The organism is Ciceribacter sp. RN22, from assembly GCF_024054295.1.
Classification (GTDB): domain Bacteria; phylum Pseudomonadota; class Alphaproteobacteria; order Rhizobiales; family Rhizobiaceae; genus Allorhizobium; species Allorhizobium lividum.
Genome location: NZ_JAMXLD010000001.1, coordinates 1386333 through 1487604 on the forward strand (window position 1 = coordinate 1386333; position 101272 = coordinate 1487604).

General features: G+C 63.5%; 97 protein-coding genes, 4 tRNA genes and 1 riboswitch (1 of these 102 running past the window's edge). Of the genes, 61 read left to right on the top strand and 40 right to left on the bottom strand.

Going from position 1 to position 101272, the window contains the following annotated elements:
* The 6 genes from NHF53_RS06915 to NHF53_RS06940 form a co-directional block, all read left to right on the top strand.
* Positions 1–390: the 3' portion of a DUF177 domain-containing protein gene (locus NHF53_RS06915; protein WP_252833626.1), read on the top strand. 174 nt of this gene lie to the left of the window's left edge; 390 of the gene's 564 nt are visible here — the last part of the coding sequence; the start codon falls outside the window, past its left edge; its stop codon occupies positions 388–390.
* A gap of 108 nt (positions 391–498) precedes the next feature.
* Entirely contained in the window at positions 499–1545 is a 1047-nt protein-coding gene (gene plsX, locus NHF53_RS06920; protein ID WP_252833627.1) for a phosphate acyltransferase PlsX, read from the top strand.
* A gap of 18 nt (positions 1546–1563) precedes the next feature.
* Positions 1564–2535, top strand: coding sequence for a beta-ketoacyl-ACP synthase III (locus NHF53_RS06925; RefSeq protein WP_252833628.1), 972 nt, complete (start codon positions 1564–1566; stop codon positions 2533–2535).
* Positions 2536–2642: 107 nt separating this feature from the next.
* Entirely contained in the window at positions 2643–2981 is a 339-nt protein-coding gene (locus NHF53_RS06930) for an integration host factor subunit alpha (RefSeq protein ID WP_112687048.1), read from the top strand.
* Positions 2982–3115: 134 nt separating this feature from the next.
* Positions 3116–3649 (top strand): MerR family transcriptional regulator, encoded by a 534-nt coding sequence (locus NHF53_RS06935; RefSeq protein ID WP_252833629.1) that lies wholly within the window; start codon positions 3116–3118, stop codon positions 3647–3649.
* Positions 3650–3743: 94 nt separating this feature from the next.
* Positions 3744–3820 (top strand) — tRNA-Pro (locus tag NHF53_RS06940).
* Between the two features lie 147 nt (positions 3821–3967).
* Here the strand turns inward: NHF53_RS06940 and NHF53_RS06945 are convergent.
* The 4 genes from NHF53_RS06945 to NHF53_RS06960 are packed head-to-tail and all read right to left on the bottom strand — an operon-like array spanning position 3968 to position 8266.
* Positions 3968–4279 carry a hypothetical protein gene (locus NHF53_RS06945; RefSeq protein WP_252833630.1) on the bottom strand — a complete coding sequence of 104 codons (312 nt, stop codon included), beginning with the start codon at positions 4277–4279 and terminating at the stop codon, positions 3968–3970.
* Positions 4276–5478, bottom strand: coding sequence for a glycosyltransferase family 4 protein (locus tag NHF53_RS06950; RefSeq protein ID WP_252833631.1), 1203 nt, complete (start codon positions 5476–5478; stop codon positions 4276–4278). The genes NHF53_RS06945 and NHF53_RS06950 overlap by 4 nt, the downstream gene beginning before the upstream one ends.
* Positions 5475–6713 carry an O-antigen ligase gene (locus NHF53_RS06955; RefSeq protein WP_252833632.1) on the bottom strand — a complete coding sequence of 413 codons (1239 nt, stop codon included), beginning with the start codon at positions 6711–6713 and terminating at the stop codon, positions 5475–5477. The genes NHF53_RS06950 and NHF53_RS06955 overlap by 4 nt, the downstream gene beginning before the upstream one ends.
* Positions 6710–8266 (bottom strand): undecaprenyl-phosphate glucose phosphotransferase, encoded by a 1557-nt coding sequence (locus NHF53_RS06960; protein ID WP_252833633.1) that lies wholly within the window; start codon positions 8264–8266, stop codon positions 6710–6712. The genes NHF53_RS06955 and NHF53_RS06960 overlap by 4 nt, the downstream gene beginning before the upstream one ends.
* A gap of 218 nt (positions 8267–8484) precedes the next feature.
* On the opposite strand from NHF53_RS06960, the gene ftsH reads away from it, so the two are divergent.
* Positions 8485–10308, top strand: a complete 1824-nt coding sequence (gene ftsH, locus NHF53_RS06965) for an ATP-dependent zinc metalloprotease FtsH (RefSeq protein WP_252833634.1) — start codon at positions 8485–8487, stop codon at positions 10306–10308.
* Between the two features lie 12 nt (positions 10309–10320).
* On the opposite strand, the gene NHF53_RS06970 is transcribed toward ftsH, so the two are convergent.
* Both NHF53_RS06970 and NHF53_RS06975 read right to left on the bottom strand, forming a co-directional pair.
* The gene (locus tag NHF53_RS06970; RefSeq protein WP_252833635.1) at positions 10321–11463 is read right to left on the bottom strand and encodes a glycosyltransferase family 4 protein; all 1143 of its coding nucleotides are present in this window, start codon (positions 11461–11463) and stop codon (positions 10321–10323) included.
* Positions 11464–11466: 3 nt separating this feature from the next.
* Entirely contained in the window at positions 11467–12042 is a 576-nt protein-coding gene (locus NHF53_RS06975; protein WP_114362088.1) for a polysaccharide biosynthesis/export family protein, read from the bottom strand.
* Between the two features lie 181 nt (positions 12043–12223).
* On the opposite strand from NHF53_RS06975, the gene NHF53_RS06980 reads away from it, so the two are divergent.
* Positions 12224–14437: an exopolysaccharide transport family protein gene (locus tag NHF53_RS06980; protein ID WP_252833636.1), complete on the top strand. Its 2214-nt coding sequence runs from the start codon at positions 12224–12226 to the stop codon at positions 14435–14437.
* Between the two features lie 24 nt (positions 14438–14461).
* Here the strand turns inward: NHF53_RS06980 and NHF53_RS06985 are convergent, their stop codons facing one another.
* A complete protein-coding gene (locus NHF53_RS06985) occupies positions 14462–15640 on the bottom strand; it encodes a GNAT family N-acetyltransferase (protein ID WP_252833637.1) in 1179 nt (392 codons plus the stop codon).
* A gap of 220 nt (positions 15641–15860) precedes the next feature.
* The gene (locus NHF53_RS06990) at positions 15861–16070 is read right to left on the bottom strand and encodes a DUF2842 domain-containing protein (RefSeq protein ID WP_112687064.1); all 210 of its coding nucleotides are present in this window, start codon (positions 16068–16070) and stop codon (positions 15861–15863) included.
* A 141-nt stretch (positions 16071–16211) separates the two neighbouring features.
* On the opposite strand from NHF53_RS06990, the gene NHF53_RS06995 reads away from it, so the two are divergent.
* Positions 16212–17315, top strand: coding sequence for a COX15/CtaA family protein (locus NHF53_RS06995; RefSeq protein WP_252833638.1), 1104 nt, complete (start codon positions 16212–16214; stop codon positions 17313–17315).
* 18 nt (positions 17316–17333) lie between these two features.
* Here NHF53_RS06995 and NHF53_RS07000 read toward each other — a convergent pair whose 3' ends face one another.
* From NHF53_RS07000 to NHF53_RS07030, 7 genes are all read right to left on the bottom strand, one after another.
* Positions 17334–18161: a class III extradiol ring-cleavage dioxygenase gene (locus NHF53_RS07000; RefSeq protein ID WP_252833639.1), complete on the bottom strand. Its 828-nt coding sequence runs from the start codon at positions 18159–18161 to the stop codon at positions 17334–17336.
* Between the two features lie 152 nt (positions 18162–18313).
* Positions 18314–18703 (bottom strand): VOC family protein, encoded by a 390-nt coding sequence (locus tag NHF53_RS07005; protein ID WP_114362094.1) that lies wholly within the window; start codon positions 18701–18703, stop codon positions 18314–18316.
* Positions 18704–18743: 40 nt separating this feature from the next.
* Positions 18744–19676, bottom strand: a complete 933-nt coding sequence (argC, locus tag NHF53_RS07010) for an N-acetyl-gamma-glutamyl-phosphate reductase (RefSeq protein WP_252833640.1) — start codon at positions 19674–19676, stop codon at positions 18744–18746.
* 68 nt (positions 19677–19744) lie between these two features.
* Positions 19745–20698, bottom strand: a complete 954-nt coding sequence (gene speB, locus NHF53_RS07015) for an agmatinase (RefSeq protein WP_252833641.1) — start codon at positions 20696–20698, stop codon at positions 19745–19747.
* A gap of 150 nt (positions 20699–20848) precedes the next feature.
* Complete coding sequence (gene rpsI / locus NHF53_RS07020; RefSeq protein ID WP_112687074.1) at positions 20849–21316, bottom strand: 30S ribosomal protein S9; 468 nt, start codon at positions 21314–21316, stop codon at positions 20849–20851.
* 2 nt (positions 21317–21318) lie between these two features.
* Positions 21319–21783, bottom strand: a complete 465-nt coding sequence (rplM, locus tag NHF53_RS07025; RefSeq protein WP_112687076.1) for a 50S ribosomal protein L13 — start codon at positions 21781–21783, stop codon at positions 21319–21321.
* 245 nt (positions 21784–22028) lie between these two features.
* Positions 22029–22481 (bottom strand): PaaI family thioesterase, encoded by a 453-nt coding sequence (locus tag NHF53_RS07030; RefSeq protein WP_252833642.1) that lies wholly within the window; start codon positions 22479–22481, stop codon positions 22029–22031.
* Positions 22482–22585: 104 nt separating this feature from the next.
* On the opposite strand from NHF53_RS07030, the gene NHF53_RS07035 reads away from it, so the two are divergent.
* Positions 22586–23416, top strand: a complete 831-nt coding sequence (locus NHF53_RS07035) for an enoyl-CoA hydratase (RefSeq protein WP_252833643.1) — start codon at positions 22586–22588, stop codon at positions 23414–23416.
* A 195-nt stretch (positions 23417–23611) separates the two neighbouring features.
* Positions 23612–24043, top strand: coding sequence for a VOC family protein (locus tag NHF53_RS07040; protein WP_252833644.1), 432 nt, complete (start codon positions 23612–23614; stop codon positions 24041–24043).
* A gap of 101 nt (positions 24044–24144) precedes the next feature.
* Here NHF53_RS07040 and NHF53_RS07045 read toward each other — a convergent pair whose 3' ends face one another.
* Positions 24145–24498: a hypothetical protein gene (locus tag NHF53_RS07045; protein ID WP_252833645.1), complete on the bottom strand. Its 354-nt coding sequence runs from the start codon at positions 24496–24498 to the stop codon at positions 24145–24147.
* Positions 24499–24628: 130 nt separating this feature from the next.
* Here NHF53_RS07045 and NHF53_RS07050 point away from each other — a divergent pair, with 130 nt between their 5' ends.
* The gene (locus tag NHF53_RS07050; RefSeq protein ID WP_252833646.1) at positions 24629–25057 is read left to right on the top strand and encodes a CoA-binding protein; all 429 of its coding nucleotides are present in this window, start codon (positions 24629–24631) and stop codon (positions 25055–25057) included.
* Here the strand turns inward: NHF53_RS07050 and NHF53_RS07055 are convergent.
* Positions 25054–25482 (bottom strand): DUF6455 family protein, encoded by a 429-nt coding sequence (locus NHF53_RS07055; RefSeq protein ID WP_114362103.1) that lies wholly within the window; start codon positions 25480–25482, stop codon positions 25054–25056. The two genes, NHF53_RS07050 and NHF53_RS07055, sit on opposite strands and share 4 nt — an antisense overlap.
* Positions 25483–25646: 164 nt before the next feature.
* On the opposite strand from NHF53_RS07055, the gene NHF53_RS07060 reads away from it, so the two are divergent.
* Positions 25647–26930, top strand: a complete 1284-nt coding sequence (locus NHF53_RS07060; RefSeq protein WP_252833647.1) for an O-acetylhomoserine aminocarboxypropyltransferase — start codon at positions 25647–25649, stop codon at positions 26928–26930.
* Between the two features lie 52 nt (positions 26931–26982).
* Positions 26983–27327 (top strand): cupin domain-containing protein, encoded by a 345-nt coding sequence (locus tag NHF53_RS07065; protein ID WP_252833648.1) that lies wholly within the window; start codon positions 26983–26985, stop codon positions 27325–27327.
* 39 nt (positions 27328–27366) lie between these two features.
* Here NHF53_RS07065 and NHF53_RS07070 read toward each other — a convergent pair whose 3' ends face one another.
* On the bottom strand, positions 27367–28029 hold the full coding sequence (locus NHF53_RS07070; protein WP_252833649.1) for a glutathione S-transferase family protein: 663 nt from the start codon (positions 28027–28029) through the stop codon (positions 27367–27369).
* Between the two features lie 107 nt (positions 28030–28136).
* Between NHF53_RS07070 and NHF53_RS07075 the strand changes: the two genes are divergently transcribed.
* Positions 28137–29111: a YafY family protein gene (locus NHF53_RS07075; protein ID WP_252834934.1), complete on the top strand. Its 975-nt coding sequence runs from the start codon at positions 28137–28139 to the stop codon at positions 29109–29111.
* Here the strand turns inward: NHF53_RS07075 and NHF53_RS07080 are convergent.
* Positions 29090–29434, bottom strand: coding sequence for a helix-turn-helix transcriptional regulator (locus NHF53_RS07080; RefSeq protein ID WP_252833650.1), 345 nt, complete (start codon positions 29432–29434; stop codon positions 29090–29092). The genes NHF53_RS07075 and NHF53_RS07080 overlap by 22 nt on opposite strands.
* 100 nt (positions 29435–29534) lie before the next feature.
* Here NHF53_RS07080 and NHF53_RS07085 point away from each other — a divergent pair, with 100 nt between their 5' ends.
* Complete coding sequence (locus tag NHF53_RS07085; RefSeq protein WP_252833651.1) at positions 29535–30293, top strand: SDR family NAD(P)-dependent oxidoreductase; 759 nt, start codon at positions 29535–29537, stop codon at positions 30291–30293.
* 59 nt (positions 30294–30352) lie between these two features.
* Here the strand turns inward: NHF53_RS07085 and NHF53_RS07090 are convergent, their stop codons facing one another.
* The 3 genes from NHF53_RS07090 to NHF53_RS24160 form a co-directional block, all read right to left on the bottom strand.
* The gene (locus NHF53_RS07090; protein WP_252833652.1) at positions 30353–31600 is read right to left on the bottom strand and encodes a cytochrome P450; all 1248 of its coding nucleotides are present in this window, start codon (positions 31598–31600) and stop codon (positions 30353–30355) included.
* 56 nt (positions 31601–31656) lie between these two features.
* Entirely contained in the window at positions 31657–33414 is a 1758-nt protein-coding gene (ggt, locus tag NHF53_RS07095) for a gamma-glutamyltransferase (protein ID WP_252833653.1), read from the bottom strand.
* Between the two features lie 159 nt (positions 33415–33573).
* On the bottom strand, positions 33574–34836 hold the full coding sequence (locus tag NHF53_RS24160; RefSeq protein ID WP_114362117.1) for a GGDEF domain-containing protein: 1263 nt from the start codon (positions 34834–34836) through the stop codon (positions 33574–33576).
* A 489-nt stretch (positions 34837–35325) separates the two neighbouring features.
* Here NHF53_RS24160 and NHF53_RS07105 point away from each other — a divergent pair, with 489 nt between their 5' ends.
* From NHF53_RS07105 to NHF53_RS07130, 6 genes are all read left to right on the top strand, one after another.
* The gene (locus NHF53_RS07105) at positions 35326–35958 is read left to right on the top strand and encodes an ATP-dependent Clp protease proteolytic subunit (protein WP_112687106.1); all 633 of its coding nucleotides are present in this window, start codon (positions 35326–35328) and stop codon (positions 35956–35958) included.
* 301 nt (positions 35959–36259) lie between these two features.
* The gene (gene clpX / locus NHF53_RS07110; protein WP_112687108.1) at positions 36260–37537 is read left to right on the top strand and encodes an ATP-dependent Clp protease ATP-binding subunit ClpX; all 1278 of its coding nucleotides are present in this window, start codon (positions 36260–36262) and stop codon (positions 37535–37537) included.
* Positions 37538–37984: 447 nt separating this feature from the next.
* Complete coding sequence (gene lon, locus NHF53_RS07115) at positions 37985–40405, top strand: endopeptidase La (protein ID WP_252833654.1); 2421 nt, start codon at positions 37985–37987, stop codon at positions 40403–40405.
* Between the two features lie 205 nt (positions 40406–40610).
* Positions 40611–40886, top strand: a complete 276-nt coding sequence (gene hupB / locus NHF53_RS07120) for a DNA-binding protein HupB (protein ID WP_112687112.1) — start codon at positions 40611–40613, stop codon at positions 40884–40886.
* Positions 40887–41042: 156 nt separating this feature from the next.
* A riboswitch (FMN riboswitch) is annotated at positions 41043–41190 on the top strand.
* Between the two features lie 155 nt (positions 41191–41345).
* Positions 41346–42245 (top strand): DMT family transporter, encoded by a 900-nt coding sequence (locus NHF53_RS07125; RefSeq protein WP_252833655.1) that lies wholly within the window; start codon positions 41346–41348, stop codon positions 42243–42245.
* A gap of 114 nt (positions 42246–42359) precedes the next feature.
* The gene (locus tag NHF53_RS07130; protein WP_374591042.1) at positions 42360–44558 is read left to right on the top strand and encodes an esterase-like activity of phytase family protein; all 2199 of its coding nucleotides are present in this window, start codon (positions 42360–42362) and stop codon (positions 44556–44558) included.
* Positions 44559–44639: 81 nt separating this feature from the next.
* On the opposite strand, the gene NHF53_RS07135 is transcribed toward NHF53_RS07130, so the two are convergent.
* On the bottom strand, positions 44640–45626 hold the full coding sequence (locus tag NHF53_RS07135) for an aldo/keto reductase (protein ID WP_114362124.1): 987 nt from the start codon (positions 45624–45626) through the stop codon (positions 44640–44642).
* A gap of 259 nt (positions 45627–45885) precedes the next feature.
* Here NHF53_RS07135 and NHF53_RS07140 point away from each other — a divergent pair, with 259 nt between their 5' ends.
* Positions 45886–46902: an NAD-dependent epimerase/dehydratase family protein gene (locus NHF53_RS07140; RefSeq protein WP_252833656.1), complete on the top strand. Its 1017-nt coding sequence runs from the start codon at positions 45886–45888 to the stop codon at positions 46900–46902.
* 77 nt (positions 46903–46979) lie between these two features.
* Here the strand turns inward: NHF53_RS07140 and NHF53_RS07145 are convergent, their stop codons facing one another.
* Both NHF53_RS07145 and NHF53_RS07150 read right to left on the bottom strand, forming a co-directional pair.
* On the bottom strand, positions 46980–47555 hold the full coding sequence (locus NHF53_RS07145) for a hypothetical protein (RefSeq protein ID WP_252833657.1): 576 nt from the start codon (positions 47553–47555) through the stop codon (positions 46980–46982).
* A 205-nt stretch (positions 47556–47760) separates the two neighbouring features.
* Positions 47761–47836: transfer RNA gene (locus NHF53_RS07150), tRNA-Val, on the bottom strand.
* A gap of 342 nt (positions 47837–48178) precedes the next feature.
* On the opposite strand from NHF53_RS07150, the gene NHF53_RS07155 reads away from it, so the two are divergent.
* The 27 genes from NHF53_RS07155 (at position 48179) to dnaE (ending at position 76072) form a co-directional block, all read left to right on the top strand.
* Positions 48179–48255: transfer RNA gene (locus NHF53_RS07155), tRNA-Asp, on the top strand.
* Positions 48256–48340: 85 nt separating this feature from the next.
* Positions 48341–48417 (top strand) — tRNA-Asp (locus NHF53_RS07160).
* Between the two features lie 234 nt (positions 48418–48651).
* The gene (locus NHF53_RS07165) at positions 48652–49017 is read left to right on the top strand and encodes an NADH-quinone oxidoreductase subunit A (protein ID WP_114362322.1); all 366 of its coding nucleotides are present in this window, start codon (positions 48652–48654) and stop codon (positions 49015–49017) included.
* On the top strand, positions 49008–49589 hold the full coding sequence (locus NHF53_RS07170) for an NADH-quinone oxidoreductase subunit B family protein (protein WP_170141803.1): 582 nt from the start codon (positions 49008–49010) through the stop codon (positions 49587–49589). Before NHF53_RS07165 ends, NHF53_RS07170 begins: the two co-directional genes overlap by 10 nt.
* Positions 49590–49606: 17 nt before the next feature.
* Positions 49607–50209, top strand: coding sequence for an NADH-quinone oxidoreductase subunit C (locus NHF53_RS07175; RefSeq protein WP_114362162.1), 603 nt, complete (start codon positions 49607–49609; stop codon positions 50207–50209).
* Positions 50210–50225: 16 nt separating this feature from the next.
* Positions 50226–51416 (top strand): NADH-quinone oxidoreductase subunit D, encoded by a 1191-nt coding sequence (locus NHF53_RS07180; protein ID WP_252833658.1) that lies wholly within the window; start codon positions 50226–50228, stop codon positions 51414–51416.
* Positions 51416–51658, top strand: a complete 243-nt coding sequence (locus NHF53_RS07185; RefSeq protein ID WP_114362165.1) for a hypothetical protein — start codon at positions 51416–51418, stop codon at positions 51656–51658. The genes NHF53_RS07180 and NHF53_RS07185 overlap by 1 nt, the downstream gene beginning before the upstream one ends.
* Positions 51659–51676: 18 nt before the next feature.
* Positions 51677–52648, top strand: coding sequence for an NADH-quinone oxidoreductase subunit NuoE (gene nuoE / locus NHF53_RS07190; protein ID WP_252833659.1), 972 nt, complete (start codon positions 51677–51679; stop codon positions 52646–52648).
* Positions 52649–52659: 11 nt separating this feature from the next.
* A complete protein-coding gene (gene nuoF, locus NHF53_RS07195; protein ID WP_252833660.1) occupies positions 52660–53964 on the top strand; it encodes an NADH-quinone oxidoreductase subunit NuoF in 1305 nt (434 codons plus the stop codon).
* Between the two features lie 13 nt (positions 53965–53977).
* Positions 53978–54661, top strand: coding sequence for a 5' DNA nuclease (locus tag NHF53_RS07200; RefSeq protein WP_252833661.1), 684 nt, complete (start codon positions 53978–53980; stop codon positions 54659–54661).
* Positions 54658–55125 (top strand): DUF3291 domain-containing protein, encoded by a 468-nt coding sequence (locus NHF53_RS07205; protein WP_252833662.1) that lies wholly within the window; start codon positions 54658–54660, stop codon positions 55123–55125. Before NHF53_RS07200 ends, NHF53_RS07205 begins: the two co-directional genes overlap by 4 nt.
* Before the next feature lie 15 nt (positions 55126–55140).
* Entirely contained in the window at positions 55141–57222 is a 2082-nt protein-coding gene (nuoG, locus tag NHF53_RS07210) for an NADH-quinone oxidoreductase subunit NuoG (protein WP_114362174.1), read from the top strand.
* Between the two features lie 12 nt (positions 57223–57234).
* The gene (gene nuoH / locus NHF53_RS07215) at positions 57235–58278 is read left to right on the top strand and encodes an NADH-quinone oxidoreductase subunit NuoH (protein WP_252833663.1); all 1044 of its coding nucleotides are present in this window, start codon (positions 57235–57237) and stop codon (positions 58276–58278) included.
* A gap of 39 nt (positions 58279–58317) precedes the next feature.
* Entirely contained in the window at positions 58318–58809 is a 492-nt protein-coding gene (gene nuoI, locus NHF53_RS07220) for an NADH-quinone oxidoreductase subunit NuoI (protein ID WP_112687148.1), read from the top strand.
* A gap of 157 nt (positions 58810–58966) precedes the next feature.
* Entirely contained in the window at positions 58967–59581 is a 615-nt protein-coding gene (locus NHF53_RS07225) for an NADH-quinone oxidoreductase subunit J (RefSeq protein WP_252833664.1), read from the top strand.
* 28 nt (positions 59582–59609) lie between these two features.
* Positions 59610–59918 carry an NADH-quinone oxidoreductase subunit NuoK gene (gene nuoK / locus NHF53_RS07230; RefSeq protein ID WP_112687152.1) on the top strand — a complete coding sequence of 103 codons (309 nt, stop codon included), beginning with the start codon at positions 59610–59612 and terminating at the stop codon, positions 59916–59918.
* A 7-nt stretch (positions 59919–59925) separates the two neighbouring features.
* The gene (gene nuoL / locus NHF53_RS07235; RefSeq protein ID WP_252833665.1) at positions 59926–61920 is read left to right on the top strand and encodes an NADH-quinone oxidoreductase subunit L; all 1995 of its coding nucleotides are present in this window, start codon (positions 59926–59928) and stop codon (positions 61918–61920) included.
* On the top strand, positions 61920–63431 hold the full coding sequence (locus NHF53_RS07240) for an NADH-quinone oxidoreductase subunit M (RefSeq protein WP_252833666.1): 1512 nt from the start codon (positions 61920–61922) through the stop codon (positions 63429–63431). Before nuoL ends, NHF53_RS07240 begins: the two co-directional genes overlap by 1 nt.
* An 18-nt stretch (positions 63432–63449) precedes the next feature.
* Positions 63450–64895, top strand: a complete 1446-nt coding sequence (gene nuoN, locus NHF53_RS07245; RefSeq protein WP_252833667.1) for an NADH-quinone oxidoreductase subunit NuoN — start codon at positions 63450–63452, stop codon at positions 64893–64895.
* Positions 64892–65659: a biotin--[acetyl-CoA-carboxylase] ligase gene (locus tag NHF53_RS07250; RefSeq protein ID WP_252833668.1), complete on the top strand. Its 768-nt coding sequence runs from the start codon at positions 64892–64894 to the stop codon at positions 65657–65659. Before nuoN ends, NHF53_RS07250 begins: the two co-directional genes overlap by 4 nt.
* A 17-nt stretch (positions 65660–65676) precedes the next feature.
* Positions 65677–67344, top strand: coding sequence for a ribonuclease J (locus NHF53_RS07255; RefSeq protein ID WP_252833669.1), 1668 nt, complete (start codon positions 65677–65679; stop codon positions 67342–67344).
* 73 nt (positions 67345–67417) lie between these two features.
* Entirely contained in the window at positions 67418–67822 is a 405-nt protein-coding gene (mce, locus tag NHF53_RS07260) for a methylmalonyl-CoA epimerase (RefSeq protein ID WP_252833670.1), read from the top strand.
* 159 nt (positions 67823–67981) lie between these two features.
* Positions 67982–68251 carry a DUF1467 family protein gene (locus tag NHF53_RS07265; RefSeq protein ID WP_252833671.1) on the top strand — a complete coding sequence of 90 codons (270 nt, stop codon included), beginning with the start codon at positions 67982–67984 and terminating at the stop codon, positions 68249–68251.
* Positions 68252–68796: 545 nt separating this feature from the next.
* The gene (gene proS / locus NHF53_RS07270) at positions 68797–70119 is read left to right on the top strand and encodes a proline--tRNA ligase (protein ID WP_148658827.1); all 1323 of its coding nucleotides are present in this window, start codon (positions 68797–68799) and stop codon (positions 70117–70119) included.
* A gap of 20 nt (positions 70120–70139) precedes the next feature.
* Entirely contained in the window at positions 70140–71447 is a 1308-nt protein-coding gene (locus NHF53_RS07275) for a lipoprotein-releasing ABC transporter permease subunit (RefSeq protein WP_112687168.1), read from the top strand.
* A gap of 14 nt (positions 71448–71461) precedes the next feature.
* On the top strand, positions 71462–72151 hold the full coding sequence (locus tag NHF53_RS07280; RefSeq protein WP_252833672.1) for an ABC transporter ATP-binding protein: 690 nt from the start codon (positions 71462–71464) through the stop codon (positions 72149–72151).
* Positions 72152–72583: 432 nt separating this feature from the next.
* A complete protein-coding gene (gene dnaE, locus NHF53_RS07285; RefSeq protein ID WP_252834936.1) occupies positions 72584–76072 on the top strand; it encodes a DNA polymerase III subunit alpha in 3489 nt (1162 codons plus the stop codon).
* Between the two features lie 30 nt (positions 76073–76102).
* On the opposite strand, the gene NHF53_RS07290 is transcribed toward dnaE, so the two are convergent.
* Together NHF53_RS07290 and NHF53_RS07295 are read right to left on the bottom strand one after the other, a co-directional pair.
* The gene (locus tag NHF53_RS07290; RefSeq protein WP_114362188.1) at positions 76103–77347 is read right to left on the bottom strand and encodes a L,D-transpeptidase family protein; all 1245 of its coding nucleotides are present in this window, start codon (positions 77345–77347) and stop codon (positions 76103–76105) included.
* Between the two features lie 277 nt (positions 77348–77624).
* Positions 77625–78908 carry a DNA polymerase IV gene (locus NHF53_RS07295; RefSeq protein WP_252833673.1) on the bottom strand — a complete coding sequence of 428 codons (1284 nt, stop codon included), beginning with the start codon at positions 78906–78908 and terminating at the stop codon, positions 77625–77627.
* Positions 78909–78980: 72 nt separating this feature from the next.
* Here NHF53_RS07295 and NHF53_RS07300 point away from each other — a divergent pair, with 72 nt between their 5' ends.
* Complete coding sequence (locus NHF53_RS07300) at positions 78981–79562, top strand: GNAT family N-acetyltransferase (protein WP_252833674.1); 582 nt, start codon at positions 78981–78983, stop codon at positions 79560–79562.
* A 23-nt stretch (positions 79563–79585) separates the two neighbouring features.
* Here NHF53_RS07300 and NHF53_RS07305 read toward each other — a convergent pair whose 3' ends face one another.
* The gene (locus tag NHF53_RS07305; protein WP_112687180.1) at positions 79586–79879 is read right to left on the bottom strand and encodes a DUF3572 domain-containing protein; all 294 of its coding nucleotides are present in this window, start codon (positions 79877–79879) and stop codon (positions 79586–79588) included.
* Positions 79880–80003: 124 nt separating this feature from the next.
* Between NHF53_RS07305 and NHF53_RS07310 the strand changes: the two genes are divergently transcribed.
* The gene (locus NHF53_RS07310) at positions 80004–80375 is read left to right on the top strand and encodes a response regulator (protein ID WP_112687182.1); all 372 of its coding nucleotides are present in this window, start codon (positions 80004–80006) and stop codon (positions 80373–80375) included.
* 18 nt (positions 80376–80393) lie between these two features.
* Positions 80394–81767, top strand: coding sequence for a PleD family two-component system response regulator (locus NHF53_RS07315; RefSeq protein ID WP_252833675.1), 1374 nt, complete (start codon positions 80394–80396; stop codon positions 81765–81767).
* Positions 81768–82340: 573 nt separating this feature from the next.
* On the opposite strand, the gene rpmG is transcribed toward NHF53_RS07315, so the two are convergent.
* From rpmG to topA, 6 genes are all read right to left on the bottom strand, one after another.
* Positions 82341–82508 carry a 50S ribosomal protein L33 gene (gene rpmG, locus NHF53_RS07320; RefSeq protein ID WP_112687186.1) on the bottom strand — a complete coding sequence of 56 codons (168 nt, stop codon included), beginning with the start codon at positions 82506–82508 and terminating at the stop codon, positions 82341–82343.
* A 92-nt stretch (positions 82509–82600) separates the two neighbouring features.
* Positions 82601–83785, bottom strand: coding sequence for an MFS transporter (locus NHF53_RS07325; protein ID WP_114362210.1), 1185 nt, complete (start codon positions 83783–83785; stop codon positions 82601–82603).
* 9 nt (positions 83786–83794) lie between these two features.
* Positions 83795–84484 (bottom strand): NUDIX hydrolase, encoded by a 690-nt coding sequence (locus NHF53_RS07330; protein ID WP_252833676.1) that lies wholly within the window; start codon positions 84482–84484, stop codon positions 83795–83797.
* Positions 84481–84933, bottom strand: a complete 453-nt coding sequence (locus NHF53_RS07335; RefSeq protein WP_114362212.1) for a DUF983 domain-containing protein — start codon at positions 84931–84933, stop codon at positions 84481–84483. The genes NHF53_RS07330 and NHF53_RS07335 overlap by 4 nt, the downstream gene beginning before the upstream one ends.
* Before the next feature lie 28 nt (positions 84934–84961).
* On the bottom strand, positions 84962–87223 hold the full coding sequence (rnr, locus tag NHF53_RS07340) for a ribonuclease R (protein ID WP_252834937.1): 2262 nt from the start codon (positions 87221–87223) through the stop codon (positions 84962–84964).
* Between the two features lie 93 nt (positions 87224–87316).
* Positions 87317–89977, bottom strand: coding sequence for a type I DNA topoisomerase (gene topA, locus NHF53_RS07345; protein WP_252833677.1), 2661 nt, complete (start codon positions 89975–89977; stop codon positions 87317–87319).
* A gap of 257 nt (positions 89978–90234) precedes the next feature.
* On the opposite strand from topA, the gene NHF53_RS07350 reads away from it, so the two are divergent.
* A complete protein-coding gene (locus NHF53_RS07350) occupies positions 90235–90447 on the top strand; it encodes a hypothetical protein (RefSeq protein WP_114362215.1) in 213 nt (70 codons plus the stop codon).
* On the opposite strand, the gene dprA is transcribed toward NHF53_RS07350, so the two are convergent.
* Genes dprA through NHF53_RS07370 form a run of 4 tightly spaced genes read right to left on the bottom strand, consistent with a single transcriptional unit; the run spans position 90421 to position 94473 of the window.
* Complete coding sequence (dprA, locus tag NHF53_RS07355) at positions 90421–91578, bottom strand: DNA-processing protein DprA (RefSeq protein ID WP_252833678.1); 1158 nt, start codon at positions 91576–91578, stop codon at positions 90421–90423. The genes NHF53_RS07350 and dprA overlap by 27 nt on opposite strands.
* A gap of 4 nt (positions 91579–91582) precedes the next feature.
* The gene (gene plsY / locus NHF53_RS07360; protein ID WP_252833679.1) at positions 91583–92200 is read right to left on the bottom strand and encodes a glycerol-3-phosphate 1-O-acyltransferase PlsY; all 618 of its coding nucleotides are present in this window, start codon (positions 92198–92200) and stop codon (positions 91583–91585) included.
* A gap of 21 nt (positions 92201–92221) precedes the next feature.
* Positions 92222–93520, bottom strand: coding sequence for a dihydroorotase (locus NHF53_RS07365; RefSeq protein WP_252833680.1), 1299 nt, complete (start codon positions 93518–93520; stop codon positions 92222–92224).
* Positions 93517–94473, bottom strand: coding sequence for an aspartate carbamoyltransferase catalytic subunit (locus NHF53_RS07370; RefSeq protein WP_148157262.1), 957 nt, complete (start codon positions 94471–94473; stop codon positions 93517–93519). The genes NHF53_RS07365 and NHF53_RS07370 overlap by 4 nt, the downstream gene beginning before the upstream one ends.
* A 124-nt stretch (positions 94474–94597) precedes the next feature.
* Here NHF53_RS07370 and NHF53_RS07375 point away from each other — a divergent pair, with 124 nt between their 5' ends.
* From NHF53_RS07375 to NHF53_RS07385, 3 genes are all read left to right on the top strand, one after another.
* On the top strand, positions 94598–96250 hold the full coding sequence (locus NHF53_RS07375) for an acyl-CoA dehydrogenase family protein (protein ID WP_252833681.1): 1653 nt from the start codon (positions 94598–94600) through the stop codon (positions 96248–96250).
* Between the two features lie 241 nt (positions 96251–96491).
* On the top strand, positions 96492–96662 hold the full coding sequence (locus NHF53_RS07380; protein ID WP_252833682.1) for a hypothetical protein: 171 nt from the start codon (positions 96492–96494) through the stop codon (positions 96660–96662).
* Positions 96659–96994 carry a DUF6105 family protein gene (locus NHF53_RS07385; RefSeq protein ID WP_252833683.1) on the top strand — a complete coding sequence of 112 codons (336 nt, stop codon included), beginning with the start codon at positions 96659–96661 and terminating at the stop codon, positions 96992–96994. The genes NHF53_RS07380 and NHF53_RS07385 overlap by 4 nt, the downstream gene beginning before the upstream one ends.
* Here NHF53_RS07385 and ruvX read toward each other — a convergent pair.
* Both ruvX and NHF53_RS07395 read right to left on the bottom strand, forming a co-directional pair.
* The gene (gene ruvX, locus NHF53_RS07390; RefSeq protein WP_252833684.1) at positions 96928–97425 is read right to left on the bottom strand and encodes a Holliday junction resolvase RuvX; all 498 of its coding nucleotides are present in this window, start codon (positions 97423–97425) and stop codon (positions 96928–96930) included. The two genes, NHF53_RS07385 and ruvX, sit on opposite strands and share 67 nt — an antisense overlap.
* Before the next feature lie 9 nt (positions 97426–97434).
* On the bottom strand, positions 97435–97731 hold the full coding sequence (locus NHF53_RS07395; RefSeq protein WP_114362223.1) for an alkylphosphonate utilization protein: 297 nt from the start codon (positions 97729–97731) through the stop codon (positions 97435–97437).
* Positions 97732–97952: 221 nt separating this feature from the next.
* Here NHF53_RS07395 and NHF53_RS07400 point away from each other — a divergent pair, with 221 nt between their 5' ends.
* The 4 genes from NHF53_RS07400 (at position 97953) to NHF53_RS07415 (ending at position 101062) form a co-directional block, all read left to right on the top strand.
* Positions 97953–98657 carry a metal-dependent hydrolase gene (locus NHF53_RS07400; RefSeq protein ID WP_252833685.1) on the top strand — a complete coding sequence of 235 codons (705 nt, stop codon included), beginning with the start codon at positions 97953–97955 and terminating at the stop codon, positions 98655–98657.
* A gap of 70 nt (positions 98658–98727) precedes the next feature.
* The gene (gatC, locus tag NHF53_RS07405; RefSeq protein WP_252833686.1) at positions 98728–99015 is read left to right on the top strand and encodes an Asp-tRNA(Asn)/Glu-tRNA(Gln) amidotransferase subunit GatC; all 288 of its coding nucleotides are present in this window, start codon (positions 98728–98730) and stop codon (positions 99013–99015) included.
* 92 nt (positions 99016–99107) lie between these two features.
* Positions 99108–100586, top strand: coding sequence for an Asp-tRNA(Asn)/Glu-tRNA(Gln) amidotransferase subunit GatA (gene gatA / locus NHF53_RS07410; RefSeq protein ID WP_252833687.1), 1479 nt, complete (start codon positions 99108–99110; stop codon positions 100584–100586).
* On the top strand, positions 100580–101062 hold the full coding sequence (locus NHF53_RS07415; RefSeq protein WP_308218635.1) for a GNAT family N-acetyltransferase: 483 nt from the start codon (positions 100580–100582) through the stop codon (positions 101060–101062). Before gatA ends, NHF53_RS07415 begins: the two co-directional genes overlap by 7 nt.
* Positions 101063–101272: the final 210 nt, after the last annotated feature.

The window sequence follows — 101272 nt, forward strand, 5'->3', positions numbered from 1 at the left end:
ATCGCGCGCTGGAAGAAGGACGGCATCCGCATCAAGGGCCGGGTGAAGGCCGAACTGGTGCAGGCCTGTGTCGTCACGCTCGAGCCGGTGGTTTCGCAGATCGACCAGGAGATCGACCAGGTCTTCGTGCCGGAGGGATCGCGCCTGTCCCGGATACTGACGAACGAGGCGGGCGAGATGATTCTCGATCCCGAAGGCCCCGACATGCCGGAAACCTTCACCGGCGACACGATCGATGCTGGCGCACTGGTCTCCGAGTTCACGGCCCTTGCCATCGATCCCTATCCGCGCAAGGCCGGCGCCACCTTCGATGGCCATGTAGAGGACAACGGGGAGAGCGACCGCAAGCCGTCGCCGTTCGCCGTCCTGAAGGACTGGAAGAAGGAATAATCGCGGTTCGCAAACGGAAACGGTCGGCACAAATCGGTTGTGCGGGATCGCAAAAACGGTATTTTGGCCGAAATTTCGCCGGGCAGCGAAAGGAAGGATCAGACGAGAGTGATCAGAATTTCCCTTGATTTGATGGGAGGCGACTTCGGCCCTGAGGTTGTCATTCCCGGCGCCGCCAAGGCGCTGGAACGTCATCCGGGCGTCAGCTTTGTCATGTTTGGCCAGCAGGAGAAATGCGCGCCGATCCTCGCGCAGTATCCGGCGCTGAGGGAAAAGTCGGTCTTCCATCACTGCGAGATCGCCGTCGGCATGGACGAGAAACCGAGCCAGGCACTTCGCCGCGGCCGCTACAAGTCCTCCATGTGGAAGGCGATCGAGGCCGTGAAGGCGAAGGAAGCCGATGTCGCAGTCTCCGCCGGCAATACCGGCGCGCTGATGGCCATGTCGCTCTTCTGTCTTCGCACCATGGCAAACATCGAGCGTCCGGCGCTCGCCGGCATCTGGCCGACTCTCAAGGGCGAGAGCATCGTGCTCGACGTCGGCGCCACCATCGGCGCCGATGCGCAGCAGCTTCTCGACTTCGCCGTCATGGGCGGGGCGATGGCGCGCGCGCTCTTCGAGATCAACCGCCCGATGGTCGGCCTGCTGAACGTCGGCGTCGAGGAGGTCAAGGGCCAGGAAGAGGTCAAGGAAGCCGGCCGGCTGATCCGCGAGGCTGGCCTCGACACGATCAACTATTACGGCTTCGTGGAAGGCGACGATCTCGGCCGGGGAACGGTCGACGTCGTGGTGACGGAAGGCTTCACCGGCAACGTCGCGCTGAAGACCGCCGAGGGTACCGCGCGGCAGATCGCCGAGTACCTGCGTGCGGCAATGTCGCGCACCCTGCTCGCCCGGCTCGGTTATCTCCTCGCCAAGGAGGCGTTCGACCGGCTGCGCGAGAAGATGGACCCGCGCAAGGTGAATGGCGCGGTCTTCCTCGGCCTTAACGGGATCGTGATCAAGAGCCATGGCGGCACCGATGCCGAGGGCTTTGCAGCCGCGATCGACGTCGGCTATGACATGGCCCGCAATGGCCTGACACAAAAGATTGAAAACGACCTGAAAGAATATCATGCACGGCACTCCTCCAGTGCAGGGCCCGAAGCAGCATGATCGGTGGAGTTTGAAAGCATGATCCGTTCTGTCGTTCGCGGTTTCGGGGCAGCGCTCCCGAAGCGAGTGATGCCCAATCGCGAGTTGGAAGACATCGTAGAAACCTCTGACGAGTGGATCGTGCAGCGCACGGGCATTCGTCAGCGTTATGTCGCGGGTGAGGGGGAGACGACTGCGTCCCTCGGCGCCGATGCGGCGCGTGCCGCGCTCGAGAATGCCGGCATGTCTGCCGACAGCATCGACCTCATCATCTGTGCGACCTCAACGCCGGACAATACCTTCCCGGCGACCGCGGTCGACATCCAGAACCGTCTCGGCATCCATCACGGCTTCGCCTTCGACATGCAGGCGGTCTGCAGCGGCTTCGTCTATGCGATGGCGACCGCCGATCTCTACATTCGCGGCGGGCTGGCCAAGCGCGTGCTTGTCATCGGCGCGGAAACCTTCTCGCGCATCCTCGACTGGAAGGACCGCACGACCTGCGTTCTCTTCGGCGACGGCGCCGGCGCGCTGGTACTCGAGGCGGACGAGGGCAACGGCACCAATGCCGATCGCGGCGTGCTCGCCGCGCAGCTGCGCTCCGACGGCGTTCACAAGGAAAAGCTCTATGTCGACGGCGGGCCGTCGTCCACCGGAACGGTCGGCCATCTGCGCATGGAAGGCCGCGAGGTCTTCAAGCATGCCGTCGGCATGATCACCGACGTCATCGAGGCGGTCTTCGAGGCGAGCGGGACGACCTCCGACGACATCGACTGGATGGTTCCGCACCAGGCCAACCGCCGCATCATCGACGCATCGGCCAAGAAGCTCGGCATCCCGATCGAAAAGGTCGTCGTCACCGTCGATCTGCACGGCAACACCTCTGCCGCGTCCATTCCGCTCGCGCTCGCCACGGCAGCGGGCGACGGTCGCATCAAGAAGGGCGATCTCGTCCTGCTGGAGGCGATGGGCGGTGGCTTCACCTGGGGTGCCGTGCTCGTCCGCTGGTAATAGCGGCGACCAAAAATCGGATGTCGAACAAGAGCTTGACCGTCAAGCTCTTCGGCAATACTGTCATCGCGATTTGATAAAATGACTGTTTCAGGCGGGCGGATCACATGGCTGGGAAGACAGTTACCCGAGCGGATTTGGCAGAGTCGGTTTTCCGTAAGGTGGGTTTGTCCCGTACCGAGTCGGCTGAACTGGTCGAGACGATCATCGACGAGATCTGCAACGCCATCGTTCGCGGCGAAACCGTGAAGCTGTCATCGTTCGCCACCTTCCAGGTGCGCAGCAAGAACGAGCGCATCGGCCGCAATCCGAAGACCGGCGAGGAAGTGCCGATCTCGCCGCGTCGCGTGATGACCTTCAAGGCGTCGAACGTGCTGAAGCAGCGCATCCTGCGGTCACATCTTTCCCGCAAGGCCAAGCAGAAGCCGCAGAACCCGGCCTCCTGATGCCGATTGCGGTGGACCGCGGGGACGCCGCGCTCTCCGGATACTTGAAATCTCCTCGATAAACCGTTGAAATGCTCCGAATCATGACCCGGGGTTGTTGCCGCACGGGCCGCTTCAAGGACGGGAGCTGAATCGTGGACAAGAGCCCGGATGCATTTCGCACCATCAGCGAGGTCGCCGACGATCTCGATCTGCCGCAGCACGTCCTGCGTTTCTGGGAGACCCGCTTTCCGCAGATCAAGCCGATGAAGCGGGGAGGCGGGCGGCGCTACTACCGGCCCGACGACATCGAACTCCTCAAGGGCATCCGCCATCTGCTCTATGATCAGGGCTACACCATCAAGGGTGTCCAGAAGCTCCTGAAGACCAACGGCAACAAGTTCGTCATGGCGGTCGCGAGCGGCGACGTCGCGGCGATGGAGGCACTTGTCGCCGCAAGCAGCGGCAAGCAGGAAGAACCACGCCTTGCCGGGCCGGAGGAGGACCAGATCGTCGGCCGTCCGAAAGCACGCAGCACCGGGCGCTTCTTCGGTTTCGGCGGCAACGGCGACGACGTGCCGGAGGTGACGAACGGCAAGGGATCGGTCGGCAAGGAAGACCGTGCCCTGCTGCAGGAGGCGCTCTTCGACCTGCTGGAATGCAAGCGCCTGCTCGACCAGGTGCGCTGACCCATTCTTGTCGGCAAATCCTTTTTGGCGTACTTTTTCCCTTGCACAGCCGTGACCTAGCCATTAAGGAGAACGTGCTTTGCAAGAAGCTGGTCGGGGCGTAGCGCAGCCCGGTAGCGCACTTGACTGGGGGTCAAGGGGTCGCTGGTTCAAGTCCAGTCGCCCCGACCATTTAAAATCTTGATATCCCAGCATAATTTCTAGAGAAACAAGCGAACCGCGACGCTCGGTGAAGCCGCGGGAAAGCGTTTTCCGCAGCCGTGCGGCGACGATCCGAGCCCTTGATGGCCGATCGTCGACGGTGGACGAGCGGTGTCGTCAGTCGTCGTTGCTGGCGTTGAGCTTTTCCGGCGGCATGCCTTCGTCGCCGGGTTCGCGTTTCGTCAGGCGAACCCCTTCACCACCCATCGCGCAGTCGCCGTCGGCGAGGAAGGTGACGCCGAAGCGTTGGAGTGCGCCGTGCAATGCCTCGAGGGCCGCTGCATCGACGGCCTTGCCCGGGACCTGTGATTCGCATTGCAGGATGACGAAAGCGGAGACACCGCTTTCCGCCGACAGCTCATCGACACTGATACCGAGAAGCGCCCTTGCGGCGCGGACTTGTGCAGGCGAGATCGTGTTCGTCATCATGATGCAGTATATGCTCCCGCGTTCTCCAAAATCAAACCGGCAGGTCGCGCGACGAGTTCCCGGTAGACCGACAGGGTCTGGTTTACCATCACGTCCAGCCCGTAGCGGCCGGCGCGGTCCTCTGCATTCGCGGTCAGTCTCGCGCGCGTGGACGCATCGCCGAGCCATGTCATGGCCGCGGCCAGTTCCGTCGGGTCGTCGTCATTGCCGACGAGGATACCGTTGACGCCGTCCTCGAGCACCGTCGTCACGCCGCCGACCTCTGTGAGGATCAGCGGTTTGCCTGCGGTCGCCGCCTCCAGCATGACATAGGACATCGCCTCGTACCGGCTCGGCATCACGAGCGCGTCGAAGGCCTGGATCGCTTCATTTCCGGGAAGCTCGGAGGTGAGGCGGATGCGATCGGAAAAGTCTGATGCGGCGATCTGCCGGCGCAGCTCGGCTTCCATCTCGCCGGAACCGATCATCAGCAGGAACGCCTGCGGCATTCGCGCAGCGATGCGGGCGAAGGCGGCAACCAGCCGTTCCGGTGCCTTTTGCGGCTGCAGTCGGCCGACGAAACCGAAGACCACGGCATCCTCGGAAATCCCCCAGCCGGCGCGCAGTTCGGCGCGACGGTTCGACGGGATCGGTGCGACGCCGTTGACGACGACGCGCAGCTTGTCGGGCGGGATGCCGAGCGAGATCGCGTGATCGTACTCGCTGTTCGAAACACAGATGACGCGGTCGCTGAGATGGCGGCCGAGAAAGCGTTCGACGGCGCCATAGACGAGCCGGCCCTTGCCGCCCAGCGTCGGGTCCATGGTGCGGAAGGCATGCGGCGTATAGACCCGCGGCGTGTGGCGTCCGGGCAGCCTCAATCGGGTGAGGGCGCCCGCCTTCGAACTGTGGCCGTGGATGATGTCGAAGGGACCTTCGCGGCCGATGATCTCCCGCAGGCGCCACCAGGCGACCGCGTCCCAGGGGCCGACGGCGCGCTGCATCGGAAGGGCGATGACCCGGTGAAGGTTGCGGGAGAGGAGGTCTTCGACGAAGCGGGGCTCCGCGCGCACCGGCGAATAGACAGCGGTCACCGCGTGGCCGCGGGTGGCGAGGCCGCCGCAGAGATCGATGACATGGCGGCCCGATCCGCCGCCGCTCGGCTCCAGCACCTGCAGCAGGGAGAGGGGAGCGTTCGCCGGGTTGGGTGTGGGGCTCACAGCATCCGCCTTCCGAGGCTCCTCTGGTGGCGCCGTTCGAGCGCTCCGCATCCCCAGACGATACCGAGCAGCAGGTAAAAGTGGCGCCAGTGATCGATGTCGATGACGTTGCCGATTGCCGCATGGCCGATGATGGTGATCCACGCGATCATGAGATAGGGTTGCCAGGGGCGATCGCGCAGCAGGAAGCGGAAGCCGATCCGCAACGTCCAGATCATGAGGAAGACGAAGCTGACGAAGCCGAGCCAGCCGTAGCTCGTCAGTGTCTTCAGCCAGATATTGTGCTCGTCCTCCGGAAAGATCGTGCTGAAGACCATCGGACCGATGCCGAGCGGCCGCTCCATGGACATCAGGAAGCCGAGGCGATGGCGCTCGAAGCGCCCGAGATGGCCGCTGTCGTATTCCTGGATGCCGGTGCGGCTGAGGAAGAGGTCACGGACCTGCTCCACCTGAAGCGCGATCGCGAGGGCAACCACCAGCACGACGACGGCCGCGAGCGTCAGGACCAGAATTTTCAGGCGGAATGCGCCGGTGCGCTCCTTGAGGAGCAGGACGAAGACCAGGGCGACGGCGGAGAAAAGGAAGAGGGCCCAGGCGGCACGGGAGAAAGACAGGAACACACCGAGCGCAACCACCAGCAGGCCGGCGACCTTGAAGGGCGCGTCGATGAGGCGGCCGGTCAGAAGGCCGTGGATCAGGTAGAGCGAAGGGGCGATCAGGAACGGACCGAAGACGTTCGGGTCCTGGAAGGCGCCCATGGCGCGGTCGTAGCGGGTGAAGACCTCGGCGCCCGGAAAGGCGTGGAAATAGCCGAGGATGCCGAGCATCGACGTGACGATCGCCGCGACCACCCAGGCATCGAAGATCAGCTTGAGCCGCCGCGCGTCGTCCTCGATGGCGGCGGCATAGAACACCGCGGTGAGGGCGAGAAAGGTCGAAACGGCGAGGTACATGGGACCGTCGCCGAGGTCCTGCATGACCGTCAGCGAGAGGATGCCGCCGACGTTGAAGACGAGGAGCAGCGCGAGCAGCGGCGCGGTTCCGCGCGAAATCTTCAGGCCGAAGAGGAACCAGAGGGCGATCTGACCGACCATCCACAGTTCATACGGTGCCGGTTCGGAGATGACGAAGCCCGAGAGGAACACGCCGGCGGCGAGGCTTGCCGTCCCGATCAGCGACACGATCGCTGCGGAGGACGGCGCGCTACGACCGGAAAGGACGTGGTTCGCACTCAATAGGCGTTCTCCGTGTTGAAAAGCCGGATGGGTGTGAGAAACAGGATTTTCAGGTCGAAAAGCAGCGACCAGTTCTCGATGTAATAGAGATCATAGGTGGTGCGCAGCTTGATCTTCTCGTCCGTGTCGACCTCGCCGCGCAGGCCGTTGATCTGCGCCCATCCGGTGACGCCGGGTTTGACGCGATGACGGGCGAAATAGCCTTCGACGATCTCGGAATACTTGCGCTCGTGAGTCTGCGCGAGCACCGCATGCGGGCGCGGTCCGACGAGCGAAAGATCGCCGCGCAGGGCGTTGAAGAACTGCGGCAGCTCGTCGATCGAGGATTTGCGCAGGAACCGTCCGACGGGGGTCACACGCGGGTCGTTCTTGGTGACCGCGCGCTTGGCGGTCGGATCGTTCATTTCCGTGTACATGGAACGGAACTTCAGGACCCGGATGATTTCGTTGTTGAAGCCGTGCCGCTCCTGGATGAAGAAGACCGGCCCCTTGGAGGTCGCCTTGATCGCGACGGCGGCGGCGATCATCACCGGCCAGAGGACGGCGAGCGCGAGCAGGCTGAAGACAATGTCGAAGATGCGCTTGGCGACCGAATCCCAGTCGCGGATCGGCTTGTCCATGATGTCGAGCATCGGAACCGCGCCGACATGCGAATAGGCGCGCGGGCGGAAGCGCAGGCTGTTCGAATGGGCAGCGAGGCGGATGTCGACCGGCAGCACCCAGAGCTTGCGCAGGAGATGCAGGATGCGTTCCTCGGCGCTGAGCGGCAGGGAGATGATCAGCATGTCGATCCGGGCGAGGCGGGCGAATTCGACGAGTTCGGCGAAGGTGCCGAGCTTCGGATAGCCTGCGACCACCGTCGGCGACCGGGCGGTGCCGCGATCGTCGAAGATGCCGCAGATGCGGATGTCGTTGTCCGGCTGCATCTCGAGCGCGCGGATCAGGTCCTTGGCCGGCTGGCCGCCGCCGACGATGACCGCGCGACGTTCCATCACGCCGTTGCGTGCCCAGCGGCGTATCTGGAAACCGAACAGCACACGCTCCAGCAGCAGGAAGGCGCTACCGATCCCGAACCAGACGGTTAGCCAGCCGCGGGACGCGAACGCATGATCACCTGCGAGGAACAGGACGAGCGCCGCGAAGACAGCTGCCGCCGTCCAGGACCCCCAGATGCGCAGCACGGATCGCAGAGGCGCCCTGAGGGCAGGCACCTGGTAGCAGTCGGCGATCTGCATCATCAGGATGGTCGCGCCGGAGGCGAGAACCGCAACGGCGAGGTCGACCCAAAGGGCAGGCGAGGAGGCATCCGCGAGGAAATAGAAGGCACCCAGGCCGAGCGCCAGGAGACAGAGGAACTCGAAGAGCCTCATCTGTCCGATGATGATCGCGGGAGAATAATTACCTTCGCTCAAATGGTCGGCGACCTGCCTCGCAAGAGCGTTGATCTTGCCGCCCTCCTGCGGGGGGGTGGTGGCATCGCCGCCACTGCCCTGCGTGATCTTGCGGCGCAGTCTGTCGATGTCGAATTGCTCGTGCTTTTCCATCTGGTTCATCGCCGGATTGCCCCCCGTCGACGTTATTCTGACAGGAAGGTCCTAAGAATCCTTTAGGGGCTTGCGCACTGTCCCATTCCGGTACGTTCCGGGGGGCTGTCGCTGTGACAGTCTAACCCCACAGCGAAAGGGAAATTTGACTCCGATCAACGAACCATGACACGGATCATGTCTGACATGACTTGCTCGAGCGACAGGACGAAGAGAAAGTGGCGGCCATGGATAAGAAGCACGCGTTCAACATCGGCTATTTCCTGTTTGTCTTCACGCTCCTGCTGGCGTTCCAGGCCTGGCTCGGTTACCGGGACTATGCGCAGCTCTCCTACAGCGAGATGATGCAGATGGCCCAGGACGGCCGGATCGCCTCGGTGACACTGACGGAGACGAGGATCGAAGGAGAGTTCAAGGAGCCGCAGAACAACAAGAAGTACTTCATCGCCAACCGTGTCGATCCGCAACTTGCGGCAATCTTCGAGAAAGCCGGCGTCAAGGTTTCCGGGGCGACGGACAGCAACTGGCTGACGACGCTGCTCTCCTGGATCCTCCCCGTCGTCGTCTTTTTCACGCTCTGGTCGTTCTTCTTCCGCGGCATCGCCGAGCGGCAGGGCATGGGCGGGCTCATCAACATCGGCAAGTCGCGGGCGAAAATCTATCTGGAGCGCAAGACCGGCGTCACCTTCGATGACGTCGCAGGCATCGACGAGGCGGAAGCCGAGCTCCAGGAAATCGTCTCGTTCCTCAAGGACAAGGACCGCTACGGACGGCTCGGGGCGCGCATCCCGAAGGGTATTCTCCTGGTCGGGCCGCCCGGCACCGGCAAGACGCTGATGGCGCGCGCGGTCGCGGGCGAGGCGGGCGTTCCGTTTTTCTCGATCTCCGGCTCGGAATTCGTGGAAATGTTCGTCGGTGTCGGCGCGGCGCGCGTGCGCGACCTCTTCGAACAAGCCCGCGCCGCCGCCCCATGCATCATCTTCATCGATGAACTCGACGCGCTGGGACGGGCGAGAAATTCCTTCGGCGGCTTCGGCGGCAATGACGAGAAGGAGCAGACGCTGAACCAGCTGCTCGCCGAGCTCGACGGCTTCGATCCACGCGTCGGCATCGTCCTGCTTGCGGCGACGAACCGGCCCGAAATCCTCGATCCGGCGCTGATGCGCGCCGGCCGTTTCGACCGCCAGGTGGTGATCGACCGCCCGGACAGGAAGGGCCGCGAGGCGATCCTCAAAGTTCACATGAAGGGCGTCCTGATCGACCAGAATGTCGATGTCGACGATATCGCCGGCCTGACGCCGGGCTTCACCGGTGCGGATCTCGCCAATCTCATCAACGAGGCGGCGATCGTCGCCACACGCCGCGGTGCGGCCAAGGTCGCCATGGAGGACTTCGTCGCCGCCGTCGAGCGGATCATCGCCGGCTCGGAGCGCCGCAGCCGCATCCTCAACCCCGAGGAGCGCGAGCGCGTCGCCTATCACGAGATGGGCCATGCGCTGGTCGCCGCGTCGCTCAAACGCGCCGATCCGGTGCAGAAGGTGTCGATCATTCCCCGTTCGATCGGCGCTCTCGGCTACACCCTGCAGCGGCCGACCGAGGATCGCTTCCTGATCACCACCGGCGAACTCAAGGAGCGCATGGTGGCGCTGCTCGCGGGCCGTGCGGCGGAAGACCTGATTTTCGGTGAGATATCGACAGGGGCGGCCGACGATCTCGCCAAGGTGACCGACATCGCCCGCGAGATCGTCACCCGTTTCGGGATGGACGAATCGGTCGGGCAGGCCGTGCTGGAGCCGCAACGAATGCAGTGGCTGGACGACAATCAATTCCGCATGCGGCCCAAGGACTATTCGGAGGCAACCGCGCGTGAGATCGACCTTGCCATCCGCACGATGATCGAGAAGGCCTATGCCGAGGCGAAGCGCATTCTCGAAGCGAGGATCGACCGGTTGCGCGAGGGCGCGACGCTGCTGCTCGAGAAGGAAACCCTGACGCCGGACGATTACCCGCCGCTCGTCAAGGAGGTCGTTCCGGCAAAAGCCGGGAGCTGAGGCGGTTTCCGTTCAGATCGCCGAAAGCTGCTCGCGGTAGAACGAGAGCATCTTCTCGGCCATGACGGAGGCGGAGAATTTTGCCTTGAATGCGACGGGGTCGGGCATCACGGTTTTCGCCCATCCGGGTGTGGTGAGCGCCTTCGCCATCACGCGCGCGAGATCGGCTGCGTCGCCGCGCTCGGCCAGCGCCTCGCTTTCGGCACCGAGAACTTCCGGGATGCCGCCCACGCGCGAGGCGATGAGCGTCTTTCCGGCGGCCAGCGTCTCTAGCACGATATAGGGCATCGATTCCGCCCGCGAAGGCACCACGACCAGATCCGAGGTCGCGAAGGCGTCCTTGATCGGCATCGCCGGCAGGAGGCCGACGCGACGTCCGAGCCCCTGCTGCACCAGCGTGGTCTCGTATCTGTCCCGATCCGGTCCGTCGCCGATGACGAGGGCGGAGAGCGGGCGTCCGACCAGCCGCTCCGTGCGGGCGAAGGCGTCGATGAAGATGTCGGGCCCTTTCAGGTCGCGTAGCATGCCGACATAGATGCAGTCGACGCTGTCGGAGCGGGTCGGGATCTGCTCGAAATCGGTGTCGCTGATCCCGTTGTGGATCGTTCGCCAGTCGCAGCGAGGCTTGCCGACCTTCTTCTCGTAGGTCCGGTGTTCGAAGTCGCAGACGAAGATCAGCGCATCGCCGAAGCGCTCGAGCAGCCGTTCGAGCGCGAAGATGCCCCGTCCGGAGAAGGTCGCCTGCTCGTAGTGCAGGCTGCCGCCGTGGGGCGTATAGAAGCGGGCGACGCGATACCTTCGGACCCGCAGGGCTGAGCCGACGATGCGGACCAGGGCGCCGCCTTTGGCGCCGTGGCCGTGCAGGATGTCAGGCTGCAAGCTCTTTATTTCTTTGTAGCTGTTGCGGATGGTGGCGAGATCGCCGAAGCCGACCGAACGGCGGATGGGAATGCGTGTAAGGCCGAGGGCGAGGAATGGCCGGATCTGTTCGAAAAGCCGCTCTTCGTGCTCGTTGCCGGTCAGACTGTCGCAGACGATGCCGACCTGATGGCCGGCGCGGCTGTGCTGCTCTGCGAGGTCGCGCACGTGGCGGAAGATTCCGCCCACGGGTGATCGGAAGCAGTGGACGATGCGGAGCGGCGAACCTTCAGGCATGGATCAAAAGAGCCGTTCTCGCACATAGACGGTGTCGCCCGCGAGGACAGGATCGGTGATCGGCACGCGGCCGGTCATGATCTCGCCGTTGACGTTGCGCGTGATATCGACATCTCTCTGGTTAGCTCTGGCCGAGAAGCCTCCGGCGACGGCGACGGCATTCTGAACCGTCATGCCCGGCACGTAGGAGTACTGGCCCGGCTGTCCGACCTCGCCCATGATGAAGATGGACCGGTAGCGGTCGATCTCGATGCTGACGTCGGGATCGCGCAGGTAGCCCTGGCGGAGCTTCTGGGCGATCGTGCCTTCGAGCTGCGCGAGGGTCGAGCCGCGAGCGGCGACCTGTCCGATGAGGGGGAAGGCGATGTAGCCCGCCTGGTCGACGGTATAGGTGTTGGTGAGGGTATCCTGCTCGAAGACCGTTATTCTCAGGCGGTCGCCACTACCGAGGCGATAGGCGCCGATCGTCGATTCATGGAAGGCCTTCGGCGCAGGCTGGTAGCTGCCGCAGCCCGCAAGCGCCGCCAACGTCATCGCGACGACGAAATACATGATCCGCTTTATGACAGCCACTTCCATTGCGCCGTTTGCGCTCCCGAGTCGGTACCTCTGAACTTGCTCTGTTATCCTTCGGTTAGGGTTAATGGCGGGTAAAGAAGCCGTGGCAGAAAGAGGCCCGGGAGAACGGTGGGGCCGCCGGTTAACCCTTGCGTTACCATAGTCGTTTACGTTTGGCCGAAATCCGGACCGGGAGTGCAGTATGTCGAGCGTAGGCAACAGTCGTCAGGACGAGGATATCGATCTTGCCCAGTTGTTCCGTGCCGTCTGGCAGCGGAAGGGGCGGATTCTTGCCGCGACCGCGCTTGCCGCGGGGCTCGCATTCGTCGGCGCGAACGCCATCTCTCCGCGGTATCAGGCCGAAACACGCATCCTCATCGAGGCGCGGGAACCGAACTTCATGGGGCAGGGCGCCAACAGCGCCGACCTGCAGCCGCTGCTCGACGAACTGAATATCGCGAGCCAGGTGCAGATGCTGCGCTCGGTCGATCTCATCAAGCAGGTCGCGCGCGACCTGAAGCTCTACGAACGCGAGGAGTTCGACCCGGTGGCCAGTCCCTCGGCCATGGACGAGCTTCTGATCCTGCTGGGATTGAAGAAGAACCCGCTGGAACGCGCGCCGGAGGACCGTGTCGTCGACACGTTCCTTGAGAAACTCTCCGTCTACCAGGTCGAGCGTTCGCGCGTGATCGCCGTCGCCTTCACCTCCAAGGACCCCGAGCTCGCGGCGGCGATCCCGAACGCGATGGTCGATGTGTACCTGTCCCTGCAGCGCGGCGCCAAGCTCGACTCGAATTCGCAGGCCGCCCGCTGGCTCGAACCCGAAATCGCCAACCTTCGCGAGAAGGTGAAGGAGGCGGAGCAGAAAGTCGCGGACTATCGCGCCGCCCACGACATCGTGCAGACGTCCGACACCGGGACATTTTCGGGCCAGCAGTTGAACGACATTTCGGCCGAACTCGCGCGCGTCCGCAGCGAAATGGCGGACGCGGAGGCCAAGGCAGAGAACGTCCGCGCGGCACTGGCCGCCGGTCGCCCCGCCGACATGATCGACGCAGTCGTCAGCAATGCGACGATCCAGCGTCTGAAGGAAAGTGAGGCCGGCGTCCGCGCGCAGATCTCCGAGCTTTCGATCACGCTGCTCGACGGCCATCCGCGGATCAAGGCCTTGCGGGCGCAGCTCGCGGGCATCCGCCAGCAGATCGCCTCGGAGACAGCGAACGTCGCCGCAAGCCTCAAGAACGACGCAAGCGTTGCCCGGCTGCGCGAGAAACAGCTCGTCGCCAAGCTCAACATGCTGAAGGCCGATTATGCCCAGGCCGATTCGAACGAGGTCGGCCTTCGCGAGCTCGAACGCGAGGCGGCCGCGCAGCGGCAGCTTCTCGAAACTTACCTCTCGCGCTACCGCGAGGCGACCACCCGTCTGGAAAGCGCGGCGAGCCCCGCGGATGCGCGCGTGATCTCGAAGGCGAGCGAACCGATCGAACCCGATTTCCCGAAGGTGATCCCGATCACCATCGTCGCGGCACTTGCCGTTCTGGTGCTGAGTGTCGTTATCGTCATGCTGACGGAGCTCTTCAGCGGCCGCGCCTTCAAGCCGGCCGACGGCAATGGCAATGGCCCGGACGGGGGCCGCGACCGTGAGCGGTTGCCGGAGCGCGAGCACGACCGCTACGACGAGCCTCAGACGGTGCGTCCCCGCCGGGATTTGCCCGCCAATCTGCTGTCGGTCGCACCCGACAAGGCCCTGACCGCCGAGATGGAAGAGGTGCTCGATCTGCCTTCGGCCGCGGCGGCCGCAGCCCCTGCCGTGGACGACAAGGATGAATTCTCGATCGAGTCCGTAGCAGGCTACCTCGTGACGAGCGGCGTGCGGACCGCGCTCGCCATCTCGCCGACGGGTGACGACGGGTCGACCGCGACCGTCATGCTGGCCCGCGAAATTGCCGAAGGCGGCCGTCACGTGGTGCTGATCGACATGACCGGGTCCGGCTGCCCGACGACGCTGATGGCGTCGCGCAAGGACCTGCCGGGCATCACCGACCTCCTCTCGGGAACGGCCGCCTTCGGCGACACGATCCACCCCGACCGGCTCTCCTCCGCCCATATCGTCCCAAAGGGCAACTCCGATATCCGCCGCGCCATGCGCGGCGCCGACCGGCTTTCGATGATCACCGACGCGCTGGCCGAGGCCTACGACCTCGTCATCGTCGAATGCGGTCCGGCGAATGCCGAAGGCGTGGCGCGGCTCAGCCGCAACCATCGCTACGAGATCATCCTTTCGGCGCCACGGCCGGACATGAAGGACCTCGCCGCCATCATGGACGAGTTCGAAAAGGTCGGTTACGCGGATCTGGTCCTGATGACGGCAGGAGGATTGCAGAGCCGGGACGAGCGCAAACGCAGCGCCGCCTGACCCGAGCGGCGATTGCCGACCGCGTCACTCGCTTGCTTCGTTTGTCGGTTCCCTGTCTGCGCGGGCGCGAAAGCGCTGAATGAAGGCGTAGAGCCCCGGGTGGCGCTTGATGGCCGCCTTCGTCCTCGTTACCAGCTGAAGTCCCGCCGCGGCGATGCGACCCTTGCCGGAGATCGGCAGCAGGACGTCGCGCTGCACCGTCTCGATCGTGCACCAGCGGCGCTTGTAGCACTGGTCGCCGACCCCGAAATCGAAGATCGCAGCACCTTCGTCGATCACCTTCTCGATCATCAGGAAGAAGAGCAGTTCGCCGGGACTGGTGTCCGGGACCAGACGCTCGTCGATCGAGCCGAACTGGCAGATCACGTGGTCGTTCTTGCGCGAAAGACCTGCAATCGCGGCGATCTTGCCCTCGTTTTCGCCGTTGAGGCGGATCGCGTGCAGTTGCAGCGGGGTGTCGCAGCCGTTCGGCGCGACCTGTAACAGGTTGCGGAAAAAAGCCTGGATCTCGTCGGGCCGGAAGACGTTCGGAAGGCCCTGTGCCTCGAAACGAATAGCCTTCTGGCGGAAGAAAAGGTCGATCAGTGTCGCCTTCTCCGCAGAGGTCGCGGCGACGACGTGTTCGAAGCCGCCATGCGCTTCCATCTTGCGGCACTGGTTGCGATACATCTTGCGGCGGCGCTTGGCATTCAGTTGGCGTATCGTCGCTTCCATGTCCGCGGCGAGCGCCAGCTGAAAGGCATGGTTCTGGTTCTCGACCGACGGCAGCGCCGCAAACGGATGGCGCTCTCCCCGCCAGTCGAATGGCATGTTCTGCAGCCAGACCAGATCGGCACGCCCGCTGAGCGCTCGAACGATCGCGTGCGCTACAGATCGGGCGACTTGCGGACTGCAGCGATCACGGAAGGCGGGCATGAAAAGCCCGTTGTTGATGTTGTTGAACGGTCCGGCGATATAGCGCGCGATGCGGACGGAGCGCGCGGTGACGATCTCGAGCGGGAGGATGAAGTACGTCTCGCCCGCGATCGAGCCGCGCACGACGGCGAGTGGATGGCCGTGGCTGCGTGCCCAGGCATCGCACCAGTCATAGCCCTGGTGAAGCGAGGTAAAGGAATCACGCTGCAGGCGCCGCCATTCGCTTTCCAGCGGCTCCATGCGGTCGAAGATTTCGATTTTCACATCCTCGGCGACGCCGATAGTCATGGTCCTGTCGGCCCCCACAGCCCTCGGTTTCCCCGGCGACAGAGGTTCGGCAGCCATACGGTGGTTGTCAAGGATCGAGGTCTGCAAGGGTTTCTCCGACGCGGAAAATTCGTGCCGAACGTTAGTCCTTCGCAGCCGTACAAACACTTAAGCGTATGGCGCGATCCGCAACTTCCGCGGAACGCGGTTAGCGAGTGGTAACTTGACGTGGTGGAAAGGGCTATTTCCGGACGGGACCTGCCATCCACTTGATGATCAGCATGGCCGGGAGCACCCAGAGAAGGCCCGAAAGCAGGAAATAGAGGAAGTGGACCCACCAGGGCGAGGTGGCAAGCAGCGCCGAGGCGATCGTGGTGGCGACCAGCGCGTAGAGAATGACGAGGCAGATGATCAGGATCGTCCCGATGAATGAACGCAGTTTCGCAGGCATCGTCACTTGTCCTCTGTTCCGGATGCGTCCGCCGGCGGGGTGTTTGGTCACGAATGCCGGAGCGGTCGGCCGTCGCCACCATCCGGGGCTTGTTTTGCACGGGGAACTCGGGCAAATCAACAGCCGATGAGAGGAAGCGATATGGCAAGCACGACCAATCCTGTTGAAGCAAGTGTGCTCGAGACGATCGAGCGGGGAGAGAGGAACCGCCGGGCGATCCGCATCTGGCTGGCCTTCGTGCTCTTTGCGCTGTTCTGTCTGGTGCTTGTCGGCGGCGCGACGCGGCTCACCGATTCGGGCCTCTCGATCACCGAATGGAAGCCGATCCACGGCGTCGTCCCGCCGCTCAATGCCGAGCAGTGGGAGGAGGAATTCCGCCTCTACCAGCGGATCCCCGAGTATGCGCAGATCAACAAGGACATGACGGTCGAGGAGTTCAAGCGGATATTCTGGTGGGAATGGGCGCACCGGCTGATCGCCCGCGGCATCGGCGTGATCTTCGCTGTTCCGTTGTTCTTCTTCTGGGTGACCGGCCGCATCGAGCGGCGGCTCAAGGGTCCGCTCCTCGGCATCCTCGCTCTCGGGGCCTTCCAGGGCTTCATAGGCTGGTGGATGGTCTCGTCCGGGCTCGCCGAGCGCGTCGACGTCAGCCAGTACCGGCTGGCGACCCATCTCGTGATGGCCTGTCTGATCTTCTCGTCCTGCATGTGGATCATGCGTGGGCTGGCGCCGCATTCGAACGACGAGCCGCCGACGGAGAGCTCCCGCACCTGGGCCGCGGCGATTGCCGTCCTCGCGCTCTTCCAGATCTATTTGGGAGCACTGGTCGCCGGTCTCGACGCCGGGCTCACCTACAACACCTGGCCGCTGATGGATGGCGCGATCATTCCCGGCGACCTCTTCATCCAGCAGCCCGCCTGGATCAATCTCTTCGAAAACCCGAAGACGGTGCAGTTCGTCCACCGGATCGGCGCCTATGTGCTCTTCGCCGCCGCGCTCATGCATATGATCGGATCGCTGCGGGCGGCACCGGAAACGACCCACGCCCGGCGCTCGGTCGTGCTCTTCCTGCTGGTCACCGTCCAGGCAGCCTTGGGTATCACGACACTGCTCACGCAGGTTCAGCTCCATGCCGCGCTCACCCATCAGGCGGGCGCGCTGATCGTGCTCGGCTTTGCGGTCGCGCACTGGAGGGGCTTCGTCGGCGCGTACCCGCCGGAAGTGGCGATCGCCGTCCGTGACTGACGCCCGCCTGCTCCTGAATTAGCCGAAGCGGTAGCCCGAATAGGGCTTGCCGCGGAACTCTCCCCGGAACACGTGACGGCCGGCATCCGCACCGGCCGCGCCGACTGCGACGAACAGCGGAACCAGGTGGTCGTGGTCGGGAACATGGCAGGCAAGCGCGTCCGGGTTGCGGTCCCAGGTCGCAAGCCGCGCCATCCTCTCGCCGGGGTCGGCAATGCCCACAGTCTCGCTCAGCCAGTCGTCAAACCGGATTGCCTGCTGCCTGTGCTCCGGTGTGTCGCGGAAGAACATCCGCATGTTGTGGTAGCTCATGCCGGAGGCGAGGATCAGGACGCCTTCGTCGCGCAGCGGCTCCAGCGCCTTGCCGATCGCCACATGGCTCTCGACGTCGAGCGTGTTCTTCAGCGAAATCATCACCACCGGCACGTCCGCATCGGGATAGGCGACCATCAGTGGCACGAAGACGCCGTGGTCGAAGCCGCGGGTCGCGTCCTCTGCGGCCGGAATGCCCGCCTTCTCGAGAAGGGCCTTCGCGCGGCGCGCCACCTCGGGGGAACCGGGGGCCGGGTAACTCAGGCGATAGGTTTCTTCCGGAAAGCCGGAATAGTCATAGAGCATTCCGGGCCGGGCCGCCGTGGAGACGGTCGGAACCGGCTCCCTCTCCCAATGGCCGGAGACGACGAGAATGGCCTTCGGACGGCGGCCGATCTCGGCATCGAACCCCTTCAGGAAGGCGTCGAGATCGCCCCAGGGCTTCTTGCCGTCGGGACCCGCCGGAAAATCCATGAACGGCCAGGGGCCGCCGCCGTGGGGGATGAAATAGACCGGAAAACGTTCGTTGCTCATGTCGTGCCTCATCTGTTGTTCAACAGATATAGCGATCGGCCCGCCGCGTGACGATGTGTCGTTGCGGCGACGAATTGTTCGACGTTTTCGAACGTAGAACCCGCCGTGCCGGGTCAGGAAATGAACAGTGGCGAGACGAACGGCTCGGGCGGTTACGCCGGCGCGTGACAAACCGCCTCGATGTTGTGGCCGTCGGGATCGAGCACGAAGGCGGCGTAGTAGTCCGGATGGTAATGCGGCCGTAATCCGGGTCCGCCATTGTCCCGCGCCCCGGCCGCCATGGCTGCCGCATAGAAGGCATCGACCGCCGCGCGGTTCGGCGCGGCGAAGGCGATGTGGACCTGTCCCGTGCTGCGCCCGCCGGTCCCGATCCAGAAGGACGGCTTGCCGGCGGAACCGTAGCCGGCGCCCTCGTAGGTCCCGTCGGTCTCCTCCGCCGTCACCGCCATGATGCAGGAGGCCCCGATCGACGGCATCACCGCGTCGTAGAAGGCCTTTGACTTCGGATAGTCCGAAACGGAAAGTCCGACATGGTCGAGCATCGTAGACTCCTTTTCGTCGTTGCGATGCCCGCCGCCGGGATCAGGCCGAGAGCATCAAGTCCATGTTCTGCACGGCAGCTCCCGAAGCGCCCTTGCCGAGATTGTCGAGCAGGGCGACGAGGTTGACATGCGCACCGCCTGCGGTGCCGAAGACGAAGAGCTTCATCGTATCCTGCCCGACCAGTTCCTCGGCGTCGACGCGGGCAAGTGCCGCACTCTCCTCGAGGGAAACGACACTGACGATGTCCTGGCCGGCATAATGCGCGACGAGGGCGGCGTGGATCGCTTCGATTGTCGTCCCTTCCTTCAGGCCGTCGATGAAGAGCGGCACCTGGACGATCATGCCCTGGGCAAAGCGGCCGACGGAAGGCGAGAAGAGGGGCGCGCGGTCGAGAAGGCCGTGTACCTTCATCTCCGGTACGTGCTTGTGCTTCAGCGTCAGCCCGTAGAGAAAATTGTTGGCGGTGATCGCGTCGGGACGGCTCTGGTCTTCCATCTGGGCGATCATCTGCTTGCCGCCGCCGGTGTACCCGGACACGGCATTCACCGTCACCGGATAGCCGTCCGGCAGGATGCCGGCAGCCCTCAGCGGACGAATAAGGCCGATGGCGCCGGTCGGATAGCAGCCGGGATTGGAGACATAGCGGGCGGAGCGGATCTTCTCCTTCTGCGCCCTGTCCATCTCGGCAAAGCCGTAGGCCCAGTCCGGATGGACCCGGAAGGCGGTCGAGGCGTCGAGGAGCCGCACGTTGTTGTTCGCTGCCGTCATTTCATAGGCTTGCTTGGAGGCGTCGTCCGGCAGGCACAGAATCGCGATGTCGGCGCTGTTCAGCAGGTCCTCGCGCATCTTCTCATTGCGCCGCTCCGACTCCGGGATCGACAGCAGCTCGATGTCGCGACGAGCGGCCAAGCGCGTGCGGATCTGCAGACCCGTGGTGCCGTGTTCGCCGTCGATGAAGATCTTCGCTGCCATTTTTCCTGTCCTGTCAGTGCTTTGGATAAGAGTTCGGACTCTGTTTCTGAGTGTGTTGAATCAATGTGTCAGGCGCGTGTCGCAAGCTTTTCCGCGCGCAGTCCGAGCATATACATCGCAACCGTTGCGCCAGCAATTGCGGTGATGTCGGCGTGGTCGTAAGCCGGCGCCACCTCGACGATGTCCGAGCCGCGGATGTCGAGGGCGCCGAGCTTGCGCAGCACCGAGAGCATCTTCGCCGACGAAGGCCCGCCGGCGACCGGCGTGCCCGTTCCGGGCGCATAGGCAGGGTCGAGGCAATCGATGTCGAAGGTAACGTAGCAGGGACGGTCGCCGACATGGGCGAGGATTGTGTCGGCGATCGCCTGGGCGCCCATGTCCTCCACTTCCCATCCGTGGATGATCCGGATGCCGAAATCCTCCGGTGCATGGGTACGGATGCCGATCTGGATCGAACGGGCCGGATCGATCACGCCCTCGCGCACCGCGCGACAGACGAAGGAGCCGTGGTCTATCCGCTTGCCGTCGTCGTCCCACGTGTCCTGGTGGGCGTCGAAGTGGACGAGCGCCAGCGGCCCGTATTTCGCGGCGTGCGCCTTCAGGAGCGGCCAGGTGACGAAATGGTCGCCGCCGAGCCCGAGCAGATAGGCGCCCGAGGCGATAATCTTCGCGGCTTCCTTCTCGATCAGGCCGGGCGTCTTCTGGTGATTGCCATAATCGAGCAGGACATCGCCGTAGTCGATCACGGCCATCTGCTCGAAGAGATCGCGTGCGAAGGGATATTGCGGATCGTTGTCGAAGATGGCGGAAGCCCGGCGGATCGCCTGCGGCCCGAAGCGAGCGCCCGGACGGTTGGAGACGGCGGCATCGAAGGGAATGCCGAGCACGACCGCGTCGACACCCTTCAGCGTCTTGGAATACTTCCGCCGCATGAAGGAGAGGGCCCCGGCATAGGTCGGGTCGGTGGCCGCGCCGCGAATGGTTCTGGCGGTGAAGGCGTTGTCGATGGATTTGCTGACCATGGAGTCTCTCGAGGGGGCGTTGCAGTACGCTTCGGATATTAGGGGCGGGAGGAGCGAATGCCAGAGGTTTCTTCCGGCGGCCGCAGGCCGCACAAACGAAAAAGGCGGAGCCGAAGCCCCGCCTTGATTTCCGTTTCCGGTTTCCCGCGATTAACGCTTGGAGAACTGGAACGAACGACGGGCCTTGGCCTTGCCGTACTTCTTGCGTTCGACGACGCGGCTGTCGCGGGTCAGGAAGCCGCCCTTCTTCAGGACCGAGCGCAGGCCCGGCTCGAAGTAGGTCAGCGCCTTGGAGATGCCGTGACGAACGGCACCGGCCTGGCCGGAAAGACCGCCGCCGGTAACGGTGGCGACGACGTCGAACTGACCGGTGCGGGCAGCGGCGACGATCGGCTGCTGCAGGATCATCTGCAGGACCGGACGGGCGAAATAGGTGCCGAAGTCACGACCGTTGACGGTGATCTTGCCGGTGCCCGGCTTGACCCATACGCGGGCGATCGCGTTCTTGCGCTTGCCGGTCGCGTAGGAGCGGCCGAGCGAATCGACCTTGCGGACGTGAACCGGAGCGGATGCTTCCTGGGTCGTGCCGAGGTCCTTCAGGGAAGAGAGATCAGCCATTATCAGGCGCTCCTTACGTTCTTGCTGTTCAGCTTGGCCACGTCGAGAGCGACCGGCTGCTGCGCTTCATGGGGATGGTTGGAGCCGGCGTAGACGCGCAGGTTCTTCATCTGGCGACGGCCAAGCGGGCCACGCGGGATCATGCGTTCGACGGCCTTTTCGAGGACGCGTTCCGGGAAACGGCCTTCGAGGATGGCGCGAGCGGTACGTTCCTTGATGCCGCCCGGGTAACCGGTGTGCCAGTAGTACTTCTTGTCGGAGTACTTCTTGCCGGTGAAGACGACCTTGTCGGCATTGATGACGATGACGTTGTCGCCGTCGTCAACGTGGGGGGTGTAGGTGGCCTTGTGCTTGCCACGCAGGCGCATGGCGATAAGGGTGGCGAGACGACCGACAACGAGGCCTTCGGCATCGATGAGGATCCACTTCTTCTCCACCTCTGCAGGCTTCTGAACGAAAGTAGACATCTTTCTTCACTTTCCGTTTTGGAACCCCTCCACGCGAACCGCGTCAGGGGCGTTTCTTGTTGCTTGGTTTCGCGGACCCGAAGGCCACGAAAAAGAATGCAGCCCGGAAGGGCCGCAGACTGCGCAGGCTTATACTGTGGCGGTCGGAAGCGGTCAAGACAGTCGTTTCTGCCGACCTTAGAATTATACGTGTGAAATCAATGAATTACATATGTGGTAAAATGATACCGCATTATTTCGCACCGTTATGCGGTCGAATGCGGCGTCAGGGTCTCCCTGGGGGGGATCGAATAGGTGGCCGTCGCCTGGGCGATCAGCGTCTCCGGGTCGCCCTGATGGAGGAGGGCGTCGACCACGGCGAGCCGCTTGCCGAGCTTCAGGATACGGCAATCGCAGGTGATCGGCTCCGGCTTCGGTAGCCGGAGGAAATTGATGTTGAGGCTCGTCGTGACGGCGAGCGCCACAGGTCCGATATGGGCGAGGATCGCCACATAGGCGGCGACGTCGGCGAGCGCAAACATCGACGGGCCGGAGACGGTTCCACCCGGACGCAGGTGGCGGTCGGTCGGGTCGAACCGCATCGTGGCGCTGCCGGGCGCAATTGCGGTGACGGTGAAGACACGCCCGTCCGTATGGATCTGCGGGAAGTCCGTCTCCAGGAAGGCGGAGATTTCCTCGACGGTCATGACAGGCTGCATGGCGGGCTCCGTCCGGTTCTGCTGCGGTCAAAGATGCACTGGTGCGCCGGCGCGCTTTTATGGCAGGCTTCGGCGACGATGCAAACACGACGAAGGGAGAGGTCATGTCCGAGGTTGTGCCGTTGAGGAGAGATGGGGGAGAGGAGCGGCGTGGGCCGGTTCTCGCCGATTTTGCCGATGGGGTCCTGCGTCTGACGCTCAGCAATCCGCCGGCGAACGTCCTCTCGATCGCCCTCATGGAGGCCTTGGCCGCGGAACTAGACAAGGCCGCCGCCGAGAAGACCGTGCGCGTCGTGGTGATCGCTGCCGCCGGCAAGCTCTTTTCTGCCGGCCACGACCTCAAGGAAATGACCGCCCATCGCAGCGATCCAGACCGCGGCCGTGATTTCTTCGACAGGACAATGCGCCTGTGCGCCGCCCTGATGCTGAAAATCACCCATCTGCCGAAGCCGGTCATCGCCGAAATCGACGGACTGGCGACCGCAGCCGGCTGCCAGCTCGTCGCCTCGTGCGATCTTGCCGTCTGCACGGACACGTCGCGGTTCTGCACGCCGGGCGTCAACATCGGCCTCTTCTGTTCGACGCCGATGGTCGCCGTCAGCCGCGCCGCTCATCGCAAGCAGGCGATGGAGATGCTGCTGACCGGCGAGACGATCGACGCCTCGACCGCCAAGGATTTCGGCCTCGTCAACCGGGTCGTGCCGAAAGAGTATCTCGGGCAGGTCGTCGCAAAATATGCCGCCGTCATTGCCTCGAAATCACCGCTTACTCTGAAGATCGGCAAGGAGGCCTTCTACCGCCAGATCGAGATGCCGCTCGAAGAGGCCTACGACTATACCGCACGGGTGATGGTGGAAAATATGCTCGCCCGGGACGCCGAGGAGGGGATCGGGGCATTTCTCGACAAGCGCCATCCGGAATGGAAAGGGGAATAGCGACGTTGCAAAACAGGCACGTCCGCAGCGACGCCATCGCGCCGCATCGCCTGAAAGGTTGTTCGAAATTGATTACTGTCAAAAACTGTCGGATTTTGCGCGCTTACACATAAGAATTACCTAATGTGACTGTGAACGAACGGAATACATAGGGAGAACGAAGTATACTTCGTATCCTGTGAAATGGAGAGTGTCATGACGTTGGAACGGCGCATTTCGATCGTTACCCTGGGCGTCGAGGATCTGGGGCGCAGCACCGCCTTCTACGAGAGACTCGGTTGGGTGCGCTCGCCGGCCTCGCAGGAGGCCATCACTTTCATAAAGCTCAAGGGAGCCGTGCTGGCGCTCTTCTCGCGGGAGGCGCTGGCGGCGGATGCAGGCGTTCCGGCCGGCGTCGGCGGTTTTTCCGGCGTGACGTTGGCGCAGAACGTCGAAAGCCCGGCGGAAGTCGACCGGATCGTCGATTTCGCCGTCTCCTGTGGCGCCAGCCTGGTCAAATCGCCCCGAAAGGTCTTCTGGGGCGGTTATTCGGGCTACTTCGCCGATCCGGACGGCCATCTCTGGGAAGTGGCGCATAATCCCTTCTTCCCTCTCGACGAAGAGGGGAACCTTGTTCTGCCTGGATGACGGCCGGCCCCCGGGTCCGCCTCGGGGGCCGCACCCGCATGTGACGCCCGCACCGTCGGTACGCAGTGTCACATGAAGCTGCCCAACATGCCGTCGGGCGTTCAGAGGAGCCCGTGGGTCGGATCGTTCGGCTGCTGATCCCTTTGCTGCTGCTCGCGCATCTGCTCCCGGTCGGGCTTGCAGGTCAGGACCCGACAGAACCGCAGATCGCGGCTCGGGACACTGACGCGGTCGGTGATCTCGCCCGGTCGGCAGAACTGGCGGCTGGAGACATAGGTGTCGTAAAGCATGTGACCGCGCAGACGCTCCGACGGATAGGTTAGAATGACGGCTCCGTGGGCGCGAATGGTCTCCTGGACCTGCGCACAGGTCATCTTGGTGGAGGTATACTTGGGCAGCGCGAAGGCCGAAGTGGCCAGGGCGACGAGTGGAATGGCAAGCAACAGCGGTCTCATCTTCGTCTTCCTTTCAGGCGTTCGATTCTCGTCATGCGTTGTCTTGAATTACAGTGCCCAACAATTGCTATTGTAGTTTAGAAAGCAAGAATAAGCTAATAAAAAAGAGAAAGAAAGGAACCGCGAACTCATGAACCACGACCGGTATGACGACACCTACATCTCCGATATCCTGACCAGGACACGGACCATCGCACTTCTCGGCGCATCTCCGAACGCGGCGCGGCCGAGCTACGGTGTCATGCGCTTCCTGCTTTCCAGGGGCTACAAGGTCATTCCCGTCAACCCGGGGCAGGCGGGCAAGGAAATCCTCGGTCAGCCCGTTGTCGGACGGCTCGCCGAAATCGAGGAGCCGCTCGACATGATCGATGTCTTTCGCGCCGCCGAGTATCTCGATGCCGTCGTCGACGAGGTGCTTCAGATGAAGCCGCTGCCCAAGGTCCTGTGGGGGCAGCTTTCCGTTCGTGACGATGCCGCAGCCGGGAGGGCCGAGGCCGCCGGGATCAAGGTCGTCATGGACCGTTGCCCGGCGATCGAGATTCCCCGCCTCGGCCTCTAGTGCAGGCGAACCTCGGGGATCGCCCTCAGCACGTTGAGATCGTCGGAATTGCTGCAATAGTCGACGAACTCGGTCGGCGCCGTTCCGTCCTTGAGGTCGGCGCGGCACTGGCGCTTGGCATGGCATCGCGAACAATTGATCTGCATATCGCGGAAGAGGGCGCGGAAGCGAAGCTCGACCTCGGTCGGGTCGACGAGCAGTGCCCGCATCATCTCCGGCATCTCGTCGGCCGCGTGAGGCCCGGCCTTGGCGAGTTCGACGAGCTGTTCGGGCGATATGCCGCAGTCATGGGCGATGTCGCTGATCGTCTTCTCGTCGAGCGCGGCGATCATTTCCGCTTCGCTCGCGCCTTCCCAGCCTCTCGTAATCCATTCGACGATCCGGGCGATCGGCCCGCGGGAATGGTCGTTCGTTATCTGGCCCATGGCAAACCTCCATCGTTTGATGAGATGATCTGCCGCGACGGGGGAGTTGCATTGATTTCGATCAATATTCGTCGATTGTGCCGCCTTGCGGGAAAGAGGAAATCGCGATTAACTCGCGCCGGCAGCCGTTAAGACAGACTGGATTCCAGAAAAGGGAGGCTCGAATGCCTGACAGAAACCCGGGATTTTCGACTTTGGCGGTGCATGCGGGAGCGCAGCCGGATCCTGCGACCGGCGCCCGTGTCACCCCCATCTACCAGACGACGGCCTACGTCTTCAACGACGCGGACCATGCGGCAGCGCTCTTCGGGCTGAAGCAGTTCGGCAACATCTACACCCGGATCATGAACCCCACCCAGGCGGTTCTCGAAGAGAGAGTCGCCGCGCTCGAAGGCGGAACCGCGGCCCTGGCGGTCGCCTCCGGCCACGCCGCGCAGATGCTCGTCTTCCACACGATCATGCAGCCGGGTGACAACTTCGTCGCGGCGAAGAAGCTCTACGGCGGTTCGATCAACCAGTTCGGCCACGCCTTCAAGAGCTTCGGCTGGCAGGTCCGCTGGGCCGATACCGCTGATCCGGAAAGCTTCGAGGCGGAGATCGACGACCGCACGCGGGCGATATTCATCGAGAGCCTCGCCAATCCCGGCGGCACCTTCGTCGACATCGCGGCCATCGCCGAAGTCGCCCGCAAGCACGGCCTGCCGCTGATCGTCGACAACACCATGGCGACGCCGTATCTCCTGCGGCCGCTCGAGCACGGTGCGGACATCGTCGTCCACTCGGCGACGAAATTCCTCGGCGGCCACGGCAATTCCATGGGCGGCATCATCGTCGATGGCGGCACGTTCGACTGGTCGAAGTCCGGCAACTATCCGGCTCTGTCGGCGCCGCGGACCGAATACGGCGGTGTGGTTCTGCACCAGGCCTTCGGCAATTTCGCCTTTGCGATCGCCTGCCGCGTGCTCGGCCTGCGCGATCTCGGCCCGGCGATTGCACCGATGAACGCCTTCCTGATCCTGACCGGCATCGAAACGCTGCCGCTGCGCATGCAGCGCCATTGCGACAACGCGCTGAAGGTCGCGACCTGGCTGAAGCAGCATCCCAAGGTCGCCTGGGTGAGCTACGCCGGTCTCGGGACCGACCCGAACCACGCCCTGCAGCAGCGCTATTCGCCGAAGGGCGCCGGCGCCGTCTTCACCTTCGGCGTGAAGGGCGGCTATGCCGCCGGCAAGGCACTGGTCGAAGGGCTGCAGCTCTTCTCCCACCTCGCCAACATCGGCGACACCCGCTCGCTGGTCATCCATCCGGCTTCCACGACACACGCCCAGCTCACCGAGGCGCAGCAGATCGCCGCCGGTGCCGGGCCGGACGTGGTGCGGCTCTCGATCGGTATCGAGGACGCGGCCGATATCATCGCGGACCTCGAGCAGTCGCTCGCCAAGGTTTGACAGGCAGCAGGAAACGCCGTGTCCGGAGGGGCGCGGCGAAGGACGGTAATCCATGAGTCATGCTCTCGCATTCGACATCTCCGCGGTCGAGCCGGAGGAGGGGGCGCCTGCGCCCGGCCGGCTGATTTCGGGTGATCCGCATTTCCTCACCTGGAATCTCGAGGAAGCGGAGGGCGGCGTCTACGCCGGCGTCTGGCAATCGACGCCGGGCAAATGGCGCATCCTCTATGACGAGTGGGAGTATTTCCACGTTCTCGAAGGGCACTCGATTGTCACAGAGGACGGCGGCGAGCCGGTCCATCTCAAGGCCGGCGACCGCATGATCCTGAGACCGGGCTTCAAGGGAACCTGGGAAGTCGTTGAAACGACTCGCAAGGACTACGTGATCCGTCTCTGAGCGGAAACGCCGGCCCGACCGCTGCCGGGCCGGCGGATGTCAGGCCGCCGCGCCGGTTTTCCGTTCGGCTTCCGCCTGGTGTTCGGCGGCCATTGCCGCATCCTCTGCCGCAACCCGCCCATAGGCGTCACGCCCGGTCATCCGGTCGATGTAGCGGCGGAAGACCGGACGATCCGGCACCAGCCCGAACATCGTCGTCCAGTGAAGCGCCACACCCCAGAGCAGGTCGGCGGCTGTCATTCGTTCGCCGAGGAGGTAGGGGCCGGTCTTCAGCGCGTCCTCCAGTGCGTCCAGCATGTCGTCGTAGCTGCTGTACGGCGTTTCGTTCGGGCTCGCCGGTTCCCGCTTAAGATACCGATCGATCAGGGCCGGCTCGAAGCAGCTGCCGTAAAAGACCATCCAGCGGAGATAGGTTCCACGGTCGGGGTCGTCGATGGCGGGTGCGAGCCCCTTCTCCGCGAAGAGGTCTGCGAGATAGAGGTAGACCGCCGCCTGTTCCGTGACGAGTGTCCCGCGGTGCAGGATGGCCGGAACCTTTCCGAGCGGGTTGACCGCCAGATAAGCGGGATTCCGCTGTTCGCCGGCTTTCATGTTGAGCACGTGGAGTTCGTAGGGAACGCCCAGTTCCTCGAGAAGCAGGCGCGCGCCGGTGGCACGGGTCTGCGGCGAATAGAAGAGGGTGATCGGTTCGTGCTTGGTCATCGGTCTTCTCCTTCATGGTTTGAGGCGATGAAGGCAGTGTGGCGCACCATACCTGTCAGTTTTTGTCAGGTTGATTTAGGATGATCGCCGCAACGGAGATTTTTGCGATGCGCGCCGTGCGGCTGATCAACATCCTGACGACCTTGCAGGCGAAGGGCTTGGTGACCGCAGAGGCGCTTGCCGCGGAAAACCACGTATCGGTGCGGACGATCTACCGCGACATCGACGCGCTGTCGCTCTCCGGGGTGCCCGTGTACAGCGAGCGCGGGTCCGAGGGCGGTTATCGCCTGCTCGACGGTTATCGCGTGCGCCTGAACGGCCTCTCGCCGGGGGAGGCGGAGGCGATGTTCCTGTCCGGCGTTCCGGATGCCGCTGCAGACCTCGGCCTAGGCTCGCTGATGGCGGGCGCCCAGAAGAAGCTCACGGCGGCGCTGCCGGAGGATCTTCGCCAGAGCGCGGCGCGCATGCAGGGACGTTTCCATCTCGACGCGCCGACCTGGTTCGGGGAGAGCGAGCGCCCGGCACATCTGCAGGCCATCGCCGACGCGGTCTGGAATTGCAGGCTCGTCCGCATGCGCTATCGCAGCTGGAAGGCAGAGAAGAACCGTGAGGCCGAGCCGCTCGGCGTCGTTCTGAAGGGCGGTGCCTGGTACATGGTGGCGCGGGTCGACGGCGAGGTACGGACCTATCGCATCGCCCGTATTCTCGACCTCCTCGTCACCGAGGAGAGATTCGAGCGTCCGGAGGATTTCGACCTTGCCGGCTACTGGACGGAGAACACCCTGAGGCTGGAGGCGGAACTTCATCCGAACACAGCGACCCTCCGCGTCTCCAAATGGGGTTTGCGGCTTCTGGAGCACATTTCTCCCTCCTATGTCCGTGCGCGCATGGAGGCAGAGAAAGACGAGCGGCACGAAGACCGGTGGATCGTCACGCTGCCCTGCGGACAGGCGCAACACGCCATCTCGGAATTCCTGCGGCTCGGCGCCGAGGCCGAGGTGCTGGCGCCGGACACATTGCGCGACGCGATGCGCGAAGCACTGGAGAGGCTGGCCGGATTCTACGCCCGCAGCGTTTCGTGATCCGCTGAGGGTATCGGGTAGAGCGACATGATCTTGTCGAGGAGTCCCGGAAAACGAGCCTCCAGATCCTCCGTGCGCACGGCATTGATGTTCTCGACGCCCTGCTTGTGGGTGCGGATGAGACCGGCCTCCCGCAAAATCCGCAGCTGATTGGAGAGCGTCGAGCGCGGCATGTCGTTGCAGGGAGCGATCGAACCGCAGTTCTGCCCGCATTCGGCGTGCATCAGCTTGCGCATGATGCCGATGCGTGCGGGATCACCGAGCGCGGCGAGAACGGCGGTGAGCGAAAGATCCTCACGGCTGGGATGAAAGAACTGGGCCATGCACAGCCTCTACCATTTCCGTTGACAGGCTTCAATATTTCAATAAAACCGAAATACCGAATAAGGGTATTAATGAAATACGGAAATTCAGGAGACGCAAATGGACATGCATTTCGACGGCAAGGTCGTGGTCGTCACGGGCGGTTCGACCGGCATCGGCTACGCCGCGGCAAGGCTCTTCCTCGAAGCGGGCGCAGCGACGGTCTATGTGACCGGGCGCAACGGAGCCAAACTGAGCCAGGCCGTCTCGGCGCTGGGAGACAAGGCGGTTCCGGTCGTCGCCGATTCGGCGCAGATCGAGGATCTGGAACATCTGCGGGCACGTATCGAAGCAGACGGACGCAAGATCGACGTGCTTTTCGCCAATGCCGGCATCGCCGAGAACAATGACATCGGCACGACCGACGAAGCGCTCTTCGACCGCATCTTCGACGTCAACGTGAAGGGCGTGTTCTATACCGTGCAGGTTCTGCTGCCGGTCATCCGCGACGGCGGCAACATCGTGCTCACGGGTTCCATCGTCGGCAACAAGGGCATGGAGAGGCTGAGCGCCTACAACGCATCGAAGGCGGCGGTCCGCTCGTTCGCCCGCAGCTTTGCCAATGACCTGAAGGGCAGGGGCATCCGCGTGAACACGCTGAGCCCGGGCGTTACCCGCACGCCGATCATGGAGAACGGTCTGAAGATGGACGAGGAACGGATCGCCGGCTTCGAAGCCTACCTGAAATCGGCCTCTCCGATTGGCCGCATGGCGCATCCCGACGAGATCGCCGAAGCGGCCCTTTTCCTGGCTTCGTCGAGGGCAAGCTACATCAACGGTGTGGAACTGTCGGTCGACGGCGGTTTCGCCCAGATCTAGGCCCCGTCGGGGTGACAGCGGCGTGCCGGGCGGCCTTTGCTAGGTCAGGCCCCGGCGCGCTACCATTCGAGATCGAGCCGCTCCAGTCCGTGGAAGTGGTAGACGTCCTTGACTGTTGGGCGGCGGGCAAGCCGCAGGCCCGGCAGACGTCGGAAGAGGATCGGCAGCACGAGATTGAGTTCGAGGCGCGCGAGTGGCGCGCCGATGCAGAAATGGATGCCGGCCCCAAAGGAGAGGTTCACGCCCTCGTCGCGGTCGGGCCTGAAGGTCAGTGGGTCGGTGAACTTGGCTGGATCGAGATTGGCGGCGGCGAGGTTCAGGCTCACCTTGTCGCCGCGCTTGAAGGAGACGCCGTCGACTTCCGCCGGCTCCAGGCAATAGCGCTGGAAGATGTGGACCGGCGCGCAGATGCGGAGCGTTTCCTCGACGGTACGCTCCGTGGTCTTCGGATCGCAGAAGAGCGTCGCAGGCTCGATGCCGCTTTCGAGGATAACCCGCACGGAATTGCCGATCTGGTGCACCGTCGCCTCATGTCCGGCATTGAGCAGCACGATCGTCGTCGAGATAAGTTCGTCCTCGGTGAGGAGCTGCCCCTTGTGCTCGGTGTGGATCATGTGGCTCAGGAGATCGTCCCGGCGTTCGGCCCGCCTCTCGGCGATCATCGCGCGGACGTAATCGGCGAATTCACGCGCCGAGCGATCCGCAGCCTCCTCGTCGGCGCGGCTGCGCTTGAACATGTACATGCCGACATAGTCGTGGCTCCACTTCAGGAGCTGCGGCCCCATCTCCTCGGGAATGCCGATCATGCGGGCGATCATCGTGACCGGAATGATGTCGGCGAAGGAGGAGAGAAGCTCGGTCTTCCCGTCCTTTTCGAACCCGTCGATCAGCCGGTTCGCGAGCGCCTCGATCTCCGGGGTCATCTTCTCGATGTGCCGGGAGACGAAGGCCCGGTTGACGAGTGTCCTGAGCCGCGTGTGCTCGGGCGGCTCGAGTTCGAGCAGCGAATGCGCCTCGGCGGCATCGAAATGGCAGGTATGGGCGAGCGGCTCGGGCATACCGAGCTCCTCGCGGGTCGCGATATGAAGGATCTGCCGGCCGAAACGCCGGTCCCGAAGCAGCGCGTTCACCGTTTCGTAGCCGGTGCAGAACCACTGCCGCTGTTCCTCCCAGTAGAAGGTCGGGCATGCGGCGTGCAACGCCGCATAGACACGGTTCGGATCGCTGTAGAAGGCGGGATTGCGCGCGTCGAGGAAGACGCGGCGGGTTTCGGGATCGATGCGGAGGAAGGACGAGAGACTGGACATGTCGATCGGCCTAGCGCAATTCGTCGCGATCCGAAAGCCCGCCCAGGCCTTCTCCGTTACTCCCCGAGAGCGACACCCTCCCGGCGCGGATCGGCGCTGCCGGCGAGCCCTTCCGCGGTGATCTCGATCGCGTGGAGGCCGGACGTCATCTCGCCCGCCTTGATCTCGTATCCGAGCGCCTTCAGCGGCTCCGCCATCTGTTCCGCTGTCGTCCCGGCTTCGAGCTCGTAGGGGCCGAAGCGGTTTATGAAGTGGGGCTGCGCAACGATCTTCTCGACCGGCATGCCCCAGTCGACATACGCGATCAGCGCCTGGGCGACGTAGCCGATGATCTGGCTGCCGCCCGGCGACCCGATCGCCAGCAGGGGTTTTCCGTCCTTCAGGACGATGGTCGGCGACATGGATGAGCGCGGACGCTTGCCCGGCTCGACGCGGTTGGCGACCGGCAGGCCGCCGTCATGGGTCTTGAAGGAAAAGTCGGTGAGCTCGTTGTTGAGCAGGAAGCCGTTCGTCATCAGCCGCGAGCCGAAGCCGCTTTCGATCGTGGTGGTCATCGAGACGACGTTGCCGTCCTTGTCGACGATCACGAAATGGCTGGTCGAGGGAAGCTCGATCGCTTCGCCGCGGCCGAAGAGCAGGGCGTGATCCCATTCCGGTTCTCCGGCCGTCGCCGCATCGGGGGCGAGCGCCTTGTCTCCGTCGAGAAGCGCTGCGCGCCGGCCGAGATAGTCCTTGCCGATGAGCCCCTTGATCGGCGAGGGGACGAAATCGGTGTCGGCGAGATAGCGTTCGCGATCGGCGAAGGCGAGACGCTGCGCGTCGCCGATGATGTGCCAGCTCTCGACGTTGTCGGCGCCGAGTGCCTTGAGGTCGAAATTCTCGACCATTCCCAGGATCTGCCCGACGGCGACGCCGCCGGAGGAGGGCGGCCCCATGCCGCAGACGTCGAGTGCCCGGTAGGTCACGCAGACCGCCGCGCGTTCGACAATTCGGTAATTAGCGAAATCGTTAAGTGAGAGGGCGCCGGGATTGTCGCTCGCTTCACGAACGGTTCTGACGATCGCTTCGGCGATCGGTCCGGAATAGAAGGTGTCGGCGCCACCCTCGGCGATCGCCTTCAGGGTTTCCGCGTAGGCCGGGTTCTTGAGGATTGTGCCTTCCTTCAATGGTGCGCCGGAGGCATCGTAGAAGTAGTTGCGCGGCCCGTCGTATTTCTTGAGCCGCTCGCCTTCCGCCGCAACCAGTGAGGCGAGACGAGGGGAAACGGCAAAGCCGTCGGTGGCGAGCTTCTCCGCAGGTTCGAACAGTTGTGCCCAGTCCGTCTTGCCGTAGCGCTTGTGCACCTCGGACAGGAGCTTCACGGTGCCCGGCGTGCCGACGGAGCGTCCGCCGACGACGGCATCCATGAATTTCAGCGGCTGTCCCTCGGCATCGAGGAAGAGCTTCGGCGTGGCCTCCATGGGCGCGGTCTCGCGTCCGTCGAAGGTCGTCATCTTGCCCGACGCGGCATCGTAATAGACAAGGAAGGCGCCACCGCCGAGGCCGGAGCTCTGAGGCTCGACGAGCCCCAGTACGGTCTGTACCGCAACCATCGCGTCGATCGCATTGCCGCCCCGTGCGAGCACCGTCCGCCCGGCCTCCGCGGCGAGAGGGTTGGCGGCGGCGACCATGAAGCTCTTCGCCTCGGTGCGCGTGGCGGCGGCAAATCCCGTCGCGCGTTCCGGCGCAACGGCGTCTGACGCCTGCTGGGCGAGGCCGCTGGCCGGCAGGACGAGGAGGGAAACGAAGGCGCTGTTGAGAAGGAATTTCCGCATGACCACTCCGTTCTCCCGATCATCCCGACCGGGTTCGTTTCTTCACACGTGAGGATTGTAGGTCGCGGTCGTTCGACGGCAAGGCTTTTGCACGCACCCAACGCATCTTTGTTGAAGATGGCTTCTGTCGCGCCATCGTACGGGCGAGAGCAGGCGGGCTCAGGAGCCGAGTGCGTCGTGCTCGTCCGACGCCGCCTTGGCGAGTATGCGCAGGGCCGCCACCTGGCGGTCCGTCTGGTCGTCGATGAGATCGGCCGTGTCGGTGTGCACGGAAAGGATCCTCTCCCCGGTCCAGACCGCGCAACGGTTTCGGCCCTTGTCCTTTGCGACGTATAGCGCCCGGTCGGCGCCGCTCAGCAGGCGGTCGAGATCGGCACTTCCGGCGGGCATCGTCGCGATCCCGATGCTCGTCGTCACCTCGATTGCGGCGGCATCGGTGGCGACGGGGCTGGTGGCCACCGACTGGCGGATGGTCTCGGCGACCAAGGCGGCGTGGCGAGGTTCGCCCACCCGCAGGATGGCAGCGAATTCCTCGCCGCCGCTCCGACCGAACACGCCGCCCGCCGGGATCAGGCCGGCCGCCCTGCGGGCGAATTCGACGATGACCGCATCACCGGCCTGATGGCCGTGGGTGTCGTTGATCTGCTTGAAGTGGTCAAGATCGAAGACGATGACTGCAAGCACCGGACGTTCGCGGACGGGGATGGAGCGCAGGCGCTCGTAGACCTCCAGAAGACCTCGTCTGTTGTAGATGCCGGTCAGCGGGTCGGTGCGGACGAGTTCCTTCAGGCGCTCCTCCGAACGGTCGATCAGCAGCTTGGCGAGGATCATGATCGCCGTGACGAAGCCGATAATGCCGACAATACTGACAAAGCTATTGGCGCCGACATCCTGAAAGCCCTGCGGGTTCTGTTGCCAAGTCCGCAGGGCAAACAACAGGTTGCTCGCCACATGAATCGCCCAGACTCCGCTCAGAATATAGCGGTAGCGTCGTGAGCTCGTGCCGCCGCGTGCGATGACGAAGCTCATCAGGGCGAAGCCGAGCGCCGCGCTGACGCTGTAGAGCATGACGCGGTTGGAGAAATCGTCACGGATGAACGGAAAGAGGTTTCCGGTAATCCAGAGAAGCGGCGGGAGGGTGGCCCAGGGCGGTGTGGTATTGCCGTCGAACCTTCGGAGCGCGGCGACGAAAAAGGCGAAGGCCGTGAGGGTGACGCCGTTGGCGACCTGTATGGAGAGAAAGTCCGGGATCATCCCGCGCGCACCGACCAGCGCCAGGCCCGATGCATGGGAGATCAGCCCCAGTCCGAACAGCAGGAAGTGTCTGTCCTTCAAGCCGTGTAGCCACACGACGATAAGGAGCGCGCCCATCGAGGCGGCCTGTATGGTCCAGAGGAGCAACCCCGTTCTGAAGTCGAGCACAGCCGTGAGCCCTGGTGAGGATGAAAGGATATTCCAAGCAAGGTGATCAATACTCGTTAAACAGTTGCTACCAATCGCCGACTGTTTTTGCCTCCGATCCGGTTTCTCCGACGTGTTCGGCGATTTTTTACTTGCCGTTTACCATAGGATGCCGTTCCTGTGCAGGACGGTCGCGCCATACTTCCGCCCGTAAAGGGGTCGATTGCACCGGCTTGTGTCTGCCGACCTTGTGGCGATCGGACGGGGTAAGCCCGACCACACCGTGGCGTAGCTCGTCGTTCCGGCTGCGCGCGGAGCGCGGCAAGCCGGCCGGAGAGGGGGATGCGCGGCTATCCATTGGTCCCCGTCACATCCTGCGGCGGTTAAGGATATCGGCGCCTCACGTCTTGAAGTCCGGGGCTTGGACACTCTATGTAGGGATTGACACGACAATACATGATTCCCGCGGCGGCTTCCGTGTCCGGGAAGACAGTGCGAAGAAGGACGGACATGACAAATCCAGTTGATACCGCCATGGCTCTGGTGCCGATGGTTGTCGAGCAGACCAATCGCGGCGAGCGGTCCTACGACATTTTCTCGCGCCTGCTGAAGGAGCGGATCATCTTCCTGACGGGCCCCGTCGAAGACCAGATGGCGTCGCTCGTCTGCGCGCAGCTGCTGTTCCTGGAAGCGGAAAACCCGAAGAAGGAAATCGCGCTCTATATCAACTCCCCGGGCGGCGTCGTCACCGCGGGTCTCGCAATCTATGACACCATGCAGTTCATCCGTCCGGCCGTATCGACGCTCTGCATCGGTCAGGCGGCCTCCATGGGATCGCTGCTGCTGGCTGCCGGCGAGAAGGGCATGCGCTTTACCACGCCCTATTCCCGCATCATGGTGCATCAGCCTTCGGGTGGCTTCCAGGGGCAGGCGTCCGACATCGAGCGGCATGCCCGCGACATCATCAAGATGAAGCGCCGCCTGAACGAAATCTATGAGAAGCACACCGGCCGCACCTATGACGAGGTTGAACAAACCCTCGACCGGGACCATTTCATGGAGGCGAGCGAGGCGAAGGATTGGGGTATCGTCGACAAGATCCTGACCTCCCGCCAGGAAATCGAAGGAATACCGGCGGCCTGACGGCCGCCCGTTTGCGCGGTTCGGGATGGACCGTTGACCCCCTTGTGAACGAAGGAGGGGGTTTAATCTCCCGGGGAACGCGCTAATAGTAGCAATTAAGGCTGTGTTGAAGTTTTGTGACATAGCCTTGCGGTTTGAAGGGGTTTTCGTTGCCGCCGGTCAACAGGCGCATAGTGCGTCTGCCGGTTAGTACCCCCAGATCGAACTGGCTCCAGCCGATTGCGGCGTTTTGTGGTTGGGGCGGTGTAAGTGGTCCGTGTTCCGTTTCGAGGGCGGCGCGGCGTGCTGGAAGGAAAGAGACATGAGCAAGGTCAGCGGAAGCAACGGCGGTGACTCCAAGAATACCCTCTATTGTTCGTTCTGCGGCAAGAGCCAGCACGAAGTCCGGAAGCTGATTGCCGGACCGACGGTGTTCATCTGCGATGAATGCGTCGAATTGTGCATGGACATCATCCGCGAGGAGAACAAGAGCTCGATGGTGAAGTCCCGCGATGGCGTCCCGACGCCCCAGGACATCATCAAGATTCTCGATGAATACGTCATCGGGCAGCAGCAGGCGAAGAAGATCCTGTCGGTCGCCGTGCACAACCATTACAAGCGCCTGGCGCACGCCTCCAAGGGCGGCGATGTCGAGCTCGCGAAATCGAACATCCTGCTCGTCGGCCCGACCGGCTGCGGCAAGACCTATCTCGCCCAAACGCTCGCACGCATCATCGACGTGCCGTTCACCATGGCGGATGCCACGACGCTCACCGAAGCCGGCTATGTCGGCGAAGACGTCGAGAACATCATCCTGAAGCTCCTGCAGGCCGCTGACTACAATGTCGAGCGCGCCCAGCGCGGCATCGTCTACATCGACGAAGTCGACAAGATTTCGCGCAAGTCCGACAACCCGTCGATCACCCGCGACGTCTCGGGCGAGGGTGTTCAGCAGGCGCTCCTGAAGATCATGGAAGGCACGGTCGCTTCCGTACCCCCGCAGGGTGGACGCAAGCATCCCCAGCAGGAGTTCCTGCAGGTCGACACCACGAACATCCTGTTCATCTGCGGTGGTGCCTTCGCCGGTCTCGACAAGATCATCTCCGCCCGCGGCGAGAAGACCTCGATCGGCTTCGGCGCGACGGTGTCTTCTCCGGAAGATCGCCGCGTCGGCGAGGTCCTTCGCGACCTCGAGCCGGAGGATCTGGTGAAGTTCGGCCTCATCCCGGAATTCATCGGCCGTTTGCCGGTGCTGGCGACGCTCGAGGACCTCGACGAGGATGCGCTGATCCAGATCCTGTCGGAGCCGAAGAACGCGCTCGTCAAGCAGTACCAGCGCCTCTTCGAGATGGAGGACGTGGAACTGAACTTCCACGAGGACGCCCTTCGCGAGATCGCCAAGAAGGCGATCGTCCGCAAGACCGGCGCCCGCGGCCTGCGCTCGATCATGGAGAAGATCCTGCTCGACACCATGTTCGAACTGCCGGAACTGGAAGGCGTCCGCGAGGTCGTCATCTCGGAAGACGTCGTGCGCGGCACGTCCCGCCCGCTCTACATCTATGCCGACCGGCAGGAAGAAAAGGCGAACGCCTCTGCGTAAGGCGTGCCGGCTGCAATCAGAGTTTGTCGAAGAGGCCCGCATTCCCGCGGGCCTCTTTCGTTTTTGGGCGAATCCGTCGAGAATCTGCGCCAGAACACTGCCTTTATATTCCGTGCCGGTTTCGCCTGCCTCGGACATCGGCTAGAAAACACGAGCGACATGCATGTGTCCGAGTGGCGTGCCCGGCCCCGAATCCGGTATCCTGCGTCACCAGCACATGCGGTATTCGCCCCGGCTTCAGCCTCGGACTAGCTCCGGGCGTTACCCGGGGTGATGACTTTCTATTTGTAACGCTTCCGTCACAAACTGGACCGGCGGTGTTTAAGCAGGCTTGAATTCACCTCCGCGCCTATCCACTTGTTGGGGGAGCAAAAAAAGGAATGCCCGTCCGGCCTTTGCCTTGCGGGAGCAGTCCCCCTCGCAGGGGGACTATGGAAAGGAAACAACATGACCGAAGTTACGTCTGTCGCGCCCGAGAGCAATACCTATCCGGTGCTGCCGCTGCGCGACATCGTGGTCTTCCCGCACATGATCGTGCCGCTGTTCGTCGGCCGCGAGAAGTCCATTCGCGCGCTCGAGGAAGTCATGGGTTCCGACAAGCAGATCATGCTGGCGACCCAGATCAACGCCGGCGATGACGATCCGGAACCCTCGGCGATCTACCAGGTCGGGACCGTCGCCAACGTCCTGCAACTGCTGAAGCTCCCCGACGGGACTGTGAAGGTGCTCATCGAAGGCCGCGCCCGCGCGAACATCGAGGAATACACCGGCCGCGAGGAATTCTACGAAGCCCGTGCCCATATCCTGGCCGAGCCCGCCGAGGATGCCGTCGAGATCGAGGCGCTGAGCCGCTCGGTGGTCTCGGAATTCGAGAACTACGTCAAGCTCAACAAGAAGATCTCGCCGGAAGTCGTCGGCGCCGCAAGCCAGATCGAGGACTACTCGAAGCTCGCCGACACGGTCGCTTCGCACCTGTCGATCAAGATCACCGAGAAGCAGGAAATGCTCGAAACGGTGAGCGTCAAGGCGCGCCTTGAAAAGGCTCTCGGCTTCATGGAAGGCGAGATCTCCGTTCTGCAGGTCGAAAAGCGCATCCGCTCGCGCGTCAAGCGCCAGATGGAGAAGACCCAGCGCGAGTATTACCTCAACGAGCAGATGAAGGCGATCCAGAAGGAGCTCGGCGAGGGCGAGGACGGCCGCGACGAGATGGCCGAACTCGAGGAGCGCATCAACAAGACCAAGCTTTCCAAGGAAGGCAAGGAAAAGGCCGAGGCGGAGCTGAAGAAGCTGCGTCACATGAGCCCGATGTCGGCGGAAGCCACCGTCGTGCGCAACTATCTCGACTGGCTGCTCGGTCTGCCCTGGGGCAAGAAGTCGAAGGTCAAGATCGACCTCAACGCCGCCGAGAAGATCCTCGACGAGGATCATTACGGCCTCGACAAGGTCAAGGAGCGGATCGTCGAATACCTCGCCGTGCAGGCGCGTGCGACGAAGCTGAAAGGCCCGATCCTCTGCCTCGTCGGCCCTCCGGGCGTCGGCAAGACCTCGCTCGCCAAGTCGATCGCCAAGGCCACCGGCCGTGAATACGTCCGCATGGCGCTCGGCGGTGTCCGTGACGAAGCCGAGATCCGCGGTCACCGCCGCACCTACATCGGCTCGATGCCTGGCAAGGTCATCCAGTCGCTGAAGAAGGCGAAGCGCACGAACCCGCTCTTCCTGCTCGACGAGATCGACAAGATGGGCATGGACTTCCGCGGCGATCCGTCGGCAGCGCTGCTCGAAGTGCTCGATCCGGAACAGAACGCGACCTTCATGGACCACTACCTCGAGGTCGAATACGATCTGTCGAACGTGATGTTCATCACCACGGCGAATACGCTGAACATTCCGGCGCCGCTGATGGACCGCATGGAGATCATCCGTATCGCCGGCTACACCGAGGACGAGAAGCTGGAAATCGCCAAGCGGCACCTGCTGCCGAAGGCGATCAAGGAACACGCCCTGCGCCCCGAGGAGTTCTCGCTTTCGGATGACGCGATCGTGTCGATCATCCAGCAGTACACCCGCGAGGCCGGTGTCCGTAACTTCGAGCGCGAGCTGATGAAGGTCGCCCGCAAGGCGGTCACCGAGATCATCAAGGGCAACGTGAAGTCGGTCGCGGTCACCGCGCAGAACATCCACGACTATCTCGGCGTCCCGCGCTTCCGTCATGGCGAGGCCGAGGGCGAGGATCAGGTCGGTGTCGTCACCGGGCTGGCCTGGACCGAGGTCGGCGGCGAACTGCTGACGATCGAAGGCGTGATGATGCCGGGCAAGGGCCGCATGACGGTCACCGGCAACCTGCGCGAGGTGATGAAGGAGTCCATTTCGGCGGCGGCGTCTTATGTCCGCTCGCGCGCCGTGGACTTCGGCATCGAGCCGCCGCGCTTCGACAAGTCGGACATCCACGTCCACGTGCCGGAAGGCGCCACCCCGAAGGACGGTCCTTCGGCCGGTGTCGCGATGGCGACCGCCATCGTCTCCGTGATGACCGGCATTCCGGTCCGCAAGGATATCGCGATGACCGGCGAGATCACGCTGCGCGGGCGCGTCCTGCCGATCGGCGGGCTCAAGGAAAAGCTCCTCGCGGCGCTGCGGGGCGGCATCAAGAAGGTTCTGATCCCGGAAGAAAACGCCAAGGATCTGGCGGACATTCCGGACAACGTGAAGAACAGTCTGGAGATCGTTCCGGTTTCGCGGATGGGCGAGGTGATCCGCCAGGCGCTGGTCCGGGTTCCCGAGCCGATCGAGTGGGACGGCACCGTCGAAGGCCCGACCGTGGCTGCGGTCGACGTCACCGACGACGCCGGGCAGACCATCGCTCACTGAGGACTTTCGGCCATAGTCTCGTCAAAATGGCACATCGACATCGAAAAGGCTGGCATTTTTGCCAGCCTTTTTTGTGTAAATAAGCCGAAACCCCTTGTTTTCCGGGCGATTGCGGTGCTTTTGGGTTGCTCAGGGCAGATGCTTACGTATTCTCCGCCTGACTTATCCATTGAGTCGTTTCATACCAATCAGAAAGGGTGGAAACATGAATAAGAACGAACTCGTATCCGCGGTTGCCGAGAAGGCCGGTCTGACCAAGGCTGATGCCGCTTCTGCCGTCGACGCCGTTTTTGAAACGGTCCAGGGCGAGCTGAAGAAGGGCGGCGACGTTCGCCTCGCTGGTTTCGGTGCCTTCACCGTTTCCCGCCGCGAAGCTTCGAAGGGCCGTAACCCCTCGACCGGCGCGGAAGTCGACATCCCGGCGCGCAACGTTCCGAAGTTCACGGCCGGCAAGGGCCTGAAGGACGCCGTCAACAGCTGATTTCCGCCCGCGCAGGCGGATGGGCCCCGGCGTCCTCCGCAAGCGCCTGGAATCGACCTGACGAAGCCCGGCCTCGACGGCCGGGCTTTTCCTTTTCCTGCGATTGCATATCGAGCCACTCTGGCCTATCCCTTCTTGGCCGGTCGAAGACCGGCAATTCGTTCTCAGGGCGGGGTGAAATTCCCCACCGGCGGTATGAGGTTCGCCCTCGAGCCCGCGAGCGCCGCTTTCCGATGAGGGCGGGTCAGCAGATCCGGTGCGATGCCGGAGCCGACGGTCACAGTCCGGATGGAAGAGAATGAGGATGTGGCAACTGTCGGTCCCGGCGTTCGGGACGAACGGTTCGCTTCGTGCACGGGAAGGCGCGACGGCCGTGGGTCGTAGCGTCGTCCACACGCCTGTGCATCACCCCTCATGCGTCCTGGTTTGTGCTGGTCCTTTGTGTCGAAGGGAAAAGACATGAATCAGAGCCCCCTTGCGCTCACCCGGTCCGGCGCTTTTGCCGGCGCAGCCTTCATGGTTCTGGCGGGCATCGCCTTCGCCGTCGTCAATGTCGCGACCCAGTGGGTGGCGATGGTCGAGGGCTTTCCGGCCACCTCGATCGCCTTCTGGCAATATGCCTTCGCGCTCGTCCTGTCGGTCCCGCTGCTGCGGCGGCTCGGCCTGCGCGCCATGCGCACCCGCTTTCCGGGCCGTCACCTGGCGCGCGTGCTGCTCGCGGCCTTCGGCGTCCAGGCCTGGGTGGAGGGGCTCGCCACCGTGCCGATCTGGCAGGCGATCGCGCTCGTGATGACCTCGCCCTTCTTCATCATCGTCGGCGCGAAGCTTTTCCTCGGAGAGGAGGTCGGCTGGAAACGCTGGGCGGCGACGCTCACCGGTTTTTCAGGTGCGATGGTCATCCTGCAACCGTGGTCGGAGGCCTTCACCATGGCCTCGCTGCTGCCTGTGGTCGCTGCCCTGCTCTGGGGCGCGTCCTCGCTGCTCGTCAAGGACCTGACCGCGCATGAGCGGCCCGAGACGATCACCATCTGGCTCCTCGCGCTGCTGACGCCGATCAATGCCGGACTTGCAGCGGCCGCAAGCTTCGCCGTCCCGACCGGCAGCGGGCTCGCCGTGCTCCTCGTCGCCGGCCTGCTGACGGCGGCCGGACAGTATTTCCTGACGGCGGCCTACAAGGCGGCCGACGCCGCCTACGTCCAGCCCTTCGACGATCTGAAGCTGCCGCTCAACGTGCTCGCCGGCTGGATCGCCTTCGGCTACGCGCCTGCCGGCTATCTCTGGGCGGGGGCCGCGATGATCCTCGGCGCTTCGCTCTTCCTGATGGCGAGCGAATTTGCCGGGGAGAAGGGCAGGGGATAAGCCTCGACGTGGGCACGACGCAATATCCCGGCATTTCGGCGGGGATGTCACAGGCGTGTAACGGGAAACGCGCACAAGCCTCCTGTCTCATTTGAGGAAGCAGGAGGTTTTCCGATGAAGTACCGCATTTCGCGCGCAGCATTCATGACTGCGCTGCTGACGTCCGTGGCCATGCCCGCCGCCGCAGAACAGGTTTTCAATCGTATCGCATCCTTCCCGGTCGCCGCCAATCTTGCCGCCGACAAGGAAAAGTCCACCGTCACCTCGGCGGAGATCATCGCCGCGACGGAGGACGGCAACACGCTCGTCTATTCCGACAGTCCGCTCGGTGCGATCGGCTTCATCGACATTTCGGATGCCCGTGCTCCGAAGGCCGGCGGCGCGTTGATGATAGACGGCGAGCCGACCTCGGTCGCCGTCGCCGGCGGCAAGGTGCTCGCGGCAGTCAACACCTCGGAAAGCTATGTGAAGCCCTCGGGCAAGCTCGCGATCGTCGATATCGCCTCGAAGACGGTCGAAGCCAGCTGCGACCTCGGCGGACAGCCCGATTCCGTCGCCGTCTCCCCTGACAAGAGCTTCGCCGCCATCGCCATCGAGAACGAGCGCAATGAGGAGCTGAACGACGGCAAGCTGCCGCAGATGCCGGCGGGCGATCTCGCAATCGTCGCGCTGAAGGACGGTGCTGCCGATTGCGCCACGATGAAGCACGTCACGCTGACCGGCCTTGCCGAGGTCGGCGGCGACGACCCGGAACCCGAATTCGTCTCGATCAACGGCCGCGGCGAGATTGCCCTGACGCTGCAGGAGAACAATCACATCGTGATCGTCGACGGCAAGACCGGTGCAGTCGTGTCGCATTTTTCCGCCGGCACCGTCGATCTCGAAGGCATCGACACCAAGTCGGACGGCGCGCTGAACTTCACCGGCAAGAAGGCGGGCGTCAAGCGTGAGCCGGACGCCGTCAAGTGGCTCGACGACGACCGTCTCGTCGTCGCCAACGAGGGCGACTACGAAGGTGGCTCGCGCAGCTTCACCATCTTCGACAAGACCGGCAAGGTGCTCTTCGAGTCGGGTCCTTCGCTCGAGCGAGAGATTGCCGCGATCGGCCATTTCCCGGACAAGCGCGCGAAGTCGAAGGGCGTCGAGCTTGAAGGCCTGGAGGTCGCAAGCTTCGGCGACGACCGCTACATCTTCGTCCTTTCCGAGCGTGCCTCGGTGGTCGGCGTTTACAAGGACACCGGCGCCGAGCCGCAGTTGCTCGGCCTGCTGCCGTCCGGCATTTCTCCGGAGGGAGCGGTCGCCATTCCCGGCCGCAATCTTCTCGCCACCGCCAACGAGGCGGATCTCATCGAGGACGGCGCCGCCCGCTCGCACGTGATGCTCTACGAACTCGGCGAAGGCGAAGCCGCCTATCCGACGATCCGTTCGGAAACGGTCGACGGCAACCCGATCGGCTGGGGCGCGCTCTCCGGCCTCGCCGGCGATGCGGAAAAGGCAGGTCAGCTCTATGCCGTCAATGACAGCTTCTACAGCATGCAGCCGCGGATCTTCACGATCGACGCGACCAGGAAGCCCGCTCGGATCACCGATGCGCTCGCCGTGACCCGCAATGGCGAGCCCGCCCAGAAGCTCGACATCGAGGGCATCACGCTCGACGGCGAGGGCGGCTTCTGGCTCGCCTCGGAAGGCAACAGCGAGAAGCTGGTGCCGCATGCGCTCTACCATGTGAACGCCAAGGGTGAGATCAAGGAAGAGATCGCGCTTCCCGCCGAACTGCTGAAGGGCGAGACCCGCTTCGGCCTCGAAGGCGTGACGCGGGTCGGCACCGGCGACGACGCGGTGCTGTGGATGGCCGTGCAGCGCGAGTGGAAGGACGACGAGAAGGGCACCGTCAAGCTCCTCGCCTACAAGCCGGAGGCCAAGGAATGGGGCGCCGTGCGCTATCCGCTGGAGAAGACCGAAGCCGGCTGGGTCGGCCTTTCGGAGATCACCGCTCATGGCGACCACCTCTACCTCATCGAGCGCGACAACCAGATCGGCGACCAGGCGAAAATCAAGAAGCTCTACCGCGTCGCTATCGCCGACCTGAAGCCGGCCGCGATCGGCAGCGCGCTTCCCACCGTCGCCAAGGAAGAGGTCCACGACTTCGTTCCGGACCTGAAGGCCGCCACCAACGGCTATGTCGTCGACAAGCTTGAAGGCTTCGCCTTCGACGCCGCCGGCACCGCCTACGCCGTCACCGACAATGACGGCGTCGACGACTCGTCCGGCGAGACGCTGTTCTTCGCAGTCGACCTCAAGGGCACCAACTGATCATCGTCCTCCCAAGACGATTGGAGGCCGGGTGAGCGATCACCCGGCCTCCGCCTTTTTTTCGGACTGTCGCCGGAAGTCTTACCAGCGGTGATGCACGTGCGGTGCGACCAGTCTGTCGTAGGTGTCGCGGGCAGCCTTCATCACGTCCGCCGAAAGCGCCGGCAGCTCGGCCGCCGCCGCATTGGCGCGAGCCTGCTCGGCATTGCGGGCGCCGGGGATGACCACGGTCACGGCCTCGTTCATCAGGATCCAGCGGAGCGCAAAGGCCGCCATCGATGCGCCTTGCGGCACCAGCTTGCGGATTTCCTCCACCGCCTGCAGGCCGACCTCGAAGGGAACGCCGGCAAAGGTCTCGCCGACGTCGAAGGCCTCGCCGTGGCGGTTGAAGCTGCGGTGGTCGTCGGCGGAGAAGGCGGTCCCGGCGGTGATCTTGCCGGAAAGCAGGCCGCTTGCGAGCGGCACGCGGACGATGACGGCGATGTTCTTCCGCTTCGCTTCTTTGAAGAAGAGGTCGGCGGGCCGCTGGCGGAAGATGTTGTAGATGATCTGGACGCTGACGACGCCCGGATAATCGATCGCCTTCAGGGCTTCCTCGACGCGCGCGACACTGACGCCGTAGTGGCGGATCTTGCCGGCCTTGCGCAGTTCCTCCATGCCCTCGAAGAGTGCCGGATCGTAGTAGACGTCCTGCGGCGGGCAGTGGAGCTGCACGAGGTCGAGCGAATCGACCTCGAGGTTCGTGAGCGAGCGATCGATGAAGCGCTCGATATTGGCCTTGGTATAGCCCTCCGCAACATGCGGATCGAGGCGGCGGCCGGCCTTGGTCGCCACCATCGGGCGCTGACCGCCGCGCGACTTCAGCACGTCGGCGATGATCTTTTCCGAGCGTCCGTCGCCGTAGACGTCGGCGGTATCGATGAAGGTGACGCCGGCGTCGAGCGCGGCGTTGAGCGCCGCGCGGCCGTCGGCCTCGGAGACGTCGCCCCAGGAGCCGCCGATCTGCCAGGCCCCGAAGCCGATCTCGCTGACGGTGAAGGGCGTCTTTCCAAACGAATGGTGTCGCATAGTGTCTCCTCTATGTCTCCGGTCCTGCCTGCCAGTAGCAGGCCGAAAGGGCCGGAGCAAGGCGGCCCAGGGGTGAGGGCGCTCCGGTGGCGCGCCGGTCACAGCAGGGCGCCGTTTTCCGCCTGCGGCAATGCGGTGGGGCGGCGAGCGCTGGACAGGCGGCTGCAACCGGGGCTAATGCCCTCTTGCCCCTCTTTTCAGGGCAAACGTGCGGGCGGGTCGGCCCGGCGGGACCGTTTTTTCTCTTCGAGGTCACATCATGCGTTATTTCATCACGGGCACCGCCGGCTTCATCGGCTTCCATCTGACGCGCCGGCTGCTGCAGGACGGCCACGAGGTCGCGGGCTTTGACGGCATGACCGCCTACTACAATCTCCGCCTCAAGGAGGCGCGGCATGCGGCGCTCGCACAATTCCCGTCGTTCCGCCCGACGCTCGCCATGCTGGAAGACCGCGCGGCGCTCGAAAAGGCGATGGTCGACTTCCAGCCGGACGTGATTATCCATCTCGCCGCCCAGGCGGGCGTGCGCTACAGCCTCGAAAACCCGAAGGCCTATCTTGATTCCAACCTCATCGGCTCCTGGAACATCCTGGAACTCGCGAAGGTGCTGAAGGTCGGTCACCTGATGCTCGCCTCGACATCGTCGGTCTATGGCGCGAACCCGGACGTGCCCTTCCGCGAGACTGACCGCGCCGACGAGCCGCTGACCTTCTACGCCGCCACCAAGAAGGCGACGGAGCTGATGGCCCACAGCTACTCGCATCTCTACCGGGTGCCGACCACGGCCTTCCGCTTCTTCACCGTCTACGGCCCCTGGGGACGCCCGGACATGGCGCTCTTCAAGTTCGTCAAGGCGATGATCGAGGAGCGCGAGATCGAGGTCTACGGCGAAGGCAAGATGAGCAGAGACTTCACCTATATCGACGACCTCGTCGATTCGATCGTCGACCTCTCGCGGATCGCGCCGTCGGAGGAGAATCGTGTCGAAGGAAGCGTGAAGGACACGCTCTCGCACCAAGCGCCGTTCCGCGTCGTCAACATCGGTGGCGGCCAGCCGGTCGGGCTCCTCGATTTCATTGAGGTGATCGAGAGCGTCATGGGCAAGCCGGCGAAGCGCAAGATGCTGCCGATGCAGCAGGGCGACGTGCCGCGCACCTATGCGAGCCCCGACCTCCTCGTCGCGCTCACCGGCAGGAAGCCCGAAACCGGCGTCGACACCGGCGTCCGCCGCTTCGTCGAATGGTATCTCGAACACCGCGAGGAACTGGGGCTTTAGGGGGAGGGGAAAGAACGGCAGCGCTCCGTATCAGGGAAGATATTGTCGATGGAATCTGAGCGTTATCGAGGTGTAGATCAGATCCTGTTCACAAGGTGGAGGAAATGATAGCCGCCTAGGCAGATTGAGGCGATCGACCCCGTTGTAAGCACTACGGCTGACCACCTGCAGACATCGCCAGTTTTTTTGTAGAGACGTGATCGTGGAGTATCGTCCACGAACGGATGATGCCAACAGAACGTCTTTTCTGCTATGCTCGCCGCATACGAAAGTTGCGAAAAATACGCGAGGCCGGGCGCAGCGATCGTCATCAGCAGCCCAAGAAAGAGCCAGAACAACACAGAGTTAAAGTCTGTCAAGTTGGATGCATCAGCCGTCAGTCTCGCGTAATTCGCACTGTAGAAGCCAAGGGCCGCCGCGACGCCGCCTGCGGCAACAAGTGCGGGCGATTTCATGCCTAGCAGTGCAAATGCTTCAATCTGCCTGTGATGCTGTTCCATGCCTTTTTGCTGCCAGTCATGCGCCCGTTCAGCAGAAGCGATTCTTCTGTCAAATTCCTCATTGCTTTCCATGCTGTTTCGACCTTTGATTTCTTCAAACATAGACAAAATCGCGATCAGCTTTTCCGGCAATGCGACAATTATGAGCCGCACTGGGTTTGCCAGAGACTATTTGATTCAAGCTACGCTGCTGTGGTTGGTTCGTCCAGCGTCGCATAGCGGCCTGCCGCCTCTCCGCTCCTATCTGTACACGCCAACATTCTTGGAGTGTCGGAAAAAGGCTGCAGCATCACACGCCCGGAGCGAGAAGAGCTCCAATGGAACATCTAATACAGATAGCACTATTCTTGTGATAGTATGGTGGGCGATGAGAGACTCGAACTCCCGACATCCTCGGTGTAAACGAGGCGCTCTACCAACTGAGCTAATCGCCCTTTCGCGGAAGCGGGTCTGGTGCCCGCCGCGTCGGTGGCCGTGATCTATGCGGATCGCGGAAAATCCGCAAGAGGATTTTCGAAGTTTTTTTGTCTTTTTTTCTGCCTGCCGTGGTTCCTTCCGGCAAAAGGCCCGGATTTACGGGGCTGCGGCGGGGGAGGGCGCGCGGCGCGGCAGGCTGTGGATTTGAGTGCTCCGACCGGCGGGCCGAACAATTTTCGTTCCGTCATTGTTTTGTCTTCGAACGCGCTTGACACCCATTCGCGAACCCCTTAGTTAGCCGCTCATCGAACGGTCGAGGCCGCTCGGTCGGGCCGGTTCGCCGGTATCCGTCAGGAAGTGCGGGTGTAGCTCAGTCGGTTAGAGTGCCGGCCTGTCACGCCGGAGGTCGCGGGTTCGAGCCCCGTCACTCGCGCCATTCCTGGACATGTTTCTGATGACGTCGCGATGTGGTAGATTGCCAGTTGTGATGTCGGGTTCCGCTTTCGTTGCGGAGCACATGCGCGGGTGTAGCTCAGTCGGTTAGAGTGCCGGCCTGTCACGCCGGAGGTCGCGGGTTCGAGCCCCGTCACTCGCGCCACTTTTTTCTCTCAGAAATGCGTTTGCCGGAAACACGAAGGTGTGATCGGGCGTTTCGTTTTTGTCGTTCTAAAGTCGGCTCAGAAAGTCGGGATGCGGCACGTGAAAAGGCCTTTGCGGTCTTGCACTGGGGCGGCACCTGCGCTAACCACGGCGCGTTACAACTCTCTTTTCGGCTTGTCCGCCTTCGGGCACGGTGCCTCCCGGCATTACACAGCAAGCAGGGATGGATATGATGACTGAACTGCTCAGTTCCTACCTTCCGATCGCAATCTTTATCGGCATCGCCCTCGTCATCGGCCTGGCGCTGTTGATCGCGCCGTTTGCCGTGGCCTTCAAGGCGCCCGATCCGGAAAAGCTTTCGGCCTTTGAATGCGGCTTCAACGCTTTCGATGATGCCCGCGTGAAATTCGACATCCGTTTCTATCTGGTGTCGATTCTGTTCATTATCTTTGACCTGGAAGTTGCCTTCCTTTTTCCCTGGGCGGTGTCCTTCGGCGATCTCGGCTGGTTCGGGTTCTGGTCGATGATGGTGTTCCTCGCCGTTCTGACTGTCGGCTTTATCTATGAATGGAAGAAGGGGGCGCTCGAATGGGATTAGTGCAGGACAAGTCGACCCTGGTCGCACCTCAGCCCAAGGGTATCGTCGATCCCGCAACCGGCAAGCCGATCGGTAGCGACGACGCCTATTTCGGTGAGATCAACAACGAATTGGCCGACAAGGGCTTTCTGGTCACCTCGACCGACGAGCTCATCACCTGGGCCCGTACCGGCTCGCTGATGTGGATGCAGTTCGGCCTGGCCTGTTGCGCCGTCGAGATGATGCAGGCCTCCATGCCGCGCTACGACATGGAGCGCTTCGGTTTCGCGCCGCGCGCCAGCCCGCGCCAGTCGGACGTGATGATCGTCGCCGGCACGCTCACCAACAAGATGGCGCCGGCGCTGCGCAAGGTCTATGACCAGATGCCGGAGCCGCGTTACGTCATTTCCATGGGCTCGTGTGCCAATGGCGGTGGCTATTATCACTATTCCTATTCCGTCGTACGCGGTTGTGACCGTGTGGTGCCGGTGGATATCTACGTGCCGGGCTGTCCCCCCACGGCGGAGGCCCTGATCTATGGCGTTCTCCTGCTGCAGAAAAAGATCCGCCGCACTGGAACGATCGAGCGCTAAGGGCAAAGGACAACAAGATGAGTGAAGCCCTGAACGAGCTTGCGTCCTACCTGAAGGAAGTGCGAGGCTCGCTGATTTCCTCGGCTGAGGTGGCGTACGACGAACTGACGCTGGTCACGACGCCGGATTCCATCATTGATCTGCTGGCGTTCCTGCGTGACGACGTGCAGTGCGGTTTCGTCTGTTTCATCGACATATGCGGTGTCGATTACCCGGAGCGCGAAAAGCGATTCGATGTCGTCTATCATCTGCTGTCGCCGCGCCAGAATGTCCGCATTCGGGTGAAGTTGGCGGTTGCCGAGGACGAATCGGTTCCCTCGGCAACGGCGGTCTATCCTGGTGCCGACTGGTTCGAGCGCGAGGCCTGGGATCTTTATGGAATTCCGTTCTCCGGTCATCCGGATATGCGTCGCATCCTTACCGACTACGGTTTCGAGGGGCATCCGCTCCGCAAGGACTTCCCGACGACGGGTTTCGTCGAAGTACGTTATGACGACTCGGCCAAGCGCGTGATCTACGAGCCGGTCGAACTGAAACAGGAATTCCGTAGCTTCGACTTTCTCTCGCCTTGGGAAGGCACGGATTACGTGCTGCCGGGCGACGAGAAGGCGGACAAGTGAGCGGAAGGTTAGTGCCATGAACGAACATAACGTCCGCAATTTTACGATCAATTTCGGCCCGGAGCACCCCTCCGCTCACGGCGTTCTGCGTCTCGTGCTCGAACTCGACGGTGAAGTTGTCGAGCGCGTCGATCCGCATATCGGCCTGCTTCATCGCGGCACGGAAAAGCTGATCGAAACCAAGACCTATCTGCAGGCCGTTCCCTACTTCGACCGGCTCGACTACGTCGCGCCGATGAACCAGGAGCACGCATTCGCGTTGGCGGTGGAGAAGCTTCTGGGGATCGAAATTCCGATCCGCGGACAGTTGATCCGGGTTCTGTATTCCGAAATCGGGCGCATTCTCAATCACCTGCTCAACGTTACGACGCAGGCCATGGACTGCGGTGCGCTGACGCCGCCGCTCTGGGGCTTCGAAGAGCGCGAAAAGCTGATGGTGTTCTACGAGCGCGCCTCCGGCGCGCGCATGCATGCGGCCTATTTCCGTCCGGGCGGTGTCCATCAGGATCTGCCGCCGGAGCTCGTGGACGATATCGACAAGTGGTGCGACCAGTTTCCCGCCCGGCTTGCCGACATTGACAAGCTTCTGACCGGCAACCGTATCTTCAAGCAGCGCAACGTCGATATCGGCGTCGTGTCGCTGGAAGATGCCTGGGCCTGGGGATTCTCGGGTGTCATGGTCCGCGGTTCGGGCGCGGCCTGGGACCTGCGCAAGTCGCAGCCCTACGAATGCTATGCCGATTTCGACTTCGACGTTCCGGTCGGCCTGAACGGCGACTGTTACGACCGCTATCTCGTCCGCATGGAGGAGATGCGCCAGTCCGTCAGGATCATGAAGCAGGCGCTCGCGCGCTTGAAGGGCGAAGCGAGGAACGGTCCGGTCTCCTCGCTCGACGGCAAGGTCGTGCCGCCGAAGCGTGGCGAAATGAAGCGTTCGATGGAAGCGCTGATCCACCACTTCAAGCTCTACACCGAAGGTTATCACGTTCCGGCAGGCGAAGTTTATGCTGCGGTCGAAGCGCCGAAGGGTGAGTTCGGCGTCTACCTGGTGTCGGACGGCTCCAACAAGCCGTACCGCTGCAAGATCCGCGCTCCGGGTTACGCCCATCTCTCGGCCATGGATTTCCTTGGCCGCGGTCACATGCTCGCCGACATGGCGGCGCTGATCGGTTCGCTCGACATCGTGTTCGGAGAGGTGGATCGGTAATGCGCCGTGGTTTGTTGACGCTTGCCCTTCTGGCCGTTGCTCCGGGCGTTTTCGCCCAGGACGCCGCGGTCTCGTCGCAGGGCTCGTCGACAACCATGGCGGAACTCATCAAGCAGGGATACGAGATCAAGGCGGCCGTCCCGAACGGCTCGAAGTTCATCGTGTTCCTGCAGAAAGAGAACTCGGCCTACGCCTGTGAATTCGCGTCTTTGCAGAATTCCAGGTGTGGATCCATAAACTGAGACAAGGCGTGAGGAAGAATGTCCGTTCGTCGACTAGCCGAAGATCGCGTCCAGCCCGCCAGCTTCTCCTTCAACGAGGAGAATGCGGCCTGGGCCGAGAAGACCATTCGCAAATATCCTGAGGGCCGCCAGCAATCGGCGGTCATCCCGCTGCTCATGCGGGCACAGGAACAGGAAGGATGGGTGACGCGCGCGGCGATCGAACACGTCGCCGACATGCTCGCGATGCCGTATATCCGCGTGCTGGAAGTGGCCACCTTCTACACCCAGTTCCAGCTGAAGCCGGTTGGCACCCGCGCCCACATCCAGGTCTGCGGCACGACGCCCTGCATGCTGCGCGGCGCCGAGGAGCTGATCGAGGTCTGCAAGCACAAGATCCACCACGATCCCTTCGAGCTCAATGCCGACGGCACGCTGTCGTGGGAAGAGGTCGAGTGTCAGGGCGCCTGCGTCAACGCGCCGATGGTGATGATCTTCAAGGATTCCTACGAAGACCTGACCCCGGAACAGCTCGAAGACATCATCGACCGCTTCGAGGCGGGAAGGGGTGCCGAGGTGAAGCCGGGTCCGCAGATCGACCGCGTCTATTCGGCGCCGGCCGGCGGCCCGACCACGCTGCTTGACGCTGCATCCGCCAGGAAAGCACCGGCAAAGGCCGCTCCGGTCAGCGACGAAGTCAAGGAAGTCGTTTCTCCGGCCAGCGCCGCCGGCGACAAGAACCGTCCGGCCGGGATCGAGAAGCCGGCCACCCCGGACGACCTGAAGATGATTTCCGGCGTCGGTCCGAAGATCGAAGCCATTCTCCACGAGCTCGGCATCTACACCTTCGCGCAGATCGCCTCCTGGAAGAAGGCCGAGCGCGAATGGGTCGACGGCTATCTGAAGTTCGGCGGCCGCATCGAGCGGGACGACTGGGTCAAGCAGGCCAAGGCGCTCGCCAAGGGCGGCGAGGCCGAATACATCAAGGTCTTCGGCAAGAAGCCGCGGTAAGAGGTTAGGACATGTTGAAGGATCAGGATCGCATCTTTACCAACATCTACGGCCTCAAGGACAAGTCCCTGAAGGGCGCCATGAGCCGTGGTCATTGGGACGGAACCAAGCAACTGCTCGAAAAGGGCCGTGACTGGATCATCAACGAGGTGAAGGCGTCCGGCCTGCGCGGCCGCGGCGGCGCGGGCTTTCCGACCGGCCTCAAGTGGTCCTTCATGCCGAAGGAATCCGACGGTCGCCCGCATTACCTGGTGGTCAATGCCGACGAGTCCGAGCCCGGCACCTGCAAGGACCGTGACATCCTGCGCCACGATCCGCATACGCTGATCGAAGGCTGCGTGATCGCATCGTTCGCCATGGGCGCCCACCATGCTTTCATCTACGTTCGCGGCGAGTTCATGCGCGAGCGTGAAGCCCTCCAGGCTGCGATCGACGAGTGCTATGAATACGGGCTGCTCGGCAAGAACAACAAGCTCGGCTACGACATCGATATCGTCGTCCATCATGGCGCCGGCGCTTATATCTGTGGCGAGGAAACCGCGCTGCTCGAAAGCCTGGAAGGCAAGAAGGGCCAGCCGCGTCTGAAGCCGCCGTTCCCGGCGAACATGGGCCTCTACGGCTGCCCGACGACGGTCAACAACGTCGAGTCGATTGCCGTCACGCCGACGATCCTGCGTCGTGGCGCTGGCTGGTTCTCCAGCTTCGGTCGCCCGAACAATGTCGGCACCAAGCTCTTCATGATCTCGGGCCACGTCAACACGCCCTGTACGGTCGAAGAGAGCATGGGCGTCACTTTCCGCGAGATGATCGAGAAGCATGCCGGTGGCATCCGCGGCGGTTGGGACAATCTCCTTGCCGTCATCCCCGGTGGTGCGTCCTGCCCGGTCGTCAAGGCCGAGGACATGATGGACGTGACGCTCGACTTCGACGGTCTTCGCGAGGTCAAGTCTTCCTTCGGTACCGGTGGCATGATCGTCATGGACAAGTCCACCGACATCATCAAGGCCATCTGGCGCATCGCGGCATTCTTCAAGCATGAGAGCTGCGGCCAGTGCACGCCGTGCCGCGAAGGCACCGGCTGGATGATGCGGGTCATGGAGCGCATGGTGAAGGGCAACGCGCAGAAGCGCGAGATTGACATGCTGTTCCAGGTGACCAAGCAGGTCGAAGGCCACACCATCTGTGCGCTCGGCGACGCCGCCGCTTGGCCGATACAAGGCCTCATCCGGAATTTCCGTCCGGAGATCGAGGCGCGTATCGATCAGTATACCCGTAACGCCATGGCCCATGGCGTGGTGATGGAAGCCGCCGAGTAAGGATAACCGGACGATGGCAAAGGCAAAGGACAAGACACGGGAGGAAGTTGCGGCAAAGCCGGCCGACTTCGGCCGTGCGTCCTATGCCGTGCCGGAAGCGTCCGGTCTGCCGCTGCACCCGCTGATGGCGCATCCCGCCGCAGCGCTCGCGGCGATGACGGCGGTCGGCTTCGGTTTCGCGACCCAGATGGCGAGCGCCTTCCTCGGCTCGCTCCAGGGCGCGCTGGAGGCGACCGAGACGCTCGCCCGCAAGACCGAGGACGAGAGGGCGCAGGATAAGCGTCCGGCAGCGCCGCCTGAGCCGGCCGCGAAGTCGGTCACCCAAGAGCCTGCTGTGAAGGCAAAGCGTACCGCCAAGGCTCCGGCCGCTCCGGTAAAGAAGACGGCTGCGACGAAATCCGTGAAGGCAGCGCCCGCCGCTGCAGCGTCTGTCGCTCCGAAGGCTGCAACGCCGAAGAAGCCTGCCAGGGTAGTCTCGAAGGGACGCGGCAAGGCCGACGACCTGAAGAAGATTTCCGGCGTCGGGCCGAAGCTCGAGCAGATCCTGAACGGCATGGGTATCACCCGCTTTGCCGACATCGCCGGCTGGAGCGACGAGGACGTGGCGCGCATCGACACCGAGATCGGTCTCGGTGGCCGCATCGTCCGCGACGGCTGGGTGGCACAGGCGAAGGCACTGAAGGAGGGCGGGGCGTGACGCAGCACCTCGCCGAACTCAACATCGCGCGGCTGCGCTACCCGCTGGAGGACCCGCGGGTTGCAGCCTTCGTCAAGGCGCTCGACCTCGTCAACGGCATCGCCGAGCGGTCCGAAGGCTTCGTCTGGCGGCTGAAGGACGAGAGCGGCAATGCGACCGCGATCGACGGTTTCGGCGATCCGCTGGTGATCGTCAACATGAGTGTCTGGCGCGACGTCGCGTCATTCGAGAATTTCGTATGGAAGACCGTTCACCGGCAGTTCTATGCCCGCCGCGCGGAATGGTTCGAGATCATGGAAAAGCAGCATTTCGTCATGTGGCATGTCGCTGCGGGAGAGATCCCCACGGTGGCCGAGGCGAAAGGGCGGCTCGACGAATTGAACAAGCACGGCAACAGCGACAGAGCCTTCGGGTGGTCGCACTTGCCGGAGGTGAAACTCTGGCAACAAGCGCGGTGTGCGTGAGGCAGGAAGGCGAATATGGCAAAGCTGAAAGTCGACGGTAAAGAGATCGAAGTTCCGGATCATTTCACGCTGTTGCAGGCGTGCGAGGAAGCCGGTGCCGAAGTCCCGCGCTTTTGTTTTCATGAGCGGCTGTCGGTCGCCGGCAATTGCCGCATGTGTCTCGTCGAAGTGAAGGGCGGCCCGCCGAAGCCGGCTGCCTCCTGCGCTATGGGCGTGCGCGATATCCGCGGCGGCCCGAACGGCGAACTGCCGGAAGTCTTCACCAATACGCCGATGGTCAAAAAGGCCCGCGAAGGCGTGATGGAGTTCCTGCTGATCAACCATCCGCTCGATTGCCCGATCTGCGACCAGGGCGGCGAATGCGACCTGCAGGACCAGGCAATGGCCTTTGGTGTCGACAGCTCGCGCTATACGGAAAACAAGCGCGCCGTCGAGGACAAGTATATCGGCCCGCTCGTCAAGACCGTGATGAATCGCTGCATTCACTGCACGCGTTGCGTCCGCTTCACGACCGAAGTCGCCGGCATTGCCGAGCTCGGCCTGATCGGCCGCGGCGAGGATGCCGAGATCACCACCTATCTCGAGCAGGCAATGACCTCCGAGCTGCAGGGCAACGTCGTCGATCTCTGCCCGGTCGGCGCGCTGACCTCGAAGCCCTTTGCCTTCACCGCCCGTCCGTGGGAACTCGGCAAGACCGAATCGATCGACGTCATGGACGCCGTCGGCTCGGCCATCCGTGTCGACACCCGCGGTCGCGAAGTCATGCGCATCATGCCGCGTGTCAACGAGGCGATCAACGAAGAGTGGATTTCCGACAAGAGCCGCTTCATCTGGGACGGCCTGAAGACCCAGCGTCTCGACCGGCCTTACGTTCGCCGTGACGGCCGCCTGCAGCCAGCGACCTGGGGCGAGGCTTTCGCCGCCGTCAAGGCCGCCGTTGCCGCGACCAAGGGCGACAAGATCGGCGCGATTGCCGGCGACCTTGCCTCAGTCGAGGAAATGTATGCGCTGAAGGAACTCGTTTCCGCGCTCGGCTCGGCCAATATCGACTGCCGCCAGGACGGCGCCGCTCTCGATCCGTCGCTCGGCCGCTCGACCTATATCTTCAATCCGACGATCGAAGGCATCGAAGCTGCCGACGCGCTGCTCATCGTCGGCGCCAATCCGCGCTTTGAAGCGGCCGTCCTGAACGCCCGCATCCGCAAGCGCTGGCGCCGCGGCGGCTTCCCGATCGGCGTGATCGGCGAAGGCGGTGAACTGCGCTACCAGTACGACTATCTCGGCGCTGGCTCCGAGACGCTCGCCGACCTCGTCGCCGGCAAGGGTGCCTTCGTCGACGTACTGAAGAATGCCAAGGCCCCGATGATCATCGTGGGGCAGGGGGCTCTCGCCGGCGAAAACGGCGCGGCCGTTCTTGCGAATGTCGCCAAGCTCGCGGTTTCCGTCGGAGCCGTCTCGCCCGAGTGGAACGGCCTTGCCGTCCTGCACACCGCAGCCGCGCGCGTCGGCGGGCTCGACCTCGGTTTCGTGCCGGGTGCGAACGGTGCATCGGCCGGCGCAATGTTGGGCTCCATGGACGTGCTCTTCCTGCTCGGCGCGGACGAACTCGACTTCGCCAGGAAGGGTTCGACGTTCACTGTCTACATCGGCAGCCACGGCGATGCCGGCGCTCACAGCGCCGATGTCATCCTGCCGGGCGCCGCCTATACGGAAAAATCCGGCACCTGGGTCAACACCGAAGGACGTGTCCAGATGGGCAACCGCGCCGGCTTCGCGCCGGGTGAGGCCCGCGAGGACTGGGCGATCATCCGCGCCCTTTCCGACGTGCTCGGAAAGAAGCTGCCGTTTGATTCGCTGCAGGCTCTTCGCGCGAAACTCTATGCCGCTTACCCGCACTTCGCGGAGATCGACGAGATCGCCGCAGGTTCGGGTGACGAAATTGCCGCGCTTGCGAAAAAAGCCGGGCAGATGACCAAATCCGGGTTTGCGTCGCCGATCAAAGACTTCTATTTGACGAACCCGATCGCGCGTGCTTCGGCCGTGATGGCCGAATGCTCGGCATTGGCCCGCAACAATTTCAAGGCTGCGGCAGAGTAAGGGCAGGGGAACATGGATTCTTTCGTTTCAACCTATGTCTGGCCGGCGGCCATCATGATCGCCCAGTCGCTGCTGCTGCTGGTCGCCCTGCTGCTGTTCATCGCCTATGTCCTGCTTGCCGACCGCAAGATCTGGGCGGCGGTGCAGATGCGCCGCGGTCCGAACGTCGTCGGCCCGTGGGGTCTCTTCCAGTCCTTCGCCGACCTGCTGAAATTCGTCTTCAAGGAACCGGTCATTCCGGCCGGCGCCAACAAGGGCGTCTTCCTGCTCGCACCGCTCGTCGCGGTGATGCTGGCACTCGCCACCTGGGCGGTCGTGCCGCTCGCCGACGGCTGGGTGATCGCCAACATCAATGTCGGCATCCTCTACGTCTTCGCGATCTCCTCGCTCGAGGTCTACGGCATCATCATGGGCGGCTGGGCTTCGAACTCGAAGTATCCGTTCCTCGGCGCGCTGCGTTCGGCCGCGCAGATGGTGTCCTACGAAGTCTCGATCGGTTTCGTGATCGTCACCGTCCTGCTCTGCGTCGGTTCGCTCAATCTCTCGGACATCGTCAACGCCCAGAAGGACGGCCTCGGCACCATGCTCGGCATGCCGAGCTCCTTCCTCGACTGGCACTGGCTGGCGCTGTTCCCGATGTTCATCGTCTTCTTCATCTCGGCTCTCGCCGAGACGAACCGCCCGCCCTTCGACCTTCCGGAAGCGGAATCGGAACTGGTGGCCGGCTTCATGGTCGAATACGGCTCGACCCCGTACATGATGTTCATGCTCGGCGAATACGCTGCGATCGTGCTGATGTGCGCGCTCACGACCATCCTGTTCCTCGGTGGCTGGCTGCCGCCGGTCGATATCGCCATCCTCAACTGGGTACCCGGCATCGTCTGGTTTGTGCTCAAGGCCTCGATGGTGTTCTTCATGTTCGCGATGGTGAAGGCCTTCGTGCCGCGCTATCGCTACGACCAACTGATGCGTCTCGGCTGGAAGGTTTTCCTGCCGCTCTCGCTCGCCATGGTCGTCATCGTTGCATTCGTGCTGAAGCTGATGGGATGGGCATGATGATGTCCGTTCCGTCCCTCGGCAGATTTGGAGGTTAAGATGGCTGGTCTCTCCCAGGCTATCAATTCCCTGTTCCTGAAGGAGTTCGTCGGCGCCTTCTTCCTGTCGATGCGCTACTTCTTCGCGCCCAAGGCCACGATCAACTATCCCTTCGAGAAGGGGCCGTTGTCGCCGCGCTTCCGTGGCGAGCACGCACTGCGCCGCTATCCGAACGGCGAAGAGCGCTGCATCGCCTGCAAGCTCTGCGAGGCGATCTGTCCGGCCCAGGCGATCACCATTGAGGCCGGTCCGCGCCGCAACGACGGTACCCGCCGTACGGTGCGCTACGACATCGACATGGTGAAGTGCATCTATTGCGGCTTCTGTCAGGAAGCATGTCCGGTCGAGGCGATCGTCGAAGGGCCGAATTTCGAATTCGCCACCGAGACGCGCGAGGAGCTTTACTTCGACAAGGCGCGGCTCCTGGACAACGGCGATCGCTGGGAACGGGAAATCGCGCGCAACATCGCGCTGGATGCTCCGTACCGCTGATCGGCGGGCGACATCGACCGTGGGCGATGCCGGCAACCGGTGTCGCCGCGGTACATGAGTTTTGAACAGGGGCGTCCAGCCGGTAGGGGACTACCGGCAGCGTCCCATCGGACGGCGGCGCGGACGCGCGTCCCGGGGAAGATGAAAAGGCACCAACATGGGTCTTCAGGCTCTTTTTTTCTATCTCTTTGCCTTTGTCGCCGTGGCTTCGGCGTTCATGGTGATTTCGGCACGGAACCCGGTCCACTCGGTTCTGTTCCTCATCCTCACCTTCGTTAACGCCGCCGGCCTGTTCCTCCTGACGGGCGCGGAATTCCTGGCGATGATCCTGCTGGTCGTCTATGTCGGCGCCGTGGCGGTGCTCTTCCTCTTCGTCGTCATGATGCTCGACATCGACTTCACCGAGCTCAGGTCCGGAGCGCTGAAATATGCGCCGATCGCCACGCTCGTCGGTGTGGTTGTGGCGGCGGAACTGGTGCTCGTCATCGGCGGCAGCGTCATTTCGCCGGAAGCGATGAACGCAGTCACCATGCCGATCCCGGCGCTTGCGGAACGCCAGAACACCGCAGCCCTCGGCGATGTGCTCTATACGAACTACGTCTATTTCTTCCAGATTGCCGGCCTGGTGCTGCTGGTGGCAATGATCGGCGCGATCGTGCTGACGCTGCGTCACCGCACCAACATCAAGCGGCAGGACATTTCCAGACAGGTTGCCCGCACGCCCGCGACCGCCGTCAAGGTGGTCAAGGTCAAGCCGGGGCAGGGCGTCTGAGGCAGCACGAGGTCAAGGAACAGAAAACATGGAAATCGGTCTTTCCCATTACCTGACGGTCAGTGCCATTCTCTTCACCCTCGGCGTGTTCGGCATTTTCCTGAACCGCAAGAACGTCATCGTCATCCTCATGTCGATCGAGCTCATCCTGCTCGCGGTCAACCTGAACATGGTGGCGTTCTCCGCCTTCCTCAACGACATGGTCGGCCAGGTCTTCGCCCTGTTCATCCTGACCGTCGCTGCGGCGGAAGCGGCGATCGGTCTTGCTATTCTCGTTGTCTTCTACCGCAACCGCGGCTCCATCGCCGTCGAAGACATCAATATGATGAAGGGCTGATAAAGCTATGATTTTGTATAAGGCTATCGTCTTTCTTCCGCTGATCGGCGCGCTGATCGCCGGCCTGCTCGGTCGCCAGATCGGCGCCAAGGCCTCCGAATACATCACCAGCGGCCTGATGATCGTCACGGCGGTTCTCTCGTGGGTCGTCTTCGTCAACGTCGGCTTCGGCGAGGGGCACGAGGTCATCAAGGTCTCCGTGCTACGCTGGATCCAGTCCGGCGGCATCGACGTCGAATGGTCGCTGCGGATCGACACGCTGACCGCCGTCATGCTGGTCGTCGTCAACAGCGTCTCGACGCTGGTCCACGTCTACTCGATCGGCTACATGCACCACGATCCGGACCGGCCGCGCTTCTTCTCCTATCTGTCGCTGTTCACCTTCGCCATGCTCATGCTGGTGACCTCCGACAACCTGCTGCAGATGTTCTTCGGCTGGGAAGGCGTCGGTCTCGCCTCGTACCTGCTCATCGGCTTCTGGTTCAAGAAGCCGTCGGCCTGCGCCGCGGCGATGAAGGCCTTCATCGTCAACCGCGTCGGTGACTTCGGCTTCATCCTCGGCATCGCCGGCGTCTTCGTGCTGTTCGGCTCGATCAACTTCGAGACGATCTTCGCCGCCGCGCAGAGCTATCTGCCAGCCGAGGGTGCGGAAGGCGGCGAAGCCGTCATCAATCTCTTCGGCATGAGCCTCGACAAGGCACATGCGATGACCGCCGTCTGTCTGCTGCTCTTCATGGGCGCGATGGGCAAGTCGGCGCAGTTCCTGCTGCACACCTGGCTGCCGGACGCGATGGAAGGCCCGACCCCGGTTTCGGCCCTCATCCATGCCGCCACCATGGTCACCGCCGGCGTCTTCCTCGTCGCCCGCATGTCGCCGCTTTTCGAACTCTCGCCGAACGCTCTGACCTTCGTCACGCTGATCGGTGCGATCACCGCCTTCTTCGCGGCGACCGTCGGCCTCGTGCAGAACGACATCAAGCGCGTCATCGCCTATTCGACCTGCTCGCAGCTCGGCTACATGTTCGTGGCCCTCGGCGTCGGAGCCTATGGCGCGGCGATCTTCCACCTCTTCACGCACGCCTTCTTCAAGGCACTGCTCTTCCTCGGCGCCGGCTCGGTCATCCATGCCGTCGACGGCGAGCAGGACATGCGCTACATGGGCGGCCTCAGGAAGCACATTCCGCTGACCTTCTGGGCGATGACCATCGGCACGCTGGCGCTGACCGGCGTCGGCATCCCGGGAACGATGATCGGTTTCGCCGGCTTCTTCTCGAAGGACGTCATCATCGAGTCGGCCTACGCCTCGCATTCGGCGGTCTCGGGCTTCGCGTTCGCGCTGCTCGTCATCGCGGCGCTGTTCACCAGCTTCTATTCCTGGCGTCTCGCCTTCCTCACCTTCTTCGGCAAGCCGCGGGCGTCCGCCGACGTCATGCACCACGTGCATGAATCGCCGATGGTGATGCTGGCGCCGCTCGCGTTGCTTGCGCTCGGTGCGGTCTTTGCCGGCGTCGCCTTCGAGGGCTACTTCTTCGGCCACGAATACGGCGAGTTCTGGAAGGGCGCGCTCTTCACGCTGCCGGAAAACGAGATCCTCGAACAGTTCCACGGTGTCCCGACCTGGGTGAAGTGGAGCCCCTTCGTCGCCATGCTGACCGGTTTCGCGACCGCCTGGTACATGTACATCAAGTCGCCCTCGACCCCGAAGGTCCTGGCCGAGCAGCACCGCGTGCTCTACCAGTTCCTGCTCAACAAGTGGTACTTCGACGAACTCTACGATCTGCTCTTCGTCCGTTCGGCGAAGGCCCTCGGCCGGTTCCTGTGGAAGAAGGGTGACGTCGGTGTCATCGACACCTACGGCCCGAACGGCGTCGCCGCGGCCGTCGTCGACGTGACCCAGAGGGTCGTCCGCCTGCAGTCGGGTTACCTCTATCACTATGCCTTCGCGATGCTGATCGGCGTTGCGGCCCTCATTACCTGGATGATGCTCGGGAGTTCCTTCTGATGACCGATTGGCCCATTCTTTCAACGGTCACCTTCCTGCCGCTGGTCGGCGTGGCACTTCTCCTGCTGACCCGGGAGGATACCGCCCTCGGCCGCCGCAATATCCGCAACGTGGCGCTGCTGACGACGGTCTTCACCTTCGTCGTCTCGCTCTTCATCTGGACCGGCTTCGACAATTCGAACCCCGGCTTCCAGATGGTGGAAAAGCACGCCTGGCTCGGAACCGGCATTTCCTACCATGTCGGCGTCGACGGCATCTCGATGCTGTTCGTCATCCTGACGACGCTGCTCATGCCCTTCTGCATCCTCGCGAGCTGGGTCTCGGTCGAGAAGCGCCTGAAGGACTACATGATCGCATTCCTGCTCCTCGAAACCCTGATGATCGGGGTGTTCGTGGCGCTCGATATCGTGCTGTTCTACGTCTACTTCGAAGCAGGCCTGATCCCGATGTTCATCATCATCGGCGTCTGGGGCGGCAAGGATCGCGTCTACGCGTCCTACAAGTTCTTCCTGTACACGCTCGCCGGTTCGGTGCTGATGCTGATCGCCATCATGGCGATGTACTGGGATGCCGGCACGACCGACATCACGCAGCTGCTCGCCCACAAGTTCCCGGCGCAGATGCAAACCTGGCTGTGGCTCGCCTTCTTCGCCTCCTTCGCGGTGAAGATGCCGATGTGGCCGGTCCACACCTGGCTGCCGGATGCGCACGTGCAGGCCCCGACCGCCGGCTCGATGATCCTGGCGGGCATCCTGCTGAAGCTCGGCGGTTACGGCCTGCTGCGCTTCTCCCTGCCGATGTTCCCGCTGGCGTCGGACTACTTCGCGCCGCTCGTCTACACCATGTCGGTGATCGCGATCATCTACACCTCGCTGGTGGCGATGATGCAGGAAGACATGAAGAAGCTGATCGCCTATTCGTCGATCGCGCACATGGGCTATGTGACCATGGGTACGTTTGCGGCGAACATGCAGGGCGTGCAGGGGGCGATCTTCCAGATGCTGAGCCACGGCTTCGTGTCGGCCGCGCTCTTCTTCTGCGTCGGCGTGATCTACGACCGCCTGCATACCCGCGAGATCGCGGCCTATGGCGGGCTGGTGAACAACATGCCGAAGTACGCCGTCGCCTTCATGGTCTTCACCATGGCGAATGTCGGCCTTCCGGGCACGTCGGGCTTCATCGGCGAGTTCCTGACCCTGATCGGCGTCTTCCGCGCCAACACTTGGGTTGCGCTTTTCGCAGCGACCGGCGTCATCCTCTCGGCCGCTTACGCGCTCTGGCTCTATCGCCGGGTCGTGTTCGGCGCGCTCGAGAAGGAAAGCCTGAAGGCCATGCTCGACCTCTCGCTCCGCGAGAAGTTCATTCTCTATCCGCTGATTGCGCTCACCATCTTCTTCGGCGTCTACCCGGCTCCGATCTTCGATGCCACGGCCGCTTCGGTCGAGCTTCTGGTGAACAACTATTCGGCAGCATTGCAGGCGGCGCAGAACGTTGCGCTCACGGTGAATTGACGACAGGACCCTTTGGACATGAACGCTGAAACACTCGTTGCAAGCCTGCATCTCGTCACACCGGAACTGATCCTCGCGGTCGGTGCCCTGGTGCTGCTGATGGTTGGCGTATTCTCCGGAGACAAGTCCACGCCGACGGTGACCGGACTTGCCGTGGCGCTGCTGATCGCCTCGGGCCTGTGGATGGTGCTCATACCCGCAGAAGGTTCCGCCTTCGGCGGCGCCTATCTGGCGGACGGTTATGCCCGCTTCATGAAGGTCCTCGCGCTGATCGGTTCGGTGACGGCGATGATCATGGCGGTCGGCCACGCCCGCTTCGACCATCTCGACCGTTTCGAATTCCCGGTCCTGCTGGTGCTGGCGACGCTCGGCATCATGCTGATGATTTCGGCGAACGACCTCATCTCGCTCTACCTGTCGCTGGAACTGCAGTCGCTGGCGCTCTATGTCGTCGCGGCGATCAACCGTGACAGCCTGCGCTCGACGGAAGCCGGCCTGAAGTATTTCGTCCTCGGCGCACTTTCCTCGGGCATGCTGCTCTACGGCATGTCGCTGGTCTACGGTTTCACCGGCAACACCGGCTTCGACGAGATCGCCAAGGTCCTGATGGCGGGCAAGCCGCAGCTCGGGCTGATCTTCGGCCTCGTCTTCATCCTCGCCGGCCTCGCCTTCAAGATTTCCGCCGTTCCGTTCCACATGTGGACGCCGGACGTCTACGAAGGCGCGCCGACGCCGGTCACCGCCTTCCTCGCCGCCGCCCCGAAGATCGGCGCGATGGCGATCTTCGTCCGTCTGGTCATCGGCGCGTTCCAGCCGATCTTCGTCGAATGGCAGCAGGTCGTCGTCTTCATCTCGCTCGCCTCGATGCTGCTCGGTTCGTTCGCCGCGATCGGCCAGCGCAACATCAAGCGACTGATGGCCTATTCCTCGATCGGTCACATGGGCTACGCGCTCGTTGGTCTTGCGGCCGGCTCGAAGACGGGTGTGACGGGCGTCATCATCTACCTGTCGATTTACCTCATCACCACGCTCGGCACCTTCGCCTGCATCATGGCGATGCGCGTCAAGGAAGGCGGCAATGTCGAGAACGTCGACGACCTCGCCGGCCTTTCCACCACCAAGCCGTTCATGGCCGTGGTGCTCAGCGCGCTGATGTTCTCGCTCGCCGGCATCCCGCCGCTCGCCGGCTTCTTTGCGAAGTACTTCGTCTTCGTCGCAGCGGTCGAGGCGCAGCTCTATGGTCTCGCCATCATCGGCGTGCTCTCGTCGGTGGTCGGTGCCTACTACTACCTGCGCGTCGTTAAGGTCATGTGGTTCGATGATGCGAAGGTCGAGTTCACCCGTATCGCTGGCGAGCTTCGCCTGGTCTTCGGTCTGTCGGGTCTCTTCGTTGTCGGTTATCTGCTGGTCGGCGGTCCGCTCGACGTCATGGCCGAGGCCGCAGCCAAGACCCTCTTCTATTGAGCGGGCACGACACCTGCCGGCGGTTGTCGGTCGACGACTTCCGGCACGAGGCGCACCGCGTCCTCGCCTCCACCAACAGTGAATGTCTCGCCCGCGCTCGCGCGGGCGATTCCGGTTTTCTGTGGCTGACCGCCGAAAGCCAGACCGGCGGTCGCGGCCGGCGCGGCAGGGCATGGGTCTCCGAGCCGGGAAACCTCTACGCCTCGCTGCTTCTCGTCGATGCGGCACCGATGGAGCGTGTCTCGTCACTGCCGCTTGCCGTTGCCCTTGCCGTGCACGACGCAATCCGTGCCGTGCTGCCGGCGGATGCGCTGCCGCTCGAGATCAAGTGGCCGAACGACATCCTGATCGGCAGGGCGAAGACCTGCGGCATCCTGCTGGAAGGGGAGGCGCTGCCCGACGGGCGCCATGCGATCGCGATCGGGATCGGCATCAACATTGTCCGGAAACCGGACGGCACGGCCTATCCCGTTACTTCGCTTGTCGAGCACGGGGTGGCGGTTTCGCCGGAAGAACTCTTCGCTCGATTGTTCTCTTCTATGGCCGAGGTGCTGAACCTCTGGAACGCGGGACGGGGAACGGCGGCGGTCGTCGAACGCTGGCGCCGGCATGCCTGCGGGATCGGCGAAAAAATCACCGTGAACCTGCCGGACCGGTCGATTTCCGGTTACTTTGCAGGAATTGATGATAAAGGCTATCTCCTGCTCGATCGCGGCCCGGAAGGGCAGATGGCGATCGCGGCCGGTGACGTATTCTTTGGTTGAACTGGTACAAGGGAAGAATGGCAAAGCAAGAAGAACTGGTGTTCCTGCCGCTCGGCGGCGTCGGCGAGATCGGCATGAACCTCGCACTATACGGCTATGGAACGCCGTCGAACCGCCAATGGATCATGGTCGACTGCGGGGTCACTTTCCCCGGGCCGGACCTGCCGGGCGTCGACCTCGTGCTTCCCGACATACGCTTCATCGAGGCGCAGAAGCGCAATCTCAAGGCCATCATCATCACCCATGCCCATGAGGACCACTACGGCGGCCTGAACGACGTCTGGCCGGGCCTCAACGTTCCGGTCTATGCCTCTGCCTTCACCGCCGGGATGCTGGAAGCCAAGCGCGACTACGAGGGTAGCCGCGCTGATATTCCGGTAACGCCCTTCAAGGCGGGCGACCGGATCAATGTCGGGCCGTTCAGCATCGAGGCGGTCGGCGTCAACCACTCCATTCCCGAACCGATGTCGCTGGTGATCCGCACGCCGCTCGGCAATGTGATCCACACGGGCGACTGGAAGATCGACCATGCGCCCTCGCTCGGGCCGCTGACCGACGAGACGCGTTTCCGCGAGCTCGGCGACGAGGGCGTGCTGGCGCTGATGTGCGACAGCACGAACGCCATGCGCGACGGCGTATCGCCGTCCGAGCAGCAGGTGTCCGACGGTCTCCGCCAGATCATCGAGACGGCGGAAGGGCGCGTCGCGATCACCACCTTCTCGTCGAATGTCGGGCGCATCCGCTCGATCGCGCAGGCCGCGGAGGCGGCTGGCCGCGAGGTTCTCCTGCTCGGCAGTTCGCTGAAGCGCGTCGTCGCCGTCGCCGCCGATATCGGGCTCATGGAGGGTGTGAAGCCTTTCATCGCCGAAGACGAGTTCGGCTATATTCCGCGCGACAAGGTGGTGGTCATCCTGACCGGCAGCCAGGGCGAACCGCGGGCGGCGCTCGCAAGGATTGCCCGTGACGAAATGCGCAATGTCGCCTTCGCCGCCGGCGATACGATCGTCTTCTCCTCGCGCACGATCCCGGGCAACGAGAAGGCGATCCAGGACATCAAGAACGGCCTGGTCGACCAGGGCCTCCACATCGTCACCGACAGCGAGGCGCTGGTCCATGTCTCCGGCCATCCGCGGCGTAACGAGCTGCTGCAGATGTACGAATGGACCCGGCCGCAGATGGTCGTGCCGGTGCATGGCCAGGCAGCGCACCTGACGGCGCAGGCCGAGCTCGCCCTGCAGTCCGGCGTCAAGACCGTTCCGAAGGTGCGCAACGGCGACATGCTTCGCCTGGCACCCGGTCCGGCCGAGGTCATCGACCAGGCGCCGTTCGGCCGCGTCTACAAGGACGGCAAGCTCGTCGGCGACTTCGAAGAGATGGGGATCGGCGAACGCCGCAAGCTTTCCTATGTCGGCCATGTCTCGGTCAACGTGCTGCTCGACAGCCGTTACGACTTCCTCGGCGATCCGGACGTTGTCGCCTGCGGGCTGCCGGAAGTGGACGAGGAGGGTGAGGACATGGAAGACACCCTCTATGACGCCATCCTCGGCGCGGTGGAGAGCATTCCGCGGGTGCGGCGCAAGGACCTCGATGTCGTGCGCGAGAGCATCCGCCGCGCCGTTCGTGCCGCAGCCAACGAGGCCTGGGGCAAGAAGCCGGTGGTGACCGTGTTCGTGACGAAAGTCTGAGTGACGGGCGAGCGGTTCCCGGTATAGGGTCCGCCGCGTCCGCAATCTCTGTTTCGTTCGAAGGGAGTATTCCATGCTTGGACGGGTCAATCACGTCGCCATCGCCGTACCGGATCTCGAGGCTGCGACGGCGTCCTATCGCGACATGCTGGGCGCTACCGTCTCCGCGCCGCAGTCCCTGCCGGAACATGGCGTCACGGTCGTCTTCGTGGAACTGCCGAACACCAAGATCGAGTTGCTCGAGCCGCTCGGCGCCGACTCGCCGATCGCGGCCTTTCTCGCGAAGAACCCCGCCGGCGGCATGCACCACATCTGTTACGAGGTCGATGACATTCTCGTTGTTCGCGACCGGCTGACGGAAAGCGGTGCGCGCGTGCTCGGCGGTGGCGAACCGAAGATCGGCGCTCACGGCAAGCCGGTGCTCTTCCTTCATCCCAAGGATTTCAACGGAACGCTGATCGAGCTCGAACAGCTCTGACCTTTCTGCGTTTGTGCCTTCCGGCCGCGTGAAGCGCCCCGGCGATCATTGCCTCGGGGGTTTGTGCCGGCGATCCGTTCGGCCTATAAGGTGCCGACGCGGCGAGGCCGCGGCTCGAAAAATGACGACGCCCGGGCAGGGCGTCCCGGAGTTCTCGACATGACGTTCGTCTCGGCCTTCGCCGTCTATTTCATCATCTGGTGGATCACCCTGTTCGCCGTTCTGCCGATCGGGCTGAAGACGCAGGACGAAGAGAAGGACGTGGTGCCCGGTAGCGTCGGGAGCGCGCCGGCCCGGTTCCGCGGTGGCCGTGTCGTCCTTCTGACGACGGTGATCTCGGCCGTCATCTACGCGGGGTGGTTCATCGCCTCGACCTATTTCGGGATCAGTGTCGACAGCCTGCCGCAGATCATGCCGCGTTTCGATTGAGGTGTCTGGCGTCCGAGGGCGAGCTTGACAGCCCTGGAAGCGTGCTTTCGAGCATCTTCGACTCGTGCTCGTTGTCTGGAAAGCAAAAAAAAACAAGGTCGTATGACCTTGTTTGAAAGTATCGCGTGATCCTTAACCTGTTACGGGGCAGCGAACGAGCGCGCCAAAGATCTGATCCTCCCAAGATTTAACCGCGAGTGCGGCAAGAATTTAAGCTTCCTGCCTGTTTTGTGGGCTCACGCTAGCCCAAAGTTTAAACGTTGTCACGTCCAATTTTTGTATTTTTGCTACAGTCCGCGAAAAAAATCGATGATGCCCAAATGTCGCAGGCCGAGCGAGCAAAACTGGCCTGCCGACAGCCTGTGGAGGCCGCGCAGACAGGCGATGTGGCGGGTGCGGGCGCCGACGGGTAGGCGCGTCGGATGGCAGGCGGGTTGCGGGTTTTCATCCCCTCCGGAAACAGCTATGAACGCAGCCACACCAACCGTTGTCACGGCTGATTCCGCGAAAAATGCGCGGGCGCCACTACCTGTCTGGAATTCGTTATGCGTCTGTCACGCTATTTTATGCCCATCCTCAAGGAAAATCCGAAGGAAGCGGAGATCGTCTCGCACCGCCTGATGCTGCGTGCCGGCATGATCCGACAGCAGAGCCAGGGGATCTATTCCTGGCTGCCGCTGGGCAAGCGCGTGCTCGACAAGGTCAACAAGATCATCCGCGAGGAGCAGAACCGCGCCGGCGCCATCGAGATCCTGATGCCGACGCTGCAGTCGGCCGAACTCTGGCAGGAGAGCGGTCGGTATGATGATTACGGCAAGGAGATGCTGCGCATCAAGGACCGGCAGGACCGGCCGATGCTCTATGGCCCGACCAACGAGGAGATGGTCACCGACATCTTTCGCTCCTACGTCAAGTCCTACAAGGACCTGCCGCTGAACCTCTACCATATCCAGTTGAAGTTCCGCGACGAGATCCGTCCGCGCTTCGGCACCATGCGCTCGCGCGAATTCATGATGAAGGACGCCTATTCCTTCGACCTCACCATGGAAGCGGCCGTGCACTCCTACAACAAGATGTTCGCGGCCTATCTGCGCACCTTCGACCGGCTCGGGCTCCGGGCGATCCCGATGCGCGCCGACACCGGCCCGATCGGCGGCAATCACAGCCACGAGTTCATCATTCTCGCCGAGACCGGCGAGTCGGAAGTCTTCTGCCACAAGGATTTCGTCGATTTCGACATTCCGGGCGTAGACACCGACTTCGACGATGTAAGGGGCCTGCAGGCGATCTTCGACAAGTGGACCTCGCTCTACGCCGCGACCTCCGAGATGCATGACGAGGCGGCCTTCGCCGCAGTTCCGGAAGGTGAGCGCCTCTCCGCGCGCGGCATCGAGGTCGGCCATATTTTCTACTTCGGCACCAAGTATTCCGAGCCGATGGGCGCGAAGGTTCAGGGCCCCGACGGCAAGGAGCATACCGTGCACATGGGATCCTACGGCATCGGCCCGACGCGCCTCGTCCCGGCGATCATCGAAGCCTCGCACGACGACACCGGCATCATCTGGCCGGCCTCGGTCGCGCCCTTCGATGCGGTCGTGATCAACATGAAGGCCGGCGACACGGCCTGCGACGCTACCTGTGACGCGATCTACGCTGCGCTTTCGAACGCGGGCAAGGACGTGCTGCTCGACGACACCGACGACCGGGCCGGTACCAAGTTCGCCACCGCGGACCTCATCGGCGTTCCCGTCCAGGTCATCGCCGGCCCGCGCTCCGTCGCCAACGGCGAGGTCGAGCTCAAGGACCGCAAGACCGGCGCGCGTGAAACAATGACGGTAGAAGCGGCCATCAACAAGCTGGTCGGCTGATTGCCGGTCGAGGAGGCGAGATGACAAGCGCAGTCGAAGGCCGCGAGGCGGACAAGGTCACCCCGAGCCCGTCGGCGCGGCCGTTCTCCGCCTTCGAGCGCATCGTCGCCTGGCGCTATCTGCGCGCCCGGCGGAAGGAAGCGTTCATTTCGGTGATCGCCGGCTTCTCCTTCGTCGGCATCATGCTCGGCGTCGCGACCCTCATCATCGTCATGGCGGTGATGAACGGCTTTCGCACTGAACTCATCTCGCGAATCCTCGGCATCAACGGCCACATGATCGTGCAGCCGGTCGACGGGCCGCTCGACAACTATGCGGAGCTTGCCGACAAGTTCTCCGGCATCGCCGGTGTCACGATGGCGCTGCCGCTCGTCGAGGGGCAGACGCTTGCCTCCGGCCGTGGCGGGGCGGGAACCGGTGCGCTGGTGCGTGGCATCCGCGCCGACGACCTCACCAAGCTCAAGACGGTCTCGAACAACATCCGTGCCGGCGACATGGTCGGCTTTGCGGCGGGGCAGGGCGTCCTGATCGGCTCGCGCATGGCGAACGAACTCGGGCTCACGGCCGGCGATACGATCACGCTCGTCTCGCCGGAAGGCGATGTCACGCCACTCGGGGTCAATCCGCGGGTGAAGTCCTATACCGTCTCCGGCATCTTCGAGATCGGCATGTCGGAATACGACGCCTCGATCATCTACATGCCGCTCGAGGAGGCGCAACTCTATTTCAATGCCGAGGGCATCGTCCAGTCGATCGAGCTTTTCGTCGCCGATCCGGACCTCGTCGACGAGCTGCGGCCGAAGGTCGAGGAAGCGGCCGGGCGACAGATCTTCATCACCGACTGGCGCCAGCGCAACCAGACCTTCTTCTCGGCCCTGCAGGTCGAGCGCAACGTGATGTTCATGATCCTGACGCTGATCGTGCTCGTCGCCGCGCTCAACATCATCTCGGGCCTCATCATGCTGGTGAAGGACAAGGGAAGCGACATCGCGATCCTGCGCACCATGGGTGCGACCGCCGGCTCGATCATGCGCATCTTCTTCATGACCGGCGCGGCGATCGGCGTCACCGGCACCTTCGCCGGGGTGGCCCTCGGTGTCGTCGTTTGCCTCAACATCGAATCGATCCGCGGCTTCTTCTCCTGGGTCAGCGGCACGGTGCTCTTCGATCCTGAACTCTACTTCCTGAGCCAGCTTCCGGCCGATATGAACGTCGGCGAGACGATGTCTGTCGTCATCATGGCGCTGACGCTCTCCTTCCTGGCGACGCTCTTCCCCGCCTGGCGCGCCTCGCGGCTCGACCCGGTACAGGCCCTCCGCTACGAATAAGGATGCCGCTTTCCATGGCCACCGACAAAGTCCTCGCGCTTACCGGGATCGATCGCAATTACGGGCAGGGCGAGACGCTGCTGAGCATCCTGAAGGGTGCCGAATTCAGCCTCGAGAGCGGCGAGACGGTGGCGCTTGTCGCCCCGTCGGGAACGGGCAAGTCGACGCTTCTGCACGTCGCTGGCCTGCTCGAGCATCCCGACGCCGGCGAAGTCGTGATCGGCGGGGAAGCCTGTTCGGGGCTCTCCGAGGACCGCCGCACCGCCGTGCGGCGGCGCTCGATCGGCTTCGTCTACCAGTTCCACCACCTGCTGCCGGAATTCTCTGCCCTCGAGAACATCATGATGCCGCAGCTCATCGCCGGGCTTTCCATGGCCGAGGCCAAGGAGCGCGCCGCGCAGCTTCTCGATTACATGCGGATCGGCCACCGTGCCGATCATCGTCCGGCGGAACTCTCGGGCGGCGAACAGCAGCGTGTGGCGATCGCCCGCGCCGTCGCCAACGCGCCGCTCGTGCTGCTCGCCGACGAGCCGACCGGCAATCTCGACCCGGAGACGGCATCCTACGTCTTCTCCGCTCTGCGTGCGCTGGTCCGCCAATCGGGGCTCGCCGCGCTGATTGCCACCCATAATCACGAACTGGCCCAGCGCATGGACCGCTGCGTGACGATCGTCGACGGCAAGATCGTCGATTACGCGGTCTGAGACGCTTCCGGACGGCCGCGGCGATGACGGCCGCGGTGCCGGCGCAAACTGCCGCCAACGTTCCCGCTCCTTTGTCTTCGCCCGGCGAGAGCCCCTGCAGGGGCGCGCCGTAGTCGCGTTACCCCTATGTTCCCGCGTATTCGCGTCGTTGATGGAACCATATGACCCTTTTTGGGTTGACAAAGGAACAAAGAGGGAACAAACTAAAAACATAACGAGTAAGGAGTGAGCCATGACTGATGTTTTCCGTGATGTCGCCGCATTCGCCTCGATCCTCATGTTCGTCACCGGCTTGTCGGTGATCGTCTCGGCGATTTGAGGTTCCTGCGCCTATCCTGTAGAGAGTGACCCGTATCCGGCCGACAAGGCTGGACTTCCCTGTCGGGGCGATCGAAAATCGCACCGATTCATCGGATGCGGGTAATGACGGATATGGGCGAAGCAGTTGACGAGGGCGGGCGCGAGGCAAGTTCGCCGGGTTTTGTGCATTTGCGCCTGCATTCGGCCTATTCGCTTCTCGAAGGCGCATTGCCGCTGAAGAAGATCCTCCGGAAGGCTGCCGCCGACGGCCAGCCGGCGATCGCGATCACCGACACCAACAATCTCTTCGTCGCGCTCGAATTCTCGCAGTATGCCGTCGGCGACGGGCTGCAGCCGGTCATCGGCTGTCAGGTGTCGATCGACATGGAGGATGCCAGGGATGACAAGCGGTCGTCTCATGCTCCCGCCAGATATCCGGCGATCGTGCTGCTCGCGGCGAACGCGGCCGGTTACGAGCGGCTCGTCGATCTCGTCAGCCGGGCCTATCTGGAAGGCGAGGGGCACCAGGCGGTGCATGTCACTGCGTCATGGCTGGAGGAACGCGGGACGGAGGGGCTGATTGCCCTGACCGGAGCTTCGGGCGGGCCAGTGGACGTCGCGCTTTTGGAAGGACACAGCGCGCAGGCGGAAACGAGGCTTTTGACGCTGAAGCGGCTTTTCGGCGACCGGCTCTACGTCGAGCTGCAGCGCCACGGCGACTACGATCGTCGGCACGAGACCAGGATGGTTCAGCTCGCCTACCGTCATGAACTGCCGCTGGTTGCGACCAACGAGGCCTTCTTCCTGACGCGGGAGGATTACGACGCGCATGACGCCCTGATGGCGGTCGCCCACAATGCGATCGTCTCCGACGACAACCGCTTCCGCCTGACACCTGACCACTATCTGAAGAGCCGGGCCGAGATGCAGGCGCTCTTCGACGATCTGCCGGAGGCGATCGAGAACACCGTCGAGATCGCCATGCGCTGCTCCTTCGTGCTCGGCACGCGCAAGCCGATCCTGCCGCGCTTTGCCGGCGTCGGTGCCGATCCGGAGGAGGCGGAGAAGGCCGAGGCGGAGGAACTGAGGCGGCAGGCGGTCGAGGGCCTCGACCGGCGGATCGCGGCGCTCGGAATGGCGCCGGGCTACGAGGAGAAGGATTACCGCGAGCGGCTGCAATTCGAGCTCTCGATCATCGAGCGCATGAAGTTCCCCGGTTACTTCCTGATCGTCTCCGACTTCATCAAGTGGGCCAAGCAGCATGACATTCCGGTCGGCCCGGGCCGTGGTTCGGGTGCGGGCTCGCTGGTCGCCTATGCCCTCACCATCACCGACGTCGACCCGCTGCGCTTCTCGCTGCTCTTCGAACGCTTCCTCAATCCGGAGCGCGTGTCGATGCCGGACTTCGACATCGACTTCTGCCAGGACCGGCGCGAAGAGGTGATCCGCTACGTCCAGAAGAAGTACGGCCGCGAACAGGTGGCGCAGATCATCACCTTCGGTTCGCTGCAGGCGCGCGCGGCGTTGCGCGACGTCGGCCGCGTTCTGGAGATGCCCTACGGACAGGTCGACAAGATCTGCAAGCTGGTGCCGAACAATCCGGCGAACCCGACGCCGCTCTCCAAGGCGATCGAGGAGGAGCCGAAGCTGCGCGAGGAGGCGGAAGCCGAGCCGGTCGTCGCGCGCCTTCTCGACATCGCCCAGAAGATCGAGGGCCTCTACCGCCATGCATCGACCCATGCCGCCGGTATCGTGATCGGCGACCGGCCGCTGTCGAAGCTGGTGCCGATGTATCGCGATCCGCGCTCCGACATGCCGGTCACGCAGTTCAACATGAAGTGGGTCGAGCAGGCGGGCCTCGTCAAGTTCGACTTCCTCGGCCTGAAGACGTTGACGGTCCTGAAGACAGCGGTCGATTTCGTCGCCCGCCAGCGCGGCGTCACCGTTGATCTCGCGTCGATTCCGCTCGACGACAAGGAAACCTACGCGATGCTCTCGCGCGGCGAGACGGTCGGCGTGTTCCAGGTTGAAAGTGCAGGCATGCGCAAGGCGCTGATCGGCATGCGGCCGGACTGCATCGAGGACATCATCGCGCTGGTGGCGCTCTACCGCCCGGGCCCGATGGAGAACATCCCGGTCTACAATGCCCGCAAGCACGGCGAGGAAGAGATCGAGTCGATCCATCCGAAGATCGACTATCTCCTGAAGGAAACGCAGGGCGTCATCGTCTACCAGGAGCAGGTGATGCAGATCGCCCAGGTTCTGTCGGGCTATTCGCTCGGCGAAGCCGACCTCCTGCGCCGCGCCATGGGCAAGAAGATCAAGGAGGAGATGGACAAGCAGCGCGCCCGCTTCGTCGACGGCGCAGTGAAGAACGGCGTGTCCAAGAACCAGGCGGACATCATCTTCGACCTGCTCGCCAAGTTCGCCAACTACGGCTTCAACAAGTCGCACGCCGCCGCCTACGCGATCGTCTCCTATCAGACGGCCTACATGAAGGCGCATTACCCGGTCGAGTTCCTCGCCGCGACCATGACCTACGATATGGCCAACAGCGAGAAGCTCAACGACTTCCGCCAGGATGCGGGGCGCCTCGGCATCAAGGTCGTCCCACCGTCGGTCCAGACCTCGTTCCGTCATTTCCAGACCGGCGACCGCTGCATCTACTATGCACTCGCCGCCATCAAGGGCGTAGGCGAGTCGGCCGTCGACCACATCGTCGAGGTCCGCGGCGACAAACCCTTCGAGAGCCTCGAAGACTTCTGCCTGCGGATCGATCCGAAGCAGATCAATCGCCGCGTCTTCGAAAGCCTGATCTGCGCCGGTGCCTTCGACTGCTTCGGTCACGACCGGGCGGAACTGATCGGCGGGCTCGACCGCATTCTCGGCTATGCGCAGCGCGCGCAGGAGAATGCCGTCAGCGGCCAGTCCGACATGTTCGGCGCCGGTGGCGCGACAGGACCGGAGAAGATCGTCTTCCCGGCCTACACCCCCTGGCTCGCCTCGGAGAAGCTGCACCGCGAATTCCAGGTGCTGGGCTTCTACCTCTCCGCCCATCCGCTCGACACCTACCGGTCGCTCCTCGAGAAGATGCGCGTCCAGACCTTTGCCGATTTCTCCGCTTCGGTGAAACAGGGGGCGACCGCCGGACGCCTCGCCGGCACGGTGACGGGGCGCCAGGAACGCAAGACCCGCACAGGCAACAAGATGGGCATCGTCACGTTTTCGGATTCCTCCGGCCAGTTCGAGGCCGTCCTGTTTTCCGAAGGCCTGAACCAGTACCGCGACCTCCTGGAATCCGGCAAATCGGTGGTCATCACGGTCGCCGCGGAAGAGCGGCCCGAGGGTATCGGGCTCAGGATCCAGACGGCGCAGTCGCTCGAAGAAAAGTCGCTGCAGATGCAGAAGGCGCTACGCGTCTATGTCCGCGATTCCGGTCCGCTGAAGGCGGTCGCCGCCCATCTCAACACGAAAGGCGACGGTCTCGTCTCCTTCGTCGTCATCAAGGAAGACGGCCAGCGCGAGATCGAGGTCGAGCTTTCGGAAAGATATCGCATCTCGCCCGAGATCGCGGCAGCGCTACGCTCGGCGCCCGGCATCGTCGACGTCGAGCTGGTGTAGCCGCCGCCGTTTGGCGACAGCGTGACTGGGTCAGCCGCGCGGTACCTCGCGCGTCACGGTGATGAAGTCGGTTCCGTCGCCGGTCTCCGGCCCAACGCCTGCGTCGGAAATGGTGATCGAGCTGCCTTCGCCGAGCATCGGCTCGATCTTGCGGCGCACCGCGTCGGGGATCGAGATGCGGTCGAGCGTCTCCGCAAGCGTCGGCGTGAGCTCAGCGGCCACGGGGGCTTCGATGCCGAGGCGCTTCATCGTCTGACTGGAGAGATGGTTCTCGAGCGTGACACCACGCCATTCGGCGCTGCCGGCGAGCATGTCGACATGCGTCGCCTCGATGAAATGGGTGCCGAGCGGCTTCTGCGGATCGGCGATCGAGACCGCAGCCTCGAAGACCGGTTTGAATTTCTGCCGCACCATGATCTGGCCGAGCGGCGGTGCACCCTTTCCGGCGCTTGCATAGATTCGGGTCAGGAATTCGGGCGACAGGATTTCGCCCCTGGTTTCCAGTCCCTTCCACCGCTTGTAGCCGTCAATGGCCGAGATCGTCTGTCGGCCGAGATAGCCGTCGACGGGACCGGCGTCGAAACCGAGCTCGGTGAGCATCGCCTGCACGTCCATCAAGGTCTCGCGCTGGCCGCGCCGGGTGATGAGGATGCGTACCGGCGGAATGTCGGCGAAGACGTCGGCTGACTGCACCGGGCTCGTCGCCTCCTTTTCGACCATGGCGACCTGCACAGGCCTCCGTCCCGCCTCGATGGTGGACGGCCGCAGTTCGGCATCGGAAAGCAGCTGTCCTTCATCGATCGCCCTGCGCGGCTGAAAGAGCGTCGCGTGCCGGACAGGCGCCGGGGTGACCGGTTCGTCGGTGATGATCACGTGGGCGCCGCGCTCGGTCATCTGGTAGAGCGCTTTGGCGAAGGCGCGCGGCAGCCGCACACAGCCGTGCGAGGCCGGGTAGTTCGGCACGCTGTTCGATTCGTGGAGCGCGACGCCGGACCAGGTGAGCCGCTGCATCCACGGCATCGGAGCGCTCGAGTATAGGTTGGACTCGTGGTAGCGCTGCTTCTCCAGGATCGAGAAGATGCCGGATGGCGTCGAGTGTCCGGGTTTGCCGGTCGAGACATGGGAGGTGGCGACCACCTGGTCGCCGTCATAGACCGTCAGGCTCTGTTCGGCCTTGGACACATAGATCTGCAGCGAGCCGCCGTCCCCAGCGAGACTCTGGGAGGCAAGCGTTGTCGCGGAAAGCAGACACGCGACGTGCAGGAACTTCAGCATGCGATTTCGTCCTCAACGCGAAACTGACCGGGCGAGTATTGATGCAGGTCTCTATAATAACGGCTGAAGTTTAAGGAAAGTTTTCTTCTTTGGACGGTGCCGATCACAAGTTTGTGTGGCTCCGGTCGTCGCATGACACGATGTCCGGGGCGAATGCCGGTCGTTATCGCCCGACCGACGGAACCGCACTTCCGCAGCCGCAGAAGCCGGTGCTGCAGCGGCCCGCGCGGCGTTCGGGAACGTTCGGCATTCCCCGGCACCTGCGCGCCTGGGCGTCCTACTTTCGCCGCCCGAAGGTGTAGCCGGTCTCGACCGTCGACTTGCCGAACTTGTCGCGCAGCTTGTCCATTGCAGCCTCGGCGGCGGCTCGTCGGCCGGCCTGCCGGTCGACGAGGTCCGGCGGGTCGGCGACAGAGGCTTCCTTGAGGTCGGTGACGCCGATGCCGATCAGCCGGAAGCGCGTGCCGTCCGTCTCCTTTTCGAGCAGCGTCAGGCCGGTGCGGAAGATGCGGTCGGCGAGCTGGGTCGGATCCTCCAGGCGCCGGTTGCGCGTGCGGCCCTTGAAGTCCGCCGTCTTGAGTTTCAGGACGACGGTTTGTCCCGATATTCCGTGCTTCTTCAGCCGCCAGGCGACCTTTTCCGAGAGTGCCCGCAGGTGGATGACGAGATCGTCGTGGCGGCTGATGTCCTCGAAGAATGTGGTTTCGGCGGAGACGCTCTTCGCCGCCTCGTTCGGGTGGACATCGCGATCGTCGATGCCGCGGGAAAGCCTGTAGAGCCGCTGGCCGATCGAGCCGTAGCGGCGCATGAGATCGGTTTCCTCCATGCTCTGCAACTGTCCGACGGTGCGGATGCCGTCGCTTTCGAGCGTCGTCGCGAAGGCCTTGCCGACACCCCAGATCGTCGTCACCGGGCGCGGAGCGAGGAAATCCAGCGCCTCCGCCTGGCCGATCACGGAAAAACCGCGCGGCTTCTGCAGGTCGGAGGCGACCTTCGCCAGAAACTTGCAGTAGGAGAGGCCGACGGAGACGGTGATGCCGACTTCCTGCTCGACGCGGCGGGCGAAACGGGCAAGCACGCGTGCCGGCGGATCGTGGTGGAGCCGCTCGGTGCCGGAAAGCTCGAGAAAGGCCTCGTCGATCGAGAGGGGTTGAACGAGCGGGGTCAGTTCCTCCATCATCGCCCGCACTTCGCGTCCGACGCGGGCGTATTTCTCCATGTCCGGCTTGATGACGACGGCCTGCGGGCAGGCCTCCAGCGCCTTGAACATCGGCATCGCGGAACGCACACCATGGATGCGCGCGATATAGCAGGCCGTCGAAACCACGCCACGCTTGCCGCCGCCGATGATCACCGGCTTGTCGGCGAGTTCCGGATTGTCCCGCTTCTCAATGGAGGCATAGAAGGCGTCGCAATCGATGTGGGCGAGCGTGAGCCTGTAGAGTTCCGGATGATAGACGAGCCGGGGGCTGCCGCAGCCGCTGCAGCGACGATTGCCCTGCGGCTGCCCTCTGAAGCAGTCGCGGCAGAAGCCTGGATACGCGGTCGGGTCGGTTGTCATTGCCGGAACAAATGTTGAACATTCGCGCGTTTAGCGTTACTCTTCCCGGACTCGGCTGGCAAGGGAAATGCGATGAACGAACGATTCCGTGCCCAACCTCTCACCACCGACCGCTGGGACGACTTCGAGGCCGTCATGGGGCCACGAGGCGCCTGCTACGATTGCTGGTGCACCTATTTCCGCCTGTCGCCTGCCGAGCGGAAGAGCCTCGCCGGCAGCGAGAAGAAAGACTTCATGCACCGGCGCGTGAGCGCCGGGCCGGCGCCGGGCCTCATCGGTTACCTCGGTGACCGGCCCGTCGGCTGGGTGCAGGTGGGGCCGCGTGCCGACGTGCCGAACTGGAATTCGCCGCGCACCGTCTCGCGCCCGCTCGATGAGGCGGACGCGGAAGACCCGACCATATGGGCGGTGAGCTGCTTCTTCATCGTGTCGAAGGAGCGCGGCAAGGGCTTGAGCCATCAGATGCTCGCCGCCGCCGTTGTCCATGCCCGTGCTGCCGCGGCGCGTGTCGTCGACGCCTGTCCGATCGAACGAACGAAACAATCGAAGTCGGTCGGGCTTTATGTCGGATCAAGGCGAATTTTCGAAGCCGCCGGATTTGCGGAGGTGGCATCGCGAAAGGAGGGAAGGCCTCTGATGCGGCTGGTGCTCTGAAGGTCTCAACTTCGGGTGCCGTCTCAATACTCGCCCGAATCAAGTCCGGGGCCGGAATAGTGCCGCCACGCCTTCACGACGGTTTCAGGCGCGATGCCGGAGGCCTCGCAGAACGCAATGAGCGTGGGCTCGTGGCCCATGAGGAAGTCCAGCATACCGGCGAGAAAGCCGGGATCGTCGACCGCCTGGCGAAGCTGATCGGCTCTTGTTCCGGTCAGCGCCAGGAAGCGACCGAGCATTTCCGGTTCGCCCGCCAGCCAGGCGAGGACGGCAATCGCGGTTTCTTCCGGGCCGGGCGGCAGTTCGAGAGGTTTCATGTCGTGTTCCGAGTTACCGTTTTCTCAACCAAATGAACTTAATATGCCATCGAGGGGAAGGTGCAACAGCCAACCGCCATTTACCGCGGCGGCTGGGACCGCCGGGACTGAAGGGTCGTATCGTATGCCGAAGAAGGTCATGATCGTCGAAGACAACGAGCTCAACATGAAGCTCTTCCGCGATCTCATCGAGGCTTGCGGCTACGAGACCATCCAGACCCGCAACGGCATGGAAGCGCTTGATCTTGCGCGCCGCTACCGGCCCGATCTCATCCTGATGGATATCCAGTTGCCCGAAGTGTCCGGCCTCGAAGTCACCAAGTGGCTGAAGGACGACCCGGAACTGCATGTCATTCCCGTCATCGCCGTTACTGCTTTCGCCATGAAGGGGGATGAGGAACGCATTCGCCAGGGTGGCTGCGAAGCCTATGTATCAAAACCCATTTCTGTGCCAAAATTTATCGAGACGATCAAAGTCTATCTCGGTGATGCCTGAAACACCGGACAAATTGTCATGACCGCCAGAATTCTTGTCGTCGATGATATTCCCGCCAACGTGAAACTGTTGGAAGCGCGGTTGCTTGCCGAGTATTTCGATGTGCTGACCGCCGACGACGGCTATGCCGCACTCGATCTTTGCGAGAAGACCCATGTCGACGTCATCCTGCTCGACGTGATGATGCCGGGCATCGACGGGTTCGAGGTCTGCGAGCGCCTCAAGGCAAATCCGCGGACATCGCATATTCCCGTCGTGATGGTGACGGCGCTCGACCAGCCGTCCGATCGCGTCCGCGGCCTGAAGGCGGGTGCCGACGACTTCCTTACGAAGCCGGTCAACGACCTGCAGCTCATTTCGCGCGTGAAGAGCCTCGTGCGCCTCAAGACGCTGACGGACGAACTGCGTATCCGCACCGAGGCGGCGCGCAACATGGGCGTGGAGGACATGTTGCGGACCGGGGATGGCCGGATCGATGAGATCGCCCAGGTCCTGCTCGTCGACGGGCGTGCCAACAGCCAGGAGCGTATCATCAAGGCGCTGAAGCCGGTGGCGGCAGTGACGGCGAGTTCCGATCCGCAGGCCGCCCTGTTCGAGGCGGCGGAGAATGCCTTCGACTTGGTGATCGTGAATGCGAACTTCGATGATTACGACCCGCTGCGCCTCTGCTCGCAACTGCGCTCGCTCGAACGCACGCGCTTCATCCCGATCCTGCTTGTCACCGACAGCGGCGATGAGCCGATGATCATCCGTGCGCTCGATCTTGGCGTGAACGACTATCTGGTACGCCCGATCGACCCGAACGAACTGGTGGCGCGCACGCTTACCCAAATCCGCCGCAAGCGCTACAACGACCGGCTCCGCACGAGCGTCAGGGAGAGCATCGAGCTTGCCGTCACCGACGGGCTCACCGGTCTCCACAACCGCCGCTATCTCGACAGCCACCTGAAGGTCCTCTTCAACCGTGCGCAGGCGAGGGGGCGTCCACTCTCGATCTGCATCACCGACATCGACCGGTTCAAGCAGGTGAACGACACCTACGGGCATGATGCTGGAGACGATGTGATCCGCGAATTCGCAACCCGCATCCGTTCGACGGTGCGCGGGGCCGATCTCGCCTGTCGCTATGGCGGTGAGGAATTCGTGGTGGTGATGCCGGATACCGCCGCAGACGCGGCCGCGCTCATCGCTGAACGCCTGCGGGGTATGATCGAGCACCGCCCCTTCGCCCTGAAGGCCGACGGGTCGTTCCTCGACGTGACCGCATCGATGGGGATCGCAACGCTGACCCCGGGCACCGATACGCCGGAGCAGCTCCTGAAGCAGGCGGATCGTGCCCTCTATCAGGCGAAGAGCGCCGGCCGCAACCGGGTGGTCGCTGCCGCCGCCTGATTTCACAGCACCTCGATAAGTGGTCACCGGGCGCCGGAGGCATTGCCTCCGGCCGTATGCATATCCGGGACGACTGCGAAATCTGACCCGCTTCCGCACATGATTGCCGCATCAACCGGGGATCAAGACAATGGAAGTATTCGTCTTTTGTTGTTCTGTGCCGCGCCCGGTATAGTCGAACTCACTGCTATTATTTGCCCCACGTGAATTTGCAGGTTTTAACCATAGTTTCCGACAAAGAAGGAAACGGTTAAGAAAATGTTGCTTTTTTTTTCGAGTTGCGCGAGTTTGACGTCACCGAAGAACAAGGCCTCGGGAGAGGCCGGATATACCCCATGATGCTCAGGTCCGCCGCATCTCCTGGGTCGTGGGGTCGGTCGGTTGGCATGCTACAAACGCGGTTCCTCGTACCGCAGGCATGCTGGCCGACCCCCAATCGAACGAGAAAGCACCGCGATCCGGTTACGGAGCGGTGCTTTTTTGTTGGCGGAAAGGGAACGCCGAGATAACGGAAAACGAAAAAGGCGCGGGGCCGGAGCCGCGCGCCTTCTAAGGTACGGAAGGGATCAAGTCTTACTTGATCTTGGCTTCCTTGAATTCGACGTGCTTCTTGACGATCGGATCGTACTTCGTCTTCGTCATCTTGTCGGTCATCGTGCGGCTGTTCTTCTTGGTAACGTAGAAGAAACCGGTGTCGGCTGTCGACAGCAGCTTGATCTTGATCGTGGTCGCTTTCGCCATGGTCGTCCTGCCTTTAATAACAATCAAGCCGTGGACGACCAGAGCAGCCCACGGCAAATTCTGGCGCGAAACTACAAATCACGCCCGAAAAGTCAAGCCTGTTTCGGTTTAAAAAGCAGTCTCGCCACCGAAACGAGGACATAGAGGCCGAAGAAGCCGGCAATCGCCCATGCGAAACCGTGGTTTCCGGCAAGATCGATGGCGGCGCCGATCCCCTGCGGCCCCGCGACGGTGCCAACGGCATAGCAGAAGACGAAGGCGGCGTTGGCGGCTGCCAGGTCCGCGCCGGTGAGTCGCGAGCCGAGATGGCTGAGACCGACCGTGTAGAGACCGGAGACGCAGCCACCCCAGAAGAGCAGCACGAGCGCCATCAGTGCCCAGCTCTGTGACAGCCAGGGCAGCGCCAGCGATCCGCAGAGACCGATGACCGCCATGATCGAGAGCAGGAGCCGGCGGTCCTTCAGCTTATCGGAGAGCATTCCGAGCGGGATCTGGAACACCATGTTGCCGATCCCCATCACGGTGAGCAGCAGGGCTGCCTGGGCCTCGGTGAACCCCGTGCGCGTCGCATAGATCGGGAAGAGCGACAGGCCACCCGCTTCCACGGCGCCGAACACGAAGACCGCGACGGTTGCCGTCGGCACCAGGAAGATATAGCGGAAGAAGTGCTGCTCCGGCTTGCTGTCGAGGACCGGGCTCTCGCGGCGGGCGATGAAGATCGGCACGGCGGCGACGAGGATCGCCAGCGCGCCGACGACGAAGGGCAGAACGCCCTCACTGCCGAGCACGGAGAAGAGCAGGGGGCCGCAGGCGAAGCCGACCGAAAGCACCGTCGCATAGATTCCGAGAACGAGACCGCGGCGGGAGGGCGGGGCTGCCGCATTGATCCAGAATTCGGACAAGATGAAAAGCGTGGTCGTTGCGCCGTGGAAGACGAGGCGCAACGGAAACCACATCCAGTAGGCCTCTGCATAGTAGAAGCCGAGCGCGCTCGCAGCGGAGAGTACCACCGCCCAGAGCATGGTGCGGGCGACGCCGACATCGTGGGCGAGCTTGGTCGTCACCGGTGCTGCAACCATGGCGGCGATGCCCGCCATGGCGGAGTTGAGCCCGATCAGCGTCGAGGAAATGCCCCGTTTCTCCAGGATGATGCTGAGGAGCGGAAGACCGAGGCCGATCGCGATGCCGACCGCCGTGATGGCCGAGATGGCGGCGACCAGCGAGGGCCAGTGGATGTCTTCGCGGTGACCGTTGGCGCCGTTCTTCGGCTTGGACATGGCATTTCCTCAGATGTCGCCGCGGAACGTTTGTCCGCGGCGGCTGTAGTAGAAGGGACCCGGGCTTCCGAATGGCAAGCACGGATCGGCTTTGATCCGGCCGACGACGTCTTCGAGAATGGTCCTTGTGATCAGCGGCATGTTCAGACCCGATGACGCCTCGATGTCAAGCCATGTGAGGTCGTGTAGTTCCGCCGAGTCGCGAACATGCTGCGGGTCGATACCCGCCTCGTCCGTGAAGGTCAGAAAGAACCGTGTGTCGAAACGGCGGACATTGCCGGGGGGCGTGATGGCGCGTGCGACGTAGCGCAGGCTAGCGAGATCGGCGGCGGTATCGCCATCCGACAGCCTCCCTATGTGCAACCCTGTTTCTTCCCGGAGCTCGCGTACGGCCGCGAGCGCGAGCGCACGGCCACGCCGCAGTGCCGCCGGATCGGTACGGCCGGCGGCGAGCCTTGCCAGAACCTCTGGATGGAGATCGTGGGTGTAGGGCAGGGCGTGGTCACCCCGATCTCTCCGTCCCCCCGGAAAGACGTAGAGGTTCGGCATGAAGACGTGGCGCTCGCCACGCCTGCCGAAGAGCACGCGCAGGCGTCCGTCCGTGCGGTCGACCACGATCAGGGTCGCCGCGTCCTTGGGCGTCAGGCGCGGCGCCGGCGAAACGGCGGCAGTCGGGTCGGGAAATGCGGTACGGCTCATTGATCCTTCGGCAGCGGATCGTATTCGGCCGGATCGTCACTCTCGCCACCAAAGCCGTGCATGCGCAGCGCCCATTGCAGGCCGATGACGCCGCCCTTGATCGGCTGGATGGCCAGTAGCGTGGTGATGATGCCGAGAGGCGCCCAGATGGCAAGGTGCACCCAGTCCGAGGCGGGGAAGATGAGATCCGTCATCATGAAGCCACCGAGCAGCACGTGGCCGAGAACGAGGATCGCCAGATAGGGCGGCAGGTCGTCGGCGCGATGATGGAACATCTCCTCCTGGCAGGCGGCGCAGCGGTCGACGGGCTTCAGGAAGGCCCGGAAGAGCTTGCCGCCGCCACAGGCGGGACAGGTGTTCAGCATGCCGCGCATGATCGATTGTCCGACAGGGCGGTTCGCTTCCTGTCCGCCGAGGTGAAGCACCGTATCGGCCGCGTTGTCTTGCATGTCGAGCTTCCTTTCTCGTCGGGCGCCGTCAGTGCCGCCCGCGCCGTGCCCGCGTGCCCGGCTGCTTCTTGCCGCGACGGGTGGTCTTGTGGAACGAGCGGATTGCCGTCGGCATTTCGCGGCCCTCGCTCAGCATTTCGAATCGCAGCGCGCCGGCGAGCGGCACCGCTTCGACGAGCTTCACCAGGACTGCGTCTCCGAGCCGGTAGCCGAGACCGGTCTTCTCACCGGAGAGCGCCTGGTGTGCCTCGTCGTAGATATAGTAGTCCCGCCCCAGCGTTGACACCGGCACGAAACCATCGGCGCCGAACTGCGGCAATGTGACAAATAGGCCCGCCTTGGTCACACCCGAGACGCGGCCGTCGAATTCCTGGCCGATGCGGCCGGCGAGATGGTGGGCAATGAGCCGGTTCACGGTATCGCGCTCCGCCGCCATCGCCCGCCGTTCGAAGGTGGAGATCTCGGCGGCAATATCGTCGAGCGCGGCTTCCTCGTCAGGGGTGATTGCGCCTTCTCCGAGGCCGAGCGAGCCGATCAGCGCACGATGCACGATAAGGTCGGCATAGCGCCGGATGGGCGAGGTGAAGTGGGCATATTTCAACAGGTTGAGGCCGAAATGTCCGATGTTTTCAGGACTGTAGATCGCCTGGCTCTGCGAGCGCAGCACCATCTCGTTGACCATGGTCTGGTGCGGCGTGTCGAGGGCGCTCGCCAGAATGCCGTTGAAGCTGTTGGAGCGCAGCTGCCCGCCCTTCGCCATGTTGATGCCGATGGTCGCGAGGAATTCGCGAAGCGCCTCCTGTTTGGAAAGCGCCGGCGCGTCGTGGATGCGGTAGACGAGCGGCTGGCGCTTCTTTTCGAGCGTCTCGGCAGCGGCCACGTTCGCCTGGATCATCATCTCCTCGATGAGCTTGTGCGCATCGAGCCGTTCGGGAATGAAGACGCGATCGACGGTGCCGTCGGGCTTCAGCAGGATCTTGCGCTCGGGCATGTCGAGCTCGAGTGGCTGCCGGCGGTCGCGACCGCGCTTCAGAACGTCGTAGGCGTGCCAGAGCGGCTTCAGGATCGTGTCGAGCAGCGGTCCGGCCTTGTCGTCCGGCGTGCCGTCGATCGCCGCCTGCGCCTGCGCGTAGGAGAGCTTTGCCGCACTTCTCATCATGATCCGGTGGAAGGTGTGGCCGGCCTTGCGGCCTTCCTTCGAGAAGACCATGCGGACGGCGAGTGCCGGCCGGTCGACACCCTCCCTGAGCGAGCAGAGATCGTTCGAGATGCGTTCGGGCAGCATCGGCACCACGCGGTCGGGGAAGTAGACCGAATTGCCGCGCTTCAGCGCTTCGCGGTCGAGCTGCGATTTCGGCCGCACGTACCAGGAGACATCGGCGATCGCGACGGTGACGATCACACCGCCGGGATTGTCCGGCGAGGTGTCGGGCTCGGCATAGACCGCATCGTCGTGGTCCTTGGCGTCGGCCGGGTCGATGGTGATCAGCGGCAGATCGCGCCAGTCCTCCCGATGCGACATGCCGGCGAGCTTCACCGTTTCGACCTCGGTGAGGACGACGGGCGGAAAGATGTGCGGAATGCCGTGCGCATGGATCGCGATCATCGAGATCGCCCTTTCGGACGCGACGGAGCCGATCACCGAAAGCACGCGGCCGCGCGGCAGGCCGAACCGGCTGCTGCGGGCGATTTCCGCCTCGACGAGATCGCCGTCCTTTGCCTCGGCCCGGTCGGCACTGTCGATCAGCATTTCCTCGTCGCGCCGGTCGATCGGCATCAGCCGTCCGCCGCCGCCCGGCGTTTCGCGGAAGACGCCGAGCATGGCGTTGCGGCGCTTGTCGAGTATCTTGATGACCCGTGCGGTGTAGGCGGGGCCTGCACGATCCTTCGCGGGAAAGATCTTGGCGAGAACCCGGTCTCCGAGCCCGCCGACGGGCGCCTTGCCCTTGGCGCGATCGGAGCTCGACTGGCGGATTGCGACGGCAGGTGCGACACCGAGCTCGTCCGCCCATTCGGCAGGCCGGGCGATCAGCTCGCCGTCCTTGTCGCGGGTGGTGATGTCGAGAACCGCGACCGAGGGCAGGGCGCCGGGACGCATCAGCGTTTTGCGATTCTTCTCGACGAGGCCGTCGTCCGCGAGCGCGCGCAGCACGTCCTTCAGCTCGACACGCGCCTCGCCCTTGAGGCCGAAGGCCTTGGCGATCTCGCGCTTGGAGGCACGATCCGGGTTCTCCGCGATGAAGCGCAGCAGCACTTCGCGCGAGGGAACGGCTCCATGGATGATCGGCAGGTCATCGCCTGACGTCTCAGTCTCTCCCCGCTGGGTCTTGCCTCGGCGGGTGGTTGCGGAGCGGCTCGTGTCGCGCGTTGGCTTCTTCAATCGTCAGCTCTTCTTCGCTTTCGAGGCCGTCTTGGCCTTCGGTTTCGCCGCTGTCTTCGTCTTGGCGGCCTTAGTGCCGCCTTCGGACTTTGCCGCCTTGGTCGAGGTCTTTTTCGCCTTGGTGCCGGCCTTGCCGCCGGACTTGCCGGCCTTTTCGGCGATCAGCACCAGCGCTTCCTCGACGGTGACAGACTGCGGGTCCTTGCCCTTCGGCAGGGTGGCGTTCACCTTACCCCAATTGACGTAAGGACCATAGCGTCCGTCGCGGACCGTGATCGCGCCGCCATCGGGATGCTCGCCGAGCTCCTTGAGTGCCGCCTGGGCGGTTCGTCCGCGGCCTCCGGGTCCCTTGCTCTGCTTTTCCGCCAAAACTGTGACCGCACGGTTGAGGCCGATCGAGAACACGTCCTCGATGCTGTCGAGATTGGCGTAGGTGCCGTCATGCAGCACGAACGGTCCGTAGCGGCCGAGGCCGGCCGAAATCATCTTGCCGCTCTCGGGGTGCCTGCCGACGTCGCGCGGGAGCGAAAGCAGGGCCAGCGCCTTCTCGTAGTCGACGGCTGCCGCAGTCCAGCCCTTCGGCAGGGAGGAACGCTTGGCCTCCTTGCCTTCTCCGCGCTGGACGTAGGGGCCGAAGCGACCGCTGCGAAGCGTGATCTCCTCGCCGGTAACGGGGTCCTTGCCGAGGTTCTTCGTCTCGGGAACGCCCGAAGCCTCGGCGTCGGCACCACCCTCGGAGGAGAGCTGGCGGGTGTAGTTGCACTCCGGATAGTTGGAGCAGCCGACGAAGGCGCCATACTTGCCGAGCTTCAGCGACAGCTGGCCGGTGCCGCAGACCTGGCAGATGCGCGGGTCCGAACCGTCGTCGCGCTTCGGGAAGACCAGCGGTGCGAGGGCTTCGTTCAACGCGTCGAGCACATTGGTGACGCGCAGTTCCTTGGTGTCTTCGATCTGGGCGAAGAAATCGCGCCAGAAGTCCCGCAGCACGTCCTTCCAGTTCAGTTCGCCGGCGGAGATCTGGTCCAGCTTCTCTTCGAGATCGGCGGTGAAGTCGTACTCGACATACTTGGTGAAGAAGCTCTCGAGGAAGGCCGTCACCAACCGACCCTTCGCCTGGGGGATGAGCTTGCGCTTGTCGATCGTCACGTAGTCGCGGTCGCGGAGCGTGGCGAGCGTCGCCGCATAGGTCGACGGGCGGCCGATGCCAAGCTCTTCCATCTTCTTGATCAGCGAGGCTTCCGAATAGCGCGGCGGCGGCTCGGTGAAGTGCTGGCTGGCATTCACCTTGCGCTTTTCCAGCATTTCGCGGGCGTTGATTTCCGGCAGGCGACCGCTTTCGTCGTCGTCCTCGCCGGTCTCGTTCTCGTCGCGCTGATCGGTATAGGCGGCCAGGAAGCCGTCGAAGCGGACGACGGAGCCGACGGCGCGCAGGCCCGCCTTCTCACCGTTGCGATCGGCGAGGATTTCCGCGGTCGTGCGTTCGATCTCGGCCGAGGCCATCTGGCTGGCGATGCCGCGTTTCCAGATCAGTTCGTAGAGCCGCAACTGGTCGGAATCGAGGTGGCTGCGAACCTTGGCCGGAATCCGGTTGAAATCGGTCGGACGGATCGCCTCGTGGGCTTCCTGCGCATTCTTCGCCTTGGTCGAGTAGAAGCGGGCCTTCTCGGGCAGGTAGCGGGGACCGAACTGGTCGCCGATCGCGTGGCGTGCCGCGTCGATCGCTTCCGGTGCCATCTGCACGCCGTCGGTACGCATATAAGTAATGAGACCGACCGTCTCGCCGCCGATGTCGATACCCTCGTAGAGTCTCTGGGCGACCTGCATGGTACGCGAGGCGGAGAAGCCGAGTTGGGATGAGGCAGCCTGCTGCAGCGTCGAGGTCGTGAAGGGCGGCCCCGGATTGCGCTTGACGGGCTTTGCCTCGACACTTTCGACGACGTAGCGGGCGCCTTCCAGCAGGTCCTTGATCCGTCCGGCGGCTTCGCCGTTCTTGATCGAGTTCTTCTGGATGCGCTTGCCGTCGGCGGAAACGAGGCGCGCCTCGAACTCGTCGCCGCGCGGCGTCTTCAGGAGCGCGGAGATCTGCCAGTACTCTTCTGCGACGAAGCGCTCGATTTCCGTTTCCCGGTCGCAGACGAGGCGAAGCGCCACCGACTGCACGCGGCCGGCCGAACGTGCGCCCGGAAGCTTGCGCCAGAGAACCGGCGACAGGTTGAAGCCGACGAGATAGTCCAGCGCCCGGCGGGCGAGATAGGCGTCGACCAGTGCCTCGTCGATGTCGCGCGGCTGCGCCATCGCGTCGAGCACGGCCTTCTTGGTGATTGCGTTGAAGACGACGCGCTTGACCGGCTTGCCGTTCAGCACCTTCTTCTTCTTCAGAAGATCGAGAACATGCCAGGAAATAGCTTCCCCTTCGCGATCCGGGTCGGTCGCGAGGAAGAGGCCGTCGGAGTTCTTGACCGCGTCGGCGATGTCCTTCATCCGCTTCGCGGAGGCGCCGTCAACCTCCCACACCATTTCGAAGTCGTCGTCCGGTCGCACGGAACCGTCCTTGGCCGGCAGGTCGCGGACGTGACCGAACGAGGCGAGGACCTTGTATCCCGAACCGAGATACTTGTTGATCGTCTTGGCTTTGGCTGGAGATTCAACGACTACGACATTCATGCTTTTTCTCTGTACAAGCCAGCGGACCTTTGATCTTCAGCACGGCTGAAACCGGTACGTTGCGTTATCGGCTCCCCGACATGGACAGGGATTCGCCTCCGGTCAAGGGGGAGGTGTCATTTTCTCAGGTTCAACGCAGTGCAACCAAAGGGAGCAATCGTTAAAGTTGCAATTCTAGATAAATTGTCTATCCTCATCTTTGTTGATGTGCAGCCGTCCGGCGTGACCGGGCATTTTTGGATCTGGGGGATAGGACAATGGTTCCGAATTTTCTTGACGGCAACGGGGACGGCTTGCGGGTACGCGAAAATATGGCCTATGTCCGCCAGATACTTGGCGAACTGCGCAACGTGGCGCAGCGGGAAGGTGCAGACATGCTTTGCTACCTGATCGAGATGGCCTACCTGGAGGCGGGCGACATTCAGGCCGGGCGAAGGGGCCTTTCAGTCCGTCATGGCCAGGGAGACTAGACCGCCGGCATGGCGATGAAGCCGTCCGGCGATATCGAGTTCCAGCAGCACCAGATAGACCGACGACGCGGATAGCCCGGTGTGGCGGATGATGTCGTCTATCTCGACAGGTGTCGGGCCCAAGGCGTCGATGATGCGTGTCCGTTCGTTCTCGGTCGGTGGCGGCTGCAACACCTTCTCCTCTCCGTCTTCTCCTTCCGGCTCGTCGGCTCGTGGCGGCGTGGCGTTCTCCACGCCCGCGATCGGCGCCAGCGCCTGCAGGATGTCCTCGGGGCCGGTGGTCACGATCGCTCCGTCCTTGAGAAGACCGTTGGTGCCGTGACATCGCGGATCGAGAGGGGAACCGGGCACCGCGAAGACGAGCCGGCCGAACTCGCCGGCAAGCCGTGCCGTTATCAGCGAGCCGGAGCGGCTCGCCGCCTCGATGACGACGACCCCGAGGGCTGCGCCGGCTATCAGGCGGTTGCGGCGGGGGAAGTCGCGCGCCCGCGCCTCCCAGCCGAACGGCATCTCGCTGATGGCGAGCCCGCGGCCGTTACAGATTTCGTCGAGAAGAGCGGCGTTTTCGGGAGGGTAGGGGCGATCGAGCCCGCCGGCCATGGCGGCAATCGTTCCCGTGTCGAGGCTTGCGCGATGGGCGGCGGTATCGATGCCGCGCGCCAGTCCGGAAATGATGCCGTAGCCCGCCCTGCCGAGTTCACGCGCGATCAGGCTCGCGAACTTGACGCCGGCGATCGAGGCGTTGCGCGAGCCGACGATGCCGACATAGGCAAGCCGGGTCGCCAAAAGGTCGCCGCATGCCGCAAGGAGGGGCGGTGCGCCGTCGATCTGTCGCAGTGCCGGCGGATAGTCCGGCTCGCCGATGCCGACGAAGGTGGCGCCGAGGCGCCGGGCCGTTTCGAGTTCGCGGATCGCGTCGGCCTCGCTGGCGATGCGGATAGTCCGCGTCGAGCCGCCGCGGCGTGACAGCTCCGGCAGGGCGGCGAGCGCCGCCTCGGCATTTCCGAAATGGTTGATGAGGTCGCGAAAGGTCGCGGGCCCTACATTATCGCTTCGGATCAGCCGCAGCCAGGCGATCCGTTGTCTTTCCGTCAGCGCAATCCCGTTCCGTCTTGCGCTGCGCTCGGGCATGCGCCTATCCCTTTTGTCCGATCCGGCTTTCCGTTCCCGCGATCAGGCGCTCGATATTGGCCTTGTGCCGCCACCAGGAAACGACGGTCATGATCGCGGTCACGATGGCGGCTTCCTCGGCGCCAGTAATCCACAATACAACCGGAATGACAAGGGTTGCAACCAAAGCGGACAACGAGGAGTAGCGGGTGATGACCGCGATCGACAGCCACACGACGGCAAAGACGGCGACCATCAGCGGCATGACTCCGAGCAGCGTGCCGATATAGGTTGCGACACCCTTGCCGCCCTTGAAGCCGAGCCACACCGGGAAGAGGTGCCCGATGAAGGCGGCAAAACCGGCTAGGAGCCCCGCATTGGCGCCGAACACCGCCTGGGCGGCCACTGCGGCCGCGGTCGCCTTCAGCGCGTCGAGCAGCAGGGTCGCCGCCGCGAGCTTCTTGTTGCCGGTCCTGAGCACGTTGGTGGCGCCGATATTGCCGGACCCGATCTGCCGCAGGTCACCGTGGCCCGCCATACGGGTGAGGATGAGGCCGAAGGGGATGGAGCCCAGGAGATAGCCCAGACTCAGCACCGCGATCAGTGCCGGCAGGCCGATTTGCAGGAAATTGACGTTCGCCACTGTGTCCCCCCGTCTTTTGTTCTAAAGCGAATGCGCGCACCGACCGCGGACATAGGTCGATACTGCCCGTCCGGAAAAGCGCGCGTCCTCGAACGGCGTGTTCTTGGAACGCGAAACGATCGCTTCCTTGGAGACGAGCCAGGGCTCGTCGAGGTCGATGAGCGTGATGTCGGCCGGAGCTCCCGGCTTCAGTGTGCCGGCGTCGAGCCCGAAGATACGGGCCGGCCGCGTCGACATGGCATCGATCAGCCGCATCAGCGACACCTGGCCGCTATGGTGCAGGCGAAGGGCGGCGGACAGCATCGTTTCGAGCCCGATCGCACCGTCGGCGGCGTCGGAGAAAGGCAGGCGCTTGGTGTCGACGTCCTGCGGGTCGTGCGAGGAAACGATGATGTCGACAGTGCCGTCGGCGATCGCCTCGACCATGGCCATGCGGTCGTCCTCCGAACGCAGCGGCGGCGAGAGCTTGAAGAAGGTGCGGTATTCGCCGATGTCGTTCTCGTTCAGCGACAGGTGGTTGATCGAGACGGCGCAGGTAACATTCGCCCCGCGTTCACGGGCGACGCGGATCGCCTCGGCCGACTCGGGGACCGAGATCTTCGCCGCATGATATTTCGCGCGGGTCAGCGTCGCGATCCTGAGGTCGCGTTCGAGCGGGATGATCTCGGCCTCCTTGGGAACGCCGGAAAGCCCGAGCCAGCTCGCAAGCAGGCCCTCGTTCATCACGCCGTCGGCACCGAGATACTTGTCCTTCGGCTCAAGCGCGATGACGGCGGAAAATTCCCGCGCATAGGTCATCGCGCGCCGCAGGACCTGCGTGTCGTGGAGCCCGTGACGACCGTTGGTGAAGGCGACGGCACCTGCTTCCTGCAGGAGGCCCATCTCGGTCATTTCGACGCCATCGAGCCCCTTCGTCAGGGCCGCCGCCGGGTAGACGTTGACGAGCGCGGTGTCGCGGGCGGTCTTGCGTACGAATTCGAGCAGCGCAATGTCGTCGATCACCGGGTCGGTGTCCGGCATCACGATGAAGGAGGTGACACCGCCCGCGGCCGCCGCACGGCTGGCCGAGGCAATGGTTTCGCGGTGTTCCGCGCCCGGCTCGCCGGTGAAGACGCGCGCGTCCACGAGACCCGGAACTGCGGTGAGCCCGCGGCAGTCGCGCACCTCCGCGCCGTCGGGTGTGCCCTGGTTCAGCGCGTCTGCGCCGGCCGCGGCGATGCGGCCGTCGGCCCCGACGATGATCGTCCCGACCTCGTCGATGCTGCGGGACGGATCGACGATCCGGACATTCTTCAAGACGAGGGGCGTGGTCGTGCTCATGCGCCCATTCCTTCCGTTCTCGGACCCTGGTTGCCGGAGACGAGCAGGGCCTCCATCACAGCCATGCGCACCGCGACGCCCATTTCCACCTGCTGCTCGATGACGCTCTGGGGGCCGTCGGCGACTTCCGAAGCGATTTCTACGCCGCGGTTCATCGGTCCGGGATGCATGACGAGCGCATCTTCCTTCGCGGCCTTCAGTTTTTCGGCGTCGAGCCCGTAGAAGTGGAAATATTCGCGGATCGACGGCACGAAGGCGCCCGACATGCGCTCGCGCTGCAGGCGCAGCATCATCACGACGTCGGCATCCTTCAGGCCTTCCTTCATGTCGTGGAAGACTTCGACGCCCATCTGGGCGATGCCGGCGGGCAGCAGCGTCGCCGGCGCCACGACCCGCACGCGGGCGCCCATGGCGTTCAACAGCAGGATGTTGGAGCGGGCGACGCGCGAATGCAGCACGTCGCCGCAGATCGCGACGATGATGCGCGAAAGCTTGCCCTTGGCGCGACGGATCGTCAGCGCGTCGAGGAGCGCCTGCGTCGGGTGCTCATGCTGGCCGTCGCCGGCGTTGACCACCGAGCATGCGACCTTCTGCGAGAGGAGAGCGGCGGCACCGGCGGAGGAGTGGCGGATGACCAGCACGTCCGGCCGCATGGCGTTGAGCGTCATCGCCGTGTCGATCAGCGTCTCGCCCTTTTTGACCGAGGACGTGCTGACGGACATGTTCATGACGTCCGCGCCGAGCCGCTTGCCGGCGAGTTCGAACGAGGACTGCGTCCGCGTCGAGGCTTCGAAGAAGAGATTGATCTGGGTGAGGCCACGCAGCGTCGAGGTCTTCTTTTCCCTCTGGCGGCTGATCTTGACGGCTTCGTCGGCCTTGTCGAGCAGGTAGGTGATATCCTGTTCGGTGAGGCCCTTGATGCCAAGGAGGTGGCGGTGGGGAAAGAAGACCATGGGACTGTCCTCCTGAGATAGTCACGCGGTCTATAAAGATTGCCAGCCGGGGGGGCAAGCATGTGCTATGTGGATCGGACTTTGTTCCCCATGTTAAACGAATCACATCCTTCAAAAGACAAAAATGAGCGAAATGAGCCGGACAGAAGACAAACTCGCTGAACTGAACCAGCCGAAACCCTGGTCCGGCGTCAATGCCTACCGGTCGGATCCGCTGATCGTCGATCTGAGCTCTGGGCTTCATCGTTCGCTTCGGGAAGAATATGACGCGCTCGGCCGCTACGTGACATCGCCGGAGGCGCAGGAACTGGCGCGCATGGCGAACCAGAACGTGCCGCAATTGCGCACCCACGGCGTGCGCGGCGAACGGCTGGACGTCGTCGAGTTCCATCCGGCCTGGCATGCGCTGATGCGCCGCTCGATGGCGAACGGGTTGCATTCGTCGGCCTGGGAGAGCCATCCCGATACCCGCGGGAACGAGCACAGGGCCCGCGCGGTCCGTTTCTTTCTGACGGCCCAGCTCGAATGCGGGCACCTCTGCCCGCTGACGATGACGAGCGCTTCCGTCGCTGCCCTGATGGCTTCGCCGCAGGTGCAGAAAGAGTGGGTGCCAAGAATCCTCTCCCGCAAGTACGACTCCTCCAACAAGCCGCCGATGCAGAAGACCGGAATCACGCTCGGCATGGGCATGACGGAGAAGCAGGGCGGCACAGACGTCCGCGCGAACACTTCGCGCGCCGAGCGGGCGGGTGAGGGCATCTATCGCCTTTCCGGCCACAAGTGGTTCATGTCCGCGCCGATGAGCGATGCCTTCGTGATGCTCGCGCAGACGCCGGAGGGGCTTGGCTGCTTCCTTGTGCCGCGCCTTCTCGAAGACGGCTCGGCCAACGGGCTCCAGTTCCAGCGTCTGAAGGACAAGATCGGAAACCGATCGAACGCCTCCTCGGAGGTCGAGTTCGAAGGCGCGTTCGGCTACATCCTCGGCCAGCCCGGCGACGGCATCCGTACGATCCTCGACATGGTGACGCTGACCCGCCTCGACTGCGCCGTCGCGTCTGCCGGCATCATGCGCGCCTCGATGGCGGAAGCCGTCCACCATGTGCGCGGCCGTAGCGTCTTCGGCAAGACGCTGATCGACCAGCCGATCATGACCCGTGTGCTCGCCGACATGGCGCTCGACGTCGCGGGCGCGACCGCACTCGTCTTCCGGCTCGCGCAATCCTTCGACCAGGCCCGCGACAACCCGGCCGACGCCGCCTATGCGCGGGTGATGACGCCGGTCGTCAAGTACTGGGTGTGCAAGATGGCACCGGCGCTGATCTACGAGGCGATGGAATGCATCGGCGGCAGCGGCTACATCGAGGAGCGAGCGATCGCTCGCCACTATCGCGAAGCCCCGGTCAATGCGATCTGGGAAGGGTCGGGCAACGTCATGGCGCTCGACGTGCTGCGGGTGCTGAACCGCGGCAAGGATCTCTTCGAAACGATCTTTGCCGGGCTCGAACGCGACCTTGGCGTCTCCGGCAAGAAGACCGTCGAAGTCCTGCGGGCGGCGACTGCTCTGGCTGAGCGCGACGAGGCCGCGGCAAGGCTGCTCGTCGAGCAACTGGCGCTCGCGGCCGCGGCGGCGGAACTCTACCGGCTGGGCGCGGGCAAGATCGCCGACGCTTTCCTCGAGACGCGCCTCGCCGGCGGCTGGCGCCACACCTACGGCGTCATCGATGCCCGCTTCGACGCCCGCTATGTCCTCGACCTCCTCTATCCGGCAGCAGGGTAGGACCGCGGTCGGCGGCCATGCCCACGATGGCTGGGTGGCGGGATACGTTTCGTCGAATTGATAATTAGCTTTGCAGTTAAATAACTAATTGCACCTCGTGCCGATCTCGCTGGAGGGGGCCGTTCGGGAGGCGATGCTCCCGTTATCCCCAGGGTGCGTTAACCTTAACAAATGGTTTACGTTGCGCGAGGCCGGTTAACGCGCCAGTTTCGGGCCGGATAATGCCGGAGCCGATGGCAAGATGGTTAACAGCGCCGCACGGATCGCGAGAATGCTGATGGTGATGATGTTCTTCGCCGGCCTGGCGCTCGATATTGCGGTACCTGCCGTCGTGCTCAGTGCGATGGCTCTGGCGACATGGCTCGTTCGCAACTGGGCGCCGCCGCAAGAGTGGAGGGGGAGGGCGGCATGAAGACGTTCCTGATTTTCTGGGCGACGCCGATCGTGCTGCTCGGAGGCTGGTATGGCCTTTCCTACAACGACATCAGCTTCGGCTTCTTCATGCTGACCCGTCAGGCGCATGATATGGTCTTCCAGATCTACGGGAGCATCCTCGGCATTCCGCCGGAGACCATTCCGCCGCTGGTCGCACGCGCGATCGTGTTCGATAGCCTGTTCGTCTTCGCGATCATCGCCTTGCGCAAGCGTCGCGCGATTGCCGGCTGGTGGCGGGCGCGTCAGGGCGCGTCTGTGTCCGAGGTGCCTGTCCTCGACAGCGCGGAGAGCCTGTCGAGGGCACCTTGAAGAATGAAGGCGGCGGCGGCCGAGTCGATGCGCTCGGCACGCTTGGCCCGTGAGACGTCCATTTCGAGAAGCGCGCGTTCCGCCGCGACCGTCGAAAGCCGCTCGTCCCACAGGATGAAGGGAATATCCGTCTTCTCCGACATCGTGCGCACGAAGGCCCGTGTTGCCTGAACGCGTGGTCCCGACGAGCCGTCCATGTTCATCGGCAGGCCGATGACGAAGGCGGCCACCTTTTCCCGCGCCGCGAAATCGAGCAGCACCTCGGCGTCCTTGGTGAACTTGACGCGCTTGATGACGGGACGGGGTGTGGAGAAGCGGCGACCGAGGTCCGACATCGCGACCCCGATCGTCTTGGTGCCGAGATCGAGGCCGGCAATCGCCTGGCCGGGCTTCAGGAAGCCTGCGAGTTCCTCGATCGTCAGCGTGGCCATGCTGTTCTCTTACCGCTTGCGCAAGAATTCGGTGCGCAGCACGAGGCCCTTGATGGCGTCGTGGCGGCAGTCGACCTCCTCCGGATTGTCGGTGAGGCGGATCGATTTGATGACGGTCCCCTGCTTCAGGGTCGTGCTGGTGCCCTTGACCTTGAGGTCCTTGATGAGGGTGACGGAATCACCGTCGGCGAGCACGTTGCCGGCGCTGTCGCGAACCTCGGCCGCGGCTGCGGCCTGCGCCGCCATTTCGGAGGCCGGCCGCCATTCGCCGGTTACTTCGTCGTATACATAATCATCGTCGGACATTCTTGCCTCCTTGCGGCCATCACGCGAAAACCCGATGAATGGCGCCGCTTGCGCCGCAAAGTCCGTCCATCGGGGGATGATGTCGCATATCCTACCGGGCAGGGCAGCGCAATACGAGCGCGGAAGGCGTCGGCAGACTTGGCCCTGCTGCCGCCGTCGGTCAAAATACACTAATGAGATCGTCGGCCATACCGCAGAAGATTCGAAAGGAAGAGACGACAATGAAAATCACCTGGCTCGGACATTCCGCCTTCCGCATCGAAACAGGCAAGGCCCGCATCCTCATCGACCCCTTCTTCACCGGCAATCCGGGCTTTGGGGGTCTCGATCTCAAGGAGGCCGCTGCCGACGTCACCCATATCCTGTTGACCCACGGCCACGGCGACCATGTCGGCGATACGCTTGCGATCGCGAAGGAGAGCGGTGCGACGGTCGTCGCCAATTTCGACCTTTGCATGTGGCTTGCCCACAAGGGGCTGGAAAACTACTCGCCCGGCAACACCGGCGGCACCATCGACATGGAGAGCTTCACCGTTACCTTCACCAACGCGCTGCATTCCTCCGCCTCGATCACCGAGGACGGCGTCTCTCACTCGCTCGGCAATCCGAACGGGCTGATGCTGCACTTCGACGACGGCGCCTCGCTGCTCCATATGGGTGACACCGACATCTTCTCCGACATGGCGCTGATCAACGAATTGCACCGCCCCGACATCGGCATCGTGCCGATCGGCGACCGCTTCACCATGGGCGGTGCCGTTGCCGCGCTCGCCTGCCAGCGCTTCTTCAACTTCGAGGTCGCGCTACCCTGTCATTACGGTTCGTTCCCGATCATCGACCAGACGCCGGAGAAGTTCGTCGCCGGCATGGAGGGAACGAAGACCAGGGTCGCCACGCCGAAGCCCGGCGAGAGCCTCGACCTCTGACGATTTCCCCCGTTGCGCATGCGTCCCGCGGCCATTATAGCGGGGGAAACAGTCTGTCTGGAGAATGCCCATGTCCGTTGATCTCGCCACCGTGAAGCGTGTTGCGCATCTTGCCCGCATTGCCCTCAGCGATGAGGAAGCGGAGCGGATGATGGGTGAGCTGAACGGCATTCTCGGCTTCGTCGAGCAGCTTTCCGAAGTCGATGTCAGCGGCGTCGAGCCGATGACCTCGGTGACCCCCATGACGATGAAGAAGCGCAAGGACGAGGTCACCGACGGCGGCAAGGCGGACGATATCGTCGCCAATGCGCCGGAGACCGATCGCAATTTCTTCCTCGTGCCGAAGGTCGTGGAATAACCGCGGTCCCAGTCTCGAGGTGGTGTCTGCGGACGCCGCACCCTGCATTGATGCGCTGCCAAGGCGCCTTTCATTTTTGAAGTGAACCGATCATGAGCGAACTGACCAGCCTGACCATTGCCGAAGCCCGCGCCAAACTGGCGGCGAAGGAATTCAAAGCCGTCGAGCTGACCGAAGCCTATCTGCAGGCGATCGAGACCGCGAACGATGCGATCAACGCCTATGTGACGGTCACGCCGGAAAAGGCGCTGGAGATGGCGAAGGCCTCCGACGAACGCATCGCCGCCGGCAAGGCCGGGGCGCTCGAGGGCATTCCGCTCGGCGTCAAGGACCTGTTCGCAACCCGCGACGTCCACACGCAGGCCTGCAGTGCGGTCCTCAGCCGGTTCAAGCCGAAGTATGAATCGACCGTCACCCAGAATCTCTGGGACGACGGTGCCGTCATGCTCGGCAAGCTCAACATGGACGAATTCGCCATGGGGTCCTCGAACGAGAGCTCCCACTACGGGCCGGTGACCAACCCGTGGAAGGCGAGCGGCTCCGATCTGCGCCTCGTTCCCGGCGGGTCCTCGGGCGGCTCGGCGGCTGCGGTCGCGGCCCATCTCTGCGCCGGCGCGACGGCCACCGACACCGGCGGCTCGATCCGCCAGCCCGCAGCATTGACCGGCACCGTCGGCATCAAGCCGACCTATGGCCGCTGCTCGCGCTGGGGCGTCGTGGCCTTCGCCTCCTCGCTCGACCAGGCCGGCCCGATCGCCCGCAACGTGCGCGATGCCGCGATCCTGCTGAAGTCGATGGCGAGCGTCGACGACAAGGACACGACCTCGGTTGATATTCCGGTTCCGGACTACGAAGCCTCGCTTGGTCAGTCGCTGAAGGGCATGCGGATCGGCATTCCGAAGGAATATCGTGTCGATGGCATGTCGGATGAAATCGAGAAACTCTGGAGCCAGGGTGTGGCCTGGCTGAAGGACGCCGGTGCCGAGATCGTCGACATTTCCCTGCCGCACACTAAATACGCACTGCCGGCCTACTACATTGTGGCGCCGGCGGAAGCCTCGTCGAACCTCGCCCGCTACGATGGCGTCCGCTACGGTCTGCGCGTCGACGGCAAGGACATTGCCGACATGTATGAGAAGACCCGCGCCGCCGGCTTCGGCACCGAGGTCAAGCGGCGTATCCTGATCGGCACCTATGTGCTGTCGGCCGGCTATTACGACGCCTATTACCTCCGGGCCCAGAAGGTCCGCACGCTGATCAAGCGCGATTTCGAGCTCGCCTTCAACGAGGTCGACACCGTGCTCGCGCCGATCACGCCGTCGTCCGCCTTCGCCATCGGCGACAAGGAACTCGCCGCCGATCCGGTCAAGATGTACCAGCAGGACGTCTTTACGGTCACGGTGAACATGGCCGGGCTTCCGGGCCTTTCCGTTCCCGCCGGCCTCGACGCCAAGGGCCTGCCGCTCGGCCTGCAGCTCATCGGCCGGCCGTTCGAGGAAAGCACGCTCTTCAAGGCCGCCCACGTCATCGAACAAGCCGCCGGCACCTTCCGCCCGGCGAAGTGGTGGTAAGGCGGGTCCTGATCCGGCCGATGACCGAGGCTGACGCCGAGAGCGTCGGCGAAGTCGGATTTGCCGCATGGGCGGCAAACCGCATCTTGAACGACTTCGGCACCGAGATGCCGGAGCGCGTACACCGTGCCTTCTGTGATTTCGCCGCGACCGGTTCGCCGGTCATTCTTGTTGCCGAATGTGAAGGCGAGATCGTCGGCTGGACCGCCCGCGATGGCGGGCCCGACTATGTCTCGGACCTGTGGGTTCGTCCCGATCATCAGGGAAAGGGCGCCGGCAGGGCGCTTCTCGAACACGTCTTCTCCTTGATGCGGAGCGAGGGAATAGAGCGCGCGCGCATCGCCACCCATGCCCGCAACATCGGCGCCATTCGACTGTACGAGCGCTGCGGCTTCGTCCTCATCTGGCGTGGTATGGAGCGGTCGGAGGCAATGCAGATGGACGTCGAAAAGGTCCATCTGGAAAAGGCGCTGTAGCTGCCGACCTTCGCGAGGAAGGCCGGCGCCGTCTTCCTCCCGGCGAAGTGGCGGTGACTGACTGAATAAGCGCCGGAGCCGGAAGGCGAAACCCCTGACGCGCATACCATCGTGACCGCCTGAAACGCCTTCTGCCTGCCGTCCGGAGAGCGCGGGCGGCACGCCACCACTTGTTCGTAGTCCTCCGCGTCCGGCGTAGATCCCCCCCCC

What these genes read in the sequence shown, in the direction of transcription:
- NHF53_RS06925 (WP_252833628.1), top strand. Translation starts at nt 1,564, where the DNA reads ATGATCCGTTCTGTCGTTCGCGGTTTCGGGGCAGCGCTCCCGAAGCGA.
- NHF53_RS06930 (WP_112687048.1), top strand. Translation starts at nt 2,643, where the DNA reads ATGGCTGGGAAGACAGTTACCCGAGCGGATTTGGCAGAGTCGGTTTTC.
- NHF53_RS06945 (WP_252833630.1), bottom strand. Translation starts at nt 4,279, where the DNA reads ATGATGACGAACACGATCTCGCCTGCACAAGTCCGCGCCGCAAGGGCG.
- NHF53_RS06960 (WP_252833633.1), bottom strand. Translation starts at nt 8,266, where the DNA reads ATGAACCAGATGGAAAAGCACGAGCAATTCGACATCGACAGACTGCGC.
- ftsH (WP_252833634.1), top strand. Translation starts at nt 8,485, where the DNA reads ATGGATAAGAAGCACGCGTTCAACATCGGCTATTTCCTGTTTGTCTTC.
- NHF53_RS06970 (WP_252833635.1), bottom strand. Translation starts at nt 11,463, where the DNA reads ATGCCTGAAGGTTCGCCGCTCCGCATCGTCCACTGCTTCCGATCACCC.
- NHF53_RS06975 (WP_114362088.1), bottom strand. Translation starts at nt 12,042, where the DNA reads ATGGAAGTGGCTGTCATAAAGCGGATCATGTATTTCGTCGTCGCGATG.
- NHF53_RS06980 (WP_252833636.1), top strand. Translation starts at nt 12,224, where the DNA reads ATGTCGAGCGTAGGCAACAGTCGTCAGGACGAGGATATCGATCTTGCC.
- NHF53_RS06985 (WP_252833637.1), bottom strand. Translation starts at nt 15,640, where the DNA reads ATGACTATCGGCGTCGCCGAGGATGTGAAAATCGAAATCTTCGACCGC.
- NHF53_RS06990 (WP_112687064.1), bottom strand. Translation starts at nt 16,070, where the DNA reads ATGCCTGCGAAACTGCGTTCATTCATCGGGACGATCCTGATCATCTGC.
- NHF53_RS06995 (WP_252833638.1), top strand. Translation starts at nt 16,212, where the DNA reads ATGGCAAGCACGACCAATCCTGTTGAAGCAAGTGTGCTCGAGACGATC.
- NHF53_RS07000 (WP_252833639.1), bottom strand. Translation starts at nt 18,161, where the DNA reads ATGAGCAACGAACGTTTTCCGGTCTATTTCATCCCCCACGGCGGCGGC.
- NHF53_RS07005 (WP_114362094.1), bottom strand. Translation starts at nt 18,703, where the DNA reads ATGCTCGACCATGTCGGACTTTCCGTTTCGGACTATCCGAAGTCAAAG.
- argC (WP_252833640.1), bottom strand. Translation starts at nt 19,676, where the DNA reads ATGGCAGCGAAGATCTTCATCGACGGCGAACACGGCACCACGGGTCTG.
- speB (WP_252833641.1), bottom strand. Translation starts at nt 20,698, where the DNA reads ATGGTCAGCAAATCCATCGACAACGCCTTCACCGCCAGAACCATTCGC.
- rpsI (WP_112687074.1), bottom strand. Translation starts at nt 21,316, where the DNA reads ATGGCTGATCTCTCTTCCCTGAAGGACCTCGGCACGACCCAGGAAGCA.
- rplM (WP_112687076.1), bottom strand. Translation starts at nt 21,783, where the DNA reads ATGTCTACTTTCGTTCAGAAGCCTGCAGAGGTGGAGAAGAAGTGGATC.
- NHF53_RS07030 (WP_252833642.1), bottom strand. Translation starts at nt 22,481, where the DNA reads ATGCAGCCTGTCATGACCGTCGAGGAAATCTCCGCCTTCCTGGAGACG.
- NHF53_RS07035 (WP_252833643.1), top strand. Translation starts at nt 22,586, where the DNA reads ATGTCCGAGGTTGTGCCGTTGAGGAGAGATGGGGGAGAGGAGCGGCGT.
- NHF53_RS07040 (WP_252833644.1), top strand. Translation starts at nt 23,612, where the DNA reads ATGACGTTGGAACGGCGCATTTCGATCGTTACCCTGGGCGTCGAGGAT.
- NHF53_RS07045 (WP_252833645.1), bottom strand. Translation starts at nt 24,498, where the DNA reads ATGAGACCGCTGTTGCTTGCCATTCCACTCGTCGCCCTGGCCACTTCG.
- NHF53_RS07050 (WP_252833646.1), top strand. Translation starts at nt 24,629, where the DNA reads ATGAACCACGACCGGTATGACGACACCTACATCTCCGATATCCTGACC.
- NHF53_RS07055 (WP_114362103.1), bottom strand. Translation starts at nt 25,482, where the DNA reads ATGGGCCAGATAACGAACGACCATTCCCGCGGGCCGATCGCCCGGATC.
- NHF53_RS07060 (WP_252833647.1), top strand. Translation starts at nt 25,647, where the DNA reads ATGCCTGACAGAAACCCGGGATTTTCGACTTTGGCGGTGCATGCGGGA.
- NHF53_RS07065 (WP_252833648.1), top strand. Translation starts at nt 26,983, where the DNA reads ATGAGTCATGCTCTCGCATTCGACATCTCCGCGGTCGAGCCGGAGGAG.
- NHF53_RS07070 (WP_252833649.1), bottom strand. Translation starts at nt 28,029, where the DNA reads ATGACCAAGCACGAACCGATCACCCTCTTCTATTCGCCGCAGACCCGT.
- NHF53_RS07075 (WP_252834934.1), top strand. Translation starts at nt 28,137, where the DNA reads ATGCGCGCCGTGCGGCTGATCAACATCCTGACGACCTTGCAGGCGAAG.
- NHF53_RS07080 (WP_252833650.1), bottom strand. Translation starts at nt 29,434, where the DNA reads ATGGCCCAGTTCTTTCATCCCAGCCGTGAGGATCTTTCGCTCACCGCC.
- NHF53_RS07085 (WP_252833651.1), top strand. Translation starts at nt 29,535, where the DNA reads ATGGACATGCATTTCGACGGCAAGGTCGTGGTCGTCACGGGCGGTTCG.
- NHF53_RS07090 (WP_252833652.1), bottom strand. Translation starts at nt 31,600, where the DNA reads ATGTCCAGTCTCTCGTCCTTCCTCCGCATCGATCCCGAAACCCGCCGC.
- ggt (WP_252833653.1), bottom strand. Translation starts at nt 33,414, where the DNA reads ATGCGGAAATTCCTTCTCAACAGCGCCTTCGTTTCCCTCCTCGTCCTG.
- NHF53_RS07105 (WP_112687106.1), top strand. Translation starts at nt 35,326, where the DNA reads ATGACAAATCCAGTTGATACCGCCATGGCTCTGGTGCCGATGGTTGTC.
- clpX (WP_112687108.1), top strand. Translation starts at nt 36,260, where the DNA reads ATGAGCAAGGTCAGCGGAAGCAACGGCGGTGACTCCAAGAATACCCTC.
- lon (WP_252833654.1), top strand. Translation starts at nt 37,985, where the DNA reads ATGACCGAAGTTACGTCTGTCGCGCCCGAGAGCAATACCTATCCGGTG.
- hupB (WP_112687112.1), top strand. Translation starts at nt 40,611, where the DNA reads ATGAATAAGAACGAACTCGTATCCGCGGTTGCCGAGAAGGCCGGTCTG.
- NHF53_RS07125 (WP_252833655.1), top strand. Translation starts at nt 41,346, where the DNA reads ATGAATCAGAGCCCCCTTGCGCTCACCCGGTCCGGCGCTTTTGCCGGC.
- NHF53_RS07130 (WP_374591042.1), top strand. Translation starts at nt 42,360, where the DNA reads ATGAAGTACCGCATTTCGCGCGCAGCATTCATGACTGCGCTGCTGACG.
- NHF53_RS07135 (WP_114362124.1), bottom strand. Translation starts at nt 45,626, where the DNA reads ATGCGACACCATTCGTTTGGAAAGACGCCCTTCACCGTCAGCGAGATC.
- NHF53_RS07140 (WP_252833656.1), top strand. Translation starts at nt 45,886, where the DNA reads ATGCGTTATTTCATCACGGGCACCGCCGGCTTCATCGGCTTCCATCTG.
- NHF53_RS07165 (WP_114362322.1), top strand. Translation starts at nt 48,652, where the DNA reads ATGACTGAACTGCTCAGTTCCTACCTTCCGATCGCAATCTTTATCGGC.
- NHF53_RS07170 (WP_170141803.1), top strand. Translation starts at nt 49,008, where the DNA reads ATGGGATTAGTGCAGGACAAGTCGACCCTGGTCGCACCTCAGCCCAAG.
- NHF53_RS07175 (WP_114362162.1), top strand. Translation starts at nt 49,607, where the DNA reads ATGAGTGAAGCCCTGAACGAGCTTGCGTCCTACCTGAAGGAAGTGCGA.
- NHF53_RS07180 (WP_252833658.1), top strand. Translation starts at nt 50,226, where the DNA reads ATGAACGAACATAACGTCCGCAATTTTACGATCAATTTCGGCCCGGAG.
- NHF53_RS07185 (WP_114362165.1), top strand. Translation starts at nt 51,416, where the DNA reads ATGCGCCGTGGTTTGTTGACGCTTGCCCTTCTGGCCGTTGCTCCGGGC.
- nuoE (WP_252833659.1), top strand. Translation starts at nt 51,677, where the DNA reads ATGTCCGTTCGTCGACTAGCCGAAGATCGCGTCCAGCCCGCCAGCTTC.
- nuoF (WP_252833660.1), top strand. Translation starts at nt 52,660, where the DNA reads ATGTTGAAGGATCAGGATCGCATCTTTACCAACATCTACGGCCTCAAG.
- NHF53_RS07200 (WP_252833661.1), top strand. Translation starts at nt 53,978, where the DNA reads ATGGCAAAGGCAAAGGACAAGACACGGGAGGAAGTTGCGGCAAAGCCG.
- nuoG (WP_114362174.1), top strand. Translation starts at nt 55,141, where the DNA reads ATGGCAAAGCTGAAAGTCGACGGTAAAGAGATCGAAGTTCCGGATCAT.
- nuoH (WP_252833663.1), top strand. Translation starts at nt 57,235, where the DNA reads ATGGATTCTTTCGTTTCAACCTATGTCTGGCCGGCGGCCATCATGATC.
- nuoI (WP_112687148.1), top strand. Translation starts at nt 58,318, where the DNA reads ATGGCTGGTCTCTCCCAGGCTATCAATTCCCTGTTCCTGAAGGAGTTC.
- NHF53_RS07225 (WP_252833664.1), top strand. Translation starts at nt 58,967, where the DNA reads ATGGGTCTTCAGGCTCTTTTTTTCTATCTCTTTGCCTTTGTCGCCGTG.
- nuoK (WP_112687152.1), top strand. Translation starts at nt 59,610, where the DNA reads ATGGAAATCGGTCTTTCCCATTACCTGACGGTCAGTGCCATTCTCTTC.
- nuoL (WP_252833665.1), top strand. Translation starts at nt 59,926, where the DNA reads ATGATTTTGTATAAGGCTATCGTCTTTCTTCCGCTGATCGGCGCGCTG.
- NHF53_RS07240 (WP_252833666.1), top strand. Translation starts at nt 61,920, where the DNA reads ATGACCGATTGGCCCATTCTTTCAACGGTCACCTTCCTGCCGCTGGTC.
- nuoN (WP_252833667.1), top strand. Translation starts at nt 63,450, where the DNA reads ATGAACGCTGAAACACTCGTTGCAAGCCTGCATCTCGTCACACCGGAA.
- NHF53_RS07255 (WP_252833669.1), top strand. Translation starts at nt 65,677, where the DNA reads ATGGCAAAGCAAGAAGAACTGGTGTTCCTGCCGCTCGGCGGCGTCGGC.
- mce (WP_252833670.1), top strand. Translation starts at nt 67,418, where the DNA reads ATGCTTGGACGGGTCAATCACGTCGCCATCGCCGTACCGGATCTCGAG.
- NHF53_RS07265 (WP_252833671.1), top strand. Translation starts at nt 67,982, where the DNA reads ATGACGTTCGTCTCGGCCTTCGCCGTCTATTTCATCATCTGGTGGATC.
- proS (WP_148658827.1), top strand. Translation starts at nt 68,797, where the DNA reads ATGCGTCTGTCACGCTATTTTATGCCCATCCTCAAGGAAAATCCGAAG.
- NHF53_RS07275 (WP_112687168.1), top strand. Translation starts at nt 70,140, where the DNA reads ATGACAAGCGCAGTCGAAGGCCGCGAGGCGGACAAGGTCACCCCGAGC.
- NHF53_RS07280 (WP_252833672.1), top strand. Translation starts at nt 71,462, where the DNA reads ATGGCCACCGACAAAGTCCTCGCGCTTACCGGGATCGATCGCAATTAC.
- dnaE (WP_252834936.1), top strand. Translation starts at nt 72,584, where the DNA reads ATGGGCGAAGCAGTTGACGAGGGCGGGCGCGAGGCAAGTTCGCCGGGT.
- NHF53_RS07290 (WP_114362188.1), bottom strand. Translation starts at nt 77,347, where the DNA reads ATGCTGAAGTTCCTGCACGTCGCGTGTCTGCTTTCCGCGACAACGCTT.
- NHF53_RS07295 (WP_252833673.1), bottom strand. Translation starts at nt 78,908, where the DNA reads ATGACAACCGACCCGACCGCGTATCCAGGCTTCTGCCGCGACTGCTTC.
- NHF53_RS07300 (WP_252833674.1), top strand. Translation starts at nt 78,981, where the DNA reads ATGAACGAACGATTCCGTGCCCAACCTCTCACCACCGACCGCTGGGAC.
- NHF53_RS07305 (WP_112687180.1), bottom strand. Translation starts at nt 79,879, where the DNA reads ATGAAACCTCTCGAACTGCCGCCCGGCCCGGAAGAAACCGCGATTGCC.
- NHF53_RS07310 (WP_112687182.1), top strand. Translation starts at nt 80,004, where the DNA reads ATGCCGAAGAAGGTCATGATCGTCGAAGACAACGAGCTCAACATGAAG.
- NHF53_RS07315 (WP_252833675.1), top strand. Translation starts at nt 80,394, where the DNA reads ATGACCGCCAGAATTCTTGTCGTCGATGATATTCCCGCCAACGTGAAA.
- rpmG (WP_112687186.1), bottom strand. Translation starts at nt 82,508, where the DNA reads ATGGCGAAAGCGACCACGATCAAGATCAAGCTGCTGTCGACAGCCGAC.
- NHF53_RS07325 (WP_114362210.1), bottom strand. Translation starts at nt 83,785, where the DNA reads ATGTCCAAGCCGAAGAACGGCGCCAACGGTCACCGCGAAGACATCCAC.
- NHF53_RS07330 (WP_252833676.1), bottom strand. Translation starts at nt 84,484, where the DNA reads ATGAGCCGTACCGCATTTCCCGACCCGACTGCCGCCGTTTCGCCGGCG.
- NHF53_RS07335 (WP_114362212.1), bottom strand. Translation starts at nt 84,933, where the DNA reads ATGCAAGACAACGCGGCCGATACGGTGCTTCACCTCGGCGGACAGGAA.
- topA (WP_252833677.1), bottom strand. Translation starts at nt 89,977, where the DNA reads ATGAATGTCGTAGTCGTTGAATCTCCAGCCAAAGCCAAGACGATCAAC.
- NHF53_RS07350 (WP_114362215.1), top strand. Translation starts at nt 90,235, where the DNA reads ATGGTTCCGAATTTTCTTGACGGCAACGGGGACGGCTTGCGGGTACGC.
- dprA (WP_252833678.1), bottom strand. Translation starts at nt 91,578, where the DNA reads ATGCCCGAGCGCAGCGCAAGACGGAACGGGATTGCGCTGACGGAAAGA.
- NHF53_RS07365 (WP_252833680.1), bottom strand. Translation starts at nt 93,520, where the DNA reads ATGAGCACGACCACGCCCCTCGTCTTGAAGAATGTCCGGATCGTCGAT.
- NHF53_RS07370 (WP_148157262.1), bottom strand. Translation starts at nt 94,473, where the DNA reads ATGGTCTTCTTTCCCCACCGCCACCTCCTTGGCATCAAGGGCCTCACC.
- NHF53_RS07375 (WP_252833681.1), top strand. Translation starts at nt 94,598, where the DNA reads ATGAGCGAAATGAGCCGGACAGAAGACAAACTCGCTGAACTGAACCAG.
- NHF53_RS07380 (WP_252833682.1), top strand. Translation starts at nt 96,492, where the DNA reads ATGGTTAACAGCGCCGCACGGATCGCGAGAATGCTGATGGTGATGATG.
- NHF53_RS07385 (WP_252833683.1), top strand. Translation starts at nt 96,659, where the DNA reads ATGAAGACGTTCCTGATTTTCTGGGCGACGCCGATCGTGCTGCTCGGA.
- ruvX (WP_252833684.1), bottom strand. Translation starts at nt 97,425, where the DNA reads ATGGCCACGCTGACGATCGAGGAACTCGCAGGCTTCCTGAAGCCCGGC.
- NHF53_RS07395 (WP_114362223.1), bottom strand. Translation starts at nt 97,731, where the DNA reads ATGTCCGACGATGATTATGTATACGACGAAGTAACCGGCGAATGGCGG.
- NHF53_RS07400 (WP_252833685.1), top strand. Translation starts at nt 97,953, where the DNA reads ATGAAAATCACCTGGCTCGGACATTCCGCCTTCCGCATCGAAACAGGC.
- gatC (WP_252833686.1), top strand. Translation starts at nt 98,728, where the DNA reads ATGTCCGTTGATCTCGCCACCGTGAAGCGTGTTGCGCATCTTGCCCGC.
- gatA (WP_252833687.1), top strand. Translation starts at nt 99,108, where the DNA reads ATGAGCGAACTGACCAGCCTGACCATTGCCGAAGCCCGCGCCAAACTG.